The following is a 115343-nucleotide window of genomic DNA, read 5'->3' as shown; positions in this document are numbered from 1 at the left end:
CCTGGCCTTTGCCATCAATACCAGTGCCTACAGTGCCGAGCTCCTGGCCGGCAGCCTCAAGGCCACCAGCAACGGCGAGATCGAAGCAGGCCGGGCCATGGGCATGTCGCGCTTTACCCTGTACCGACGGATTCTCCTGCCGTCGGCCCTGCGCCGCGTGTTGCCGCAGTACAGCAACGAAGTCTTGATGATGCTGCAAACCACCAGCCTGGCGTCGATCGTCACTCTGGTCGACATCACCGGCGCCGCGCGTACGGTCAGCTCGCGCTTTTACATGCCGTTCGAAGCCTTCATCACCGCAGGCCTCATCTACCTGGTCCTGACCTTCATTCTGGTTCGTCTGTTCAAGCTGGCCGAGCGCCACTGGCTGGCGTACCTGGCACCGCGCAAGCATTAAGGAAATCGCCATGAAGCACATTCAACACCTGCTGCCCTGGAGCGCGATGGGTACCGAGCGACACCTGTCGGTATTTCGTTTCGGCAGCGGACCGCGCAAAGCCTATATCCAGGCATCGTTGCATGCCGACGAGCTGCCGGGCATGCGCGTCGCCGTCGAACTCAAGCGCCGCCTGCGCGAGCTGGAAGCGCAGGGGCGTCTCAAGGGTGTCATCGAACTGGTGCCGGTGGCCAACCCCATCGGGCTGGGGCAAATGTTCCAGGCGACCCATCAGGGGCGTTTCGAGTTCTCTAGCGGCAAGAACTTCAACCGGGACTTTCCGGTGCTTGCCGATGCCGTTGCGCCTCATCTGGAAGGTCGCCTGGGCGAGGATGCCGAGGCCAATGTCGCGCTCATCCGCAGCGCGATGGTCCATGTCCTCGAAGGCATGCCTGCCGCCGAATCGGAGCTCGACGAACTTCGCCGCCGGCTCATGCGGCACGCTTGCGATGCCGATGTCGTGCTGGACCTGCATTGCGACTTCGAGTCGATCATGCTGCTCTACGCCTTCCCGCAGAACTGGCCACGCTTGCGCTCGCTGGCCGCGCGCCTGGGGGCCGGTGCGGCGCTGCTGGCCGAGGATGCCGGTGGCAACGCTTTCGACGAAGCCTGCGCGATGCCCTGGTTGCAGCTGGCCGAGCGTTTTCCCGAGGCCAATATTCCGCTGGCCTGCGTGGCGACCACCATTGAGTTGCGCGGCATGGCCGACACTGACCGCGAACCGTGCGTGGCCAGTGCCGAGCAGATTCTCGGCTTTCTGGCCGAGCAGGGGCTGATCGGCGGCGATTGGCCCGAGGCACCCACAACCTGCTGCGAGGCCACGCCCTTCGCCGGTGCGCAGTACGCCTGCGCACCGCACCCAGGGGTGGTGAGCTTTCTGCAGCCGGTGGGCGCCCAGGTCAAGGTCGGTGATCCGTTGTTCGAGGTGATCGACCCGCTGACCGACCGTTACAGCGTGGTCCATGCCACCACCGACGGCATTGTCTATGCCCGCGAACGCCTGCGCTTTGCCCAGCCAGGACTGTGGCTGGCCAAGGTGGCAGGTGCCACCCCCATTCGCCAGGGTCGCTTGCTCAGCGACTGATTCACCGGAGTGCACGACATGACCAAACTCGAAGTTCGCGATCTACACAAGTGCTACGGCCGCCACGAAGTGCTCAAGGGTGTATCCCTCGAGGCGAAAGCCGGTGATGTGATCAGCATCATCGGTTCCAGTGGCTCGGGCAAAAGTACATTCTTGCGTTGCATCAATTTGCTGGAGCAACCCAACCAGGGGCAGATTCTGCTCAACGGCGAAGCGCTGAAGCTTGCGGCCAACAAGCTCGGTGGACTCAAGGCGCAGGACCCCAAACAGTTGCAGCGCATGCGTTCGCGCCTGGCAATGGTGTTCCAGCACTTCAACCTGTGGGCGCACATGAGTGCCATTGAAAACGTCATGGAAGCGCCGGTGCATGTGCTGGGTTTGAGCAAGCAGGAGGCGAGGGAAAAGGCCGAACATTATCTGAACCAGGTCGGCGTCGCGCACCGCAAGGGGGCCTACCCGGCCCATATGTCCGGTGGCGAGCAGCAGCGGGTGGCGATCGCCCGTGCCCTGGCCATGGAGCCGGAAGTGATGTTGTTCGACGAGCCGACCTCGGCACTCGACCCTGAACTGGTCGGTGAAGTGCTCAAGGTCATGCAGGACCTGGCCCGGGAAGGCCGCACCATGGTGGTGGTGACCCACGAAATGGGCTTTGCCCGTGAGGTCTCCAACCAGCTTGTGTTTTTGCACCAGGGCCGGGTCGAGGAGCGAGGCAACCCTCGTGAAGTGCTGAACAACCCGCAGTCCGAGCGCCTGCAGCAGTTCCTTGCCGGCAGCTTGAAATAGCCCCCGCATGTGGCCGTCGGTGATGCACGCCGACGGTCGGCTTCGGATACACTTGCGCCCACCTTATGCCAGTACCTGATGAGCCGGATATGCCTACCACTTCGAACAACGCGACTGTCTATGCGGCACCGGTGATGCGCAAACTGGCGCAAATTGTCGGTGACCTGCAGCCGTCGCTGCGCAAGGTCGCGGACTTCATCCTGCGCCATCCGCTCAAGGCCGCGACCTTGACCATCGAGGAACTGGCCAGGGAGACCGCCACGTCGCCCGCAGCTGTCAACCGCCTGGCCAAGGTCATGGACCTGGGCGGGTTCAGCGGCATGAAGGCCGAGCTCGTGGCCACCTTGCAGCAAATGGTGTCCCCGGTCGACAAGCTGCGCAATGAACTGGCACAACGCCCCGACGGTGCATTCGGCTTGCATGAGCAACTGCAGAGTGCTTCCGGCAACCTGGTCACGGCCGGCACCAACAACCATGCCGAGAATTTCGAAGCCTTTGTCAATTGCCTGACCCGTGCCCGCAAGATCTACGTCCTGGGCTTCGGCATCAGCGCCTACCTCGCAGGCCTTGCGGCCTCGACGCTGATGCCGTTCTGTGCCGACGCCACGGCGATCAGCATGGAAGGCGGCAACGAGAACGCGGCCTATCGCCTGGCAGCGATCACCGATCAGGATGTGCTGCTGGCCATCGCCTTGCCCCGCTATTCACTGGACACCACGCAACTGGCACGTTTCGCCAGCGAGCGCGGCGCCACCGTGCTGGCGATCACCGATTCCCCCGCGTCGCCCCTGACGCCCATCGCCCGGCATGTGTTGTTCGCACCGGCCGATCACCCGGTCCTGACCAGCTCCAACATCGCCGTGCTGGCGCTGATCGAAGGCCTGGTGGCCGGGGTGATGACGCGTAATAAAGAGGCGGTGAAACTGGCGACCGAGCTGACCGAAAGCGTGATGAGTTACCTGCACATGCCGGACAGTCACAAGCCTGCCAGAAAGTGATCAGATCACAGATCCTCGTTCCCATCTCCTCGTTCCCACGCTCTGCGTGGGAATGCCTCCGCAGACGCTCAGCGTCGTGACGCTGGAGCGTCAGGTCACTGCATTCCGTTGCTGCGCGTCGGAACGAGGGAACTCAGGGAATCCTTTCCCAGACTTCCGTATCGGCCAGGTCCTTGTCGGTAGCGCGTTTAGCCTTGCCGTGCACAGGGCTCAGCTCATAGGTGTCGACCGCTTCATAAGCTGCCAGATAGCGCACGCCGCTCAGCTTGTGGAGGTAGCGCAGCAGTGGACGGAACGGTGCATCGATGGATATCTCCACGATTGAATCGGTCAATGTGTTCATAACCCCTCCGGCTGCAGCGATTGCTGCATGGTCCTCACTTCCATTCTGTTCTTGATAAGGGTAGCGGCATGTAGGCCATTGCACCGGCCGATCACCCGCAATAAAGAGGCGGTGAGGCTATCGGCGAAATTCGATGGAACGACGCTGTACGTGCAACGTCGAACCACATAAGAGGTCGTGAACAAACACGCGACCCGAGCCTTCGCCAGGGACCCGGGCAATGACTGGAGATAACCCATGAAAACCATGCAGAAGTTCACGCTTGGCGCAGCTGTACTAGGCTTGCTTATTAGCCTCAGTGGCTGCCCCACCATGTCGACGCAGGGCAGAAATACAGCCATTGGTGCCGGTGTCGGTGCCGTCGGCGGCGCCGCTCTCACCCATGGCAGTGCCTTGGGAACCGTTGGCGGGGCGGCTGTTGGCGGCGTTGTTGGCCATGAACTCAAGAAGTAATCGGCACGCGATGTTTGCGACTGACCAGATCGAGTGTCGCGGCTCTTGGGCCGCGCACTCATTTGTTACCGTCTGAACCGGAGCACAACAATGAAAAGCTCACTGCGGTATTTTCTCACGATAGTCTTTGCAATCGTTTCACTGGCATCGCTGGGGTTGCTCAACAGCGCCTCTGCGGCAACGGCTGCGGACCTGGACAAAGACGCCAAGCAAGCCTTGCAGTTGCTCTACAAAACCCACCCGACGGCCGAAACCATGGGGCGCAATGCCAAAGCGATCCTCGTGTTTCCCAACGTTGTCAAAGCCGGGCTGGTGTTTGGCGGCAGTTATGGTGAGGGTGAATTGCTGGTAGGCAATAAAGTGGAAAGTTACTACAACACGGTGAGCGGTTCCTGGGGGCTGCAGGCAGGTGCCCAGTCCTACAGTTATGTCGTGTTCCTGATGAATGACAAGGCCTTGAAATATCTGCGCGAGTCGAGGGGTTGGGAGGTCGGTGTAGGGCCAACCATCGTCCTGGTTGACGAAGGCGCCGCGAAGAATCTATCGAGCACGACGATGAAGGATGATGCCTACGCGTTTGTCTTCGGCCAGCAAGGGTTGATGGCGGGCGTAAGCCTCGAAGGCACCAAGATCTCGCCCATCAAACGCTGAAGGCTCAGTCATTCGACACTTCTCGTTCCCACGCTCTGCGTGGGAACGCAGTGTCCGACGCTCCAGCGTCACGTCGCGGATCATATGCGCAGGCATTCCCACGCGGAGCGTGGGAACGAGAATTATCATTGGGCATCGGTATTGATGGCGCTATAGCATTCGCATGAGGCCGCTTCCAGGCCCTTGCGGTCAAGAATGGTGATTTCACCGCGCGTGTAACGTATCAACCTGCGCTGCTGCAGCGCACCGGCTGCCAGGGTCACGCCACTGCGCCGGACCCCGAGCATATTGGCCAGGAACGCGTGAGTGAGATGAAAGTGATTGGCGTGCGCCCGATCATGGGTCATCAATAACCAGCGCGCCAGGCGCGGCTCGATCTCGTGGAAATGAGTACAGGCCGCGGTTTGAGCAAGCTGCATCAGCAGCACGAAAAGGTATTGATTGAGTCTGCACAGCAACATGGGGTTATCGCGCAGCGCGATCCGCAATTGCGTGCAATTCATCCGCAGACTGGAGCCAGCCCCTTGCACCACTGCGCGCATTGGCGCGGTATTGATGCCCAGGGCCAGGGTCGCACCGAGCATCCCTTCGTTACCGATCAGCCCCATCTCGAGGGGAGGGTGACCGTACAACGTCGTCACCAGCGAGATGCAGGCCGTTCGCGGGAAATACACATGCAGAATGGGATGGCCTGGCTCGCACAGCACGGTGCCAAAAGCCAGTTCGACAGTATCGCACTGCTCCACGAGCCGAATGCGTTCCGTTATCGGCAGGTCCTGGAGCAGTCGGTTTTCTACCCAAAGCCGGGTTGTGGCTGGCACTGGAGTGTCCCGCAGCACAGTGACGGAGGCGGCCACGAGAAAGGTGCTGGGCCGTCCCGTTGTTGGAGTGTGGGCGACACTGGCATGAGGGTCTGTTCGCTACAGCACACAAGCGCTGGCTGGCGTTGATCACAGGTTCGGCCGCGACGGAAGGTAGGGCAACAAGCGCTCGGTTTCCTTTCTGACCACGGCGTAGCATTCGCAGCTCAGCTGTTCGAGCTTCGTCCTGTCCAGCACCTTGATGTGGCCGCGCGTGTATTCGATGACACCCAGGCGCTGCAGCTTGCCGGCGGCATCGGTCACGCCCTCGCGGCGTACACCCAGCATGTTGGCGATCAATTCCTGGGTCATCGTCAGCTGGTTGTCCTGCAGGCGATCAAGCGATAGCAGCAGCCAGCGGCACAGCTGCTGGTCGATGGAGTGGTGCCGATTGCACACCGCGGTCTGGGCCATTTGCGTAATCAGTGCCTGGGTGTAGCGCAGCATCAGCTGGAGCATTTCGCCATGGCGGTTGAACTCGTCCTTGAGCCGCTGGCCGGGCAGGCGCAAGGCATGCCCGGCACTTTGCACAATAGCCCGGCTCGGCGTGCTTTCGCCGCCCATGAACACCGCGATACCAATCAAGCCTTCATTGCCGACCACCGAGATCTCGGCCGAGGCGCCGTTTTCCATCACATACAGCAGGGACACGATGGAATTTGTGGGGAAGTAGACATGGTGCAGGGCGTCGCCCGACTCGTAGAGCACCTTGCCGAGCGGCAGGGTGATCGGTTCGAGGTGAGGCAGCAGGCGGTCCAGCGCTTGCGCCGGCAGGGCTGCAAGGAGGTGGTTCTGTTGTGGCTTGGGTACATCGAACATTGCAGCCACCTTTCAAGGGAGAATTCCCTGATGCCTACAGGTTACTCCAAAACGCACTAAGCGCGGCAACGCACCGAAGTGACGGCCGTAACCTGCGATGCTCAGGGGAACGAGGCTGCGCGTGCAGCTTCGAACGGTGGAGGGTGTCATGAACACACATACTGATCCTAACCTTCGTCAAGGGCCTGGCAAGCCAATGGCGAAACACTCACAGGCCATGCCGATGCCCAACAAGTCGTCGCGCAAGCCTGGGCAGGCTGCCAATGAGCATGCTCACACGAAGTTGAGTGAGGCCGTGCAGCCGAACCACCAGGGACCGAGTCCTTGATTGGAGGTAACCTATGAAAGCCATGCAGAGGTTCACGTTCACCGCCGCAGCGGTAACCCTGCTCATCAGTCTGAGTGGTTGTCCCACTATGTCGACTCAGGGTAGAAACACGGCTATTGGTGCCGGTGTCGGGGCCGTTGGTGGGGCCGCGCTTACCCATGGCAGTGCCTTGGGGACTGTTGGCGGGGCTGCTATAGGCGGTGTCGTTGGCCACGAACTGAAAAATTAACAGGCACCCCGATGATTGCGACTGACCAATCGAGTGTCGCGGTCTTGAGACCGCGCACTCATTCGGTTGCGTACCAATCAAGTGTCTTCCTTTTCATGTTCATTACAGCGAAATACACCGCTGTATGATTGCAGATCAGGTCAGTTGTCTCGACACCGAATCAGGACACTGAATAGACTTAATCCTTCAAGTCTTCTTTCAGATCGCCAAGGCCGGCTTGAACTTTTCCGATGGTTTTCTCAACTCTCCCTTTTTCCTCCAGACGTTCATTGCCAACGGCCTTGCCCGTGGCTTCCTTGATGTTGCCACCAATTTCTTTGACTCTGCCTTTGATTTGATCTTTGTTCATGGTGATCTCCAGTTATTGTATTGTTCACCGAACAGGATCCTCGCAACGCGAAACGGAGTCTGTACGGCAGCACACATAAGTGGGGTTGCGCGAAAAACTTGTCCAGCTCGACGTTGAAGAAGGATGCCTATGCGTTTGTCTTCGATCAGCAGGGCTTGATGGCGGGTGTCAGCATTGAAGGCACCAGGATTTCTCTTGTGAAACGATAAGGGGGACATCACTCATTAATGATTGGTTCAACGCTATATTACTCAGCATTATTCAGACTTGTAATCAGTTGTGTCCGCAAGCATGACACCTGTCGGAATAATGGGTTTGGTGATGGGCGGCAATATCCAGAGAATAAACCGCCAGGAGTCCTGAGTTTGAGCTGATTCAGGAAATTCTTGGCGGTGCTATATTCAGTGTGCAATAAAAACGACTCGGTAAGAATAACTTGATGGCAATCAGTCGGTTGTCGCTATGTAAGCCGTGTGTGTACTTTTTGAGACGATGTCGAGCTTAAGGCAAGCACCGTAGAATACGTGAGAAACACTGTACAATGGGCACTCCAAAACACCTGGAGTGATGTATGAGAAATCAAATCGATACAGACTTCAGTTTGGGACTGAATTTCGTGTATTTGCGACGAGGTTCACTTAATCCAATCGGAGAATTCGCTGATGGTAAGTATCGCTCTTATCTGCGAGGAGGGGATATTTACAGGCTGGATGGGGATGACATGTACGACCAGAATGACAACCTGCTCGGTACGATCGAGCGCTACCCCTACAGTTGCATGGTGATGAGCGGACCTTTTGGTACTGACTGTGGTTTGGTCTTGCGTCCTGAGTAACCGTCATTATCTTCTTGTGTGCACCGCCTTGCGCGGCCTGATCAGCCGCATACACCGACCCGCGTACAGACTCTATACTTGCTTCGACGATGTTCCAGTTGGGCAACGGATGCCCTTTCACCTCATCCGTGAAGCCTATGTCCGCAGACAACGAGTCGCTACCCAGCACCGACATCCTCTTCGATGACGCCGCCTGTGGTTTGTTACTTACCGATGAAACCGGGGTGATCAAACGGGTCAATCTCACGTTTTGTCGCTGGATCGGCTATAGCCGGGAAGAGCTGCTCGATCGTCAGATTCAAACGCTGATGAGTCCACAGGCGCGTACCTTTCATCAGACCCACTGGGCTCCGCTCATGCGGATTCAGGGGTCGATCGCCGATGTGAAATTCGACCTGGTTCACCGCGAAGGGCATAGCGTCTCGATGATGCTCAACGCGATCAGGTGTGAACATTCCAGCGGTATCTTTCACGAGTTGACGATGTTCAAGGCCCAGGATCGGCACCGCTACGAACGTGAGTTACTCAATGCCCGAATGCTTGCCGAGCAACACCTGGCTAAAATCCTCAAGGCCCAACATCTGCAGGATGAAGCCCAGGGCAAGCTGCAAATTACCTACGCCGCTGCGGAGGACAGGGCCCTGTTCGCCGAGCAGATGATTGGCATCGTCAGCCACGACCTGCGCAATCCGCTGGCAGCGATCAAAATGGCAGCAAATCTGCTGGGACGAAAGGAGCTCGATACCAAGTCGATTCAGACGCTTGGCCACATCACGCATTCGGTGGACCGGGCACAGCGGCTGGTGGCCGACCTGCTGGATTTCACCTTGATCCAGGTCGGGCGGGGCATTGCAGCGACGCTCAAGCCCGTTGATCTGCACGAACTGGTCGCCGGCTGCCTGGAAGAGCTGCGACTGGCATTCCCTGGGCACGAACTCATCCATGAGCGTTTCGGCCAAGGCGAGTTCAACGCGGACAGTGACCGCCTCTACCAACTTATCGGCAATCTGGTGGCCAACGCGATGGCCTATGGCGAGGCCGATGGCGGGGTGACCGTTACTTCGCGCTTCGAGGACCAGGCGATCATCATTACCGTACACAATTTCGGCACGCCGCTGCCGCCGGAGCTGCTGGCAAACCTGTTCGAACCGATGATTCGCGGCAGTCATGACAACGCAGGGCTACGCAGTATCGGGCTTGGCTTGTTCATCGTCCGCGAGATCGCCATAGCCCACAGCGGCAACGTGACGGTAACGTCCTCACGGGATGCGGGAACCACGTTCACTGTGACCTTTCCTCGTTTGAGGAGTACCGATCAAGGGGAGGGCCTGGAGCCCACCGAGCCTGCTCCATGACGCGTCTCGGTGATCAAGGGGTGATGGCCACTTTCAATACACCATCGCGTTGATTGGCAAAGAGGTCATAGGCCGATTCTATGTCATGGAGTTTGTAGCGATGGGTCACCAATGGCTTCAGATCGACACCACCATTGGCTATGACGCCCATCAAGCGACGCATGCGCTCTTTGCCGCCAGGACAGAGCGTGGACACAATGGTGTAGTCGCCCAGCCCAGCGGTGAAGGCATCGAGAGGTATACGCAAGTCCGATGAATAGACGCCCAGGCTGGACAAGGTGCCACCGGGGCGCAGCACACGCAGCGCTGATTCGAAGGTGGCCTGCGTCCCCAGCGCTTCAATTGATACATCGACACCACGCCCATCCGTGATCGCCATGATTTTCTCGACGACATTGCCGTCCTTGAAGTCAATGACATGCGTTGCCCCGAGCGTGTGGGCAACGGTCATCCGCGCGGCAACGGTGTCTACCCCGATGATGGTCGTAGCGCCTTTGAGGCGTGCGCCGGCCACTGCGCACAGGCCGATAGGGCCTAGCGCGAATACCGCGACGGTATCACCGATTTTGACATCGCCTCTTTCTGCGCCGCAAAAGCCGGTGGACATGATGTCCGGGCACATCAGCACCTGATCATCGCTGAGCTCGTCGGGTATTGGCGACAGGTTGGCCATCGCATCGGGTACCAACACAAACTCAGCTTGACAGCCATCGATGGTATTGCCGAACTTCCAGCCGGCGGCGGCCCGGAAGCCGTGCCGTGTACCGGGGCCGTCCTGGGACGAGCAACCGCACAGGCATGCATAACTGTGCCCACTGGGGGTGATGGCACCGGCAATGACACGCTGGCCTTCGGTAAAACCCTGCACCTGCGCGCCCAGCTTCTCGATGATGCCGACCGGCTCGTGACCGATGGTCAATCCCTTTGCCACCGGGTACTCGCCCCGCAGGATGTGTACGTCGGTACCGCAGATAGTGGTCATGGTGATACGAATCAATGCGTCCGAAGGCCCGACCTCAGGTATGGGCTTGTCATCGAGCACGATTCGGTTCTTTTCAACGAAGATGGCAGCTTTCATGGTCGGCATGGCACAGCCTCCTCACCACCGCCGGGAAATTTATCCTGTGCACTCACGCGAGCTACCAAACCCATCAGTAGCTCGATCTGCTTTTGTTGTTGAGCAACGATGTCCACGAGCTGCTCGGTGCGGATGGAATCGATCTTTTCGTGCAGCGCCATGATTTCCAGCTCTGCCTTGAGGTTGACCTCATAATCATGCGCGGCCATTTGCCGGTCCCGGGTGGAAACGCGATTCTGGCTCATCATGATGATGGGGGCCTGAATCGCTGCCAGCATCGAGAGGATCAGGTTCAGGAAGATATAGGGGTAGGGGTCGAATCCGGTGTTACCGAGAATTTCCGTGTTGAACACGACCCAGCCTGTGAGCACGCCGGCAAAAATCATGATGAAACGCCAGGAACCACCGAAAGCCGCCACGCTATCGGCCATTCGCTCGCCGAACGTGGTGTGCTCCTCGAGCATCTGAATGGGATCTCGGGCTATCGCTTCGCCCCGCATCAGATGCTCGAGTACCTTGCTCTCGGCCTGTGCCAGGTTATCGGCACTGCGCTTGAGCCATACGGCTGCGGACTTTCTGTAGTCGATCGAGGAGGAGGGCGTCATCGTCTTGTCTTCCTTTTTTGCTTGTGTATCTCAGCGCTCAAGATCGGTTTCGACGGTCAGACCGGGTGCTGCGCTCTGGTGGGTATTTGCCGTGCAGTGCGCCAGGACCCGGTGGTCGACGCCGTCATCGAGCAACTCCAGCGCATCCCCGTTCATCCACTTGCCATCGAGTGTGATGGATGGCCTGGCGTCAACGGCCGGAAGCACCTCGATAGTGTAGTGCGTCGCCCCATATCGATAGTGCAGGGTGTAACCCGGCCAGTGCGCCGGTAGCAGCGGTACAATCCGCAACCCTGTACCGATACGTTGCAGCCCCAGCAACGACTCGACGATCAGTCGGTACATCCAGCCGGCCGACCCCGTGTACCAGGTCCAGCCGCCACGGCCCGCATGGGGCGGGGTGCCGTAGACGTCGGCGGCCATGACATAGGGCTCGACCTTGTAGATTTCGGTCTGCGCGTCGGTGCCCTGTCCGGCAGGGTTGATCATATTGAGCAGGCTCCAGGCTCTGGTGCTGTCGCCAAGCCGCGCGAAGGCCATGCCGGCCCAGACGGCCGCATGGGTGTATTGGCCGCCGTTTTCGCGCACGCCGGGCACATAACCCTTGATGTAGCCTGGATCGAGCGAGCCTTTGTCGAAGGGTGGATCGAGCAGTAGAACCGCACCGATGCCGGGACGTACCAGGTGCTTCTCGACAGAAGCCATGGCAGTGCGACGCCGTGCTGGCGAGGCGGCGCCGGACAATACCGACCAGCTTTGCGAGATCGAATCGATGCGGCATTCATCATTGCTCGCAGAGCCCAGCAGCTGACCATCGTCGAACCAGGCGCGGCGGTACCATGAACCGTCCCAGGCATGCTCCTCCAGGCTGGCCTGGAGCCTGGCTGCCTCCTCGCTGCAACGCTTCGCGAAAGCGGCGTCCCCATGCACCTGGGCGGTAACGGCAAATTGTTGCAGCACATCAAAGCCGAAGAAGCCCAGCCATACGCTTTCGCCAAGGCCCAGGTGGCCGACCCGATTCATGCCGTCATTCCAGTCGCCACTGCCCATCAAGGGCAGGCCGTGGCTACCGCGCGCAAGGCTATGTTCGATAGCGCGCACGCAATGTTGGTAGAGGCTTTCTTCGAGGCTCGATTTACCGGGCAAGTCGTAATAGGACTCTTCACCGGCATTGAGGGCACGACCTTCAAGATAACCCACGGTTTCGACCAGCACGCTGAGGTCGGCGGTGACGCTGACATAGCGGCTGGTCGCCAGCGCCAGCCAGAGAAAATCATCCGAACAACCACTGCGCACGCCACGATCGAGCGGTGGGTGCCACCAATGTTGCACGTCGCCTTCGGGATATTGATGGGCCGCGCAGAGCAAAAGATGGCGGCGCACGGCGGCGGGGTCGGCATGGATCATCGCCATGCTGTCCTGCAGTTGATCGCGAAAGCCGAAGGCGCCGCCGGACTGATAATATCCACTGCGGGCCTGGAAGCGGCAGGCGATCACCTGGTACATCAACCAGCCGTTGACCATGACGTCGATGCTCGGATCGGGTGTTTCGACCTGAACCGCGCCCAGCACCGACCGCCAATGCTCGCGTACAGCCGCAAGCTCGCCGGCTGCCGCCCTTGGCCCCCGGTATTGTTGAACCAGGCGTAGAGCAGACGGGGTGTCCGCGGCGGCGCCCAGGCGGAAGACCACATCCTGGTCCTCACCGTTATCGAGGTCCAGGGCAACCTGTATCGCTGCGCAAGGATCGAAGCCGCCACCGGTGCGGCCCGATAGTCGCGCCTGCTTCATGCCGGCGGGCGCTTTCAGGCTGCCGCCGCGACCGATGAACTCGCACCGATCGCCGCTGATGCTGCGGCTGGTCGAATCGGTATCGAGGAACGCCACACGCTCGGAGAACTCGATCGAATAGGCATTGCGGGCAAACAATGCGCCACTGACCGCCTCGGCTTCAGTCACGACATGCATCGCCGATTTGCTGCGCAAGTCGCCCAGTACCCACTCGACATAACAGGTCACCGAGAGGCGCCGGGCGCGGCCCGAGCGGTTTCGAATCTGCACGTGGGAGAACTTGATCGGCGCATCCTGGGCCACATAAACCCACAATTGGCTCTGGATGCCGTCTTCATCGTGCTCGAAGACGCTGTAGCCGAAGCCGTGGCGGGTGCGGTACGTGCCGTTGCCGGGGCAAGGCTGTGGCGTCACCGACCAGAAATGCCCGGTTTCTTCATCGCGCACATAGATCGCTTCACCGCTGGCGTCGGTGACCGGGTCATTGTGCCAGGGGCTCAGGCGATATTCGTGAGCGTTTTCCATCCAGGTATAAGCGCCGCCACTCTCGGAAACCACCGTGCCGAAGTGCGGGTTGGCCAGGACATTGGCCCATGGCGCCGGCGTCGGCCGACCCGGTTTCAGGGTCATGACATACTCGCGGCCATCGGCGCTGAAGCCGCCGTAGGCGTTGCCCAGGATCAGCGCTTCGGACGCGGGTGCGACGGCTTCAATGACCCGTTGTGGCTGGCGCTTGAGCGTTGGTAGCAATGGCGGAAACACCGGGGTCGCATGCCGTCGATGAATCTGTTCGGCAAGGCTTCCGTTGCCTTCGCTGAGCACCAGGCGCGCCACCGACAGGATCAGTGTGCGGTCATCAAAGGACAGTTGTTGTGCCGGACGCATGAAGATGCCGCCGGGACGGTCGACCAGCGCGGCTTCGCTGCCGGAAGTCACCACCCCCATGATCAGGTCCTGCAATTGTTGGCGATAGCCCGCCTGGTCCTCGTTCCAGATGACGAGGTCGACGATCAGCCCCTTTTGCCGCCAGTAGGCATGGGCCTTGACCATCTGCTGCACGAGTTCGATGTTTTCCAGGGTCGATACCTGCAGCAATACGATGGGCAGGTCTCCCGAGATTGCCTGGCCCCAGAGGCTCGACTGATCGCGCCGATTGGCCATCAATACACTGTTTTCAGCACGTAGCGAGGCATTGGCATAGAGGATCGAGGAAGCCATCTGCTCGAACAGGCGGGCATCTTCGAGCGACGCATTGAGTTGACGCAGCAACACCTGGCCGTGGGTCCATGCCAGGTCGAAGACTCGATCGGCCAGGTGCCGGTCGCGGTATTTGTTGATCAGCTGCAAGCAGCCTTCACGGCTTTCGGCAACGCCAGTGACCAGGTCGATGGTCGCCGTTTGCCCGGGCTCCAGCGCGATACGGCAGCGGATCGCGACGATCGGGTCGAGCACCGGGCCTGCGGTGCCGGAAAGTTGTTGGACATCGCCATCCAGTGCGGCAGGTGCAGCAACGCTGCGACCCCGGCCGATGAAGCGCGCCCGGTCGGTCTCATAGGAAATGGCGTCTATGTCCACGCCATGTGCCGCGAGTTGATGGCACATCCAGGGCACGGCTTCGTCGCTTGCGCGAGGCCTGCGGGTGCAGATAATTGCCTGCAGCTGCGGCAACAGCTCGGTCTGCACGAACAGGTTGCTGAAGGCCGGGTGGATCGCGTCGCTGATCGCCGGGGCCAGCACCACTTCGGCGTAGGTGGTGATTTCGATGCTGCGACGTACGCGGCCGCGGTTGGTAATGTGCAGCCGGCGCAGCTCGATGTCGTCCTCGGGGGATACGACTATTTCCGTGTGGGTGTCGAAGTCGTGCTCGCGAACGCGGAACTCGGCCCGGGCATCACTGAAAATGGCTTCATGACTTTCCGGCTGGTGCAGGGTTGGCTGGTGCGCCGTGGACCAGAAAACACCGCTGGCAACATCGCGCAGGTAACAGAACATGCCCCAGTTATCGCAGGTAGCGTCCTCGTGCCAACGGGTCACGGCGATGTCGTTGCAGCGGCTGTAACCGCCGCCGGCACTGCTGACCATGACGTGGTAATGGCCATTGGAAAGCAGCTGGACCGCCGGGCGTTTGCTCCCGGGATCGGCGAACACCCGAAGCCTGGTTTCCTGCGCCTGTGTGGCCTCCTGGTCGGCAGGTGAATGGGCCGCGTGCAAGTAGGGAGCGGCTGTTTTCGGCACGCGTTCCTGCAGCAGCAGGGCGGTCGCCTGGAATGCCGGGATCGATTCGAAGCGACGCTGCATGGGCCGGTCCAGCAGCAGGCTGGTCAGGGCCAGCAGGCTCATGCCCTGATGATGCGCCATGAACGAGCGCACTACGGCGTAGCGTTGGCCGCGTGGCAAGCGTGCCTCGGTGTAGTCGACGGCTTCATACAGGCCAAAGCGGCCAGCCGAACCCTGGGCGGCGAGACGTTGCAGGTTGTGGCAGGCCGCTTCAGGCTCGACCATCAACGCCAGTGCGCTGGCGTAGGGCGCAACCACGGTATCCTCGCCCAAGCCGCGCTTGAGCCCCAGGCCGGGAACGCCGAAGGCCCGATACTGGTAATTGAAGTGGGCATCCAGGGTGTTGTAGCCCGACTCGGACACGCCCCAGGGAATGCCCAACCGGTGACCGTGCTCCCTCTGCAAGGCGACGGCAGCGCGGCACGTCTGGTCCAGCAGGGTGCCTTCGAAGCTGGGCATCACCAGCATCGGCATCAGGTACTCGAACATCGAGCCGGACCAGGACAGTAGTACCGGTACCTCCCGGTTGTTGCTGAGCAGGCGTCCCAGGGTAAACCAGGCCTGTTGCGGGAGCTGACCCTGAGCGATAACCACGAAATTGGTGAGCCGCACCTCCGAAGCCAGCAGGTCGTAGTAGCCGCTGTCCAGCCTGCGTTCGTCGGCGTTGTAGCCGATCGAGAAGAGGTCGCGTTGATGGTCGTAGAGGAAGGTGAAATCCATGCTGGCCAGCGATGCGGCCAATTCAGTCAGGTCGGCAAGGCTGGCGATCCGGTCGCAGGCCAGGCGCCGTACCGTTTTCACCCTGGCATGGTCAGCAGGTAGCCATAGCGAGCAGTCGAGTTGGCTCAGTTGGCGCAGGGTTTGTGCAGGCTGTCTGGCATTGTCCATTGCCGGAGGCAGTGTGTAGCGCTGTATGTCATCGCTCAGATCCGTGCATTGCGCCTGAAGGGCCTGCAGCCAATAGTTCGCTTCTGCATCAGGCGTGGCCTGCAAGTCGATGGCCAGTGCATTTGCTGCTTCAAGCAGTTGCAGGACGATGTCCGGGTTGTCCTGCAGCCCGACCATGGCCAACTGCACCCTGGCCCGTAGTTCAACGACGGCACGGTCATCGAGGTTGGCGTCTTGCAAGGCTTGCTGCAGCACATCCAGGGTATCGCCCAGGCCGCTGATGGCACGTTGGTCGAGCGGTGACACATCGGCCAATCCCAGCAGCCCCGGCCGCAGCGTGAGCAGCAGGCCTGCCAGGTTGCCGCTGTCCACGGTCGACACATACCGAGGCATCAATGGCTGGCGCGTCTGGGTGTCGTACCAGTTGTAGAAGTGCCCTTGATAGCGCTCAAGGCCTGCCATGCAGGCAAGGGTTCGAGTGATGCGTTCGAGCAGCCGCCCGCTGCTCAGGTAGCCGAAGTCATGGGCCGCCAGGTGAGAGAGCAAGGCCATGCCCATGTTGGTCGGCGATGTCCGGTGGGCAATGGTTTCCTGGGGTATTTCCTGGAAGTTGTCCGGCGGCAACCAGTTGTCCGCAGGGCCCACATAGCGGTCGAAGAATGCCCAGGTCTTGCGCGCGAGCATTCGCAGAAACCGCAGGTCTTGCTCCGTCGGGTTGAACCCGGCCGGTGTCGTGGGCAGGCTGATCCACCAGGCAATTGCAGGGCTTGCCAGCCATATCAGCAGCAACGGGGCGGCCAGTACGAGGACGAGCGGGGAGTGGAGCAGGGCCGCGAACACTACCAGCGCCAGCCCAGGGGCAATCCACATGTCTCGGTACATCCCTGGCAGGTCATTGCCACTGGACCGTTCCACCTCGCGCGAAGGCTGCCATTGCAGCATCAGGCGTTTACTGACCAGCATGCGCCACAGCGTGCGGCCTATGGCGTCAACACTCATCAATGCATCGGATGGCAACCAGACGATCGAGAGCAGTGCGCGCAGGAAATTCTGGCCTGAAGTCCGCAAGGCTGCGGCCAAATGTTGCCCCATGGGGATGTCGGCAGCCTTTTGTACCAGTGCCAGCACGGAGTGCAGAACCGGTTGGAGAAAGACCAGGATGATGACTGCCAGTGTCCAGGAAGCGGGTTCGGCGGTGCCCAGCCAACCCCATGCCAACATGACCAGGAACGCACAAGGCTCCAGGCTGCGGCGCAAATTGTCGAAGATTTTCCAGCGTGCCAGTGCGCTCAAGGGATTGCGCGCGAACCCACCACCGGGTTTTGGTGCCCAGGGCAAGGCCCAGTAAAGCACCTGCCAGTCGCCCCGAATCCAGCGGTGGCGGCGTTTGGCGTCGGCGCTGTAGCGAGCTGGATATTCTTCATAGAGTTGCACGTCGCTGAGCAGACCGGAGCGAGCGTAGCAGCCTTCGATCAGGTCATGACTGAGAATGCGGTTGTCGGGCAGGCAGCCCTCCAGTGCCTGTTCGAAGGCGTCCACCGCATAGATACCCTTGCCGATGAAGGAGCCGTTGTGGAACAGGTCCTGATAAACATCCGAGGCGGCACGGGTATAGGGGTCGACACCGGCATCGCTGCCGAACAGGCGGGCATAGGTCGAGCGTGCCGTGCTGGGCAGGCTGATCCCGACACGCGGCTGAAGGATTGCGTAGCCGCTGACGATCTGCCGGCTCTGTGCATCGAACACGGGGTGGTTCAGGGGGTGCATCATTGCACCGATGCATTGGCGCGCGACGTCCCGTGGCAGCAGGGTATCGGTGTCCAGCGTGATGACGAAGCGAACCGACGCCAGGGGTTCGATGTCGCCGACGATCAAGGCAAAGCGGTCCTGGCCTTTGCCCCGCAACAAGACATTGAGCTCTGCGAGTTTGCCGCGTTTGCGTTCGTGCCCCATCCACACCCGCTCTGTGGCGCTCCAGTGCCTGGGCCTGTGCAGCAGGAAGAACCGGTCGACCTGGCCATCGGCATATTTCTGGTTGAGGGCCTCGATCAGCTGGCGCGCCAGGGCAAGCAGTTCGGCATCGTCGGGCATCACCTCGGCGGGGGCATCCATGAAGTCACTGAGCAGCGCGAAGTGCAGGTTGTCATCGCGATTGGCCAGGAAGCGCACTTCCAGACTTTCCGCCAACGCCTCGATGTCGCCGGCATTGGCGAACATCGTGGGTATCGCTACCAGCGTACGCGCCTCGGGCGGTATGCCTTTGCTGAAGTCCAGGCGGGGAAGCATCGAGGGCGCCACCGTGAGGGTCACCAGCCAGTTGACCAACCCGATTGCCAGGCGGCTGGTCATCAACAGCGCGGGCACTGCGAGCAGGGCCAGAATCCAGGCGGGCGTGCCGTTTCGATAAGCGGTGTCGAGAAATGGCCAGGCCAACAGCAGTGTCAGGAGCAGTGCAGGGCACAGGTAAAACTTCAGCGGGGCGCTCTGCAGCAAGCGCTTCCAGCGCGCGGCCAGAGGCACGCGGGCGCGCAGCCGATGCTCCAGCCCGACGCGCCCGTCACCCACCAGGTAGTAACCCACATGCCCGGCCACGCTGCCCTCGTGCTGGGCGCCGCGAGCCAGTTCGATGGCAGCCTGTGCCACGCTCGTTTCAGGCTGCTCACAATGCCTGGCGAGGCGTTCGACGGCATGGCGGTAAAGATCGCGGGTGGCGAAATCCATGCGCCCATAGACGCTCGCAGGGTCGGTGCTCAATACCTGCTCGACATGGCTGAGCAGTTCGACGAACGCGCGCCAGTCGGTCGCGGCCAGCAGTCGCAGGCTGGCGATGCTGTTGCTGATGGACACCTGGTCGCCGGATTGCTGCTGGGCATCTATCTGCACCAGGCGTTCAACGGTAAGGCTCGATTCGCCGAGCGTTTGCTCGATCCACGCCATGGGCAATATCAACGCGGCGCTTTGCCCTTGCAGGCGCCGCGCCAGTTCGGCGACGAAGGAAGGTGTCATCGGCGGCGCCGATCGCGCCATGTCGGCAACGGTCAGCACCACATTCTTGGCGTCCCGCTCGGCGATTTCGATCAGGCGATCGGCCCAGTCATCGGCGAGGTTGCGGTCATCCCAATTGGCCATGACCCGTGATGCCACACGCCGCAGATTCTCGATCAGCGCCAGTCGCAGCATGATCGGGATGGCCCATAGCTCACCAAGGGCCAGGGGTGTGACGGTCTGGTAGGCGGCGACGAAACGATCAAGGCTTTGCGCATCGACCCGGCCATCGCCGTGAGCGATGGTTTCCAGGGCGATGTCGTAAACCCGCGGCAAGCCTGCCGAGGGACCATCGACCAGGCGTGGCAGCTTGCGGCTGTAGCCTCTGGGCAGGTGAGTCCTGGCGGTGCGGATGTTTTCTTCGATGAGGTAGTAATTGTCCAGCAGCCATTGCGCGGCCGGGGTCGCGCGTCGGCTGGACAGTTGTGCGGTCCTGAGCGCTGTACAGCTGCGATCGAGTAGCAACTGGTTGTCGGCCAGGCGGCCCAGCAGTGCGTCCTTTTTTGAAAGGCGCCCGAGCTGGTGCTGCCGCGCAAGTCCGATGCCGTGGTCGGCCATTTGCTGCGCATTGAACAGATCGGACCGCAGGATTGGCTCGTACTCGAACTTGTGCTGCGATGCGCTCCACCTGAGCCAGATGGCCGATGGGCACCGAAGGCTGGACAGTGTGCGAGTCAGGATATTTTGCATGTAATCCTTGGCAGGACTCGCGTAGCGCGGGTCGCGTGTGGAATGAAGGCAGGTCTATGCCAGGCGCAGCGAGTGGGGCTTTGCGCCGTACGGCGCAGCATTCCAGTGACGAGTGTGCATTACGCACGGGGACAGGGTCTGTTCGCTAGCGAACATAGCCGGCTGGGTGAGATCAATAGAGCCCGGGAATCAGCCGCCATGAGCGTGTGCAGTAGGCTTCGTACTCTGCACCGAACTGCTCGCGCAGCAGGGCTTCCTCGGAGCGGATGCGCGCGATCAGCGGTATCAGTGTCAGTGCCGTCAGCAATAGCCCGATACCCGAGCGGAACGCCAGTGCCCAGCCCAGCGAGTTGATCATCAACCCCAGATAGCTGGGGTTGCGCAGGCTACGGTAGATACCGGTGGTCACCAGTGTATGCCCGGGTTGGATCGCGACCAGGCCGCTGAAGCGGTTGCCGAGTACGAAGACCGGCCACATCCGTAGTGCGCCGCCGGCGATGAACAATGCGACACCCAGCCAGCGTGTGCCTTCACCACCGAAGGTCCAGATATCCAGGCGGTCTGTATAAGCCGGAAAAAAGGCCGCCAGCAGGCCGATCACGCCAAAGGCCCAGAGCACCCAGCGGTTGCCCTTGTCCTCGCGTTCTCCAGAACTCAGGTTGCCTTCGGTGAAAAGCGCCAGGACTGCCATCGCCAGCGTTGCGAGGACGATTACAACAAATGGGGGATGGGCGAAGAACGCGGCAAACCCGCCCCAGCCCAGAACGGCCAGGCCGAGATAGGCGAGGGTGGCTGCCAGGCTCAGCAATGTCAGTCTTGCGGTGATCTTCATGGCTTTTGCTCTGAAAGATCCAAGTCATAGTATGGATCACTGCACCCCTGTAGGAGCGGGCTTGCCCGCGATCGAGTGCGCTAGCGCTCGTAAAAATTGCGGCCGCTACGCGCCCGATCGCGGGCAAGCCCGCTCACAAGGTTTTTTGTCGCCTGAATACAAGCAGGTAGACGAGAATATTGATCAGCACCACCAGCCCGCCCAACCCGACCTGTATCCCCGGTGTCAGCCCGGCCGGATAAATGACCGGCCACAGATAGTGCTCGATGAACCCACCTTCATAGCCAGCCTGCCCAGCAGCCACGCGCAGTTGGTTCTCCCAGCCTGTCAGCGGGCAGGGCAAGTGGAAGATTTCCACCGCAATCCCCCACGCCACGGCAGGCAGGTGCCACCAGCACAGGTGTCGCCATCTGAGCACCAGCAGGCCACCGAACAGCACGAAGAGAATGAACAGCAGGTGGATCAGCAGCAGCCCGTCGGCCCCTATGCGATAGAACATGTCGCTCGGCCACTCCCGGTTCAGGGTGAAAAACCAACCATAGCACTCGGAAAAGCCCGAGGTTTTTTGTGCGTCACCCAAGCCAAGCCCGCCCGTTCAATGGCACTATATGCAGTTCTTGAGCAGTAGAACCAACGACTGTGCCGTCTAGATTCAGGAGCGCAACCCATTGAGTACGCAGAAAACCGTGACCGTCATTGCGCCGGACTTTGCCTTGCGCGGAAAGGTCACGCCACCGGGTTCCAAGTCCATCACCAACCGCGCCTTGTTGCTGGCGGCGCTGGCCACCGGCACCAGCCGCCTGACCGGTGCGCTGAAGAGCGATGACACCCGGCACATGTCCAATGCGCTGCGGCTGATGGGCGTGACGATCGACGAACCCGATGACACCACCTTTGTCGTTTCCGGCCAGGGCAAGCTGCAAGTGCCCGGCCAGGCGTTGTTCCTGGGTAATGCCGGGACGGCGATGCGCTTTCTGACGGCGGCCGTAGCGACGGTCGACGGCACCGTGGTCCTGGATGGCGACGACTATATGCGCAAGCGACCCATCGGGCCGTTGCTCGCCTCGTTGCGCCAGGGTGGCTTGAATGTCGGTAGCCCGACCGGTTGCCCGCCCGTCACCGTCGAGGGTGCTGGTCGTGTGGCGGCCAGGCGTTTCGAGATCGATGGTGGCTTGTCCAGCCAGTACGTTTCGGCACTGTTGATGCTGGCCGCTTGCGGTCAGGAACCCATCGAAGTGGCACTGACCGGCAAGGATATCGGTGCCCGTGGCTATGTCGACCTGACCCTGGCCTGCATGCGCGCCTTTGGTGCACAGGTGGAGGAAGTGGACGACAGCACCTGGCGCGTGGCCGCAACCGGTTACACCGCCAATGACTACCTGATCGAACCGGATGCCTCGGCGGCCACCTACCTCTGGGCAGCACAGGCCCTGACCGACGGCGCGATCGACCTGGGCGTTGCCGATGAAGATTTCACCCAGCCGGACGCGCGGGCCAATGACGTAATCGTGCAGTTCCCCAATATGCCGGCCGTGATCAACGGCTCGCAGATGCAGGACGCCATCCCGACCCTGGCGGTACTGGCTGCCTTCAACCGTACGCCGGTGCGCTTTACCGAGCTGGCCAACCTGCGGGTCAAGGAGTGTGACCGCGTCCAGGCCTTGTACGACGGCTTGAATGCCATTCGTCCGGGGTTGGCGACGGTAGAGGGTGACGACCTGCTGGTAGCAGCCGATCCGGCGCTGGCTGGTACCTCATGCGAGGCACTGATCGACACCCACGCCGATCATCGGATTGCCATGTGCTTTGCGCTGGCCGGGTTGAAGGTTGACGGTATTCGGATTCAGGATCCTGATTGCGTGGCCAAGACCTATCCGGGGTATTGGCAGGCCCTGGCGTCCCTTGGCGTGCACATGCGCTTCGAGAACGAGTAAACCTCTCTAGCGCTCCTCGTTCCTCGTTCCCGCGCTCTGCGTGGGAATGCCTCTGCAGACGCTCAGCGTCGTGACGCTGGAGCGTCAGTCACCGCATTCCCACGCGGAGCGTGGGAACGAGAAACGAGAACCTAGATTTTCCAGCGTCTGGCCGTCTTCGCCAGCAGTTGCTGCAAGCCATCGAGGTTTCTCAGCAGTTGCCGGGTCATCAATTGGTACCCCACCAGGTCGCTGGCAATGGCAACGTCGCCGGGCGACTCCAGTAGTGCCGGCGCGCAGCGGCGTTCCAGCCGGTCAGTCGCACCTTCCTGCAGCGCTCGGGCCATGCCGATCAGTTGCCGCGAAATGGCGCGGTGTTCGGCGCTGAGCAGCGCCTGCAGCTGGGGCATGGCGGCCTCGTCCGATCCCGAAGGGCGGATGTTGGCGAGGATTTCCAGCGTGCTCAGGCACATCCTGAAATGGCCCTGGATGGTTTCTAGCTCGGTAATGGAAATCTTCACTTCCTTGGACACCGACGGCATGAGCGAGCGCAGCTGCACCATGGTGGCGTTCAGTTTAGCCATCAGCGTGCGGTGCTCGTCGGTCTCCACCGGCTGACCACTGATGATGCGCCCGTATAGGGTTGCGCATTCACGCAGGCCGCGGGCCAGGTTGTAGCGCCAGGAGTAGACCGCATACAGCGGCAAGGCAAAGGAAAACGCCAGCGCCAGGACGATGCCGATCAGGATGTCCACGGTGCGCCACAGGCCATCGGTCATCGGGTTGTAGCCATGGCCGGCAACGATGAACAGGGTAATGGCCGAGAGCAGGGCGATATAGCCGCCCTTGCCAATGGCGTGATAGGCGAAGAAACCGCACGCCAGCGCCATGATGCTGTAGGTCAGCAGCGGTATGCCCAGATACGCCTGTTGGGCGACAGCCAGCAAACCCAGACCCGCGCCGATCAAGGTGCCATAGGCCCGTTCGACCGATTTCCTGCCGATGTTGCCGTGGTGCTGCAGGCCGCCGATCACGATCAGCATGGTCACCGAAGCCCATTCGCCGTGGGGCAGGTTCAGGCCGGTGGTCAGCAGCATCGACACCAGCAAGCCCACCATCACGCGGGCAGCGTGGATAAGGCGGGCATGACGGTAGCGTTGATAAGGATCCAGCAGGGGCCGCAGCAGCTTTTGTAACCACAGGGGCAGTGGTGAGGCGGGGGCGGTCTTCATCCGTTGAGTAACCCTCGAATTCGCACGGGATTGAACGCTCATCTAACGCTGAAACGAGCGCTTGGCCAAGGAGATTTTCGTTCATGCGAACCGCCACAAGGTATCTACAGCGCATCATGAAAGATCACCCCGAGCGTATGTCGCAGACCTGAGTGCACCTGGCTGACCCCATGGCGCATGTTGACCCGATAACAGCCCCGTGCGCCTTGCACTGGCCGTGTCGAGACCGCAAAGATCACGGCGTCGCCCTGATTGAGGGTGACCACCCGCGGGCGCGATTGCATGCGCGGCCGCTGTTCGGTCAGGACGAACTCGCCGCCAGTGAAATCCCGGCCGGGTTGCGACAGCAGGATGGCAACCTGCAGCGGGAATACATGTTCGCCGTACAGGTCCTGGTGCAGGCAGTTGTAGTCGCCGCTGGTGTATTGCAGAAGCAGGGGAGTCGGCCGCTGTTGACCAGCGTCATGGCAGCGCTGGATGAATTGCGAATGTTCCGGCGGGAAGCGCACGGGGATCTGCATCCGCTCGTTCCAGGCGTTGGCGATGGACACCAGGTGGGGATAGAGCGTGGTGCGAAGTTGTTCGATCAGCGGGGGCAAGGGGTAGCGGAAGTACTTGTACTCACCCTTGCCGAAACCGTGGCGGGCCATGACTACGCGCGAGCGGAAGGCCTGGTCCTGATCGTAGAGTGAGGCCAGGCTGGTGCAGGCTTGGGGGCTCAACAACCCCGGGACGATTGCGTAGCCGTCCTGATCGAGAGCGTGTGCGATGGTGGGCCAATCCAGGGGCATTGGGGTGTTCCGTTGACTGTTCATACACCACTTTAGGCCTGTGGCATTGAGTCGGCACTCGGGGACTTGCGGTCGAACTTTGGACCGGGTCGTCTGCATCGCTGGCTTGCCAGCGGTGACGGCAGCATGATCAACCCAGCACTAAGCATATGTATTTTTATTATTTCAACTTGAGCGCTTAGATCAACTATCGTTCACAGCATATCTTGTTATAACAAGTTGCCCGAGACGATAAGACATGCCACAACTGCTCCCCCTTTCCCCGGTCCCACTCTACAGCCAGCTCAAGGAGCTGCTGCGCTCGCGCATTCTCGAGGGTACCTACCCACCGTTGGCGCGCATGCCTTCGGAGAATGAGCTGGGCAAGGCGTTCGATGTCAGCCGCATCACCGTGCGCCAGGCGCTGGGTGATCTGCAGAAGGAAGGGCTGATCTTCAAGATCCACGGCAAGGGCACGTTCGTAGCCAAACCCAAGACGTTCCAGAACGTTTCCACCCTGCAGGGCCTGGCCGAGTCGGTGACACAGATGGGTTATGAAGTGCTCAACCGCCTGCGCAGTTTCAAGCATGTCCCGGCCTCGAAGGTTGTAGCCGAGCGCCTGCAACTCAAGGAAGGCGCCCTGGTGACCGAGATCAAGCGCGTGCGGTTGATCAACCGCGAGCCGGTATCGCTGGAAATCACCTACCTGCCACACAGTGTTGGCCTGAAGCTGGAAAAGGCCGACCTGGCCACCCGCGATATTTTCCTGATCCTGGAAAACGACTGTGGAATTGCCCTGGGGCATGCCGACCTTGCCGTGGATGCGGTGCTTGCCGACAGCGACCTGAGCCAGGCGCTGGAGATCGAGGAGGGCGGGCCGATCATGCGCATCGAACGCCTGACCCACGATGCTGCAGGCGCCCCGCTGGATTTCGAATACCTCTACTACCGCGGCGACGCGTTCCAGTATCGCCTGCGCATCGACCGCCACAAGGATCCGCGCCCATGAGCAGCCACAACACCCTGGAACAGGCCTACGACATCGTCATCATCGGCGGCGGCACCGCCGGCCCCATGGCGGCGATCACGGCCAAGGAAAAGAATCGCAACCTGCGCGTACTGTTGATCGACAAGGCCAACGTCAAACGCAGCGGCGCCATCAGCATGGGCATGGATGGCTTGAACAACGCCATCATTCCCGGTCATGCCACGCCCGAGCAGTACACCAAGGAAATCACCGTGGCCAACGATGGCGTGGTCAACCAGGCGGCGGTGCTGGCCTATGCCGAACGCAGCTTCGAGACCATCGAGCAACTGGATCGCTGGGGCGTGAAGTTCGAGAAGGACGAGACCGGCGATTATGCGGTGAAGAAGGTACACCACATGGGCGCCTACGTTCTGCCGATGCCTGAAGGACATGACATCAAGAAAGTCCTGTATCGCCAGCTCAAGCGCGCCCGGGTCGACATCACCAACCGGGTGATCGCCACGCGCCTGCTGACCGATGCCTCGGGCGCGGTCAACGGGGTGATGGGGTTCGACTGCCGCACCGCCGACTTCCATGTGATCAAGGCCAAGGCCGTGATTCTCTGCTGCGGCGCCGCGGGCCGGCTCGGCTTGCCGGCATCCGGTTACCTGATGGGCACCTACGAGAACCCCACCAATGCCGGCGACGGCTACGCCATGGCCTATCACGCCGGGGCGGAGCTGGCTAATCTGGAATGCTTCCAGATCAACCCGCTGATCAAGGACTACAACGGCCCGGCCTGCGCCTATGTCACCGGGCCCCTGGGCGGCTACACGGCCAACAACAAGGGCGAGCGTTTCATCGAGTGCGACTACTGGAGCGGCCAGATGATGTGGGAGTTCCATCAGGAGCTCGAAGGCGGCAACGGCCCGGTGTTCCTCAAGCTCGACCACCTGGCTGAAGAGACCATCCAGAACATCGAAGAGATCCTGCACAGCAACGAACGCCCCAGCCGGGGTCAGTTCCATGCCGGGCGTGGCACCGACTATCGCCAGCATATGGTCGAGATGCATATCTCCGAGATCGGCTTTTGCAGTGGGCACAGTGCGTCCGGGGTGTGGGTCAACGAGCGGGCCGAGACTTCGGTCAAGGGCCTCTACTCGGCCGGTGACATGGCCGCGGTGCCGCACAACTACATGCTCGGCGCCTTCACCTATGGCTGGTTCGCCGGCGTCAACGCCGCCGACTATGTTGCCGAGCGCGACCATAGCGAACTGGACGAGGCGCAGATCGCCGCCGAAAGAGCCCGTGTCTACGCGCCGCTGCAGCGTGAAAGCGGGCTGCCGCCGGCCCAGGTCGAGTACAAGCTGCGGCGCTTTGTCAATGATTACCTGCAACCACCGAAAGTCACCCGCAAGATGGAAATCGGCCTGCAGCGCTTTGCCGACATCGAGAACGATATCAACCAGATGAAGGCCAGCAATGCCCATGAACTGATGCGGGCGATGGAAGTTTCGGTTATCCGCGATTGCGCCGAAATGGCCGCACGCGCGTCGTTGTTTCGCAAGGAGAGTCGCTGGGGCCTGTACCACCACCGGGTCGACTATCCGCTGCGCAACGATGCCGAGTGGTTCTGCCATTGCCACCTGAAGAGGGATGAAAACGGCGTCATGACCAGCTTCAAGAAAGCCGTCGAGCCCTACCTGATCGCCCTGGACGACAACGAGCAGCAGGCCTACAACCGCCTGCGGGTCGGCGCGGCCTGACTTTTTACCTTCAAGACGAGAGGACCCGTGCCATGGCCTATCAGCCCCAGGACATCTTTTTTCGCAGCACCGCGCCGGTAACGGTCGATGAAGACAAATGCATCGCCCACAAGGGCTGCACCGTGTGCGTGGACGTCTGCCCCATGGACTTGCTGGCGATCAATCCGGCGACGCAGAAGGCTTATATGGCTTTTGACGAGTGCTGGTATTGCATGCCTTGTGAGAAGGACTGCCCGACGGGGGCGGTGAGGGTGGAGATTCCTTACCTGGTGCGTTAGTGCCCTGAAACTCCTCGTTCCCACGCAGAGCGTGGGAACGAGCAAACGAGCAAATGCGACCGCTTCGCGCTCGGTCGCGCAGCGACCGCCAATTTCCAATGAACGACCGGGACTTGCCAAATGAATACCGAAAACCCCGACATTCTCGAATTATTGCCACGCTTGACCGATGACGACGTCGGCGTGCGTCGCATTGCCCTGATCGAACTGGCCGACCTGGAAGACCCTGAAAGCCTGCCATGGCTCGTTCACGCCCTGGGCAGTGATCCTGCCGATGAAGTCCGTGCCGAAGCCGCACGATTGCTCGAAGCCTGGGAAGAACTGGAGGTGGTCGAGGGCTTGTGCGCCGCATTGGTCGATCCCGACCATAAAGTTCGGGTGGCGGCAGCGCAAAGCCTCAGCCAATTGAAAACGACCGAGGCCGGCCGGGTGATCCTGCCCTGGGCCGAGCACGCTGATGTGTTCGTGCGCAGCAGCGCCTTGCGCGCCTTGCGCGAGTTGCGCCTGGCTGAAAGCGCACCGATGGCCCTCAAGGCGCTGGCCGACGGGGAGGCCAGTGTGCGCCGCGAGGCGGTGGGCATTCTCGGCTGGCTCAAGCAAACGGCAGCCTTGCCTGAACTGGCGCGGCTGGTCAGCGCCGATCCGGATACAGAGGTACGGCGAGTGGCTACCGGTGCCCTGGGGTTTGCCAATGATCGGTCAGTGCTGCAGGCACTGGTGGCGGCACTGGGCGATGAGCAATGGCAGGTGCGCGAAGAGGCGGCTACCACCCTCGGCAAGTTGGGCCTGCAAGACGCTGGGCCGGCGTTGGTGACGGCCCTGAATGATGACTACTGGCAAGTGCGCCTGCGTGCCGCGCGCTCATTGGGCAAACTGGCTTATGCCGATGGCTTGTCTTCACTTGTCCAGGTGCTGGGCCACAGCATCAGTAATCTGCGCAAGGAAGCAGCTCTGGCCCTCGGCGAGCTACGCGACCCGGCAGCCATTGCGGCCCTGCAGGCAGCAGAACATGACGGCGACCCTGAGGTGCGCAAGGCCGTGCGCATTTCCTTGGCACAACTGCGCGGGGGCCAGGTGTGACCAGCCCGCGCGCCATCGGCAATGCGCGCAGCCGTGGCGAGTTGCGCCTGGAGTGGGCCGATGGCAGCGTGCAATTGCTCAGCCATGGACGTTTACGCAGCAGCTGTCCCTGTGCCCAATGCCGTGCGGCGCGGTTGTGTGGGCGAATCGATCTGGTCGATCAAGATGTGCGCCTGGTAGAGCTCAACCCACAAGGCTACGGGGTGCAATTGATCTTCGATGATGGTCATGATCAGGGGATCTATCCCTGGGCGTATCTGCGCACGTTGGCCGGTTGAAGCTTCCTATACTGAACGAAAGGCCATGGGAGAGCGGCGATGATTCGATGCAAACGCGCGTATGAGCCGGCAGCGGCCGACGACGGCCAGCGCATACTGGTGGATCGCCTCTGGCCGCGCAACTGTGCGAAAAATCAACTGTCCCTGGATGGCTGGAACCGCGACGTGGCGCCTTCAACAGATTTGCGCCATGCCTTCAAGCAGGGCGAGCTGGATTTCGACACGTTTCGCAGCCGCTACCGGCAGGAGCTGACGGGGCGGCCCGAACACTGGATGCCCTTGCTCGATGCTGCCCGCCAAGGCAACTTGACCCTGATCTACGCGGCCAGGGATGCCTTGCACAATAACGCGCAAGTGTTGGCCGAGTGGCTCGAAGATGAACTCGACCGGGAAGACGCTCCCAGTTCGCCAGTGTGTTATGCCAACGAGCCGCATCGAGATTGAGCAATCAGGTCATTTGCCTGGCTGCCGTGCCATGAACCCATGGATGTATCTGGCAATTTCTACGGGCTGTTCTTCCAGGGCAAAATGGCCAGCATCGATCAGGTGCAGTTCGGCGTTTGGCAGGTCATTGAGATAGGCTTCGGCACCGGGTGAAATGAACGCGGGATCATGTTTGCCCCATACGATCAGTGTTGGCGGTTGTTTCGAACGCAAGAATGCCTGCCATTCGGGGTACGCTTTTATATTGCTCCAGTAATCCTGAAACAGTTGCACCTGAATTTTCTGATCCTTGGCGCCCTGCAGGAATGCAAGGTCGTGAGTCCAGGTATCCGGGCTCATCTGGAATTCCTTTCCTTTTACATCTCGCAAATATTGCCCATTCATAACGTAGTCGCGACTTACGTAGGAATAGAGTTTTTCGACGTGTTCCGGTGAGCGGTCTTCATGCATATTGCGAAATGCCTCCAACCGCGCAGGTGTCAGTCCCGCCAGGTAGGCATTGGCATTTTGAACGATCAAACCCTGCAGGCGGTCAGGTTGGGCAAGCATCAATCGATAGCCTACCGGGGCGCCGAAATCCTGCATGTAAAGGGTATATCGATCGATCTTCAGCTTTTCGATCAGCCCGGCCACCTGCTTTGCCAGCAGATCGAAACTGTAGGTCAGTTGATCCGGGTCCGGGCGATCGCTATAGCCGGAGCCCAGGTAGTCCGGGGCAATGACATGAAAGCTGCCAGACAACAGAGGGATCAACGTACGGTAGGTATGGGAGGAAGAGGGAAAGCCATGCAAAAGTACAAGCGTCGGTTTTGAACGGTCCCCAGCTTCGCGATAGAACATCCGGTGCCCGTTTACATCCTGATAATGGTAAGTGGTCGGTGCTGGCCATTCGAGGTTGATGGCCAGGACGGATGGGGAAATCCAGCCAATCATGAGTGTCATGAACAACGTTGCAAATGTTCGTCTGAATGCGCTTTGAGTTCTTGTCACTGCTCATTTCCTTGAGCCGGGTTGTCGGGAGGTGAGCCGTTGAACGTAGCAACTGAATAGTCAGCGCAACAACGGAATCATTATTTCGACGCATTGCCTGCGTAGTGCCTTCTGTCGGAGCTGGTGGTCAAACTGACCTGTGACTACTTCAATCAGAAGCGTCAGGGCACACCGCATTCCCTTCAATCGCAGGACAGCTACCAGGGAGCTACGTATGGACGCCGTCACCGCCGATCTGATTCTGTACAACGGCCGTTTGCACACGGTCGATCGCGACAAGCCCCGGGTCAGCGCCGTGGCCATCAAGGACGGCCGCTTCGTGGTGGTGGGCAGCGATGCCCAGGCCATGGCCTTGCGCGGCGCTGCCACCCAGGCCATCGACCTCAAGGGCCGCACGGTCATCCCTGGTCTCAATGACTCGCACCTGCACCTGATTCGCGGAGGGCTCAATTACAACCTCGAGCTGCGCTGGGAAGGGGTGCCTTCGCTGGCCGATGCCCTGGGCATGCTCAAGGACCAGGCCGAGCGCACGCCGGCGCCACAATGGGTGCGTGTGGTGGGGGGCTGGAACGAGTTCCAGTTCGCCGAAAAGCGCATGCCGACGATCGATGAACTGAACAAGGCCGCCCCCGATACTCCGGTGTTCGTGCTGCACCTGTACGACCGTGCCTTGCTCAATCGTGCGGCGCTGCGGGTGGTCGGTTATGACCGCAATACACCCAACCCGCCGGGTGGCGAGATCGTCCGGGACGCCAATGGCGAGCCCAACGGCATGCTGGTGGCCAGGCCCAACGCGATGATTCTCTACTCCACCCTGGCCAAGGGACCGAAGCTGCCGCTGGAGTACCAGGTCAATTCGACCCGCCAGTTCATGCGTGAACTCAACCGCCTGGGCGTCACCAGTGCCATCGATGCCGGTGGCGGTTACCAGAATTACCCCGACGACTATCAAGTGATCGAGCAATTGGCCAGGGACCGGCAACTGACGGTGCGCATCGCCTACAACCTGTTCACGCAAAAGCCCAGGGAAGAACTGAGCGATTTCAAGAACTGGACCGGCAGCGTCAAGTACGGCCAGGGCGACGATTTCTTGCGGCACAACGGTGCAGGGGAGATGCTGGTGTTCTCCGCCGCCGATTTCGAGGATTTTCTCGAGCCGCGTCCGGAATTGCCGCAAACCATGGAAGAGGAACTGGAGCCGGTGGTGCGGCACCTGGTCGAGCAGCGCTGGCCGTTTCGTCTGCATGCGACCTACGACGAATCCATCTCGCGGATGCTCGACGTATTCGAGAAGGTCGACCGTGATATCCCCTTCAATGGCCTGCCGTGGTTCTTCGACCACGCCGAGACCATTACCCCGCAAAATATCGAACGGGTTCGCGCCTTGGGTGGTGGCATCGCGATTCAGGATCGCATGGCGTTCCAGGGTGAATACTTCGCCCATCGCTACGGAGCCAGGGCGGCCGAACACACCCCGCCGATCCAGCGCATGCTCGCCGAAGGCGTGCCGGTTGGGGCGGGTACTGACGCCACGCGGGTCTCGAGCTACAACCCCTGGACCTCCCTGTACTGGATGGTCAGCGGGCGCACGGTGGGTGGGCTCAAGCTCTACCCCCAAGGCCTGAGCCGCGACACTGCCCTGGAGTTGTATACCCATGGCAGCGCCTGGTTCTCATCGGAGCAGGGCAAGAAAGGCCAGATCAAGGTCGGTCAACTGGCGGATCTGGTGGCGTTGTCGGCGGATTACTTCAGCGTCGAGACCGATGCAATCAAATGGATCGAATCGGTACTGACGGTGGTCGATGGCAAGGTCGTGTACGCCAGTGCTGAATTCGACAAGTTGGGGCCGGCCAGGTTGCCGGTGATGCCGGACTGGTCACCGGTGGCCAGGGTACCTGGCCACTTCAGGCCCAATGCGCCGCTGCAATCCCGGGCGCATCAGTGCAGCGGGCCTTGTGCGGTGCATGCCCATGGGCATGAGCGGGCGCGCCTGTCGTCGGTGCCGGTCAGTGACTTTCAGGGATTCTGGGGGGCATTTGGCTGTTCGTGCTTTGCCTTCTGAGGTATAGCTGCAAGCGCAACCCGACGACTCAAGCCCGGTCGCCGGGTTGCCGATGCGCTAACCCTGTTTGAGCACGTCCACCATCAAAGGACCAATCTGCTCGTCGGTCATTGCCGGATAGACGTCCATGTCGAGCACGTCACTCCAGTTCAGGACCCATTTCTGCAGCAATGCCAGGTCATTGGTTTCAACTACACCGAACCCGGTTCGACGGCCGACGGCGTGCCAACGGCCAAGCATCTTCACGCCATCAGGGGCGGGAGCGCCGCCGGACTCGATAAATCGTTTCATTGCATGATTGCGACAATCGTGCCTGATCGTCCAGCTGAGGACAAATAACATGGGCCACCTCCGGATAAGGTCGGCACCCTTTGGCTGCGCGCATGGCTGGTGCCGTGACCATGGCGACCTCCAGGGATTTCGGCGTCCAATAGGTAGGAATAGCAGGTGGAGGGCCGTCCCGTACGACCACTGATCGTGGGCACCGGAAATCGCGTGAGGAACGCTGTCCCTGTAGCCGCTGCCGCAGGCTGCGCTCGCCTGCAACGCAGGCGCAATTGGAGGTCCTGCGGACCTCAGCGCAGCCTGCGGCAGCGGCTACAGGGGATCGGCGAACGAGGTTAGTACGCCGAGGCCACCGTCTCCGGCTGCCAACCCCCACCCAATGCCTTGTAGATCGAAACGATCCCCTGATACAACTCGACTTCCGCCTGCGCCTGCTCGTCTTCAGCGTTGAGGCGTTCGCGCTGGGCATCGAGCAGCACCAGGTAGTCGGAAGTGCCTTCGCGGTAGCGGACCTCGGCCAGGTCAGCGGCCTTGCGGCTGGACTCGCTCTGGCGGATCAGCGACAGCAAGCGTTGCTGGCGTTTGCCATAGTCGCTGAACGCATTTTCCGATTCTTCCAACGCCAACAGCACTTGCTGCTCATAGGTCGCCAGCGCGCCCTCGGCATCGGCGTCGGCGCGGCGGATTTCTGCGCGCACGCTGCCAAGGTCGAAGGCCGCCCAGCTGATGGTCGGGCCCAGGGTCCAGGCTTTGGCCGCTGAAGAACCGATCTGCGAACCACGCGCGGCAGTAAAGCCGAGGAAGCCGCTGAGGCTGACCCGTGGGAACAGGTCTGCCGTGGCGACGCCGATACTGGCTGTGGCGGCAGCCAGCTTGCGTTCGGCGCTCATCACATCGGGACGACGACGCAGCAGTTCACCAGGATCGCCGACCGGCAGGGCCTTGGCGATGGCCGGCAATTGCGCCGGGCTCAGGTCGACACTGAGCTGGTCGGGACGTTGCCCGAGCAGCGTTGCGATGCGATTGCGTGCTCGGACCTGCTCGGCCTGCAGCCGTGGCACAGTGGCTTCGACCGCCGCCAGGCGTGCATCGGCGCGAGTCACGTCCAGTTCGTTGCCGACCCCGGCTGCGCGCAGGTTCTCGGTAATGCCACGCGACTCCTCCTGATTCTTCAGGTTGGCCAGGGCGATTTTCTCGCGCAGTTGCGCACCGCGTAGTTGCCCATAGGCATCGACCAGTTCGGCAATCAGGGTCACTTGCAACTGGTTGAGATCGGCGGCAGCAACCTGTGTTTCGGCATCGCTGACTTCGATCTCGCGCTGAATGCGTCCGAACAGGTCGACCTCCCAGGCCATGTCCAGGCCCAGGTCATAGCGCTCGATGTTGACCCGGTGATCGGTCTGGCCGGGGATCTGGCTCTTGCCCAGGTCACTGCTGGCGCGGGCGGTCACCACGGGCAGATTGTCATTGCTGACATCATCGCGGATCGCCCGGGACGCTTTCAGGCGGGCGTAGGCCACGCGCAGTTCACGGTTGCCCTTGAGCGACTCACTGACCAGCTGGTTCAAGGTCGGGTCCTCGAACTGCCGCCACCAGATCGCGTCGAAATGACCGCGATCGAACTTGCCCTGAGCCTCTGTACCTTCGGCGGCACTGATGTGCGCCGGAGCGGTCTGCGGTGTCTTGTAGTCGGGCCCGACCGTGCACGCGGCCAGGGCCAGCACCAGCAGACTGGGCATAAACAGCTTGATACCTACACTCATGCCTGGCTCTCCAGTTTCAACAGTTTTGCAGTCTTGCGTGCTTCGCCGCGCTCCACATAACGGCGGATCAGAACAAAGAACACCGGTGTCAGCAGCAGGCCGAAGAAGGTCACCCCGAGCATCCCGGAGAACACCGCAACACCCATGGCATGACGCATCTCGGCACCGGCACCGGACGACAGCACCAGCGGTACCACACCCATGATGAAGGCAAACGAGGTCATCAGGATCGGCCGCAGACGCAGGCGGCAGGCTTCCAGTACCGCGCTGAGCGGGTCGAGGCCTTCTTCCTGCTTGTCCTTGGCGAACTCGACGATCAGGATCGCGTTCTTGCACGCCAGCCCCACCAGTACGATCAAGCCGATCTGGGTGAAGATGTTGTTATCGCCACCGGACAGGATCACCCCGGTGATGGCCGACAACAGCGTCATCGGTACGATCAGGATCACCGCCAGCGGCAGGCTCCAGCTTTCGTACTGGGCAGCCAGTACCAGGAAGGCCAGCAATACACAGAGCGGGAACACGAACAGCGCGGTGTTGCCGGCCAGGATCTGCTGGTAGGTCAACTCGGTCCACTCGTAGGTCATGCCGTTGGGCAACTCCTCCTTGAGCAGCTTCTCGATGGCTTTCTCGGCCTGGCCGGAGCTGTAGCCGGGGGCCGCTGCGCCATTGATTTCGGCGGTGACGAAACCGTTGTAGTGCATGACCCGATCCGGCCCCGCGGTGTCGCTGACCTTGATGAAGGTCGCGAGCGGAATCATCTCGCCGACATTGTTGCGCACCTTCAACTGACCGATCTGCTCGGCCTCCAGACGGAACTGCTGCTCGGCCTGGACGTTGACCTGATAGGTACGGCCAAAGCGGTTGAAGTCGTTGGCATACAGCGAGCCCAGGTAAATCTGCAGGGTGTCGAAGATGTCACTGATCGCCACGCCATGGGTCTTGGCCTTTTCCCGGTCGATGGCGGCATCGACCTGGGGCACGTTGACCTGGTAGCTGGTGAACAGGCCGGCCAGTTCCGGCACGCTGCGGCTCTTGGCGATGATGTTCTGGGTTTCCTTGTACAGCGCTTCGTAGCCCAGGCCGCCACGGTCTTCGATCTGCAGGCGGAAACCGCCGATGGTGCCCAGGCCCTGAACCGGCGGCGGTGGGAAGATCGCAATATAGGCATCCTGGATGTCGGCGAACTTGGCGTTCAGCGCGGCGGCGATGGCGGCGGCCGACTGGCTCGGGTCCTTGCGCTCATCAAACGGCTTGAGCGGGGTGAACACGATGCCGCTGTTCGGGCTGTTGGTGAAACCATTGATCGACAGCCCCGGGAACGCCACGGAGTTGGCCACGCCCGGTTGCTCCAGGGCGATTTCCGACATCTTCTTGATGACCGCTTCGGTGCGATCCAGGCTGGCGGCATCCGGCAACTGGGCGAAGGCCACCAGGTATTGCTTGTCCTGGGCGGGCACGAAGCCAGTCGGGGTGGTGGCAAAGCCCAGCCAGGTCAGGACCATGAAGCCTGCGTAGAGGACCAGGGCGATGCCGCTGCTGCGGATGACCCGCGTCACAGTGCCGACATAGCCATGGCTGGCACGGTCGAAGAAGCGGTTGAACGGGCGGAACAACCAGCCACCGAGCAGCCTGTCGAGGAACTTCGAGAAGCGATCCTTGGGCGCGCTGTGGTCCTTGAGCAATACGGCGGCCAGGGCCGGCGACAGGGTCAGCGAGTTGAAGGCCGAGATCACCGTGGAAATGGCGATGGTCAAGGCGAACTGCTTGTAGAACTGCCCGGTCAGGCCGGAGATGAACGCCGCCGGCACAAACACCGCACACAGCACCAACGCCGTGGCGATGATGGGGCCGGTCACTTCACGCATGGCCCGCTTGGTGGCTTCGACCGGCGTCAGCCCCAGGCCGATGTTACGTTCGACGTTCTCCACGACCACGATGGCGTCGTCCACCACGATACCGATGGCCAATACCAGCCCGAACAGCGACAGGGCGTTGAGCGAGAAGCCGAACAGGTGCATCACGGCAAAGGTACCGATCAGCGATACCGGCACGGCCACCAGGGGGATGATCGAGGCGCGCCAGGTCTGCAGGAACAGGATCACCACCAGCACGACCAGGATCAACGCTTCGAACAAGGTGTGCACCACCGCTTCGATGGAACCGCGGACGAAGATGGTCGGGTCATAGACGATGCTGTAGTCCATGCCTTCGGGGAAGGTTTGCTTCAGCTCGGCCATCTTGGCCCGGACTTCGTTGGAGATTTCGATGGCGTTGGAGCCGGGACGCTGGAAGATCGGGATCGCCACGGCCGGCTGGTTGTTGAGAAGCGAGCGCAGGGCGTATTGGCTGGAGCCCAGCTCGACCCGGGCAATATCCTTCAGGCGCGTGATTTCGCCGTTGGCCCCGGAGCGGATGATGATGTTCTCGAACTCTTCCTCGCTGACCAGACGGCCCTGGGTGTTGACCGAGAGCTGAAAGCTGGTGGCATCGGGGGCGGGCGGTGCGCCCAGTTGGCCGGCAGCGACCTGACGGTTCTGCTCGCGGATCGCACTGACCACGTCTGTGGCGGTCAGGTTGCGCGAGGCCACCTTGTTCGGGTCGAGCCAGATCCGCAGCGAGTAGTCGCCCATGCCGAACAGCTGCACATCACCGACACCGCCCAGGCGCGCCAGCTCGTCCTTGATGTTGAGGATGGCGTAGTTGGACAGGTAGAGCATGTCGTAGCGTTTGTCCGGCGAGGTCAGGTGCACGACCATGGTCAGGTCGGGCGAGGCCTTGTCGACCGTGATACCGATGCGCGTCACTTCCTCGGGCAGCTTGGGCTGGGTCCGGGTTACCCGGTTCTGAACCTGCACCTGGGCATTGTCCAGGTCGGTGCCCAGGGCGAAGGTGATGGTCAGGGTGATCTTGCCGTCAGCGGTCGATTGCGAGGACATGTACAACATGTTCTCGACCCCGGTGATGGCCTGCTCCAGCGGCGCGGCCACGGTTTCGCCGATGACCTTGGGGTTGGCGCCGGGGAAGTTGGCGCGCACGACCACGGTCGGCGGTACCACTTCCGGGTATTCGCTGATCGGCAACTGGAACAACGAGATGCCGCCGGCGATCAGGATCAGCAGCGACAGCACCGCGGCGAAGATCGGCCGGGAAATAAAGAACTGGGAGAAATTCATGGGCGTGATCTCTTAACCGCGTGGAGTCGCAACACTTGCCACCTTCTCGGTCGCAGCCGGGGTGACGCGTGGCGGGTTGCTGGCTTCAAGGGCCTGGCGTTGCTGGGCGAGGGCGGCAATGGTCGCGTCGCTGGCCATTGGCGTGTCCTGCGGCTGCACGGGGGAGCCCGGGCGGACGCGTTGCAGGCCTTTGACGACGATGCGGTCTTCCTTGCTCAGGCCGCTGCGCACGATGCGCAGGCCTTCGAGTTTCGGACCCAGTTCGACGGCGCGGTAGGTGGCCTTGTTGTCGGCATCCATGACCAGCACGAATTTCTTGCCAAGGTCTGTGCCGACCGCTTCATCGTTGATCAGTACGGCCGAGTACGTGGCGCTGCCGACCAGTTTCAGGCGGGCGTACAGACCGGGGGTGAAGCTGCCGTCGCTGTTGTCGAACACCGCACGACCGCGGATGGTGCCGGTCTTGGGGTTGACCTGGTTGTCGACGAAGTTCATCTGGCCCAGGTGCGGATTGCCGTCTTCGTTGGACAGCCCCAGGTAGACCGGGGTGGTCTGGCCGCGCTGGCCCTGGCGCGCCAGTTGGGTGTACTTGAGGTAGACGCGTTCGTCGGCATCGAAGTAGGCATAGACCTTGTCGGTTGAAACCACGCTGGTCAGCGGCGTGCTATCGGCGTTGACGATGTTGCCGGCGGTGATCAGGGCACGGCTGACCCGGCCGCCGATGGGCGCGGTGACCCGGGTGAAGCTCAAGTTCAGCCTGGCTACATCCAGCTGCGCCTGAATGGCGGCGACGCCGGCACGAGCTTCCTGGGCAGCGGTTGTGCGCGACTCGGCCAGCTCCGCGGAAATCGCATTGCTCTCGCGCAGGCGTTCGCCGCGCTGGGCTTCGTTGGCACTGCGCACGGCGGTGGAGCGGGCTTGTTGCACCTGGGCTTCGAGGCGGCGGACTTCGGCCTCGAAGGGGCGCGGGTCGATCTGGAACAGCAGGTCGCCTTTCTTGACCAGGGCACCTTCGGTGAAGGCGACCTGATCGATCTGCCCGGATACCCGTGGGCGAACCTCTACGGTCTCTGGCGCTTCCAGGCGCCCGGTGAATTCGTCCCATTCATTGATGGGTTGTTCCAGCACCTTGGCCACACTGACTTTGGGCGCGGCCGGAGCCTGGGTGGCCTCCGGGGCACGACCACACGCGCTCATCACCACAACTGCCAAGGCGGCAAGGGGATAGCGCAAATGTTTGAGTGACTGTTCCATGGGGAGTCCGCCAATTTATTAAGATTGGGCGGATGATGCGAGCTTGAGCCATCAACGACGAATCGAACGGGGCGAAGTTAATTATCAGCCGGAATGATATGAGGGGCTGGGGCGTAAGCGCTCCATAAACCCCACATCAAAGGCACCACCTGATCCCCGATGCTGTGCTCCCGATTCCTTTCCGAAGCCAGCACCTCAAGACGGCCGCAGCCCTGCAAGCGGCAAAAAAACGATGCGACCCCTGATGCCATTGCTCACTCAAGCCCCGGGTTTTCTTGCCCAAACAAAGACTGGGTGCTTAAGTTGATGAATAGGGGGGCTGCCGGGGGCAGGCTCCCTGCCGGTCTCTCGTTTCAAATGTCGCACTTTTTCTATAAATTCGGGGGCTGAACAGTATGTGGAAAAGAACATATTTATTAAACATAACGTTGCTTTTTGCCGTTTCTCTTTTTCTTGTGCCGAAGATTATTTTGATAGAGTTTTTTTCTTATAGGTGGATTGATACTGGGGCGCGCAGTGTTTTTTTGTTCTTGTTGCAGGACTTGATTCTTTCGGCAATTGTATATCTGGTGGCAATGGCTGCAATAAAAAAGAATAAGCTTTATTTTTATGTGCTGAGTATTTTCTCGGGTGTTTTATTGCTATGTCTGTTATTGGACATGAGGGTTAGAGAGCTATGGCTCAAACCGTTGGATTTGCCGCTTGTAAAATACAGTTTGCAAAATGCAAGTGATTTGGCTTCGGGGGTGGAAATATTTTTAAATCAATCTTCCGGGTTTGGATTTACTTTTAGATTCATTGTGTTTGTTCTCTTTCTTGCTTACCTGGCAACTTGGCTTCTGGTTGGATTGGCCGCCTATAAAATACATGGAAGCAAAAGTGCAGGAAAAGAGAGAAAAAGCAAATACGGAGCAATGTTTATATTGCTCTTGTCAGCCATGTTTTTGTGGTCGGCCTATACGGGAGACGCTCGCTACGACTTGAATAAGAATATTTTCATAAATCCTTTGGTTGCTACCGTCAGAAACACCATCTCTTTAGGTGCTGTTCAAGATGAAGCCCTGCTGGAATTTGAACAGCCAACGTATCCTTTGTCAGCAATCAATCATATTCAAAGGCTTGATCCTCAACCCACTCCAGAGTTCAAGAATCTAGTATATGTTGTCCTGGAGTCGGTGCGGTGGAACAGTATTTTTGGTGCGGGTGTAAAAACCGCTGAAAAATATCCAGTATTTGAAAAGCTTGCTCGGGAAGGAATGCTTTTTAAATCGTATGTGTCTGTCCCTCATTCATCTAAAGGCTATTACTCAATACTTACCGGGTTGCACGCGTACCCGGATATTGAAATTAAAGAGGCGATGCGCCTCTATCAGCCTAGTATCATTCATGAATTAAAAAAGAAAAAAAATATGGAGGCGGTTGCATTTAGTTCATTGTTTTTACAGTTTGAAAATATGGGTGGTTTTTTAAGGTCCATAGGCGTGTCGAACGCGTATGAAGCTTCTGATATGGCTCTGGGTAAAATTCAGCCACAAAACAATAGCAGCTTTGGCGAAAGTGATGAATATTTGTTCTCCGCAAGTGTTTCGCACCTGGAAGATATTGCTAAAGAGGGTAAAGGGTTCATTGCGCTGTATTTTCCAACCGCCGCACATTACCCGTATAACTGCACTAGCGATCCAGCTTCACAGGTAGCGATAAAAAAATACGAAGAATGCATAATGAAAATAGATGCCCTGATAGGTGGAATGTTGGATGCATTCGACAAGTCAGGCATTCTTGACTCAACATTGTTTGTGCTTGTTGGAGATCATGGCGAATCTTTTGGGGAGCATGGGACGTTTATTCACAACTCCTCCATGCACGAAGAGGAAGTTACGGTGCCTTTGATATTTTGGGCGAAGGGTAAGGTGTTGCCCAGGAATACATCAACAACAAGTCAGCAGATTGACATCGCACCAACAATTGCTGATTTTTTTGGAGTGACTGATTCTTCTCTCAATGTACAAGGCGTTAGTTTGTTGAGGGAGCAGGGGAGGCGAGTGTTTTTCATGTCTACTTTTTTTAATGAGCTGGCATCGGCATTAGTCGATCATCCCTATAAATACATATACGAATATGGTCCCGGCACTATTGCAAAATATAATATTGTAGACGACCCTCAAGAAAAATCGCCTCAACCCGTCCTTGGCAGCGAATTCAATGCCATTAAAAACAGATTGCTTTCTTATGATTTATACCAAAAAACTATTTTTGCAAAAAAACCTGAGCCGACTGAATGACTTCAATCATGGTTGTTTTGTCATTGTTCAGTAGCCTGGCAACCTGAACAGGTGTCCAGAATTACTTGACCCGTTCAAGCCAGCTCCCACAGGGGACACCAACACACCTGTGGCAGCTGGCGTGCAACTCCTCGGCCCGCTTACCGCCGGCGGCGCAGGCCAGACTAATCGTACTCCAGCAATGGCGTGGCGAAGGGCAACTGCATCAGGGTAAGCCCTTGTCCTGTGGAGACCTTCCTGACATGAACGCCGCACGGATTTGGTTTGTCCGTCAGACGGCGTGGCGACCGCCGGTCTCCTGAGCACTGATATCGTTTTGACATATTGATGGGCACATCTTTACTTACGCGAAACGCCCAGCGGGCGCTCTAGCGCGGTCGCTGGGCGTCTGGTGCTGACGATGCCAACGGCGAGTCGCTGTAGTGGGTATGGGCGTTCGTTCCCACTCATCTACAAGGATCGATGCCTATGCATGCCCCTCGCGTAAACATATATTCAATCTTCAGCGCACTATTGCTGGTGCTCTGTTCAATGCTGGCGCTGGCCGGAGCATTGGGCGTGCGCAGCGCGCTCAGTGCCGACGTTCTGTATATCGGCGATGCCGCTGACAAGACCGTCAAGCGTTTCGACGCCGTGTCGGGGGTTTTCCTCGATGGCGACCTCGATCCATCCAATAATCCGGACGCCTTCGTGCGCTCAAAAAGCGGCGGGCTGGATGGCCCCCGGGGCATGTTCGTGGATGGTGATCAATTAGCGGTCGCGAACGAGAATGTTGAAAGTAGAGAGGCTGGTGCGGTCCTGCGCTACAACCGCGACACTGGCGCCTTCCTGGGGGCATGGGTTCCTTCTACGGACAAGAATGCCCCGTTTGCACCGTTCGGCATCGTCCGTGAGGCCTTCCCGGAAAAGGTACTTTACGTCGCGAGCAGTGTGTCCAGCCACGGCAACTCACCGGGAAAGCTCTTGACCTACAACTCAAATGGCGCATTTCTAGCCAGCTTCAGGAGTGTGTCGTCGCACGGTGACTTCCATCCCCGGGGTATTGTGTTTGGCCCTGACGGACTGGTCTACGTTTCGGTGCAGAGCCTGAAGAAGGACGGCCTGGGCGGGGAAGTCATGCGTTTTGCCGCTGACGGCAAGTTCATCGGCACTTTCATCTCCGACAAGGGTGGGGTGGGCCAGCTCAATCGGCCGGAGGGCCTGGTCTTCGGCCCCGACGGTCGGCTGTATGTCACCAGCATCAGGGCCAATTCCAACGATACGGACTCGATCCGCATCTACGATCAGACCGGCAAATTCGTCGACAAGATCAATCTTTATGAGCCAGGCAAGGACCGCGTTTTCGCCCAGGCCCTGTTGTTTGGACCGGAAAGGAAACTGTTCGTGCCCATCACCAACACTGGAGAGGTTCGTCGCTACGACGTGGCGAGCAAGCAATACCTGTTGTTTGTCCCCCCGGCCAGGAGCGGTGGCCAGCTGCGCGAGCCCTGGTATTTGACCTTTGGCGCTACCGACGCGAAAACGTTGAATTACCAGGAGGTTGCTGCGGGCGGGCCTAACCTGCAGCGGTGCATCTGCCAGGATGGCACGACCCTTGATATTTGCGCACAGGTGGATTGCGATTCCGGTCCGGCACAAGATGCAATCTGTGCCCCGGCCTGCGAAGGTCGGGGCGGTGAAGCGGCGACGGGGTGCATCCCCGATGATCCCCAATGCGCGGCCCAACACCAGTCACCGGCGGGCGCCTTGGGCACTAGGCAGCCCGCTGGCCCGCTCGGGCGCTAAGTTGGCGGATGGTCGCAGAACCTGGCATCAGTCGCGCATCGAGCACAGTGGTTCACTGTTTGCGCGACTGACCTTCAACCTCCGGGGGCAAGGGATTTGTCCTGGAGTGTGGGGGTTGAAACTGGAAATCCGAGATCGTCGTGCATTCGCTGAGGGCATTCTCAATTTTCAGAAAAGATCTGTCGGCTGCTTGATTTCTTCGTCCAGCGCATGAGCCGCTTGAATCGGATCGAAGTACTCCCGGATAAACTTGAGCCTTCCGTTTTCGACTTCCTCAAACAAAACGTAGGCTTGTCTGTAGATTCGACCTGTCGTCTTGATCCTTCCTTCGGCCTTTACTTGCGCGACTGCTTTTGAATCATCAGCAAAGGCATTGATCTGAAGGTCGTAAAAGCGAAAGTCTTCCACCGCTCCGATGAACCAGCCGACGTGACCCAGCACTTCATCTCGCCCCGTCAATCGGCTCGGATGCCCGAGGCCCGCGGCGTAGGGGAGTTCCCAGACAATGTCGTCCGAGATAAGCGATTTCCATTTTTCAGGGTTGGCGACAAATGTGTCGAAGTGCGCCTGAAGCAGAGCTTGAGCCTGGTTCATCTTTCGCCTCCAAGGCTTTGATAGCCGGTTCGCAGCGATTGCTGCTCTTGGTCGAAAGAATGTCCCATGGATCTCGGTTCGGGAAAACCCGATTAATTTCGATGTGCAGGTTCTATAAAATCGACAAGTAGCACGCTCAAGTGGATGCCTCCTGCGCGGAGCCTTGTTGAACGAAGCGGTCAATCAACCACCTCGCGGCGGGGCCCGGTGGCAGATCCGTGCGATAGATGACGTCGAAGTAATATTTTCCGCTTTGGTATTCCGGTATGTTCAGCCGCACGAGTCGGCCGCTATCCAGATCTTCCTGGACCATCGGGGCTGGCATGTTCCCCCAACCAATGCCTTCACGCAGCAACATGTGCTTGGCTCCCAGGTCCGCCAGCCGCCAGGTACGGTTACTGAGAACGGCGAAATCCTTGTCCTTGGTCAGGAGCGAGCGATCGGACAGCACCAGTTGAGTGAACTCTCGCCCGGCGCCCGGAGCGTTCGAGTCGCTTGAAGCCAACGGATGATGCGGGGCTGCCACCGGAATCAATTCGACACTGCCGACGCCAATTCTTTCGATATCACTGATTCCTTCATTCATTGGCCCGCTCACGCCGACTATCGCGCCGCGGTTGAGCACCAGCTCAGTGACGGCGCCGAGCGCTTCCATGTGGAGGTGAAGGGCAACCGTGGGGAATTCCTCTCGAAAGGATTTGAGTGCGTCCACGACACGCTCGGCGGGAAGCATCACATCGAGCACGACGTGAACTTCAGCTTCGAGCCCCTGAAGCAGGCCTTTGACCTTGGCGCGTAATCCATGAATACCGTTGGCGATGGTTCTGGCTTCGGCCAGCACGGTGCGGCCGGCCTCGGTGAGCTGGGGCTTGCGTGTTGTCTGGCGGTCAAACAGCGACACGCCGAGCTGCATTTCCAGGTTGGCGATTGAATAGCTGATGACCGAGGTGGCTCGATGAAGTTTTCTGGCGGCCCCTGCAAAACTGCCGACTTCCACGACCGTCAGGAATACGCGCAGCTGGTCCAGCGTCGGTGTGCCAGGGTCAGAGATCATGCCTGTTTCCTCGAACGTATCGGTCAATATTAACCGGGTCTTACTAAAAGCCACATCAGTCCAGTTTGCTGAGCAAGGCCGATATGTATCTCGCGGAGCATCTGCCGACGATTGTTCAATGACTCGTCTGACGTTGGGCATGAGCAGATACAGTGGCGATGGATTTAATAGCTACAGTCAGGCGTGTGGAGGGCCGAACGATCCGGTCGACGCCCCTGAGCCTGGCCCAACGACCTTTTTTTTGCCGATGAACGACATGGCACACCGAACAAAATGTAGCCAGTATTTGCTACAAGCCAGCCGCACCGCGATAATGCCCGCCACTCGGCTTTAGCGCCATGTCGGGGCAGTCGTCGGTCAATGGACTCACCGCGTCAAGGAAGCCCGCAGGGGGGAGGGGATGAGTTTCAGTGATCACATTCAACATCGCCCAATGTCGCGCCTGAGCCCCTGGGCTCGAAAGCGTGGACGATTGGCAAGCCTGGAGCCGACAACCGGTCGTGCTCAAGAGCAGCGGTGCCGCCCCCGACGTGTCTTTTCTGCCCGCCATGCAGTGCCGCCCGCAGCCTATTGCGCCTGGATCGACGATGTGCCGTTCCCTTACGCGGTCGGTCTACTGATCACGCCCGGCAATCAGTGGCAGCTGTCCCTGAACAGCGCGTCGGATGCGTTGTCAAAGACACTTTGGCCCCACGCACTGAGCCTGTTGCGTGCGTTGCACGGCCAGCAGACCACCTGCCAACATGTCTGGAAAAATCGTGAATGGATCTGGCAACACAACCTGTGACCGATAAAAACCGCGACGCCTACTACTGGCGCCTGCTGGCCACCGCCGCAAGCTTCGCCCTGTTCGGGTGGAGCGGGCTGTGGCTGCGGCTGGTGGTTTTCCCGGTTCTCGGATGCCTGCCGGGCGATGCCCAAACCCATCGGCAACGGGCGCGGCAGACCGTCAGCCGCAAGTGCCGCTCTTTTTTCCGGTTCATGGCTCGCACAGGCGTGCTGACCTACGACATCCAGGGGGCGGAAAAACTCGGCCGCTCAGGGCAGATGATCATCGCCAATCATCCATCGTTGATCGATGTCGTGTTCCTGCTCGGTCTGGTGCCCCACGCCAACTGCGTGGTCAAGAAAAGTCTATGGGAAAATCCCTTCCTCCGTGGCCCGCTAAGCCGCACCGAGTACATCAGCAATGACGGCAGCATGGACATGCTCGATGCCGCTGCCGATGCACTGAAAAGCGACCAGACCCTGATCATCTTCCCCGAAGGCACCCGTACCCAACCCGGCCAACCGCCAGCCTTTCATCGGGGCGCGGCGGTAATTGCCCTGCGTGGTGCGAAAGTTGTCACCCCGGTGATCATCAAGGTCAACCCGACTACCCTGACCAAGGCCGAGCCTTGGTACCGGATTCCCAAACGCCGCGTGCACTTCAGTCTCTGCGTAGGGGCTGATATAGACCCACAAGCCTTCGCAGCGCTCGGCTCCCGACCTAATGCCTCGCGCAAACTCAATGATTATTTCCACCAATACTTTATTAGGGAACTCGCCGAAGATGAGCGATCTGAAGCGTGAGATAAAAATGCTGATCATCGACGTCCTGGGTCTCGAAGACATCAACGTGGACGACATCGGCGACGAACAGACGCTGTTCGGCGAAGGCTTGGGCCTGGACTCGGTCGATGCCCTGGAGCTCGGCCTGGCGATTCAGAAAAAGTACGGCATCAAGATCGACTCTGAAGCCAACGACACACGCGGTCACTTCTCCAGCGCGGCGAGCCTTGCGGCGTTCGTCACTGCAACACGGGCCTTGAGACCGGACTATGCAAACTCGTGACGACATCTTCAACACCCTGCGCGATGCCTTGGTCGAACACTTTGAGCTGGAACCCGAACGCGTGAACCTGGACTCCAACCTGTATCAGGACCTGGAAATCGACAGCATCGACGCGATCGATCTGATCAGTCACATCAAACGCCAGACCGGCAAGAAAATCGCCGCCGAAGAGTTCAAGTCGGTGCGTACCGTCAGCGACGTGGTCGAGGCGGTCTACCGTCTGGTTCAACCGGCCCCATGAGTCGACTGATTTGCCGGACAAGGCGATTGTTTATACCCGCCAGGTGACGATTGCCTGGAGTGTATTTTTCCTCTGTAACGGTTTGCTCGCCGGCGCCCTGACTCTCTGGGCGCCGTTGAGTTGGTGGATGATTTACACCGGCCTGATCTCCTACGGGTTGATGGGTTTGCTGTTTGCCATTGAATGGCTCATACGACAACGGGTACGAGGCCCCCCATGAATTGGATAAAACTTGAGCATCTGTTGCTCAAGGCTCAAGCGGAACGCGCCGTAACGGCGGCTCCGGCGCTCAGTTACACCGACCACCTGCTCCAATGGGCGGATTTTGCTGGAGACTGCGCATGCACAACCCCTGTGCCGTGATCCCGGTCTACAACCACGAAACCGCCGTCACGACCGTGGTCGATGCGCTGCTCGCAAGCGGCCTGCCGTGCATTCTGGTCGATGACGCCAGCAGCCCGGTCTGTGCGGCGGTGCTTGAGCGACTGGCCCAGCGCGACCAGGTCTTTCTGATCAAACTCGCCGTCAATCAGGGCAAGGGCGGTGCCGTCATGAGCGGGTTTCGCGAAGCCTCGCGCCTGGGCTTCAGCCACGCTGTGCAAGTGGACGCCGACGGCCAGCATGACCTCAATGACGTCGAGTCCTTTATCGAGCAGTCGCGCGCCCATCCTGACGCGCTGATCTGTGGCTACCCGCTGTATGACGCCAGCGTGCCGAAGGGCCGTTTGTACGCCCGCTACCTGACTCACGTCATGGTCTGGATCAACACCCTTTCGTTGCAGATTCGTGACTCCATGTGCGGTTTTCGCCTCTATCCGTTGCCACCGACCCTGGCGCTGATCGACTCGACGAAAATCGGCAAACGCATGGACTTCGACTCAGACATCATCGTGCGCCTGGCCTGGCGCAATCTGCCGATGCGCTGGCTGCAGACCCGGGTTCACTACCCCCTGGATGGTGTCTCGCACTTTCGCATGTTCCACGACAATGTACTGATTACGAGCATGCACACCCGCTTGTTCTTCGGCATGCTGCTACGGGCGCCGGCAATCCTCTGGCGACGGTGGCGGGCATGAGTATCAATGCAGACAAAGAGCACTGGGCCAATCACAAAGAACGCGGCAGCTTTTGGCTGATGAAATTCATTGCATTCTGCGCAAAAGTGCTGGGGCGTCGGCTGTTGAGCCCGCTGCTGTATGGCATTGTCTTGTATTTTTTCCTGTTCGGTCGCAGCGCCCGCCACAGCGCCTGGCGCTACCAGCAACGTCTCGCCGACTGGAGCGACCGCAACGAATTGCGCCCGACCCATTGGCGGGTGTTCGGTCAGTTCATGGCCTTCGCCGATTCCATGCTCGACAAGCTCGACGTGTGGAACGGCAAGCTGAGCATCGAGCAAATCGAAATCATCGACCCGGCGCTGTTGCGCAATCAGTTGCGCGGTGAACGCGGGCAGATGCTGGTGGGTGCGCACCTGGGCAATCTCGAAGTCTGCCGGGCCCTCGCCGAACTTGGCGAAAGGGTCACCATGAACGTGCTGGTGCACACCAAGCACGCCGAGCGTTTCAATCGTCTGCTGGGCGAAGCCGGGGCGACCAATTTGCGGCTGATCCAGGTCAGCGAACTGGACCCGGTGATCATGCTGCAACTGAGCCAGCGTCTGGAGCGTGGCGAGTGGCTGGCGATTGCCGGCGACCGCGTACCGCTGCACGGCGGGCGCAGCGTGACGGTTGACTTTCTCGGTCATCCGGCCGCGTTCCCCCAAGGCCCCTGGTTGCTGGCCGGTCTGTTGAAGTGCCCGGTCAATTTTCTGCTGTGCCTGAAGAAACCAACGGGCGACTATCGACTGTACATAGAGCCCTTCGCCGACGCGGTGGTGTGGAAGCGCAGCAACCGCGAGCAAGTGATTCACCAATGGGCCACGCGCTACGCCGAACGCCTCGGCCAGGGTTGCCTCGAAGCACCCCAACAATGGTTCAACTTTTACCCATTCTGGAAGACCGATGACGACGCATCTGCTTGAGCGGGTTACCTTCGGCGAACGCCCTTTGCGCATCGAAGAGGTGCTGGCCCTGGCCAATCGTCAGGTGCCTGTGCAATTGCAAAGTGACAGCGAATACCGCGAACGCATCGCCAAGGGCGCACGGTTCCTCGATTCGTTGCTGGACAAGGAAGGCGTGATCTACGGTGTGACCACTGGTTACGGCGATTCCTGCGTGGTCGCGGTGCCGCTGCAGCATGTCGAAGCGCTGCCGCGTCATCTGTACACCTTCCACGGCTGCGGCCTGGGCAAACTGCTGGATGCCCAAGCCACCCGCGCGGTGCTCGCGGCGCGCTTGCAGTCGCTGTGCCAAGGCGTTTCCGGGGTTCGCGTGGAACTGCTGGAGCGCCTGCACGCGTTCCTCGAACACGACATTTTGCCGTTGATCCCGGAAGAGGGATCGGTAGGCGCCAGCGGTGATCTGACGCCGCTGTCTTACGTGGCCGCTACCTTGTCTGGCGAGCGCGAAGTGCTGTTCAAGGGCGAACGTCGACAGGCCGTCGATGTACACCGCGAACTCGGCTGGGAGCCGCTGGTACTGCGGCCCAAGGAAGCCCTGGCGCTGATGAACGGCACGGCGGTGATGACCGGCCTCGCTTGCCTGGCTTTCGCCCGTGCCGACTACCTGCTGCAACTGGCCACGCGCATCACCGCGCTGAACTTGGTCGCTCTGCAAGGCAACCCGGAACACTTCGACGAGCGCCTGTTCGCCACCAAGCCGCATCCTGGGCAAATGCAGGTCGCCGCGTGGTTACGCAAGGATCTGGCGATCGACGCGCCGACCGCGCCGCTGCATCGCCTGCAAGACCGTTATTCGCTTCGCTGCGCACCGCATGTGCTCGGTGTGTTGGCCGACAGCCTGAACTGGCTGCGTTCGTTCATCGAGATCGAACTCAACAGCGCCAACGACAACCCGATCATCGACGCCATCGCGGAGCGCGTGCTGCACGGCGGGCATTTCTATGGCGGGCATATCGCCTTCGCCATGGACAGCCTGAAAAACCTCGTGGCCAACGTCGCTGACCTGCTTGACCGCCAACTCGCGCTGCTGGTGGACGAACGCTACAACCACGGTTTGCCGAGCAACCTGTCGGGCGCCAGCGCCGATCGGGCGATGCTCAACCACGGCTTCAAGGCGGTGCAGATCGGCACTAGCGCCTGGACCGCCGAAGCGCTGAAAAACACGATGCCGGCCAGCGTGTTCTCGCGCTCTACCGAATGCCACAACCAGGACAAAGTCAGCATGGGCACCATCGCCGCCCGCGATGCGATCCGCGTGCTGGAGCTAACCGAACAGGTCGCCGCCGCGACCCTGCTGGCGGCCAATCAAGGCGTCTGGCTGCGCAGCCAGGCGCAAGACGCTCGTGCATTGCCGCCTGCGTTGGCAGCCATGCACGAGGAACTGGCCAAGGACTTCGCGCCGGTCATCGAAGACCGCGCCCTGGAAGGTGAATTGCGTCTGTGCCTGCAACGTATTGGCGAACAACACTGGAGGCTGCATGCGTAGCAGGGGATTGATGCTGTTGCTGGTTTTCTCATCGCAGGCCTTCGCCTTTGACCTGCAACAGCTGAGCGATCAACTGGCCAAACCGAGCGTGATCCACGGCAGCTTCATTCAGGAAAAACACCTGCGTGCGCTGCCGCAGCCGCTGACCAGCAAGGGCACGTTTGTGCTGGCCAAGGATCACGGTTTGCTGTGGTTGCTCAAGATACCGCTGCAACAGGATTACCGGATCAACGCCAAAGGCATCGCGCGGCGTGATGGCAGCGGCTGGCAAATGCTGCCGGGCAAGAGCGCCGGCGCCGAGCAGAACCGTATATTCCTTGCCGTACTGCAAGGCGACAGCAGTGGGCTGCAACGGGATTTCGAGCTTTCGCTGAGCGGCGAAGCGCAGAACTGGAAGCTCACGCTGACCCCGCGTTCAATGCTGCTCAAGCAGGTGTTCAATCAGATCAACATCGACGGCGGCGAACTGGTGCAGCGCATCGAACTGTTGGAAACCCAGGGCGACAGCACCGTTTTGCGCATGCAGGACATTACCAGCGCCGCCCCGTTGAGCGACGCGGAGCAACATGACTTTGCCGAGTGAACGGATGCTCCCGCGGCTATTTCTGACCCTGCTGATGGCAGTGCTCGCGCTCGCCGGCTGGCAATGGCACGACGGCGCACCGCTGTCGGCCAACCTGATGGATCTGGTCCCGGGCACCGCACCGGATGCGCTGGAGCTCAAGGCCGAACAGCGCATTCAGGAACCGCTGAACCGCGAAATGCTGGTGCTGGTCGGCCACGCCAATCGCCAGCAAGCCATCGCCATGACGAAAAAACTCGGCGAACAGTGGCTGGCCAGCGGCGTGTTCGAAAAGGTCCAATGGAACCTGCAGGCCGATCTGCCCGCACTGCGCACGCAACTGTTGCAAGGTCGGTTGGCGATGCTCTCGGCGGCGGATCGGCAACAGTTGATCGAGCAACCGCAAGCCTTCATCCAGCAGCGTGTACAAGCGCTGTTCGACCCGTTCACCGGTTTCAGCCTGGTGCCGAGCCAGGATGACTGGTTCGGCCTGACCGGACGCATTCAGAACAGCCAGCCGCAGCACGGCTCCGTACAACTGGACATTGGCAGCGGTGCATTGGTCGCTGACGCCGACGGCAAAAGCTGGGTGCTGCTGCGAGCCCGCACCAGCGGCAACGCGTTCGACATGCAGCTGCCGCTGAAAGTCGCCGAGCAGCTCTTGCACAGCCGTGAAGAAGCAGCCCGGGCCGACGTACAGCTACTGGCCGCCAGTGGCCTGCTGTACGCCGCCCACGGTCAACAGCAAGCGACCCGCGAGATCACCTGGGTCGGCGGTGGTGCGACCCTCGGCATCCTGTTGCTGCTGCTGTTGGCGTTCCGCAGGCTTCGGGTGTTGCTAGCCTTCGTTCCCGTCCTGGTCGGCATGCTGTTTGGCTCGGTGGCCTGCGTCGCGCTGTTTGGCCATATGCACGTGATGACCCTGGTGCTGGGCTCGAGCCTGATCGGCGTCGCGGTCGATTACCCACTGCATTACCTGTCCAAGAGCTGGAGTCTGAAACCCTGGCACAGTTGGCCGGCGCTGCGGTTGACCTTGCCGGGGCTGACCCTGAGCCTGGCGACCAGTTGCATCGGTTATCTGGCGCTGGCCTGGACTCCGTTCCCGGCGCTGACCCAGATCGCCGTGTTCTCTGCTGGCGGTTTGCTCGGTGCTTACCTGTCGGCGGTTTGCCTGTTGCCAGCGCTGCTCAAGGGTACGGATCTACGACCCGCACAGTGGCCGCTGCGGGTTGCCGAGTTTCTGTTGAGTGTGCGCCAGGCGCTGCTCAAGCGCGTGCGCAGTTCGGTCCTGCTGGTGTTGGTCCTGGCCTTTTGTGCCGGTGGCCTGTGGCACCTGACAAGCAAAAATGACATTCGCCAGTGGGTCGGTGCACCACCGCAGTTGATGAGCGAAGCGCAGACCATTGCGCGTATCACCGGCTATCAACCCACCAGCCAGTTTTTCCTGGTGCGCGCGGCCAATCAGCAGCAACTGCTCGAGCGCCAGAAAGCCCTCGGCGAACGGCTGGATCTGTTGGTCAAGCAGGACAAGCTCAAAGGCTACCTGGCGTTGAATCAACTGGTCAGCATGCCATCCGAGCAGCAACAGGTTCGCGAGGCCCTGAACAAACTGCCGGCATTCTGGCAACCGCTGCTGGATCTCGGTATCCCGGTCACCGCACTGCAAGCGGAACTTGCGCAGTTGCAAGCGCTGCCGGTCGAAGACGTTGCCGCAGCGCTGGTCGGCCCCTTGGCCGAGCCGTGGCGCCCGCTTTGGCTGGGAGCCACGGATGATGGCGTGGCCGCGATGGTCAGCCTGCAAGGCTTGAATGATCCGGCGCTGCTGCGCGTGCAGGCACTGGACCTGCCAGGTGTGCAGTTGGTGGACCGCCTGGACGACTTGAACCACGTCTTCGCGGCCACCCAGATCAGCGCCGCTGAGCTGAAGCTGCTGTCGTGTGTATTGATCGTGCTGTTGTTGATTCTGCCCTTCGGCGTTGGTGGCGCTCTGCGGCTCGTCGCACTGCCGTTACTGGCGGCGCTGTGCAGCCTGGCCAGTCTCGGCTGGCTGGGGCAGCCGCTCACGCTGTTCAGCGTGTTCGGGCTGCTGCTGGTGACGGCGATCAGTGTCGATTACGCGATCCTCATGCGCGAGCAGATCGGCGGTGCTGCCGTGAGCCTGCTGGGCACGCTGCTGGCGGCAGCAACCACGTGGCTGTCCTTTGGCCTGCTGGCGATTTCCAGCACGCCAGCGGTGAGCAACTTCGGCCTTTCGGTGAGCCTTGGGCTGGCCTTCAGCTTCATCCTCGCGCCGTGGGCCAGACCTTCGGCGCACGCCGCGCCAGTTGCGGAGCCTGCAGCATGATGATCCTTCTGTTCTGGCTACTGGCCCTCGCGCTGTTCGCCGTGGCGACTCGCGTTGGGCGTCATTTCGGGTTGATCCCGATTGTCAGCCAGTTGCTGCTGGCGACGTTCGGCCTGCCGTTGTTGATGTATTTCTGGATTGAACCGAACTGGCAGTTGAGCGGCGCCGCGCTGGTCTCGCCAGACTGGCTGAAAAACCTCTACAGCCTGAGCTTCGCGCTGCTGCTGGGGCACATCCTCAGCGATGTGATTGACCTGAAGCTGGACCGCCAGAGCCTGAAAATCGCCCTGCCCAGTTTCAGTATTCCCTTCGTCTGTGGTCTGGCGACGGCCCTTTGGCTGCTACCGGCTCAGCCGTGGTTGAGCTCGCTGGCGGTGGGCCTGCTGTTCGCGATCACCGCGATTCCGGTGCTGTATCTGTACCTGCGACACATCAACTATCCAGAGCTTGCTACTCGCCGCCTGGTGCAAACCGCGATCCTCATCGACCTGACCTGCTGGTGCCTGTTCGCCTTCGCCCAAGGCAGCCTGCACCTGAGCAGCCTGTTGCTGCCGCTGGCCGGTGCCTGTCTGCCGTTGCTGCTGCGTCTGCTCGGGTTGCGCCAGCCGCTGTTGCACAGCCTGGGCTTCTTCGCGCTGCTGGTGGTAGCGGAACACTACAAGCTCAATGCGCTGATTTTCGGCATCGGTTATCTGCTGTGCATGGCCGCCCTCAAGCTGCCACTGGTACTGCCATTGAAGGCAGCCTGGATGAGCCGCTTGCAGAACGGCATCGCGATTCCGCTGATCCTGACCTTCGGCATCGTGCAGATCAACGTGCACAGTGCCTTGGACAGCCTCGGCTGGGCGCAACTGGGGGCGCTGCTGGTGTTTCCCATCGCCAGTAAACTGCTGGGTAACTGGCTGGGCCTCGGCTGGGCCGGTGCGTCCTTCGCCGGCGCCAGCCGCTGGCGCGAAAGCGTGCTGCTGAACATTCGCGGCTTGAGCGAGATCGTCTTTCTCAACCTGCTGCTGCAACAACAGCTGATCAGCCCGGCACTGTACTTCGCGCTGATGCTGATGGGTTTGATCGCAACGCTGCTGCCGGCACTCGCCGGTCTGCACCGAATTCCCTCACAGGTCGCCGCCCCGGCAAGGAGCTCCAGTGCCAACAGTTGATATGGAACGACGCCAGGTCATCGTTATCGGTGCCGGCCCATCGGGCGCCATCGCCGCCGCGCTGCTCAAGCGTAACGGCCATGACGTGCTGATCATTGAACGTCAGCACTTTCCACGGTTTTCAATCGGCGAAAGCCTGCTCTCGCACTGCCTGGATTTCGTCGAAGAAGCCGGCATGCTCGAAGCGGTACAGGCCGCCGGTTTTCAGCTGAAAAACGGCGCGGCGTTCGCCTGGGGCGAGCGCTACAGCACGTTCGATTTCGGCGACACTTTCAGCAACGGCAAGCCGACCACCTTTCAGGTCCAGCGCGCTGATTTCGACAAATTGCTGGCTGATCAGGCCGTGCTGCAAGGGGTGGAAATCCGCTACGGCGAGACGATCATCAGTGCCAACTTCGAGCTGGCGAACCCCCAGCTCAATGCTCGCCGTGAAGACGGCAGCGAATACCGTATCGAAGCCGACTTCGTGCTCGACGCCAGCGGCTACGGCCGCGTCTTGCCGCGCCTGCTCGACCTTGAAGCACCGTCGAATTTCCCAATGCGCCAGGCAGTGTTCACCCACGTCGAAGACCACATCGACAGCTCGCACTTCGACCGTGAAAAGATCCTCGTCAGCACGCACCCGAACCAGCGTGATATCTGGTTCTGGACCATCCCGTTCAGCAATGGTCGCTGCTCGGTGGGCGTGGTCGCCGCGGCCGAGCACTTCGAAGGCCGCGGCGACGATCTCGATGCGTGCCTGCGCGGTTTCGTTGGCGAAACCCCGAGCCTGGCCACGGTGCTGGAAAACGCCGTTTGGGACACGCCTGCGCGGACCATCGGCGGCTACTCGGCCAACGTCAAAACCTTGCACGGCCCGGGCTTCGCCTTGCTCGGCAATGCCGCAGAATTCCTCGATCCGGTGTTTTCCTCCGGTGTCACCATCGCCATGCGTTCGGCGAGCATGGCCGCCGGCGTTCTGCATCGCCAGCTGCAAGGCGAAAGTGTGGACTGGCAGCGCGAATTTGCCGAACCACTGAAGCGGGGTGTCGACACTTTCCGCTGCTACGTCGAAGGCTGGTATGCCGGGACCTTCCAGGATGTGATCCACCACCAGGGCAGCACACCGGAAATCCGTCGCATGATCAGCTCGATCCTCGCCGGTTACGCCTGGGACGAACGCAATCCGTTCGTCAGCGAGCCCAGGCGTCGGTTGCGCATGCTGTCAGAAATTTGCGCGAACGATGCGCCAATAACATGAAATTGATCGCCAATATTCTATTTGCCCTTGCCGCTACGGTCGCTCTCAGCGGCTGTATCGGCCCGCCGATCGAACTGACCCCGAAGACCGAGCAGATTCTGCGTTCGACTCCACCGATCCGTTTTCTGCTGACCTTCGACGACGGTCCAAGCGCGTCCGGTTTTTTCAATCCGACAAGTGCCATTCTCGACGTGCTGGCCAACAACCCGATCGAGCCGGGCATCAAGGCCGTGTTTTTCGTGCAGACAGAAGCACCCCGGGCCGGTGGCAGCGAACTGGGGCGCAAAATCATGCAGCGTGAAAATGCGGCGGGACACATCCTGGGCTTCCACACCGCGACACCGTGGCATACCAATCACCGCTCGCTCTCTGCGCAAGAACTCGAACAGGCGCTCACACTGGGCTCGGCGGACATTGCTGCCATCACTGGCAGCGCACCGGTGCTGTTGCGCCCGCCGTTCTGGAATTACGACAAACGCACCTTTGCCGCGTATCAACGACACAACTTGAAGGTGTTGCTGACCGACCTGAGCGCCAACGACGGTAAGATATGGGGCTTCAACGGCAGCCCACGCCGGCGTGCCAATCTCCTCAGGCAAATGTCCGAGGTGCGCGAACGGATTGCGGCCGGAGAACTGCCGACGGTTGATGGCGTCATTCCGGTGGTCGTGACGTTTCACGATCTCAATCGCTACACGTCCTGGCATATTGAGGAATATCTACAGATTCTGCTCGACAGCGCGCGCGAGACCGGTGTGACCACCGCCGCCAAACCTTTTTACGACGAACAGGCAGCCTTGCAACGTGCCGCCCTTGCCCGTACGGTTCGCGATGCCAACCAACCGGTCCATTTACCTGGCATATGGAGTTGGTTCTGGGACAGCAACTCCCATTGAGAATGGGGAATCTGTGAGACGTGAGATCGAAGATCACTCTTCGCCGCTCCCCACTTCACGTTCTTCGAATGCGGAGCGCACGGCTTCCACAATACGTTCCGCCCGGTGAGCGTCGTCCAGCTGCGGATAGACTTTCTTCAATTTGTCAGATACCTGCCACCCATTTTCCTTGAGAGAGCGAATGATGCGGCTCGCGTCCTGATCCGGCATTTCTACCACCTCTTTGAGCCGCTCCTGGGCGCGCTGGAAAATGACCAGCACACGGGCCTCATCGGCCATCTCGGTACGGACCGTATGCGCCACGACCTGTGCCGTGTACAGGACGTGTTCAGTCAGGTCGGGATAGCGCCATGCAAATTGCGCATCCTCGTAATCATCGAAGACCAGGTTGCTCGGGGTGCCATCCTCGTAGACGACGAGTTCGCCAAACCGATAGGACGCTGCGTAACGTTGCATGAATGGCCGCGAAAACACCTCCAGTGTACGATCGTAGCGCGCCCGAAAATCGATCGAGCTCGTGATGGTGGCCGACACCGGCAGGATCACGCCATCAGGCACCGCCTTGTCGCGGATGAGGGTGTCGTTGATCAGGAAGCGATGGATCCGTCCATTGCCGTCCCGCATGGGATGGATATATACAAAGGCGAAGGCGATGGCCGCAGCTCGAGCCAGCGGTTCGGCGCCTCGTGTTGCCAGCTCGAATGCTTTCAGGCCCTCAAGCAGTTGCGCCAGCACCTCAAATTGCGGCGCAATGTAGTGCACGATGTCCTCGCGCATAGTCGCCTGTCCTATGAAGACCGGCGAGTGCCGCAGGCCCAGTCCGAAGGACTCATGACCCAAAATACCGGCTTGCAACGTGTGTAGGCTATCGTTGCTCAACGGATCCTTGATATGGCCACAGTACTTGGCGATCACGTGAGCAAACCGCTGGATCCTGTCGGCTTGGTCTGCCTCTTTCTCAATCAGAAAGCTCGCACGCGACTCCTTGAACGTCAGCCAACTGGCCGTGCGCATCAGGATGTCGGCACCAAAGGTCTGGTTCAGCTCGCGCAGTGCCGCATCCAGGTCAAATTGCAGCGCTTGTTGCACGGTATCGGTACGGCGGACCAGGGGGCAGAACTCCGGCACGCCGGGCAGATTGTCGTTGATGCGCCAGCGCCGTATCCGCAGTGGCTTAACGCGGGTCAGGTACTGCTGCGACGAAACGGCATCGACATAGCCGCCATTGGTCACATCTGGCACATCCAGATGCTGTCCGGTTAACCACTCGTACAGGAATCCGGTGCGGCGGGCATATTGGCCAAAGGGCGCTTGCCGGCACCAGGCTTCGATGGGCTCTGGGCCAACAGCCGCAAACAGACGAGCGAAAAACTCGAGGTGAATTTCTTCGTACTTGAGCCCAAACTCGAAATGCCCCGCGAAATTGTCCACCGGCTGGTAGCTGGCGGGATACTTGTTCTCGACGTGTCCGTCACTCTCGCGACTCATCCGTGTCGTACCGATCACCGACTCGACACGTAGGGGTTGTGCAAGCGCGATAGCGTAGCGATCGGCGAGTGCTTTGAAGCCTACTTGCATTGTCGGATTCCCTAGCCAGAGCAAAAAAATGATAGCCAGAAGGGGATAGTACGCGAAAACGATAATTTGGTGGGTGCGAAAACGCTAACTTTCACTTGAATTTATTAACGAAAGAGCCTTTCTCGCCGAAAACGATAAAATACTGAGGCGCCCCCCGTTGGACACTTGCCCTTGAGTCAGCGTCAGGGGGCCACAACGCTTTGATGGGAGAAAGCGTATAGGGCTGTGCTTGCCTTGCCGCCCAACGATGTGGCAGTCAAAGACTATCCGGATCCCCAAAGAACATCTGAATCCGCGACCGCAACCACCGCTCCCCCGGATCATTGTCCTGCGACCCCCGCCAGGCCATGTGCAATTCGAAGGACTGCACCTCGATCGGCAATTCCTCGGCCCGCACACCGCCGGCGGCGGTCAGGGCATCGGCGGTGTAGTCGGGTACGGTGGCGACGATGTCGGTGCCCGACAGCAGGGTGCTGAGCCCGTTGAATTGGGGCACAGCCAGCACCACATGACGCTTGCGGCCGAGTTTATCCAGCGCTTCGTCGATGAAGCCGCTCAGGTCGCCGGCAAACGACACCAGTGCATGGGGCCTGGCGCAGAACTCGTCCAGGCTCAAGGCGCCAGGCATGGTATCGGCGCGCAGCAGTTTGGGTCTGCTGCGGCGCAGTACCTTGCGCTTGGCATTGGCCGGCAGGTCGGCGGTGTAACTCACGCCGATGGAGATTTCCCCGGAAGCCAGCAATGACGGCATCAATATATAGTTGACGCGCCGCACCACCAGGACGATGCCGGGTGCTTCGGCGCGCACCCGCTTGAGCAGCATCGGCAGCAGGGCAAACTCGGCGTCGTCGGACAGGCCGATGCGAAACACCGCGGTGCTGGTGGCCGGATCGAAGTCGGCAGCGCGGCTGACCGCGGTGGAGATGGAGTCCAGGGCGGGCGAGAGCAGGGCGAAGATTTCCACCGCCCGGGCCGAGGGCTCCATGCTGCGGCCGGTGCGCACGAACAAGGGATCGTCGAACAGGCTGCGCAAGCGAGACAATGCTGCACTGATCGCCGGTTGGCCAAGGAAGAGTTTTTCTGCCGCGCGCGTTACGCTGCGCTCGTGCATCAGGGTTTCGAACACGATCAGCAGGTTCAGATCGACGCGACGCAGGTCGTTACGGTTCATCTGGTTCGCTTCGCTGGAGTGTCAGGAATGGGGCTTGGCATGAATATTACGGGCAAAGGCTGTTACCCTGCACCGGAAAATTTGTGTTTTAGCCCAGTAAAATGGATTTGCAATCAATGACAGGCATGTCGACTATTAATAGCCACTGATGGTCTAACGGTAAAAGCCCGGATAGAGTTCAGGGTATTAGAGGTTCATTTGACGAGGTTTGTGATGTCGCGCACGATCCGTTTTCACAAGTTTGGCCCTGCCGATGTGCTCAAGTGCGAAGAGCAGGCACCTGCCCACCCCGCACCCGGCGAGGTGCAAGTGCGCGTCGAAGCGATCGGCATCAGTTGGTATGACGTACTCTGGCGTCAGAACCTGGCGCCGTCGCAAGCTCACCTGCCTGCGGGCCTGGGTCAGGAAATGGCGGGCATCGTGACCGCGGTGGGCGAGGGCGTGGACGACCTGGCCGTGGGCGACAAGGTGGCCAGCTTTCCGGCCGAGAGCCCGAACCGGTATCCGGTCTACGGTGAAGTGATCGTGCTGCCTCGTGCGTCCCTGACGCGCTACCCGGATATCCTTACCCCGCTCGAGGCCAGCGTGTATTACACACCGTTGCTGGTTGCCTATTTCGCTTACATGGACCTGGCGCGGGCCAAATCCGGTCAGTTCGCTCTGATCACCGATGCCAGTCATTGTGCCGGCCCTTCGTTCGTGCAGTTGGGCAAGGCGTTGGGCATCAAGGTCATCGCGGCGACCAAATCGGCTGATCAGCGCGAGGATCTGCTGTCGTTGGGCGCCGACAAGGTCATCGTCACCGAGGAACAGGATCTGCTCATGCAGATCAAGAAGTACACCGACGGGCGCGGGGTCGACATGGTCCTGGACGGCCTCGGCGGCCCGCAGATGTCGCTGCTCGGCGATGCCCTGGCACCGCGCGGCAGCCTGGTGCTTTACGGCCTGCAAGGCGGCAATCAGACGCCGTTCCCGGCCTGTGCGGCGTTCCAGAAGAACATCCAGTTCTACGTGCATTGCCTGGGTAATTTCACCGGCAAGCCGGAACTGGGCATTACCCAGGACAAGGCCGCCCTGGAGCGGGCGTTGCGCGAGATCAACCAGATGACAGTGGACAAGATCCTCGTGCCCCAGGCCACTCGGGTTTTCCCGTTCGAGCAGTTCGTCGAGGCGCATCGTTACATGGATAATTGCCCATGCGGTGCCCGTGTCGCATTGCAGGTTGCCCCGGCCTGAATGGCCATAGCCCCGACACAGGGCTCGCAACGCTGCTGTTTTGCAAAAACGCCAAGGTTGACTACCTTGGCGTTTTTTTATGTGCAGACTATTCCGCTTCTGTTTTCGGAAATTTCCTCTTGGTTATTCATGGCATATAAACCGGTTCCTCCGCTATTTTGCGTTCTATAAAACTTCACGTTCCTCTTTCATCCCAATGCCCTGATTTGAAGAATAACTGAACTGGTTTTTTACTGGATTCTGTATCTTTTAATCACTGCGCAAGTGCCGATAATGGCTCGTCCATCGTCATTTCCATGGAATGAGACATGATCGTACTACCAGTTCGCACATCGTGCTGCCAATGCCCGGATCTGCTTGGGTGTGGGACCGGCATACGCCAGAAATCAGGCCTGGAGCAGGTACCGATACTCCCGTTCTGGTGTTTGAGCGGCAGAAGATAGAACACTGAATAGTTGTAGGAAGTTGTTGGAAACTTCCTAGGAAGTCGCAATTAAAATCGACCATTTCTGTCAAGAGTGGTTTGTGCGGCGAGGTGTATTCAATACCTTGTTCGTTGCTCCCTGTGTGCTGGCAAAGGTTAATTTGCGTTGCACTACTGTACCGAGCGTAACCGTCATTGGATGTCAGGTAAAAGTTATGAGCGAGACTCACGATCAGGCCATGAAGAACGTCTATCACCAGGTATTGCAGCGATTGCTCGGCCATCTCTCCATTGCCCAGAAAACTGCACTGCACCAGCTGATACAGCGTCTGATCGTTGCCGCTGGCGGAGTGGAACGCATCGGTGGTTTACGCATCATGATGGCTTATGGGGGGGGCAAGGACAGTTCCCACGCACTGGCCTTCATGCGCGCAGCCCAATTGAGTATCGCCGCTCGTGCGCCGGATACTTTCGCACTGCGCGTGGCGACGTGTCGCCATGCCGGGATGACCTCGGCGGTGCTGGGCAACATCCAGCGTACCTATCACGCCTTGTTTGCCGATGACGACCCGAGGGTGGAAGTGCTGGTGGTCGACGACCACCAGGTTTTGGCCTTCGACGCCAAGGCGCGTCTTTCAATGGCGGCCTCGAACGCCAATCGCATGGATCTGCTGATGGCCGGGCACCTGACCACGGGCGACGCCCGGGCCATGTTCTGCAATAGCTGCTATTTGAACCTGGCGGACTTCTATCGGCGCATCATCGCCTGGGAGGGCGGCGTCGATCTGGTGATCTGTACCGATCCGCCGGCCGAGCAGGCCAGATACCTGGCCTGGGGTAGACGCGTCTTGCGCGATGTCGGGCTGTTGCAAGGCGGCGAAGCCTTGCGTGAAGGTGCCTTGCTGGAGCAGTTCGATTCCCTGGGGCATGCTTATTATCAGCAATTGCATGGCGACAATTACCAGGGGGCGGAGCCGTTGCCCAGCCAGGCAGCCGAGCCGCGTTTTTTGTCCATACATGATCTGGTGCACACACCTGAGCCGACCAAAAGCAGCTTGCTCACCGAGTTTCTGGGGTTTCGCTTTGCCGAACTGGCGTTCGCGTTCAGTGAGTCCGATTGTGCCAACCCCTTGTTGATGGCCCATATGCGCGGGCTGCGTGCGCAGTTCGTGCACAATCGCGATTACCGTGATGGTATCGACGAGTACCTGCAACTGGCCGAGGCCATGATGCAGCGCAAGGGGATGCCTGCCGGGCTGATCGAACAAGCCCTGGCAGCCTATGAGGACGAGGCTGGCTTGAAGCAACGGCGCCAGTTGGCCGACGATTTTTCGCAACAGGCCTATGGCTTGAGTGAGGCGCAGCTGGTTTGCCTGCTGTTTACACCATTCGTCAACCAGGGTCAGGACCTGGAGGCCTTCCTGCGGCGCTGTCATCCGGGCATGCTGGTTGCCTTGCCCTATCTGCACAAGGCACTGCGCGGGGAACCAGCGCCAGAGCCGGTGCTGCAATGGCTGACCGATATCAGTGGTTTGCCCTCGCAGGCTCTGCAGCGCCTGTACGGCATGCAGCGGGCGGACAGCCTTGACCGCAGCTCGCTGATCGTCAGCGTGCGCGCCAGTGATCCGGATACGTCACGCATCAGGTCCCGTGACCCTCGTACCGGAAAAATGACCTTCGAGCGTGTTTCCGGTCGCTGATGAACAAGCAACGGAAAAACGGTTTCGCCTATCAGGCGGTCTATCGCTACTTGTCCACCCTGGTCAATGAAGTGACGCCGGGAACGCGGAGAAAACTGCCGTCGTTGCGCGATTTGTCCCGGCGCTTGAAGGTGTCCATCTCAACCATTCAATACGCCTACTCCTTGCTGGAAAGCGAAGGGCGGATCTATTCGGTCGCCAAATCCGGGTACTTTGCCCAGATGCCTGGCAACAGGCGGGTCTGCCAGAGCGAAAAGGACCTGCTGCAGACCCTGCAATACCATGCCAATCGGCCGGATATGCTGGTGTTGAGTCATGTCGAACCATCGGCGCTGTTGACCCTGGACAACACCTTGCTGATGCTCGAGCGTGAATTGCTCAGGCAGAATCCGCGCTGGCAGGGCAACCTCCGGCAGCCCTGCGGCGAGCTTGAATTGCGAGCGGCACTGGCGGCGCGCTATACCCGTTCGGCGCAGTGCTATTGGTGCGCCGATGACGTCTACATCGGCGTCGATGTGCGGGCCGTGCTGGAAATCATGTTGTCTGCCCTGGAGCTGCGCGGCAGTACCGTGCTGGTGTCGTCGCCTTGCTCGTGGATGGTGTTGCGGGTCTTGCAGGCGGCGGGCCTGCGCATTATCGAGCTGCCGTTGTGTCAGGCCGGTCGCCTGGACCTGGAGCAATTCAAGCAGCTGTTGCGCAGTGAACCGGTGCGCCTGGTGTTGCTGTGCTCCGGCATCAATGCACCCCAGGGCAGCCTGATGCCCGAATCGGACAAGGAGGCCATTGCCGGGTTGCTGGAGTTTCATGGGGCATGGCTGCTGGAAAATGACCTGGATGGCGAGTTCTGTTTCGTCGACGAGCCGGGACAAAAGCTGCGTGATCTGGTCAACCCCGAACGCTTGCTGGTGTTTTCTTCCCTGGAGCGCATCATCGGCCCCGAAGCGCCCTATGGCTATCTGCTGTCCCGGCATTTCAGCGCAGAGCTGCAGCGGCACTTCCTGTTGCGTTCCTTCCGCATGCCGCCGATTCGCCAGAGGGCCATTGCACGCTTATATCGCAAGGGGCGGATCGACCTTCATCTGCAGCAGATGCGCCTGCACCTGCAGGAACGCTTGCATGGCCTGGCCGGGCAGTTGCAGGAACACCTGGGTGAACAGCTGAAACTGAATCTGCCAATGGGGGGGGCTGGGCTCTGGGCCCAGGCCCGGGAGCCGGTGGAACCCAGGCGGGTCTTCGAGCGTTTGCTGGAGCAGCGGATAGTGATCGCCCCTGGTGAGGTGTTCAGCCTGCAGGGGCTGCATCGCCAATGCTTTCGTCTGGGCTTCCCCCAGGACGGTCGTCAGGACCTGGACTGGGCGCTGCGGGTCTTCGGCGAGGTCTTGCGCCAGGAACGGCTGGGCTGAGCGCCGTTCCATATTTGAGACTCACCCGCTCAGATTCACGCCTACCGCAGCCCTGGCGCAGGGACTACCTTAGCGACCACTGGATGTCCGCAGTGAACCTGTGGCCGAAATTCAGGAGTGGGCTAAGGTCAATACCCAGGCTTTGCCTCTGTGCCGTCCCCGTTTCCTAAAGGAGTATGAAAATGTCCAACGCCTACAAACGTCTCGACAAGGATCAAGCGGCCGTATTGATGGTTGATCACCAGACAGGCCTGCTGTCTCTGGTGCGCGATATAGAACCGGACAAATTCAAGAACAATGTGTTGGCACTGGCCGATCTGGCCAAATACTTCAAGTTGCCGACCATCCTTACCACCAGCTTCGAGAACGGCCCGAACGGTCCTTTGGTGCCGGAGTTGAAGGCACAGTTCCCCGATGCGCCTTACATTGCACGACCCGGCCAGATCAATGCCTGGGACAACGAGGATTTCGTCAAGGCCGTCAAGGCAACCGGCAAGAAACAACTGATCATCGCCGGTGTTGTCACCGAGGTCTGCGTGGCGTTCCCGGCGCTCTCGGCCATCGAGGCCGGCTTCGATGTATTTGTGGTGACCGATGCGTCGGGCACCTTCAATGAAATTACCCGGCACTCGGCCTGGAACCGTATGTCCGAAGCCGGTGCACAGTTGATGACCTGGTTCGGGCTGGCCTGCGAGCTGCACCGCGACTGGCGTAACGATATCGAAGGGCTGGGTACCTTGTTCTCCAACCACATCCCGGACTACCGTAACCTCATCACCAGCTACTCCACACTGACCGCTGGCAAGTAATCGGCTCGCCGGAGGCTGGGCATTACCAGCCTCCAGCGGCACACAAAGGAGCGAGTTCATGAGCGAATCGGTTGTACGCGCCGTGCAGGATGGCATTCCCTATCAAGTAACGCTGAGCGACGGCGTGCATCAGTGGCTGGCGGACGAGAGCGCCCAGTTGGGCGGTCAGGATACCGGCCCCAATCCGCACCAGTTGCTGTTGTCGGCGCTCGGGGCCTGCACCGCCATCACCCTGGCCATGTATGCCCAGCGCAAGGAAATCCCGCTCAAGGGTATCGACGTCCGCTTGAATATCCTCAAAGAAGAAGGGCGCCCTGTCGTCCATACTGAAATAGCCCGCTCGATCACCTTGAACGGGAACCTCGATGAAGCGCAGCGTCAACGCCTGCTCGAGATCGCCAACGTCTGCCCGCTGCACAAGCTGCTCAGCGGCACGGTCCAGATCAACAGCCAACTGACCTGAAAGAACCACGACCATGAGCAACCAGGAAACCCATTGCCATCTCTCGACCTCTTCGGATTGCCCGGTAGAAGAGGGGCGTCGGGCAATACAGCGCATCGCCGCCCGCACCGCCGAAGTCGGTGGCGGTATCCCCGTCAGCCGCGCAATGCCCTCGCGGCAACGGCGCAAGATCGGCGCCTGGTGTTTCCTCGATCATGCCGGCCCCGCGGTATTCGAGAGCCAGGGCGGCCTGCGTGTGGGGCCGCATCCGCATATCGGCCTGCAGACCTTTACCTGGATGATCGAAGGCGAGGTGTTGCACCGCGACAGCCTGGGCAATGTCCAGGTGATCCGGCCGGGCCAGGTCAACCTCATGACCGCCGGACGAGGCATTACCCATACCGAAGAGTCGCTGCCGGAAGAACATCACCTGCACGCGGCACAGTTGTGGATCGCCTTACCCGAGTCAGACAAGCATTGCGATCCGGCCTTCGACCACTATCCCGACCTGCCGGTGTGGACCCAGGACGGGCTGCAGATCACCCTGCTGGCCGGCAGCTTTGCCGGAAGAACCGCACCGACCCGGCTCTATTCGCCGCTGGTGGGGGTGGACCTGGCCAACCCGGGCGCCATTGATACCGGCCTGATCCTCGATCCGGCATTCGAATACGGGGTGCTGGTGCTGGAAGGCGAGCTGGAAGTCAACGGGGAACGCTTCGCCAGCGACGAACTGGCTTACCTGGGGCGTGGCCTGAAGGATATACAGCTCAAGGCAGCCGGGCCCAGCCGGGCACTGTTGCTGGGTGGCGAACCCTTCGAGGAAGAAATCCTCATGTGGTGGAATTTCGTCGGCCACGACAAACAGGAAATCGCCCAGGCCATGGAGGACTGGAGCGGGCTGAACCTGGAGCGCTTTGGCGATGTGGCCGGGTACGACGGGCCACGGCTGGTGGCGCCGGCGCTGCCCTGGCGGCAGGTTGGCTAGCCGGCTACCTCGTTACCTCGTTCCCACGCTCCGCGTGGGAACGCATCCAGTGACGCTCCGCGTCGCACTCGCAGGCACGACGCAGAGCGTCAACCCCTGCATTCCCACGCAGAGCGTGGGAACGAGTAAGGGGCAGTTGAATGATGACTGTCATCCTGGTTTGTTATACATTTTCCGGCCCCTCCACTGTGCGTGAGCCCGGATCATGTCCCATCAGCTCGAACGTCTTGTCGCCGGCACCCAGATTCCTTTCGCCGGTAATCGTGTATCTGTCGTTTCCGAAGAACTGGCAGCGCGTTTTCGACCCGGGGATCATTTGTTGGTCGAACAGCGCAGTGGCGATTTACTGTTGATACCGGTTGCCGACCAGCAGGCGGCGGCCACGGCGATCGACCGGGCAGGTGCGGCGTTCACGGCCATGGCCGAGGTTTGCGACCAGGCCATCAGCCATTTTTTCGATCTGTTCGCCCAGCGTCTGGAAACCGACGCCTGCTGGTCCGGCATCGAGGCTGCCAATACCGCGGACCTGCAACGGGCCAAGTCCCGTGGTCGTTCCACCACTCGATTGCTTGCCGACCAGCGCATGCGCCGCGACATGATTGCCGGCCTGCGCGCCTGGCGCGACGCCCCAGCCTCCCGTGGCAGGGTGGTGGACTGCATCGAGCATGATGGCTGGAAGGTCGAGCAGGTGATTGCGCCGCTGGGCATCGTCGGCTTTGTCTTCGAAGGGCGCCCAAACGTGTTTGCCGATGCCGCCGGCGTGTTGCGTACCGGCAACACGGCGGTGCTGCGCATTGGCAGTGATGCGCTGGCCACCGCGCAGGCGATCGTGACCCATGCCCTGAACCCGGCGCTGGCTGAAGCCGGGCTGCCGGAAGGCGCCGTGGCGCTGGTCGAGAGCATCCATCACGCCGCAGGCTGGGCCATGTTTGCCGACCGCAGGCTGTCGCTGGCCGTTGCCCGTGGCTCGGGCCATGCGGTTACCCAACTGGGCAGTATTGCCCAGCAAGCCGGCACGGCCGTCAGCCTGCACGGCACCGGTGGTGCCTGGCTGGTTGCCGATGAGGGAGCCGATGCCGGCCGATTTGCGGCAGTGGTGCGCAACTCCCTCGATCGCAAGGTCTGCAATACCCTGAACGTCTGCCTGATCCACCGGGCCCGGGCCGCCGAGCTGGTGCCGCTGTTCCTCGACGCCCTGGCGCAAGCCGGCGCCGCGCAGGGGCAGGGTAGCAAACTACATATCGCCCAGGGCGACGAAAGCTGGCTGCCTGTGCAAGGCAGGACGGCCCGCGTGCAGGTTTACCGTGCCGATGGCTATCAGGACGAGGCATGGGCAGAGCCGTTGCCCGAGGATCAGCTCGGCCGCGAGTGGGAATGGGAAGAAACCCCGGAAGTCAGCCTGAAGATCGTCGACGACCTGGACAGCGCCATCGCCTTGTTCAATCGTTACAGCCCGCAGTTCACGGTGTCCTTGATCAGCGATGACGAGCAAGCCCAGGCGCATTTTTACAACGCCATCAACGCACCCTTTGTCGGTGACGGTATTACCCGCTGGGTCGACGGGCAGTACGCCCTGAACAAGCCTGAACTGGGGTTATCGAACTGGGAGAACGGTCGACTGTTCGCACGGGGGGCTATCCTCTCCGGCGACGGTGTGTTCACCGTGCGCAGCCGGATGACCCAGACGGATCTTGCGGTCAAACGCTGAGCGCTGCCGGCAATCATTGACCCAGTTTGTTCCAGGCGAGGCTGACCCATGGACAGGTTTCAGGAAATGCAGATATTTCTTGCGGTCGCCGAGGAGGAAGGCTTTGCAGCCGCGGCACGGCGCTTGAACATTTCGCCGCCCAGCGTGACCCGCGCGGTCGCAGCGCTGGAGGAGCGCATCGGTACGCGGCTGCTGTCGCGCACCACGCGCAGCGTGCACCTGAGCGAAGCGGGGCAACGCTACCTTGAGGACTGCCGGCGGATTCTGGCTGAACTCGACGAAGCCGAAGAGGCGGCGGCAGGCAGCTACACCATGCCGTGGGGGCAATTGACGGTGACGGCGCCGGTGTTGTTCGGCGAGTTGTTCGTAACGAAGGTGTTGGCCGGGTACCTGGACTTGTTTCCTGCGGTGCACCTGAATGCTTTGCTGGTCGATCGCGTAGTGAACATGGTCGAGGAAGGGGTCGATGTGGCGATACGCATCGGTAATCTTCAAGAGGCTGGCCAGCATGCCATCAAGGTCGGCGAGGTTCGCCAGGTGGTGTGCGCAGCGCCCGACTATTTCGCCAGGCATGGCAAGCCACTGCACCCCGAAGCATTGAGTACGGCCAACCTGGTCATGCCTTCGAGCAGCCAGTTGCTGAGCAATTGGCAGTTTGTAAATGCCGGCAAAGTGCTGAACTTCCGATTCGAACCACGGCTGGTGGTGACGGCCAACAAAGCCGCGATCAATGTCGCCTGCCTGGGCTGGGGCATCACCCGCGTGTTGTCCTATCAGGTGGCAAGCAAGGTGGAAAGCGGCGAACTGGAAATCGTCCTGGAGGATTTCGAACCGCCCGCACTGCCCATCCATGTTGTCTACCAGAAGGGCAACAGGGTGCCGGCGAAGATCAGGACTTTCGTTGATTTTTGCGTGCAGCAACTCAGTCAGGACGTGGCGCTCAACCCCTCGAAGAAAGTCCCACGCTGATGGATCGCTACCATGAAATGGTGGTGTTCCAGGCTATAGCGGCGCATTCGAGCCTTGCTTCCGCTGCCCGTTCCCTTGAGCTTTCAGGCCCCACGGTGGTCCGCGCCATCGCCTGTCTGGAAACGCGGTTGGGCGTTGAGCTGCTACAGCGCAGTACTCGAGGCGTGGTGCTGACCGAGGCCGGCAGCCGGTTCCTGGCCGATTGTTCGCGCATCCTCAAAGAGGTCGAAGAAGCCGAAGCCTATGCCAAGGGCTTGCACGTGCAGGCGCGGGGCAATCTGGCAGTGTTGATGCCCTTGCAGTTCAGCAGCCAGGGCATGGCGTCGATGCTGGTCGACTATCTGGACCTGTATCCAGAGGTCAGGCTGTACGCCGAGTACCATGATCGTTTTCCCAATATGCATGAGGAGGGCCTGGACGTTGCCGTGCTGGTTGGCAACCTGCCCAGCTCATCCTTGATTGCGCGCAAGGTCGGCTACGTTCGCCACGTCGTCTGCGCCAGCCCTGATTATCTCGAGGCGCACGGCGAGCCCCGGGTGCCCGCGGACGTCAAGCAACATCGCCTTATCGACACGGGCGCCAACCGCAGCTGGGCGCATTGGGATTTTCAAGAGCAGGGTGCATTGCACAGCATAAAAGCGCGTTCCGGACTCAGTTGCGCCACGGTTCAGTCGGCGATCGATGCAGCGGTGCATGGGGCAGGGCTGACGCGCTGCTTGAGTCATCAGCTTCATGAGTATCTGCAAAGCGGACGATTACGCCGCCTGCTGCAGCCCTATGAGCTGCCGGCGCTGCCGGTGCAGGTGGTTTATCGCGAAGGGCTCAAGGCTTCGATGCGTGTGCGCAGTTTTGTGGATTTTGCGGTTGGTTATCTGCGTCGGCAGCCGGCATTGAGCCTGGATTGAGCGGGTGATACCACTGGTATTGGCCCGCAGGGTGCGGGCCGGATCCATTACGTAATGGACGCTTCAAGCAACCGCTGCCACCTTGGCCGCCACAGCACAAGTCGTCGGATGCTCAGCCAGTGAAACAAAAGCCTGGCTTGCGCCATCCAGCGCCTCCACCGCCCCGGTCTCAATGTCGTACACCCACCCATGCAGGTTCAGTTGCCCTTTCTCCTGAGCCAGCCGCACGCTCGGATGGGTCTGGATGTTGGCGAGCTGGGCGATCACATTCTCCCGCACCATGGAGCTCAAGCGCGCGGCATCGGAAATGTGCTGGCGCGACTGGTTGATCACTTTCGCCGACTCGGCGTGCTGCAGCCAGCCGCTGACGGCGGGCAGGTGATCCATGCATTTGCAGCTGGCGATAGCGGTCATGGCGCCGCAGTCGGAGTGGCCGCAGATGACGATGTCGGTGACGCCCAGGACCGCCACGGCGTACTCGACCGTGGCCGATACACCTCCGGGTTGCGGGCCGTAGGAGGGCACGATGTTACCGGCGTTGCGGATCACGAACAGTTCGCCCGGTTCTTGCTGGGTGAGCAGTTCGGGCACCACGCGGCTGTCGGAGCAGGTGATGAACAGGGTGCCGGGGTGCTGCGTGGTGGCCAGGTGTTTGAACAGGTCGGAGCGTTTGGGGAAGGCTTCGCTCTGGAATTTGAGAATACCGTCAATCAGCGCTTTCATCGGATACATCCTCGCAGACAGATTCAGGGGAGGGCCCGCAACGGGTTGCGGGCCGGGGTGACTCAGAAAGGACGCAGCGGCAGGAACTTGCCGTCCAGGGTGATCACCGCGCGGGAGCCGCCTTCAGGGTCTTCGACTTTCTTGATGTCGAGCTTGAAGTTGATCGCGCTGATGATGCCGTCGCCGAACTGCTCGTGAACCAGGGCCTTGAGGGTGGTGCCGTAGATCTGGATCATTTCGTAGAAGCGATAGATCGTCGGATCCGTCGGGGTACCGCCCGGGATGCTGCCGCGCACCGGGATGATTTGCAGGCGAGCGACCTGTTCGGCATCCAGTTCGAGTTTTTCGCCAACGACGCGTGCAGCGCTTTCCGGCAGCGGGTGCTGGCCGAGCAGGGCGGCGGTCAGGTAGGCCAGGCTCAGGCCGGTGCCGTCGGTCAGGTCCTGCCAGGACAGGTTCTTGCGTGCCTTGGCATCCAGGATGGCGGTGGTCAGCGCCAGGGTCGGGTCTTGGTAAGCGTGGGACTGTTGCATGGTGTATCTCCTGTCAGGGCGGTTGCGTTTGGGTCTGGATGAATCTTGCGATCTTTAATCCATAGCGTCCAAGACCGATATACAATGCAAGCCATAAGTACTGCCTATGGGAAGGTGCCATGCTGCTCCGCCATCTCCGCTACTTGCTGGCCGTCGCCGACCACGGCGGCTTCACCCGTGCCGCCGATGCGCTGCATGTCTCCCAGCCCACGCTGTCCCAGCAGATCAGGCAGCTGGAGGATTCCCTCGGTGTCGAGTTGTTCGACCGTACGGCGCGCACGATCAAGCCCACGGATGCGGGAGCCGCCTATATCGAGTGCGCGCGCCGGGTGCTGGTCGAGCTGGAAGCGGGCAGGCGCGCGCTGCATGATGTGAAGGACTTGTCACGGGGCACCTTGCGCCTGGCCATGACACCGACTTTCATGGCTTACCTGGTGGGCCCGCTGGTGCGGGAATACACGGCGCGGTTTGCGAATATCCAGCTGCAGATTTTCGAACTGTCGATGGACGACATCGAGGCCGGGCTGGCCGATGATTCGCTCGATGTAGCGATTGCCTTCGACCAGGTCAGGAGCGCCGACATAGAATGCATTCCGGCGTTTGTCGAGACGCTGGGGGTGATGGTCGGGCCCGATCATCCGCTGTTCGAAAGTGAGCGACCTTTGCCTGCCGACGAGTTGGCGCAATTGTCATTTGCGCTGCTGACCCCGGGCTTCGTGACCCGCACCTGCATCGACGCGTTTTTCCAGGCTCAGGCAATCACCCCAAGGGTCACGATCGAGGTCAACTCGGTAAACACCTTGCTGGAAGTCATCCGTCACTCGCCGGTTGCGACCATGCTGCCGGAACCCATCGCCACGCAAAGCCGAGGGCTGCACAAGGTGCCATTGGCAGGGCAAGGACCGCAGCGTTCGGCCGCCTTGCTGCGCAGGAAGAACAATTACCACAGCGCGGCGTCTGTTGAGTTCGCCAAAATGGTGATGGGCTTGAGTTCTTTGGGGCCTGGCGGCCCAGCGCAGCCTGCGGCAGCGGCTACACCGACCGCGTGACGCCGAACCTTGTAGCCGCTGCCGCAGGCTGCGCTGAGACCCGAAGGGTCTCCCTGCGGTGTCAAATCGACAGCCAAAACTGCAGACGGTCGCCTGAGGTTGCCAGCAAGGTGTTTCTGTATGTATAACCAGTATCTACCAAACCCTGGCCTGCATTCGCTGTGACAATTCCACCGCTCGAAGATCCCTTCTACTACCTGCACAACTTCAACCGTGTCCTGGACTGGCTGGAGCCGCGCTATGCGGACCTGTTCAACGACGAAGAACGAAAGTTTCTCGCGGATTTCCGTGGTCTGGGGCAAAACAGCCAGGCCCTGCTGGTGCGCATGATCATGCGCAAGGGACCGTTGTATCGCGCCAGCAAGCTCAACTATGCCGAGATAGGTTCGACCCTTGCGGCGGCGGAGCCATTGCTGGCCTTGGGTTGGCTGGACGATCAGCAGCCCTTGAGCCTGGAGCAGCTGTTCGACGTGCTGCTCAAGCCCGAAATCGTCACCTGTTTCCGTCCCTTGCTGGAACAACCTCGCGCCAGCAAGCCCGAATTGCTGGCTGCCTTGTTGCCGCACTGCACCGAGGTCCAGCCGTGGCGGCAGTGGTGCCCGGCGATCGACGATCAGCTGTATGCACTGAAGGTTCGCGCCTTGTGCGACAGGTTGCGGCTGCTGTTTTTCGGCAATCTTTATCAGGACTGGACCGAGTTCGTCCTGGCCGACCTGGGGTTGCTGCGCTACGAAAGCGTGGAGTTCAGTAGCGAATCCCGGGCGTTGCGCAGCCGCGAGGACCTGGAGATCTACCTGGCGCTGCATGCCTGCGGTGAGCAGTTCGAGGCCGGCGTCGATGCCGATTCGATTCTCGATCAGGTGACTGCCGCCCACAGTGACAACCCCTGGCTGGAACGGCGCCGGGGCAGGTTGTTGTTTCAACTGGGGCAGCATTGCGAGCGCAGCGCCCGCTGGGAAACAGCGCTGGCGATCTATCAGGACTGCATGCACCCCGAAGCACGCCTGCGCACGGTTCGCGTGCTTGAACGCAGCGAGCAGTACGAGGCAGCCATGGCACTGGCCAGCGTCGTTGAGGCGGCGCCGCGTAATGCTGCCGAGTCTCAGCAACTGATGCGCATCCTGCCGCGCCTGCGCCGTAAACTGGGGTTGGCCGCCGAGGCAAAGTCTGACCCGGTGCCGATTTCCCGAATCGATCTGAGATTACCGCGCCCCCCGGAGGGCTGGAGCGTCGAGCAGGCCGTGCTGACGCACCTGAACGAAGCCCGGGGGCCGGTGCATTATGTCGAGAATACCTTGCTCAACTCCCTGTTCGGGCTGTTGTGCTGGCCGGCTATCTTTGCGCCGGTACCGGGGGCGTTCTTCCATCCATTCCAGAGTGGCCCGGCCGACCTGCACCACGGCGAATTTTACGAGCGCCGTGCCGAACTGTTCGCGGCCTGCCTGGCGCAGCTGGAAGATGGCACTTACAAGGCGACCATCCGTGAGCGTTACCAAGGCAAGTGGGGCCTGCAATCGCCCTTTGTGTTCTGGGACAACCTGAGCGAAGCACTGCTCGACGAGGCGCTGCTGTGCCTGCCGGCCGAACACCTGCGGCACTGCTTCGAGCGACTGTTGGGTGATATTCAGGCCAACCGTGCGGGCATGCCGGACCTGATCCAGTTCTGGCCTGAGCATAAAAGCTACCGGATGATCGAGGTCAAGGGCCCCGGTGATCGTCTGCAGGACAACCAACTGCGCTGGATCGAGTTCTGCAGCCGGCATGCCATGCCCGTCACGGTCTGCTATGTGCAATGGACAGAGCCGGGGCCGGACCCATGAGTTACCTGGTTGCCGTGCGGGCGTTGTGCGAGTTCACCGCCAAGGTCGGCGATCTGGACCTGCGCTTCACGCCATCGCCCACGGCCCAGGAGGGTATCGCCGGACACCGCCGGGTCACGGCGCGGCGTGGGCCGGGCTATCAGGCCGAGGTGGCGCTGGCTGGCGAGTACCGCCAGTTGCAGGTGCGCGGCCGGGCCGATGGCTACGACCCGGTGCTCAACCGCCTGGAAGAGATCAAGACCTACCGCGGCGATCTCGCCACCCAACCGGACAACCACCGCCAGCTTCACTGGGCCCAGGCCAAAGTGTACGGCGGGTTGCTCTGCCGTCAGCTGCAGCTGGAACAACTGAAGGTCGCCCTGGTTTACCTGGACGTCGACAGCGACCGGGAGACCTCGTTCGAGCTGCACTGCAGCGCCGCCGAACTGGAGGCTTTTTTCCAGCAGCAGTGCGAACGTTTCCTGCACTGGGCCGAGCAGGAACTGGCACGCAGCATTGAACGCGATGCCGGCCTCTTGGCCCTGGCCTTTCCCTTCGGGCAATTTCGCAGTGGCCAGCGCGACCTCGCCGAGACCGTGTACAAGGCCGTCAGCACGGGGCGATGCCTGATGGCTCAGGCCACCACGGGAATCGGCAAGACCCTGGGTACCTTGTTTCCGCTGCTTAAAGCCGTGGTGCCGCAAGGCCTGGACAAGATTCTGTTTCTCACGGCCAAGACCCCGGGGCGCGCGCTGGCCCTGGAGGCGCTCAGGCATGTCCATCAGGCCAGCCCCGGTCTTGCCTTGCGCAGCCTGGAACTGGTGGCGCGGGACAAGGCTTGCGAGCATCCGGACAAAGCCTGCCATGGCGAGTCCTGTCCTTTGGCCAAGGGCTTTTATGATCGCCTGCCGGCCGCTCGCCAGGCGGCCGTGCAGGTCCCGTTGCTCGACCAGGCCGCCTTGCGCGAGGTCGCCCTGGCCCACGAGGTCTGTCCCTACTACCTGAGCCAGGAGCTGGCGCGCTGGGTCGATGTGGTCGTCGGCGACTACAACTATTACTTTGACCTCAGCGCACTGCTGTATGGGCTGGCCCAGGCCAATCAGTGGCGCCTGGCGGTGCTGGTGGACGAGGCGCACAACCTGGTCGAGCGCGGTCGTCAGATGTACAGCGCAAGCCTTGATCAGCGCACCTTGCAGGCACTGCGGCGCGAGCCGATGGCCAGCCTCAAGAGCGCCTTGCAACGGCTCAACCGGGAGTGGAATGCCCTGCACAAGGACCAGCTCGCGCCTTACCAGGCCCATGACCGCGTGCCGGAGCGTTTTCTGCAGGCCGTGCAGCGCTGCATCGGCTTGATCGGTGACGAAATGAACCACCAGCCCGAGGGCATCGACAGCCAGTTGCTGGACTTCTACTTCCAGGCGCTGCAGTTCACGCGGGTGGCGGAATTGTTCGATGAGCATTTCCTGTTCGACGTGAGCAAGCGCGAAGGCACGGGCAAACGCAGCCTGTCGACCCTGTGCCTGCGCAATGTGGTGCCGGCGCCGCTGCTCGGCCCGCGCCTGGCGGCGGCCCGCAGCACGGTGCTGTTTTCCGCCACCCTGAGCCCGCGCCGCTTCTATGCCGATGTGCTCGGGCTACCGGCGCAAACGGCCTGGATCGACGTGCAATCGCCGTTTCACGCCGACCAGTTGCAGGTGCGCATTGCCAGCGAGATCTCGACCCGATTCAACCATCGCCAGGCCTCGCTGGCGCCGATCGTCGAACTGATCGCCGCGCAGTTCCAGGCACAGCCGGGCAACTACCTGGCGTTCTTCAGCAGCTTCGACTATCTGCAACAAGTGGCCGAGCTGCTCGCCGCGCGCCATCCGGGCATCGTGCAGTGGTCGCAGTCGCGCAACATGGACGAGGCACAACGCCGGGCGTTTCTCGAGAACTTCACCCCGGACGGTCGGGGTGTTGGCTTTGCCGTGCTCGGTGGCGCCTTCGGCGAAGGCATCGACCTGCCGGGCACGCGGCTGATCGGCGCCTTTATCGCGACCCTGGGGCTGGCGCAGTTCAACCCGGTCAACGAACAGCTCAAGCAACGCATGGGCGCGATTTTCGGCGATGGCTACGACTACACCTACCTGTACCCCGGTGTGCAAAAGGTGGTGCAGGCGGCGGGCAGGGTGATTCGCGGTCAGCAGGATCGCGGCGTGGTGGTGCTGATCGATGATCGTTTCGGCCAGGCAAAGGTGCAGCAGTTGTTCCCCGGGTGGTGGCGCTACACGTAAGTATTTTTTATCCGGGATCAGGGATAGAACGCTTCGCCTCAGGGTCAAAGTGCCAGTAAACTGCAACCCTATCAGTCTCGATCATCTTTTCAGAGGTTTTGCATGAATCTCAGTCCTTTGGCGGGTAAACCTGCTCCAGCTTCTGCGCTGGTCGATATCCCGCGACTGCTGACCGCCTATTATACCGGCCAGCCCGACGCCTCCATCGCCACCCAGCGCGTGGCTTTCGGTACGTCCGGGCACCGTGGCAGTGCGTTTGACCTGAGCTTCAACGAACATCACGTCCTGGCCATCAGCCAGGCGATCTGCCTGTACCGCCAGGCCAAGGGCATCGATGGTCCGCTGTTTGTCGGCGTGGACACCCATGCGCTTTCCACGCCGGCAGGTGCCAGTGCCTTGCAGGTGTTTGCCGCCAATGGCGTCGAAGTAATGATCGCCAAGGATGACGAATACACGCCGACCCCGGCCGTGTCCCATGCCATCCTCTGCTACAACCGTGGCCGCAGCAGCGGCCTGGCCGACGGTGTCGTGATCACGCCGTCGCACAACCCGCCACAAAGCGGTGGTTTCAAGTACAACCCGCCCAATGGCGGCCCGGCCGACTCCGATGTCACCAAGTGGATCGAAGCCAAGGCCAACGAGCTGCTTGCCGATGGCCTCAAGGGCGTCAAGCGCATGGATTACGAGCAGGCGCTGAACGCGCCGACGACCCATCGCCATGATTACCTGAACACCTACGTGGCTGACCTGGGCAATGTCATCGACATGGACGCCATCCGCGAAGCCAACCTGCGCCTGGGCGTGGACCCGCTGGGCGGCGCTGGCGTGCGCTATTGGTCAGCGATTGCCGAGCACTACAAGCTGAACCTGGAAGTGGTCAACCGCGAAGTCGACCCGACCTTCCGCTTCATGTGCGTGGACTGGGACGGCCAGATCCGCATGGACCCGTCCTCGAACTACGCCATGCAGGGGCTGATCGGCCTCAAGGACCGTTTCGACGTCGCCTTCGCCTGCGACCCCGATCACGACCGCCACGGCATCGTCACGCCGTCCGGTGGCCTGCTGCAGCCAAACAATTACCTGGCCGTGGCCATCGATTACCTGTTCAACAACCGTCCGCAATGGCGCAGCGATGCTGCCGTGGGGAAGACCGTGGTCAGCAGCGGCCTGATCGACCGGGTCACCGCGCGTCTGGGCCGTCGCCTGCATGAAGTGCCGGTAGGCTTCAAATTCTTCGCCGACGGCCTGTTCGATGGCTCGCTGGGCTTTGGCGGGGAGGAGAGTGCGGGTGCGTCGTTCCTGCGCCGCGACGGCAGCGTCTGGTGCACCGACAAGGACGGTCTGATCCCGGCCTTGCTGGCCGCGGAAATCACCGCCAGGACCAAACTGGACCCGAACCAGTACTACGAGAAGCTCGCCCAGGACCTGGGCCGGCCTTTCGCCACTCGCGTCGAGGCCAAGGCCAACCCGCAGCAGAAGGCGTTGTTGAGCAAGCTGTCACCGGAGCAGGTCAAGTCGACCGAACTGGCTGGCGAGCCTATCGAACAGATTCTCAGCCATGCACCGGGTAACAATCAGGCCATCGGCGGCTTGAAGGTCATGACCGCCAATGGCTGGTTCGCGGCACGGCCTTCGGGGACCGAGGACATCTACAAGATCTACGCCGAGAGCTTTATCGATGAGGCGCATTTGCAGCGTCTGGTGGCTGAGGCGCAGGTGTTGGTGGATGCGGCCATTGCTTAAGGTTTAGATTAGATTTGTTGTGTAAGTGTTTGATTTTGTGTTGATTGTTAGGGCCTCATCGCGGGCTTGCCAGCGATGAGGCCCGAACCGGCACTGAATAATTTCCCCGAAGTAAATAAAAAAAGGGCCTGAATTTCAGGCCCTTTTTTATTCTCAAGCTACATCAACAAGAACAATCTCGCTGTCTTCCACAGCCGTCACCCGCAGTACTCGCTCATCCTCGACAGCCACCCCATCCCGCGCTGCCGCCCGCACGCCATTGACCTCGATCAGCCCCTTGGCCGGCACCAGGTAAGCACGGCGTCCGCCATCCAGCACATATTCCGCCGTCTCCCCAGCCTTCAAATTGGCCGCCACCAACCGTGCATCGGCACGAATGCGCAGGCTTTGGTCGTCACCGGCCTTGCCGCTGGCCAGGGTGACGAAACCTTCGCCGCGCTCGCCTTTAGGGAAGGGTCGGGCACCCCAGGAAGGGGCTTCGCCGGTGCGATCGGGCATGATCCAGATCTGGAAGATGCGCGTTTGTATCGACTCCAGGTTGTACTCGCTGTGGGCGATCCCGGTCCCGGCGCTCATCACCTGCACGTCGCCTGCCTCGGTGCGGCCCTTGTTGCCCAGGTTGTCCTGGTGGGTAATCGCGCCTTCACGGACATAGGTAATGATCTCCATGTCCCGGTGCGGGTGCTGCGGGAAACCGGTGCCGGGGGCGATGACATCGTCATTCCACACCCGCAGGTTGCCCCAGTTCATGCGCTCAGGGTCGTAATACTCGGCGAACGAAAAATGGTGATGAGCATCGAGCCAGCCGTGGTTGGCGCCACCGAGGGACTTGAAGGGTCTTAGTTGCAGCATGAAGACATCTCCTGAGCAGTGAATCGTTGGAATGGACCTATCTTCTATCAACAAAATATCGAAAAAAAGCGGGAATTATCGCTAGTTATGATCGTATTGTTAGATCAATAAGTCGTCGCACAACTTATTGTCAATTGTGCGATTCATCGCCTAATCAGCTGATCTATAGGCAATTGACTGGCAGTCGCAGGCAAATGGAGCGAACATGGGCGTCTGTCATCGCCAACCCCTGGAGTCCGCGTGCCCGAGCTGCCTGCCGAACTGTCACCCCCCGCCCAATTGCCCCTGCTCAAGCGCCTGGCTGCGCGCTTTCTTGGTCGCGGCCTGAGCCGCCTGCGTGCCCAGCACCGGGATTCCTGGTTCCAGGGGCATGTGGTCGGGCAACGCACGGGGCATGCCGATGGCTTGCGCGAGGGCTATGACGAGGGCCGTATCGACGGCATCGAGGAAGGGCGCCAGGTATTGCTGATCCGCGATACGCGCCCGCAAGGTCACGCAGTACCCGGCGTGGACGACAACCTGTTCGATGACTGGCGGCTGCCCGTAACCGGCGAGTTGAAGAAACGCGTCAAGGCCGATGTCGCCCAGCGTCTGCCGAGCCATGCGCAGCCGAGCGCGGCGCAGTGGAAGATGATCTTCAGCGAAACCCCTTCGACTTATGTGATTGCCGGCGCCGGCGCGGGCAAATCGACTTCGCTGGTGTTGCGCATCCTGCTGTTGCACCACTATCTGGGCTTTGAACTCGGCGCCATGACGGTGGTGACCTTTACCCGCGAATCGCGCAAGGACTTCATCGCCAAACTGATCGAGGTATTCGCGCTATGGGGCCATGGGCTGAGCCAGGCCCAGGCGCATGAAGTGGTGCGCACCTTCCACTCACGGATACTGCCGCTGGTTCGCAGCCTGCCAGGCTTCGGCCAGTTGCGGGCCTTCGAGAACCTGAGCAATAACGCCCAGTTCGCCGGTGACGCGGGCGAGTCGAGCAACCCCTTCGATCTGCGCATCAACGATGCCCAGCGCCAACAACTCAATCTCTGCTACCGGGACCTGCATGCCGGCAACGAGCGTTTCCGCGAATTGATGGCCATGCTGCGTCGCCAGGCGCTGGAGCTCAAGGAGCTGGACCGCGATCACCCGGATGTGCAGAAGCGCGTGGCTGTGACGCAGTTGTCTGCCAGCCGCGATGAAGAACTGTGCGACACCATCGAAGACCTCTGGTTTCGCGCCGGCGCCTGGCCGATCAAGGGCATCGAGCCCAATCGCCAGACCGTGGAAATCAACGGCAGCGCCTTCCATTTCCATGGCTATATCGCGCAGATGGATGCCTGGGTCGTGCTGGGTTTCGACCCGGGAGAAAACCAGCAGTACAAGCGCCCCGGCGCCAAGCTGCCGGTCTGGGCCGAGTGGGTGATAAAGCGCACCCTGTTTCAAGCTTTCTGCGGTAAGCCTGTGATTTGGTTGGAAAATTACGCGGCGGCAAAGCGACTTGTGCAGTCACTTGCCGCCGATGCGGTAGCCGGCCCGGGCTTCGATTACAAGGTCAAGGGCGAGCTGGGTGCTGCGCCCTTGCTCGATTGTTTCGTGGCCGCCGCCAGTTTTATCGAGAACCTGGGGCTGGATGTTTCCGTGGCCGTGGGACAGATGAGTTTTGCCCGCGATGACAGCGATCGCTGGTTCTTCGAGGCGCTGAGTCTATTCTGGAAAGCCTTCGAGACCCATCTGCTCGCGCAATCGCCGCCGATCATGACCTACAACCGGATGTTCGCGCTGTTCGGTGAAAATACCCCGGAAAACCTCAGGCAAGTCAGTGACGAACTGTTGCGTCCACTTTCCCATTTGATGATCGATGAGTTCCAGGACGTTTCGCCGCAGATCGTTTCCTGGTTGCGCGCCAGCTTGCGGGAAATCCGCAGTCGTGGGCCGTCCATGCATGTCGGCAGGGCGGCGCAGCATTCATCCTTGTTGTGCGTGGGCGATGACTGGCAGTCGATCTATGGCTGGCGTGGCAGTTCGCCGAAATACTTCATGGAGTTCGCCAGGGAGTTCGTTTCACCCGCCACGACCAAAGTCATGCTCAGCGACAACTATCGCAGCCATCAGCACATCATCGATGCGGCCGAGCATATCGTTAAATCGGCCCCCTCGATTTCCGGCAAAAAGGCCAGGGCGTGCGGCCCGGCAGCCGAAGAGCCGGTGCCGGTCAGGGTGCTCGATCGAGACGATACAGGCTTGGCGCAATGCCTGCTGGAACACTACAAACGCGGCGATTCGATCTTGTTACTATTTCGAAAAAGTAGCGATAAGTTATTGATTTCAGAGCACTTGCAGGCGTTGATCAATCACGATTCCGGGTTGGCGCCCGAAGCGCGAAGGTTCAAGCAACTGACCTATCACAGCTCGAAGGGGTTGCAGGCCGATGCAGTATTCATGCTCGGGGATTGCCAGCATGTCACCCGTTCACCGTACAAGAACCAGGTGTACCGCATGGCCGGTCTTGGGCGCAGCGGCGATGCCGAGCCCTTCGACAACGCGCAAAAGGACGAAATCCTGCGCCTGGCTTATGTCGCCATTACGCGGGCAGTGAAGCATTGTTACTGGTATGTCGATGCGCCTGGTGGTGACACCGCGAACCTGCCGCGAGCATCCGTGCAGGTGAATGCCGACAAGCCGTTCTTCGATGATCGACGCGGACAAGAAAAGGCCCGCCAATAGCGGGCCCGAAAGGCATGCGCAGGATTCAGCCGGCAGCAGCGAAGGCATAAAGAGGGCTGGACGCCTCCAGCTCTGCCTCGACCGCTTCGATGATCCGCTCGACATCGGGCGCGTTCATCACCGTGGCACAAGGAATGCCGGTGACGGCAACCAGGGTTTCTCCGGTGGCGCGGTCGAACAGTCGCGCCACCATGCTGCCCGGCGCATCCATGCTGCCTTGGAATCCCAAGGGATGAAAATGCCAACGCATGACCTGACAGGCGTTGGGGAACGTCAGTTTATTCATGGGGCCCACCTTGTGATCTGACCGGCATGAGCGATCAGGCATGCGCCTGGTCTTGACAGACTTTAAAAATAGCACCGAGATTTGAATTGCATAGGTTTTTTTCAGCCCGTCGGTCTTGAAGTTCTGAAACTTTGAGCTTGATTACAAGCGCAAACGTTTTACCGGACTAAACTGAGTTATTTATCAATAATTCGTTATAAGTTTTTGATCGGTCGACATATTCTTCGCGTTATTCGTCTGTGCGCATGAACGACAAGGAGACTCGCATGCGTTTTTCCGCGCTGACCCGCCGCATCAGAGGAGCGGGTGCCGATGCATGGAACATTCACCACCGTGCCCTGGAGTTGATCGAACAAGGGCGCGACATCCTGTTGTTGTCCGTGGGCGATCCCGACTTCGATACACCGACGCCCGTCGTCCAGGCTGCTATCGACAGTCTGTTGGCCGGCGATACCCATTATTCGGATGTACGTGGCAGCCTCGCGCTGCGTGAAAGTATCGCCAGGCGGCAGATGCGCCTCAGTGGGCAACCGCTCGGCGCACAAGAGGTGATCATTACGCCGGGCGCCCAATGTGCTGTGTATTCGGTTGCCCAGTGCCTGCTCGACCCGGGCGATGAAGTCATCGTCGCCGAGCCCATGTATGTCACCTATGAGGCGGTGTTCGGCGCCTGTGGGGCGAAGGTGGTGCCGGTGCCGGTCAAGCCGCACAACGGTTTTCGCGTACAGGCCAGTGAAGTGGCCGCGCGGATTACGCCACGAACCCGCGCATTGCTGATCAATAGCCCCCATAACCCTTCGGGCGCCAGCCTGCCGCGCTCCACCTGGGAACAACTGGCACAGCTGTGCAGGGATCATGACCTGTGGCTGATTTCCGATGAGGTCTACAGCGATCTGCTCTATGACGGCGAGCATGTCAGTCCCGCCAGCCTGCCGGGCATGGCTGCACGCACGGCGACCATCAACAGCCTGTCCAAGTCCCATGCGATGTCCGGCTGGCGGATCGGCTGGGTGATCGGCCCACAAACGCTGACCGAACACCTGGCGCATCTGTCCTTGTGCATGGTGTATGGCTTGCCCGACTTCATCCAGAACGCCGCGCAAGTGGCAATCGAGGCCGATCTTCCAGCCGTCGAGCATATGCGCCAGGCCTATCGCCAGCGCCGCGACCGGGTGTGTGCGGTGCTCGAAGGGTGCCCGGGGATACGCGTACAAAAGCCTGATGGTGGCATGTTCGTGATGGTGGATATCCGTGAAACCGGAATAGGCGCCGAGGATTTTGCCCAGCGATTGCTGGAGAGGCATGGGGTGTCAGTACTGGCCGGCGAAGCGTTCGGCCCCAGCGCCGCCGGGCACTTGCGTCTGGGGTTGGTGCTCGACGTTGAACGGCTGGAAGAGGCGTGCCGGCGGATTGCCCGGTGTGCGGCGCAGGTGCTTGAAGAGATGCCGCAACGCACCGGGACCCTGTAACCGCTGCGATGTTTCTCGTTCCCACGCAGAGCGTGGGAACGAGGTGCGCCGGTGCCTGGCAAATCAGAAAATGTAATCGGTGGTCAAAAAGCTCGAATCGCGCCGCCGAATGATCTCGCTGATCAGCTCCTTGTTACTCTCCTGGAACCTGGTCGCCACCAGGGTACGGATCGAGAAGGTGCGTAATGCATCATGAACCGACAGCGTGCCTTCGGCCGAGTTCTTGCGTCCGTTGAAGGGGTAGGTGTCAGGCCCGCGCTGGCATTGGGCATTGATGTTGATACGGCCGACCTGGTTGGCAAAGCAGTCGACCAGCCGACCGACCTGCGCCGGGTCGGTGCCGAATATACTCAGTTGCTGACCGAAATCCGATTCCAGCACGTAGTCGATCACCGTCTCCAGATCGCGATAGGGCACCACAGGCACTACCGGCCCGAACTGTTCTTCGTGATACACCCGCATTGCCGGGCTGACCGGGTACAGCACGGCCGGGTAGAAGAACGACCCCCGGGTCTGGCCACCCCCCTGGTTGACGACGCGGGCGCCCTTGTCGATGGCGTCGGCGACCAGGCCGCCCAGGTAGTCGGTCTTGCCGGGTTCGGGTAGCGGCGTCAGGGCCACGCCAGGTTCCCACGGCATGCCAGGCTTGAGGCTGGCGAGCTTGCGGTTGAATTTTTCGATGAAGCTGTCGACCACCAGCTCGTGGACGAAGAGGATCTTCAGGGCCGTGCAGCGCTGGCCGTTGAACGACAGGGAGCCGGTGACGGCTTCGCTGACCGCGTTATCCAGATCGACCTCGGGCAGCACGATACCCGGATTCTTGGCATCCAGGCCCAGGGCCGCGCGCAGGCGGTGGGGGCGAGGATGCAGCTTTTTCAGGTCGCTGGCGGCCTTGTTGGTACCGATGAAGGCGAAGATGTCGATCTTGCCGCTGGCCATCAGGGCGCTCACGGTTTCCCGGCCACGCCCGTAGATCACGTTGATCACCCCGGCCGGGAAGCTGTCGCGGAACGCCTCCAGCAGCGGACGGATCAGCAATACGCCGAATTTTGCCGGCTTGAACACCACCGTATTGCCCATGATCAACGCCGGGATCAGGGTGGTGAAGGTTTCGTTCAAAGGGTAATTGTAGGGGCCCATGCACAGGGCAACGCCCAGCGGTACGCGGCGGATCTGGCCCAGGGTGTCCTGTTCGAGTTCGAAGCGGCTGGAGCGGCGATCGAGCTCCTTCAAGGCATTGATGGTGTCGACGATGTAATCGCAGGTGCGGTCGAACTCCTTTTCCGAGTCCTTGAGGTTTTTGCCGATTTCCCACATCAGCAACTTGACTACGGCTGCCCGCTGCTCGCGCATGCGTCCCAGAAACGCCTCGACGTGCTGGATGCGCTCGGCCACGCGCATGGTCGGCCACGCGCCCTGACCCTTGTCATAGGCTCGCACCGCGGCATCCAGGGCCGTCAGCGCAGTGTCGGCATCGAGCAAGGGCGTGCTGCCCAGAATCACTTGTTCGTCCCCGTTCTCGGTGTTCAGGTACACCGGGCTGCGCACCGGGGCCAGGGGCCCTTGCCAGCGCTGCAGGGTGCCGTCGACCAGATACTCGCGTTGCTCGATGGGCGCGCCAGGACGGTAGGCTTCAGGAATGTCCGCGGCAGCGGGGAACAACCGATCAAGAATATTTTCCACGGCGTTGCACCTCGTATTGTTTTAGGTGAATCGTTTCAGCCAGCATAACTCCATCTTCAAGGAAAACGCTACAGGCACTCAATTACGGCGACGATCTGCCGATAGCATGGAATGGTGATAGGCAAGGTTTACAAGGCGTACATGACAAAAAGAACTCAACGTCTGTGTTACCGAGTACAAGCGGCGGGCCGTTCGTTGGTCATTCGCTTGATGCCTTTTGGTTTTTTGCTGCTGGGCTCCACGCTTTCGGTGATCGTCGGTCAGCTCGACATCGAACGGCAGGAAAGCGAAATCAAGGCCAACGCCGGCGCGCAGCTCTCCGGTCTGCGGGCTGAACTTGAAGCGCAAATCCGCTCGGCCTTCAGCGAGACCGAAGGCATTGCCCAACTGTTGAGCGTAGACGAGGCCATTTCGCCCGAGCACTTTCGCGGCATCGCGCGCCAGGCCATTGGCTCGGTGCCTTATATCCACCATATCGCCATTGCCCCGAACGATGTGCTGCGCGACGTCTACCCGCTCAAGGGCAACGAACGAATCCTGGGTATCGACTATCGCCAGCTGCCGGATCAATACCCGCTGCTGCAGCGCGCCCGGGAAACCCGCAGCCCGATCCTCGCCGGCCCCGTCACGCTGTACCAGGGTGGGCGCGGGCTGATTTACCGGCGACCAGTGTTCGTTGGCGGGCAGGGAGAAAACAGGCGCTATTGGGGCAATGTCTCGATCGTCGCCGATGTCGATCGCCTGCTGCTGGCTGCAGGCCTGGGCAAGGACGCTCGTTTCGACCTGGCATTGCGCGGCCGCGACGGCAAGGGGTCCGAAGGTGAAATGATCTGGGGCGACCCGGAGCTGTTTGCACGCAAGGCGCTTGTCCTGAGTGTCGATGTGCCGGGCGGTCACTGGCAGTTGGCGGCAATTCCCCGCGGCGGCTGGCCGAAGCTGTCGCTGCTGTCCTCGGCGCTGTTTCTCTTTGCGTTGGTCAGCACCGTGCTGTCGAGCCTGTTCGTGGTGCAATTGAGCCACGGCAATCGCCTGATCAGGACCCGCAACACGGCACTGCAGAGCCAGAAGGCCCTGCTGCAGGGCATCGTCGACAACGCGCCCTCGTTGATCTACATGTTCGATGTCAAGGGTCAGTTGCGCTTGTGCAACCGGATTTTCGAACGTGCGATCGGGCTTACCAGCCAGCAGCTCCTTGGCTTGCGCAGGGATCAGTTCCTGCCATTGAACAGGGCGCTCGAGCTTCAGGCCGGCGATGATCAGGTTGTGGCCAGCGGGCAGGTGTTGCGTCTCGAAGACCGGCATCAGGGGGCCGACGGCGATCACATCTATCTCACCACCAAGTGTCCCTTGCATTCCCCCGACGGGGAACTGCTCGGCGTGCTGGGTATTTCCACCGATATCACCGAAATCCGCCAGACCAGCGAGAAACTGCGCCGGGCCGGGGTTGAGCTCGAGCGCCTGGCGCATTACGACGTGGTGACCGGTCTGCCCAATCGCGTCCTGTTCAACAACCGCCTGCAGCACGCCATCGAACAGGCCTGCGCCAATGGCAAGCAATTGGCGGTGCTGGTGCTGGACATCGACGGCTTCAAGATGGTCAACGACAGCCTGGGTCACCCCATGGGCGACCTGCTGCTGCAGCAGGCCACCGAGCGTTTCCTGCGCTGTGTGAAGGAGGGCGATACGGTCTGCCGGCTGGGCGGCGATGAATTCGCCTTCATCCTCAATGAGCTGGAGCAGGAGAAGGGCGCGACAGTCATCGTTCGGCAGCTGTTGCTGGCCTTGCAGAAACCGTTCGACCTCAAGGGAACGGCGGCCATGGTGACCGCCAGCATCGGCATCGCCCTGTGCCCCGAACATGGCGCCACCCCTGAACAGCTACTGCGTCACGCCGACACGGCCATGTACGGCGCCAAGGAGAGCGGTCGCAATGATTACCGCTATTACCGCAGCGAAATGACCGAGCGGGTGCACCAGCGCCTGGCCCAGGAACACGCGTTGCGCCTGGCGTTGGAGAACAATGAGTTCGAAGTCTGGTACCAGCCCAAGATCGACCTGTTCAGCGGCCGCCTGCAGGGTGCCGAAGCATTGCTGCGCTGGCGCGACCCCAGCCGCGGGTTGATCTCGCCGGCCGAATTCATACCCTTGGCCGAGCGTACCGGTTTGATCATTCCGCTCGGCGAACGGGTGCTGGAGCTGGTGTGCGCGCAGCTGCGTGCGTGGCGCGACAGGGAGTTGCTCGACGGACGCATCGCGATCAACGTCGCCGCCTTGCAGATCGAGCGCAGCGATTTCGTCGAATACCTGGGCGAGGTCCTGGCGCGTCATGAATTGTCGGCCAGTCTGCTGGAAGTCGAAGTCACCGAGAGCGTCATCATGGAAAGCCCCAAGCATGCCCGCTCGGTGCTCGGCGCCATTCAGCAGATGGGCGTGACCACCGCCATCGACGACTTCGGCACCGGGTATTCTTCGCTGGCCTATCTGAAAATGCTGCCGATCGATCACCTGAAGATCGACCGGGCGTTCATCAGAGATCTGCCGCACGATGACAACGATGTGGCCATTACCCGAGCGATCATCGACATGGGCCATGCCCTGGGATTCAAGATCACGGCAGAGGGTATCGAGACCCGGGAGCAATTCGAGTTTCTGCGCAACGCCGGCTGCGATCAGGGGCAGGGCTACCTGATCGGAAAACCGATGCCGGCTGCCGAGTTCGAAGCCTGGGTGGGGGATGAGGCGCGTACGCCGGCGGGACGGCGTATGCCTGTGGTGTGAGGGGCGGTTCGCCCCAATCCCTAAGCAGCTTTTCCCTTCCCAATCCCTCGTAAAAACCTCGTTTCGCCAACCCTCAGCCCGTGAACAGAATGGGCCCGTCTTCCATCGGCTGAGGGAACGTTCCATGTCCATATCCTTGCGTACCTGTGTACCTTTTTCCCTGGCATTGCTGTGCACCGGCGTATTCGCCGAGCCGCAAAGCCTGACCGTCATTTCATTCGGAGGCGCCACCAAAGCGGCCCAGGACAAGGCCTATTTCCAACCCTTCAATGCCAGCGGTGCCGGACGCATCGTGGCCGGCGAGTACAACGGCGAGCTGTCGAAAATCAAGGCCATGGTCGATGTCGGCGATGCCAGCTGGGACGTGGTCGAAGTCGAAAGCCCGGAGCTGTTGCGCGGTTGCGATGCCGGCCTGTTCGAGCGCCTGGATCCGGCCCTGTTCGGCGACAAGGCGCAGTTCGTGCCGGGTACCCTGACCGAGTGCGGTGTGGCGACGTATGTCTGGTCGATGGTCATGGCGTTCGATCGCGACAAGCTGGCCAAGGCTCCGACCTCCTGGGCGGATTTCTGGAACATCGCCGACTTTCCCGGCAAGCGCGGCTTGCGCAAGGGCGCCAAGTACACCCTGGAAATCGCCTTGCTTGCCGATGGGGTCAAACCCGATCAGGTCTACAAGGAGTTGAAGACGCCGCAAGGGGTGGCACGGGCGTTCGCCAAGCTGGACAAGATCAAGTCGAATATCCAGTGGTGGGAGGCAGGCGCGCAACCGGCGCAGTGGCTGGTGGCCGGCGACGTGGCCATGAGCGCGGCCTACAACGGCCGCATCGCCTCGGCGCAGAAGGAAGGCATGAACCTGAGCATCGTCTGGCCCGATAGCCTGTATGACCCCGAATACTGGGCTGTGGTCAAAGGCTCGCCGAACAAGGCCCTGGCCGAACGCTTCATCGCCTTTGCCAGCCAGCCGCAGACCCAGAAGGTGTTTTCGGAGACCATTCCTTATGGCCCGGTGCATCGCGAGGCGTTGTCACTGCTGCCGCTGCAGGTTCAGCAGCAACTGCCGACCGCCGACGCCAACCTGGCCAAGGCCCAGGCGGTGGATGCGGAGTTCTGGGTCGATCATGGGGAGGAGTTGGAGGAGCGTTTCAATGCGTGGGCTGCGCGTTGAGATTGTGATCGTCTGACAGGGCCTCATCGCTGGCAAGCCAGCTCCCACAGATAGAGCTGCCGTGCATGCCGAATCTGTGGGAGCTGGCTTGCCAGCGATAGGGGCAACTCGGTCTCAAGCCTTGAACTGCTCCTTGCAATACTCGATGAACATCTGCGCAGGCTTGGTCAGCTGCGACCGCTTCAGCCAGGCCGCCACCAGTGCCGAACCGGTAACCTCTTCGGCAATATCCACGCACACCACCTGCTTGCCGTCGTAGGTGCAGGTCGAGTGCGGCCGGGTCACCAGTACCGAGAAGCCGAACCCCTGGCCGACCATGCCCCGCACCATTTCGATCGAGGGCGAGCTGAAGACGATGTTCGGGGTCAGGCCCATTTCTTCGAAAATGCTCACGAAGTAGGTCCGGCTCGGTTGCACATCGAGCAGGATCATCGGCTCCAGAGCCAAGTCGCGCAGGGATACTTGTGGCTGGTCGGCAAAACGATGCCCCTCCGGCAGCAGCGCATAGGGTCGCTGTGGTGCCATCAGGGGCTCGGTCTCGATAGTGCCGTCCAGATCGTGCTCGTAGAAAATCGCCAGGTCGAAGCGCCCACCGGTCAGGCCTTGCACCAGTTCCTGTTGTTCGCCGTCCTGCAGACGGATCTCGACACCGGGATAGCGTTCGCGAAAACCGGCGATCAGGCGAGGCAGGTAGAGCGGGGCGACGGTCTCGAAGCAGCCGATGTCGATCTGCCCGCTGACCACGTCATTGTCGGCCAGGGCGTTCTGTTCGAACTCCTTGGACATGCGCAGCAGTTCCTGGGCCTTGCGATAAAACCGCGCGCCGCCCGGCGTCAGGGAAACTCCCTGGGCGTGGTGGCGGATAAACAATTGCACGCCAAAGCTCTCTTCCAGCCCTTTGATTGCGGTGGAAATCGATGGCTGGGCGATGTACAGCTTGCGCGACGCTTCGGCGACACTGCCGCACTCGACCGTGGTGACGAAGTACTTCAATTGGCGCAGGGTGTAGGAAGCCACGGCAAACCTCGAAGTTGGTCCATTCAAGCCGATACATTACCGCGTCGTCGACGCCTGTAGGGATGTGCCTGCTTCTGATTTTCCGTGGCAGTGAGCATATTCTTCATGGGCTCGCCAGTGAGTGCCGACCTGCGACCACGCGTTTTGACGAAATCGCACTAGACTTCTTGCTGGGCCTTAACCAGTGCATGGTCATGCAATCGGGGGAGTTGATTCTGTACGCAGTACCTAGGCTATCTACTCGGTGGTAATGCACCAAGGGTCATCGTTGGCGTGCGCTCATCACCTGAGTTGCGAACAACACGGATCGACACCTGAGGAAGGTACCCGGTATGAATAGGCAATCAGATCGCTTCAGACTTTCCATCGTGTTCATGGCATTGATGTCGTTAAACGGTCTCGCCCTCGCTGCACAGACGGACAAACCCAATATTCTGTTTATCGTCTCCGACGATACCGGCTATGGCGACCTGGGCCCCTATGGCGGGGGCGAAGGTCGCGGCATGCCGACGCCGAACATCGACAAGCTGGCAGAAGACGGCAAAACCTTTTTCTCGTTCTACGCCCAGCCAAGTTGCACGCCTGGCCGCGCCGCCATGCAGACCGGCCGCATCCCGAACCGCAGCGGCATGACCACCGTGGCCTTCCAGGGCCAGGGCGGCGGCTTGCCGGCAGCCGAATGGACCTTGGCCTCGGTGCTCAAGACCGGTGGTTACGAGACCTACTTCACCGGCAAGTGGCACCTGGGCGAAGCGGACTATGCACTGCCCAATGCCCAGGGCTACGACGTGATGAAATACGTCGGCCTGTACCACCTCAACGCCTACACCTACGCCGACCCTGAATGGTTCCCGGACATGGATCCGGAAACCCGCGCGATGTTTGCCAAGGTCACCAAGGGCGCGTTATCAGGCAAAGCGGGCGAAAAGCCGGTTGAAGAGTTCAAGATCAACGGTGAATACGTCGATACGCCGGTCGTTGATGGCAAGCCGGGCGTCGTCGGTATTCCCTACTTCGATGGCTATGTCGAAAAAGCCGCGCTGGAATTCCTCGACACGGCCGCCAAGTCGGACAAGCCCTTTTTTATCAACGTCAACTTCATGAAAGTGCACCAGCCCAACATGCCGGCGCCGGAGTTCGTGCACAAGTCGATGTCCAAATCCAAATATGCCGACTCGATCGTTGAACTCGATACCCGTATCGGCCGCATCATGGACAAGCTCAAGGCCTTGGGCCTGGACAAGAACACCCTGGTGTTCTACACCACCGACAACGGCGCCTGGCAGGATGTTTACCCGGACGCCGGTTATACCCCGTTCCGTGGCACCAAGGGCACCGTGCGCGAAGGCGGTAACCGGGTACCGGCGATTGCCATCTGGCCAGGCAAAATCAAGCCGAACTCCAGGAACCACGAGATCATCGGTGGCCTGGATCTGATGGCGACCTTTGCCGCCGTTGCCGGCGTGAAGCTGCCGGAAAAAGACCGCGAAGGCCAGCCGATCATCTTCGACAGTTACGACATGACCCCGGTACTGACGGGTAGTGGCCCGTCGCCGCGTAAAGAGTGGTTCTACTTCACCGAGAACGAGTTGTCCCCGGGCGCCGCCCGTGTCGGCAACTACAAGGCGGTGTTCAACCTGCGTGGCGATGATGGTGCCCAGACCGGTGGCCTGGCGGTAGACAGCAACCTGGGTTGGAAAGGTGCGTCGAAATACGTGGCGACCGTGCCGCAAATCTTCGACCTCTACCAGGACCCGCAAGAGCGCTATGACATTTTCATGAGTAACTTCACCGAGCGCACCTGGACGATGGTGCCCATCAGCCTGGCGATAACCAAACTGATGAAAACCTACATTGACTACCCTCCGCGCAAGCTGCAGAGCATGGGTTACGACGGCCCGATCGAGCTGTCCAAGTATCAGAAGTTCCAGTCGGTACGTGAGGATCTGCAGAAAGAGGGGATCAACCTGCAATTGCCTACAGGCAACTAGTGCTGTTGTGGCAGCCCCTTGCGGGGCTGCCACGTCTTCTGAAACGTCTCCTATACTGACTTCGCGCTGACCGGCTCAACGCAGATTCCGTGCGCCGTCGCAACGGCAACCGGCGTTCGGACCGTCTTCCTACCCATCCCTGCAAGGAGATCGAACATGGCAATCCGCATTGGCGACGAAGCACCGGATTTCACTGCCGACAGCACTGAAGGTCCAATCAGATTCCACGAGTGGATCGGCGACAAGTGGGCCATCCTGTTCTCGCATCCGAAAGACTTCACTCCTGTGTGCACCACTGAACTCGGATACATGGCCGGACTCAAGCCGGAGTTCGACAAACGCAACACCAGAATCGTCGGCCTCAGCATCGACCCGGTCAGCGACCACGTGAAATGGGTCGGTGACATCGCAGAGACCCAGGGCCATGCGATCAACTACCCCCTGATCGGTGACGAGAACCTGGTGGTGGCCAAGCTCTATGACATGATCCACCCCAATGCCAGTGGCGGCTCTCGTACCGCCGTGGACAACGCCACGGTCCGTTCGGTGTTCATGATCGGCCCGGACAAGAAGGTCAAGGCGATGCTGGTCTACCCCATGAGTGCCGGACGCAACTTCGATGAAGTGCTGCGCCTGCTCGATTCGCTGCAACTGAATGCCAAACACACTGTTGCCACCCCCGTGAACTGGCGTCCGGGTGAGGACGTGATCATTCCCACATCGGTCTCCGACGAGGACGCCAGGAAGAAGTATCCCGAGGGCTACAAGACCGTGAAACCCTATTTGCGCACCGTGGCGCAACCGAAGTAGCAACACCCGTTCAGTCACTTTTTCCGGAGGGCTGTACATGCGCAAGACGACGTTCATCCCAACCCTTGCCGCTGCCATGCTAGCGCTGACCTGCAGTTTCGCCAGCCACGCGGACTCCAAGGACATGACCTTCTTCGTCACCAGCAAAGGCATGGGCAAGGGGGCCGATCTGGGGGGCCTGGCCGGGGCCGACAAGCACTGTCAGGCGCTGGCCAGTGCCGTGGGGGCAGGCAAGCATACCTGGCGCGCCTACCTGAGCGCCGATGCCTCAGGTGGCCAGGCAGCAGTCAATGCCCGGGACCGTATCGGCAAAGGCCCCTGGCAGAACGCCAAGGGCGTCGTGATCGCTCAGGACCTCGCGCAATTGCATGGCGACAACAAGCTGAACAAGGAAACCGCCCTCGACGAACACGGGATGGTGGTCAAGGGGCGCGGCGATACGCCGAACACCCACGACATCCTCACCGGCTCCCAGACCGATGGAATGGCATTCGGTGCAAGTGATGACCACACCTGCAGCAACTGGACCAGCAGCGACAAGGGCATGGCCCAGGTCGGTCACCATGACCGGATCGGGCTGAACGACGACCCACCGGCGCATTCGTGGAACTCTTCGCACCCTTCGCGAGGCTGCAGTGACGAAACGCTGGCGGCCTCGGGTGGGGCGGGACGGTTGTATTGTTTTGCGGCGGATTGAGGGCCAATCGAGGTGCGTGGTGAGCGAAAGTGACAGCACTTTTCGGCCTGCTACTGGCAGATTGAGATGACAATGCTAATCTGGATCCACGCACCCTGAATTGCATCCATTTTGATTGTGAATAATCGGCGCTGAGTAATATCTGCATCGCACCTGCCCTTCGTGCCGACGAAGAACCGCTCCAGTAGTCTGTTTGGGTTCACTGACTCTGTGAGGAGGGATCGCGATGTCGCGTATATTTCTCAGCCACTCCAGTGTCGATGAGCTCGAAGCTGTTGCGCTGAAATATTGGCTCGCGCAAAACGGCTGGGATGATGTATTTCTCGACGTCGATCCACGACGTGGTCTTGTCGCTGGTGACCGCTGGCAGGATGCGCTCAAGCGCGCGTCGGATCGCTGCGAAGTGGTGGTGATCGTGGTATCACCTCAATGGGCGAAGTCGCAGTGGTGTCTGGCCGAATTTCTGATGGCCAGGAGTTACAACAAGCGCATCTTTTGTGCCCTGATCAAGGATGTTGCGCTTGGCCAGCTACCGAAGGAAATGACTGCCGAGTGGCAGCTCTGCCGTCTGAGTGGAGAAGGGGCGTCAGAGGTCATCACCTGCGATTATCATGAGCAATCGGTTGATGTCGCTTTCCTCAGGGATGGACTGCAGCGCCTGCACATGGGGCTGAACAACGCCGGCTTGCGCGCCAATTATTTCCCCTGGCCACCTGAGGGCGAATCGGGTCGCGCACCCTATCGAGGCCTTGAACCCCTCGACAAGGCAGATGCCGCTGTATTTTTCGGGCGTGACGTCGAGATCTTGCAGGGCCTGGACAAGCTGCGGGGTATGCGTTCGTCCGGTGCCGAGTCGCTGTTCGTCATCCTGGGTGCTTCAGGTGCCGGTAAATCGTCCTTTCTGCGCGCGGGCCTGCTGCCCCGTCTTGAGCGCGATGATCGGCATTTTTATCCGCTGCCGCCCATTCGTCCCGAACGCTGCCCGGTTTCGGGTGCTCGCGGACTCGCCCAGGCTATATACGACGCCAACCGTCATCTGAATCTGCGGCCTGCGGAACTGGGTGAGGTGAAAGCTGGACTCAGAGAAGGGCCCGAGCGATTCACTGAGCTATTGCGCAATATCCAGACTGCTTTACGTGATCGCCTTGACGATCAAGCTGACGACGTGCAGCCACCGACCCTGGTGTTGTCTGTCGACCAGGCCGAGGAGTTGTTCAACGTTGACAGCAGAATGAACCCGCAGGAAGCCGACGAGGCACACCTGTTCCTCGAATTGATTGGCACAGCACTCAGGGGCAGTCCGGTTGCAGCCCAGCCATCCCATATGCCACTGATCGTCGTCTTCACCATCCGCTCCGACCGTTATGAGCCGTTGCAAACTGCGCCCCAACTTGCCGGGTTGAAAAGTGTTGTGTTCGACGCGATCAAACCGATGCCCGTAAGCCAGTTCAAGGAAGTCATTACAGGCCCGGCAAAGCGTGCCACCGCAAATGGGCACAAGCTGGAGGTTGAGCCCGACCTGGTTAACCGCCTGCTCGCCGATTGTGGTCAGGGCGGTGATACCTTGCCACTGCTCAGTCTCACGCTGGCTCGTCTGTACTGCGATTATGGGGGCGACGGTGATCTCAGCCTCGAGGAATACAACCGCATGGGCGGCATGGTCGACGTCATCAAGAATGAGGCCGAATCGGTGCTGTCGTCGGACGTGGAAACGCGTCAGGACCAACTTGACCTGTTGCATGATGCCTTCATCCCCGCGCTCGTCACGATCAACCAGGAAAATGACTTGCCGATGCGCCGCGTGGCGGCATTCGCCGACCTGCCGGCCAACAGTTGGCCGCTGGTACAGGCGCTGATCGACAAGCACCTGCTGATAAGCGATCAGCGTACGGAAGGAAAGGTGGTCGAAGTGGCTCACGAGAGCCTGTTCCGTCAATGGGATGTCCTTGTTCGTTGGCTGAATGAGGAGCGTGAGGATCTCAAGGAAGTCGACCGGCTTGAGCAAGCCGTCACCGCGTGGCTCAACAACGACAAAAAGGCGGCGTGGCTCATTCAGGGGGAGCGCCTCGATATCGCCGAGTCGCTTGCTGCCAAACCGCGCTACAGCCGGCGACTGGAGGGGGCGCGGGAGTTTCTCCGGGTGTCGCGACTGCGAGAGACGCAATTGCGGGAAGAAGAGGTGCGGCTTCAGGAGGCAAAGGTCAATGCCGAGGCAGCGGCGCGTAAGGCAGCAGAAGAGAAGCAACAGGTGAGCGAGGCGGCCGCGGTTCGTCTCAAATGGCAAGCAAAAATACTGCTTGTGGTGGCCCTGGTTGCCGCAGGTGCATGCATCATTTCTGTGCATTACTACAATGATGCCGCTCGATCGCTCAAAAATGAGCAGGCGATGCGAATGATCAACGAGGGCTCTGGAATACTCACAGGCTGGCGACGTGGCAACGATGAGGGTGCGTTGCTACAACTGCTGGCGGCGAAAGCAGCCGCCCCTCATTCGGAGGTAGACAATGCCCTGTTGTTCGCGATGGTGACCACAGATAATACAAGCAAAGTGTGGGATACCAATCACCAGATCAACGCGCTGGCCCTGGATCCGGACGGCAATAACATTGTCACCGGGAATCTTGATGGGACACTGCAATTATGGGAGGTAAAAACCGGGAAAAAGATCTGGTCGGCGCCAAAGGAAAAGCAGCATAAAGAACGGGTAGTGAGTGTGGCTTTCAATCCAAAAAATGTCAGTCGTATTGTCTCCGGCAGTCGGGATAAGACGCTGCGGATGTGGGATACCCAAAACAGCGAAAACAGCGAATTGATGTGGACGAAAGAGAAGGTGTCGGTCACGACTCTGGCTTTCAACCAGGATGGCAGTCGTATCGTCTCTGGTAGCACCGACGGCACGCTACAGCAATGGGATGCAGAAACCGGGGAGCCGATTGGTGATCCGTTGAAGGGGCATAAAGGCATGGTCACCTCTGTGGCTTTCAGCAAGGACGGTCGTATCGTCTCCGGGGGTGCGGATTGGACTCTACTATTGTGGGATGCAAAAACCGGCAAGCCCGTTTTTGAGCCGTTGAAGGGGCATCAAGGAACAGTCGCGACTGTAGCTTTCAACAAGGATGGCAGTCGTATCGTCTCCGGCAGTAGGGATTGGACGATACGATTGTGGGATGCAACTACTGGGAAGCCTGTTGGTGAGCCCTTGAAGGGGCATGAGGGGCCGGTCACTAAAGTGGTCTTCAAGTCGGACGACATCCACATCGTCTCCGGCAGTCGTGATCAAACAGTGCGCGAATGGGATGTAAATACCGGGAATCCAATGGGCCCGCCAATACGTGGGCATAACAGTGAGTTCCTGGCCTTCAACCAGGAAGGCAATCGCATCGTCTCCGGCAGTCTGGACCAGTCACTGCAGGTGTGGTCTGCGCATACAGGGGCGTCGATTGGAGAAGTGATTATGCGGGATTATTCAGTGGTCTTGAGTGTGGCCTTTCGTCCTGACCGCATTCTTTCCCTCAGCACGGACTCAACATTGCGACAGTGGGCGGCCAAAAAAAACAAAGAGGAGATTTTATCGATATTGCAGGGGGATGACGGCGAGGTCTCAAGCGTGGCTTTCAGTGGCAATGGCAGCCTAATTGTATCTGGCAGCAAGGACGGGATGCTGCGGCTGTGGAGTGCAGAAACCGGGAAACCAATTACCCAGCAGTGGCGGGGGCATGACGGCGAGGTCACTAGCGTGGCCTTCAACCCCGATGGCAGCCGTATTGTCTCCGGTAGCACGGATTCGACGCTGCGGCTCTGGAATGCAGAAAACGGGAAATCAATACTTCCGCCGTTGCGGGGCCATAATGGCGAGGTCACTAGCGTGGCCTTCGATAACGATGGCAGTCGTATTGTCTCTGGCAGCAAGGACGGGATGCTGCGGCTGTGGAATGCAGAAACCGGGGAACCAATTCTCCAGCCGTTGCAGGGGCAGAGCGGCGAGGTCTCTAGCGTGGCCTTCAGTCGCGATGGTGCCCGTGTTGCCTCCGGCAGCAAGGACGGAATGCTAATGCTGTGGGATGCGAGCACCGGGCGCTCGATTAGGAAAGCTTTTAAAGGGCATGAGGACAGGATTAGTAGCCTGGACTTCAGCCAAGACCATAAATTCATTGTCTCCGGCAGCGCGGACCGGACGCTTCAGCTATGGGATGCAGAAAACGGGACTCCTATTGGCCGACCGCTCCAGGGACATGAGGGGCGGGTCAATAGCGTGGCTTTTAGCGAGGACAGCAATTATATTGCCTCCGGTAGCAGCGACGGGACCGTGCGACGATGGCCGACCCCCACTATATGGCCAGACTGGCTTTGCGCCAAACTTACCCGCAACTTGAGTCACAAGGAGTGGAACGATGGGGTACAGAAAGACATTCGCTACGAAACTCAGTGCAAAAAACTGCCCATCTCATCTCCTGGCAGGGATGAAGAAAAATGATTGGGTCGATTCCGGTTTTTTGCATCCGCTGGCAAATCAACCGGCGCTCGGCGTACAGGATACCCTGGCACGGCCACGATTTTTTTGACTACCCTGTGATCGAGTTCCCATCGGGGTTCTACGTCGGCGATGCGCTGGCTGTCGTAGTGCAGGCTGTCCAGCAACAGGTATTCGTTTTTCGACACGCGCGACATGGCTGTCATTGGAATTGCTCACGCGCATCCATCGTTGATCAAAGCTATATCCCGCAAGCGTTGCAGGAACAGCGCCTCGGCCTGGCTGAGGCGCTGTTCGGCGTTCCACAGGATATTGACGTCGAGCGAACACACCCCACCCTCGGGCGGCAGCCGCCAGAGACGGCCTGCTTCAAGTTCAGCCTCACAGAGCTGCACGGGCAGGCAGCCGATGCCGAAGCCGGCCAGGACCAGGCGCAATACTTCCTGGGTGTTGGCCGACGAGGCAACGATCTTTCCGGACAGCCGTTCCCGATCGCGGAACTCGGCAAGCGGTGACAGCGTTCCGCCAAGCGTGTCGCCGGTAAAGACGATCAAGGGTTGTGCCCTGAGGTCCTCGAGGGTCAAGTCGATGCGCCCGAACAGCGGATGCTGGTCACTGCAATAGAATTGGTAGCGTTCGCTGTACAGGCATTGCTGTTGCAGTCCCGGGTAGCTGCGGCGATTCACGGCCAGGCCGAAGGCGGCGGTTCTTTGCCCCAATGCACTGAGAATTTCGTCGCTCGACTGCACCACGATCTCCAGGCCGATACCCGGATAGTCGCGATGCAAGTCGGCCAGAAACCGGTCGTACGGCGCGTACTGAATGCCGCTGACCGACAGCAGGCGTATCTGGCCAACGACTTGCCCACGGGACTGCTCGATGGCGGCGTCCAGTTGGCCGAATTGCCCTTGAACATCGCCTGCTATTCGCAAGGTTTCCATACCGGCACGAGTCAGGACAAAGCGCGGTCCATGGCGCTCGATCAGTGGCACGCCCAGCTGTTCTTCCAGGCGTTTGAGGGCCTGGCTCACCGCAGGCTGGGACAAATGCAGGCGTACGGCCGCCCGGCTGATACTCAGCTCTTGAGCGATCACCTGAAAGGTTCGCAGCAGGTTCCAGTCCACCCGTTCACTCAAGGGCCGCTTTGATGCGTGGGAAACACCCGGACGGCCTGGGTCGTCGCTCATGAAAAGCCCTTTATTGGTCGGCAAAATAATCAGTATAAGGAATGGCGAATTGCCGCGATCCTGCCGGGTCTCTTAAAAAGACACACCAACACAAATCAACGCTTCAATCGAGTGGTGTGAAACCCATGCAAGACTTTCCTTCCGGCGTATCGGCAACAGAATGGGCAGCACGATGCGAACTGGCTGCACTTTACCGCCTTGTGGCGCATTTTCGTATGACCGACCTGATCGATACGCATATCTCAATGCGTCTTGATGATGACTCAGGGCATTTCCTGATCAACCGCTACGGGACGCTGTTCGAGCAGATGACCGCCAGTGACCTGGTCAAGATCGACAGTGACGGTCGCGTGGTGGATACGCTGTTCCCCAATCACCGCGTCAATCGAGCAGGGTTCGTCATCCATTCGGCCATTCATCAGGCGCGACCGGATCTGCATTGCGTCATTCACACCCACACCGCAGCCGGCATCGCGGTTTCCGCGCAAGCGGAGGGCTTGCTGCCCATCAGTCAGCATGCCCTGAAGTTTTACAACCGCCTGGGTTATCACGCTTACGAAGGGATTGCCCTCGACACCCAGGAGCGTGAGCGCCTGGTTCGCGACCTGGGCCCGCACAATGCAATGATCCTGCGCAATCACGGCTTGCTGGCCGCAGGCAGCAGCGCCGCCGAAGCCTTCCAGAATATCTACTTCCTTGAACGCGCCTGCCAGGCCCAGGTTCAGGCGTTGGCCGGCAACCGCGAGCTGCTTCAACCCGATCCACAGACTTGCGAGCACACGGCGCGGCAGTTCGAGGACGATGATGGCGAAGGCATCGTGCAACTGGCCTGGGAAGCCGCGCTCAAACTGATCGAGGATCAACGCGCACAATATTGTGCGTGAGGGTTGCAGCGCACTGCATGGGCTATACCCTATGAAGGGCAGGGCGCGCGCCTGTTGCTACCATGGAGTACAAATGTACTCCATGGGCGCCTGCACCGAGAGAAACAGTGCTGACACGTCAACGCACAGGAAGCCCAAGCCATGAACCACGCTCACGCCAAGCGCGTCCGTCGGGAGTTCTACAAAGCGGTGTGGTACTACCTCCAGATTGTTTGGCCGATCCTTTCCATCCTGCTGTTTTCGATCTTGCTGTTCGGTCTGATCATCAGCTATGTGGAATCATGGAAGCCACTGGAGGGGATTTATTTTGCTTTCGTCAGCGGTCTGACCATCGGTTATGGGGATTTGGTCCCAAAACAATCTGTCTCGCGTGTATTGGCAATACTGCTCGGTTTCAACGGCGTGCTGATGACGGCGATATTTGCTGCGGTCAGCGTCCGGGCTATCGAAGTGGCGGTGCAGGCGAACAAGTCAGACGAGTAGATACCCTGTGGGAGCGGCCCTGGCCGCGATTGTCAGAAGGCACGGGGCTTTACTGGATATACGAATTTCCATATATTCGAAAAAACATATATGGACCTGTTCGCCGGAAACACGAGATTCCCCATGGCTGACCCGCTGACGCCCACCGCCCTGTTCAAATGCCTGGCAGACGAAACCCGCATTCGCCTCATGTTGCTGATCACCCGCGAGGAAGAACTGTGCGTATGCGAGCTGACCTGTGCGCTCGATGAAAGCCAGCCAAAGATCTCCCGGCACCTGGCGCAATTGCGCAACAGCGGGTTGCTGGAAGATCGCCGGCAGGGCCAATGGGTGTATTACCGCCTGCATCCGAACCTGCCGGACTGGGTCAATGCCGTACTGAGAGGCACGCTGGACGCCAACCGGCGCTGGCTCGACCCCACTTCCTGCCGCCTCGATGCAATGGGCGAGCGCCCCCAGCGCCGCGCCGCTTGTTGTTGAATCATTCCCTGGCCGCAGCCAGCAGTCCCAAAGGATCCACTCGATGAGCATCAAAATAGGCATCAACGGTTTTGGCCGTATCGGACGTCTTGCCCTGCGCGCAGCCTGGGGCTGGCCAGCGTTCGAGTTCGTGCAGATCAATGATCCGGCAGGCGATGCGCAAACCCATGCGCACCTGCTCAACTTCGATTCCGTGCACGGTCGTTGGCACCACCAGGCCACTGCCGAAGGCGAGCAGGTGGTGATCGATGGCAAGCGCATCAAGGTCACCGGCAACAAGAGCATTGCCGACACGGATTGGTCGGGCTGCGATCTGGTGATCGAGGCCAGCGGCAGAATGAAGACAGTCGCCGTGCTTCAGGCGTATCTGGAGCAGGGGGTCAAGCGTGTAGTGGTCTGTGCGCCGGTCAAGGAGCAGGGCGCCTTGAATGTGGTCATGGGCGTGAACCAGCACCTGTTCGATCCGGCCCGGCACCGCATCGTGACGGCGGCCTCCTGCACCACCAACTGCCTGGCCCCGGTGGTCAAGGTGATCCACGAGCACCTGGGTATTCGCCATGGTTCGATCACCACCATCCACGATCTGACCAACACCCAAAGCATCCTCGACCAGCCGCACAAGGACTTGCGTCGCGCCCGCGCCTCGGGCATGAGCCTGATCCCGACCAGCACCGGTTCGGCTACCGCCATTGCGGAAATCTTCCCTGAACTGCGTGGCCGTCTCAATGGCCACGCCGTGCGTGTGCCTCTGGCCAATGCCTCGCTCACCGATTGCGTGTTCGAAGTGGAGCGAGCCACTACGGTGGAGGAGGTCAATGCCTTGCTCAAGGCGGCCGCCGAGGGTCCGTTGAACAACATCCTGGGCTATGAGGAGCGTCCGCTGGTATCGATCGACTACCGCACCGACCCACGCTCATCGATCATCGATGCGCCGTCGACCCTGGTGGTCAATGGTACCCAGGTGAAAATCTATGCCTGGTATGACAACGAATGGGGTTACGCCAACCGCGTCGTCGAACTGGCCAGGCTGGTCGGCCTGGCCGATTGACGGGGGGCGAGCATGAAAGCGTTGTCAGCCCTGTCCCCGTCGGTGCGCCAATACCTGCTGATCACGGGTAATTACTGGGCCTTCACCCTCACCGATGGCGCCCTGCGCATGCTGGTGGTGCTGCACTTTCACAGCCTGGGCTACACGCCGCTGCAAATTGCCGCACTGTTCCTGTTTTATGAAATTTTCGGGGTCATCACCAACCTGGTGGGCGGCTACCTCGGTGCTCGCCTGGGCCTCAACCGCACCATGAATATCGGTCTGGGCTTGCAGGTGGTGGCCTTGTCGATGCTGGCGGTACCCACTGCCTGGCTGACCATTCCCTGGGTAATGGGGGCCCAGGCACTGTCGGGCATTGCCAAGGACCTCAACAAGATGAGCGCCAAGAGCTCGATCAAACTGCTGGTCCCCGACAGCCAGCAAGGCACGCTCTACCAATGGGTGGCCAGGCTCACGGGTTCGAAAAACGCGCTCAAGGGCGTGGGTTTCTTTCTAGGCGGTGCGCTGCTGGCCATGCTGGGCTTCGCGACCGCGGTACTGGCGATGGCCGCGACGCTGGCGCTGATCTGGGTCGCCAGCCTGTGCTTGCTCAAGCAGGACCTGGGCAAGGCCAGGGCCAAGCCGAAGTTCCGCGACATCCTCTCCAAAAGCCGGGCGATCAATATCCTCTCGGCGGCGCGGATGTTCCTGTTCGGTGCTCGCGATCTGTGGTTCGTGGTGGCGTTGCCGGTTTACCTGAGCACGGTGCTGGGCTGGGGTTTCTGGTCGGTGGGCGGTTTCCTGGCGGCCTGGGTGATTGGCTACGGCATTGTCCAGTCGTTGGCGCCTAACATCACCGGCAAGAAGAGTGGGCATGTGCCGGATGGGCGAGCTGCCTTTGTTTGGGCAGCGCTGCTGGCGGGCTTGCCGGCGGCAATTGCCGTGGGCTTGTCGGCAGGGTGGTCGGCCGAGGTCGTGTTGCTGGGTGGGCTGATGGTGTTCGGCGCGCTGTTCGCGATCAACTCCTCGTTGCACAGCTATCTCATCGTCTCGTACGCCAAGGAAGACGGCGTGTCGCTGGACGTCGGCTTCTACTATATGTCCAACGCCCTTGGCCGGCTGCTCGGCACCCTGCTGTCGGGCTGGATTTATCAGCGCCATGGCCTTTCGACCTGCTTGTGGGTTTCCTCGGGCTTCATCGCCCTGGCCGCTTTCATCTCCCTTTGGTTGCCCAGGCATGATCGTTCTGCGAGCAAGGCGCACATGCCGATGTGAAAGGGGGTTTTTTACTGCAACACCGGATGACGCTCCTGCAACGCCAGCAGAAACGTCCAGGAAGCAAGACAGAAGGGAGCACTCAACACCAGCAATCCGGCAGGGCGCAACAGCGGGATCATTACCCCGGTCGCGATCGCCGCGACCGCCGCGCACAACAGCGCCGCAATCGGGGTTCGCCAGCCTGGCTTTGCACTGAGGGTCAATACGGCAAGGGCACTAAGTACGGAGTTGAAGCCGTACAAACCGTGAAAGATCGCCCAGTCCTGAGCACCGATGAGCAGCGCGACCAGGGTACCGGTCAATGCACCGGCTGCCGCGAGCGTGGCGGCCCGGGCCGAGCTCGCGAGCAGCCCGATCAGGAAGATGAGACCCACCAGCGGATCGTCCTGACAAAAGATCTGGCTGACGCCTCGCAGCGTTCCATTGAGGAGGACACTGGCGATCCCTTGCTCATTCGTCAACAGCTCCCACCATGGCCTGGCGGATGCTGCCAGCCAGCGCTGGGCCAGCCCGGGGAGAGGATCCGCGGCGTGAGCAAGGCCATCGAACTGGATGGCCAGGAGCAGGATCAGCCACATCACGCAGACGAAAGGAGCGCTGAGCACAGGGAGCTGCCAGCGGCCCAGGAGTCGCCGCAACGCAGTGGTCAGCACTGCCGCCAAGGCGCCACCAATGGCCACGACAAGCCAGAGCCCGGGGATGGGTTCGAGGAAGGACGCCACGGCCAGGCCCGAAAAGAAACCATTGAATCCGTAGACCCCGATCAGGACCAGACCACGCTCGGCGCCCATCGCCCACGCCAGCCCGGTACTGGTGAACAGCCCCAGCAGAGCGGCGAGGCCCGCCCTGGGTGAACTGAGAAACACCCCGCCAAGCAGAATGAGTCCGGTGTACCCATTCTGCTGAAACACGCTTTGGCTGATACCGAAAAAAAGCGCGCGCACGCCGCTTGTGGTGGGTCCGGTCAAGTACATATCCGGGTCCAGCTGCCGGGCGTCAGCTCGCGGTCGCCCCAGTGCAGGGTTTGCTGCGAATCGGGCTGAAACGGGCCCACTTTCACCTGGAGCACGGCACCGTACCCTTCGGTCTGCGTCGGACCTATCCACCAGCCGTTGGTGGCGTCCCAGATCTGTATCCGCGTCCCGTCGAGGCTTACGGCCACGGCCTCGTGATAGATCTTGTCTTCGGCCAACCAGTTGAAGTACCCGGGCCCGTCCCGCCAGATTTTGCGCAACTGACCAATCGCATGGCTGGAAAGCCGCTGGATGAGCTGCACGGGTGCGGCTTCGACGCCGCGCGCCAGGTAGACCTCGCGAGCGATGGCCGCCAACGCCCCGCAGTCGAGTTTCTTCATCCCGATGGCGTCGCACCAGTACAACGGCCAGGGCGAAGGCCCCCATTCATAGCGCTCAGGGATCCAGCGCGGCGCCGAGAGCAGCTGGCTGTCGATGCCGCCCACGGTGTCGAGGCTGTAGTCCTGGCTGATCAGCCAGTTCCTCGCGTTGTGGCAACAGGCTTGTCCATGATGGGAAAGGCAGGAGGCAGGATGGGTGTGCCAGGTATCGATCGTGATCTCGTCGGGAAGCGACGGACTAAAGTCCATGGGTATTACCTCGGCCAAAGGTGTAGGTCATGCTGCTGTCATAGCCACCGGCATCGCAGATCGCGAGGATCTTGCCTTCGGCGATGTCCTCGGGCAGTTGGACATTGGGCGCCAGGATGTCGTCCTCCATGCACAGCCTTCCCAGGATCCGCGCCTTGCCTCGGGCCATCGGTTGCCATTGGCCGGTCTTGTGGTCCTTTTGCAGGATGCGATGGGGGTACTGGGAGGCGTGCGGCAGCTCGGCGATCGACCCATCGACGACGATTTCTTCGGGTTGCCCCCGGTGCTTGCGCACCTCCAGTACGCGCACCGCGACGGCCATTGCGTGCTGCACCATGGCCTTGCCCGGCTCCAGGATGAATTGGCGCAGACCGGGAAGGGCCTCGCGCGCCTGTGCCACGGCATTGCCCAGTTTTGGCACAAGGTCGTTTTCGAAGTCGTCGGGGAACCAGCCGCCGCCAATGTCCACGCACGCCACCGTGCGGTTTGTGCAGGATTCGATGGCTTTGGCGCAGCGCAACGACGATTCATAGAGCCGCCACCATTGCTCGACCCCGAAAAAGCTGTTGGCGATGTGAAAATGGCAGCCAATCTCAACACTTTGCGGCAGTGCCCGCAGCAGTTTGATCATCTCGTTGAAGGCTTCATGGGACGACACCGGTATGCCGAAACGAGAGATCAACTGCGGGCCGTGCAGCCTGACGCCGATGATTTTCGCCACGTCCTCGCCATCGCTTGCGCGCTGCACCACCTGGCGCAACTCCTCGATCGAATCGCAGAAGATCGCGTGGATGGGATGCGCCAGGACCTGGCTCGGCCAACCCTTGGCCGGACCGTTGAGAATGACGTTCCCTGGTGCAAAGCCCATCTCGAGCGCCTTGGCCACTTCCCGTTCACTGATCGCCTCGGCCAGAAAGCCCGTGTCCCGGGCAAGCGCGACAAGGCGTTCATCCGGATTAGTCTTGATGCTATAGGCCGCTCGGACGTCGCATTGTGCCGACGAGGCGGCGAGCGTGGTCGTGGCAAGCTGGCTGAAACTGCGTAACGCCGTACGCGGTAGCAGGATGTGAAACGGCGTTTGCACGTGATCGAGATCGACGCCCAGAATGTCTTCGATGAAACTCGCAGGAATGCTGGCAGGCACCGGGGCGGGTTCCGCTGCGAGCACAGGGCGGGTGAGGCGTTGAAGCTGGTGCAGCCGGTGCGCCAGGTTGGGCATCCCTGACGGATATTTCGCACTGGGCTGTTGGCTGCCGTGCAGGGGTTCTTGCAGTGGAGGTACCGGATAGCCGGAGCGCACGGGCATTTCTAGCACGATGCGGGCGAACTCGTCTGATTGTCGCTGGGCCTGGCACATGGGGACGCCGCTCGCGGCTTCCACCAACTGGCCCACCAGATTGCGCCCGGCAAGGGTCGTTCCGTGAATCCAGGCGGGAAACCTCGGATTCATCTCCATCAACCAGAATTCCCCAGCCGGATCATGGATCATTTCCAGCTCCGCGCCCCCGGTCCAGTTCAGCGCGCTGACCATTTCCCTGAGGGGGGTGAGGAAGTCCGCTGTTGGCTCCAGGATCTGGCCGCCCCAGGTCTTGCCTTCAGGGGTGACGTCGCGTTTGACCATGTGTATGGCGTCCAGCAGGTGACCGCGATAGGCGCTGAAACTCACTGATTCCTCGAGCCCGCGCACGTGGGCCTGCAAAAAGAGCTTTTCGGTTTTCCAGGTGCTTTGCAGCGCCGCGCGCAAGGCCATGAACGCCGGCCACGAATTGACCCGGACCGCATCGTAGTACGGCCCTTTGAGCCAGACCCGCCAGCCGTGCCGGCGGCCGAAGGTATGCAGTGTCCAGTCGTCTTCGATGGTCGACATGAACGGCGGTATCTCGACCGGCAGCCCTCGGTGCGCCGGGACTGCGGGCTTGGCGATCTGATTCAGGGCTTCACGCGGCGGGATCAGCAGCCGTGGATACGAACCCAGGGCCTGGGCCATCCAGAGAATTTCCAGGTCCAGGCAGGAGATCCAGTACGCTGATTCCTCCTCGAGTCGATCGCGGACAGTGGCTGCGTAGGCATCCAGGTCGAGCTTGTTCCAGGGCTGTTGAATCCAGACATCGTCAAAATCGGGTGAGTGGATTCCGCTGCTGCGGTTGGAGTAGTCGACGCCGATCAGGGTGGCGTCGGGGTAGGCCAGGCGCAGGGATCGCGCCACACCGACGCCTGCCGAAGGGTTAGGGCCGCAGTACAGCCCACTGATATAAATTTTCAACGTTGGCTTCATCCTCAACTCCATAACAGGCGTGAAAATGCGCGCTTCAGTGAAAAGGTTTGAACTCCGGATTGAACGCCCGACTTGCTGTCGAGACATTTCTGATAGGTGGTAAGTGTTATTTTTTTACAATTTGTTTCTGAGAATTATTCACGGATGAAAGACTAGATCCGGGCCGACAGATGTCAATGAGCCGTCAATGAGGTGTGAAAAGGCTGTGAAGGGCGGCGGGCGTCGGGTGGTGGCAAACGGGGAGGTGCAACTTTGACGCAGATTAATGATATGTATTCCAAAGGGTTGGCGCGCATATCTGCGAAGGAATTTAAGTCTCTTCAAACTACTTATATATAATTCGAAGTTATTAGTAGGAAGGGAGAAGTGCGCAAAACATGAAAACGAGGGATTGATTGATTGCGCATAAATGATATTGCTAATTATTATAAATTTGGGCTGGCGTAGGAAGCCGCAGGCTCCCTACGCCATTTTCAGATCAACGACGATCCAGCCAGACCGTTTGCGCATTGCAGAATTCGCGCACGCCGAAGTGGGAAAGCTCGCGGCCAAAGCCACTCTTCTTCACGCCACCGAAGGTCACGCGTGGGTCCGACGCGCAATAGCCATTGATAAACACACCGCCTGTATCAAGCTCGGCGGCGAGCTGCTCGGCCAATTCGACGTTGCGGGTATAAATGGTCGAGGCGAGACCGAACTCGCTGTCGTTGGCCAATTCCAGCGCATGGCGGGCATCCCGGGCGGTGATGATCGACGCCACCGGGCCGAACAGTTCCTGTTTGAACGAGGTCATCTGATCGGTGACATCTGTCAATACGGTCGGCTCGTAGAAGTTGCCGGCGCCTGCCGCCTTCTGGCCACCGAGCAGCAGTGTCGCGCCTTCTGCCAGCGTGGCCTGGACCTGCTGGTCCAGTTCGTCACGCAGGTCGAAGCGGGCCATCGGGCCGATGTAGGTATCCGCTGCCAGTGGGTCGCCGACCACCAGGGCGCGGGTCGCCTCGACGAATTTGCGGGTGAATTCCTCCACCACGCCTTGCTCGACGATCAGGCGCTTGGCGGCCGCGCAGACCTGGCCAGTGTTTGCATAACGGCCAATGACGGCTGCCTTGACGGCCTCGTCCAGGTCCGCGTCGTTAAGCACGATGAAAGGGTCGGAGCCACCGAGTTCCAGTACGCATTTCTTCAGCGCTGCACCGGCTTGTGCGCCGATTGCGGTACCGGCACGCACACTGCCGGTCAGGCTCACGGCGGCGATGCGTGGGTCGGCGATGGCTTTGGAGACGCCATCCGGGGTCACGTTGATGACTTCGAATACACCTTCAGGGAAGCCGGCTTGCTTGATGGCATCCAGCAGCAGATAGGCGCTGCCCATGACATTCGGTGCATGCTTGAGGACATAGGTATTGCCCGCGATCAGTGCCGGAACAGCGCCACGCAGCACCTGCCAGATGGGGAAGTTCCAGGGCATGACGGCCAGGATCGGGCCCAGCGGACGGTACTCGATGCGCGCCTTGTTGTTCTCGACCAGGGTCGGCTCGGGGGCGAGCATGGCCGGGCCGTGGCTGGCGTACCAGTCGCACAGACCCGCGCACTTTTCGATTTCGCCACGTGCCTGAGTCACGGGCTTGCCCATTTCCAGGGTGATCATCCGTGCCATCGGCTCGATATTTTCGCGCAGTACCTTGGCCAGGGCGATCAGCAATTGGGCCCTTTGTTCTGCCGACTTGCGCCGCCAGATCGAGAAGCCAGCCGCGGCCCGGGACAGGGCGGCGTCCAGTGCCGAGTCGGATTCGAACGGGTAATGGCCGATCGCCTCGCCCGTGGTCGGGTTGATGGATACGGCATGGGTGTGGCTGGAAAAAATGGTCATGATGCCATCCGGAAAATGGTGGGGAACGAGGCCAGAGTAGCGCCGAGTTAAGCTTCCATAAACTGAATAATAATGACTGTATCGTTCACAATTGGAGAATGGCAAAAGTACTCGTTCCCACGCGCAGCAAAGGAATGCATCCAGAGACGCGCAGCAAAGCGCTCGCGTAGGTCGACGCGGAGCGTCTGGTACGGCATTCCCACGCAGAGCGTGGGAACGAGGTAACGAGGTAACGAGGTAACGAGGTATAAGCTTGCTTCAGGCTCCCATCGCCGGGTCACTGATTGAGCCCTGCCCGTTCTCCATGCGCCCGGCGAAGCGCCGCTCGAAGCCAGCCGCCTGCACGGTGAAGTCATACCAGTTGCCGCTCTGGTCAAGGCGCCAGGTGTTCGCCGCCTGACCACGGGGCGCAATGCTCAGGGTCCAGGGGCCATCGTCGCGGTAGGCGTTGGCTGTGATCGTGACGTTCACGGGCTCAGGGCTTGAGTTGCTCACCTGCAAACGAATGGCACCACCCGCCGTGTCGTACGCAAGTTTCAGCACCAACGCAGTGGCCACGCTGCCCTTGAAAGTGCGAACAAACCCATTGGTACTGAAGACGATCAGGTCATAGCTGCCGTCGGCGCTGGCCGCTTGCCAGGCACTGTCATCGAGGACCTTGCCCGCTTCCACGGTGTAACGCCGTGGAATACGCTCCAGATGCCGCATGTCGTAGACATGGAACACCGCGCCTTGGCGGCCGCTGTTGACGAACTGCAGCGTTACCTTGCCATCATTGGACGTGCTGGCATTGACCTCCAGTACATAGGGTGTCGCGCGTGACGGCCGCGTTCCGGGATCCTGGACGAAACTCGCCAGTGTGGCGGGGGCCGTGGCCGGCAGCAAGGTCAGCTGCTGTGCTTCTATCGAAGCGTATTGGCGGGTGTCGGGAAGGCCAGGCAAGGTCGGATCGTTCGGCGCGGCAAAGTCGAAAGCGTCGCTCAAGTCGCCGCTGACGGCCCGGTGCCAGGGCGAAATCGCCGGCACCAGCAGATCGAAACGTCGCTCGAGAAATTGCGCGACCGAGGTGTGATCGAAGACTTGCGAGCTGACCCAGCCGCCCTTGCTCCACGGCGACACCACATACATGGGCACTCGCGGCCCCATGCCGTAAGGCCGCAGCGTGCCGCTGGCGGTGTCGACAGGGTCGAGGTAGCGGTGGGTATCGGCTCCTGCATGGAAGTACATGCCTGTCAGGTCGAGGGTCGCGGCGCCGGCCAGTGAGTCATCGGGGTTCAAGGAGGGGACTGCGGGGGGCGGGACGTGATCGAAGAAGCCGTCGTTTTCGTCGTAGGTGATGAACAGCACGGTGCTGCTCCAGACCTGCGGATTGGCCACCAGGGCGGCGAGCACGCGATGAGTGAAATCGGCGCCGCTGACCGGGCTGGAACCGCTGGGGTGTTCGGACTGTTGCTGCGACGGCAGTATCCAGCAAACCTGCGGCAGTGTGTCGTTCTGCACATGGCTGGCGAGGTCGTCCATCGACCATTTGCTCATGCCATTCTCGTAGATGGCCGAACCGGGTTCGGCGTTGCGAAATGCGTTGAATGCCAGGCAGCCATTCATCGAGCCGTCCCAATTGTCGTTCGGGTCCTGATAGATGCGCCAGCTGACACCTGCCTTTTGCAGCACTTGGGGCACCGTTGGCCAATCGAAACCATTGCTCCTGTAGCGGTAACCCGGTGTAGGCCAGGTACCCGTAATCGTGCAGCGCAGGTTGTTCGGCTCCGAGGTTTCGGGGGTGGCGTTACGGCCCTTGCGCCGCTGCGCCGGGTCGAAGTTGGCGCCCGACCAGAAGACGATGCGGTTCGGCTCGGTACCCGACAGTACGGAACAGAAGTAGTTGTCACACAGGGTGAACGCCTCGGCCAGTGCGAACTGGAAGGGAATTTCCTCGCGCGTGTAATAGCCCATGTTATGACCGCTGATCTGGCCGGTATCTCCGTCGACCTTGAACTTCGGCCAGAAGCCGTAGCTGCCCTGGTTCCAGGCTGCCTGGGTATCGGCAAAGCTGTGGGCGGTGCTGTGGGCCTTCAGCGCGTTCATGTGCGCCATGTCCAGGCGAAACGGGGTGATTTCCCGTACGCCGTCGCTCTGATACCAGACCGGCTGGCCGCTGGCCAATGGAATCGGGAAGCGATCCCCGAAGCCGCGCACGCCCTTGAGCGTGCCGAAGTAGTGGTCGAACGAGCGATTCTCCAGCATCAGGATGACCACGTGCTGCACATCCTTGATAGTGCCGGTGACGCTGTTGGCCTCGATCGCCAGGGCCTGTCGGATCGTGGCGGGCAACCAGGACAGGGCAGCGCCGGTGGCGGCCGTGGCCACGGAGGCACGCAGGAAGCTGCGACGGGAATGAAGCCTTGGCATGAGCGACCTTCAGCGGGGTTGTGAGCCGTGTTCCTGCCCGAAGGGATAATCCATGAAACTACCCCTTCCGGGCAGGCTACGCTAGACAGGTGCGCTCCAGTGAAAGGTACTTGAGCATGTTCACCCGTCGCCACTTTCTCGCAACCACAGCCACGGCGGGCCTTGGTTTGCTGGTCGTTCCTGGGGCTGCCTTCGCCCAGGAGGCGGGGGCAGCGCCCCTGCAGACCCGCAAGATCCCCTCTACCGGTGAGTTGCTGCCGGTGATCGGTGCCGGCACCTCCGGCAGTTTCGAAGTCGAGGCTGGGTCGCAACAGTACCAGCAGCTCAAGCAAGTGCTGCAGGAGTTCTTCCAGCATGGCGCGCGGGTCATCGATACCTCGCCCAATTACGGCGGCGCCGACGCGATACTTGGCCAGTTGCTGGCCGAGGGTGGCTGGCGCCGGGAAACGTTCCTGGCCACCAAGATTGCCGCCGACAGCCCCGCCGATGCGCGGGCACAGTGGGCTGGCTCGTTGCAGAAGCTGCGCACTGACCAAGTCGATCTGCTGCAGATCCACAACATGCGCGACTGGCAGGAGCAATTGCCCTACGCCCATGAACTCAAGGCCCAGGGCAAGACCCGTTACGTCGGTATCACCCATTATGTCGACAGCGGCCTTGAGGAAATGGAGCGGCTGCTGCGCAAGGAAAAGCTCGACTTCATTCAGATCCACTATTCGGTCAACTCGCCCAATGCCGCCAGAACCGTGCTGCCGCTGGCCCGGGACAAAGGCGTGGCGGTGCTGATCAATCGGGCTTTCGACGATGGCCGGCTGTTTTCCAGGGTCAAGGACCAGGCGCTGCCCCCATGGGCGGCGGAGGTGGGTATCGGCAGCTGGGCCCAGCTGTTTCTCAAGTTCGCCATCAGCCATCCGGCGGTGACCGCGGTGATCCCCGCGACCAGCCGACCCGACCGCCAGCTCGACCAGCTCAAGGCCGGGACCGGTCCGTTACTCAGCGCCGAGCAGCAGCGAAGCCTGATCCAGCAATTCGCCTGAGGGCAGGGGCCACATGTCCGAGCCGGTACTGCGCAGTCGCCTCGGCGTCCTGCTGGGCAAGGGCTTGCATGTCCGCGAAGAAGAGGGCGCCGCCGTGGTCGGCGGCCTGGTTCTATTCTTCCTGCTGTTCGCCGGTTACTTCATGCTGCGCCCGGTGCGCGAGACCATGGGCGTGTCCGGTGGTGTAGACAATCTGCAGTGGTTGTTCACTGGCACCTTTGTCGTCACCCTGATGACGCTGCCGCTGTTCGGCTGGGTGGCTTCAAAGGTCGAGCGGCGGCGTATCCTGCCCTGGACCTACGGCTTTCTGGCGAGCAACCTGCTGCTGTTCGCGGCCATCTTCGCGGTGCAGCCGGATAACCTCTGGGCCGCCCGGGCGTTCTACATCTGGTTGTCGGTGTTCAACCTGCTGGTCATTTCCCTGGCCTGGAGTGTACTGGCCGACCTGTTCTCCAACGAGCAGGGCAAGCGCCTGTTCGGCTTGCTGGCCGGGGGCGCAAGCCTGGGCGGGCTGGTCGGGCCGATTCTGGGCACAACCCTGGTCGGGATCATCGGCCATTCGGGGCTGGTGCTGCTGTCGACGCTGTTTCTGCTCGGCAGCATCGGCGCGACGTTGTACCTGCAACACTGGCGCGATCGCCATCCTCTGCCCGCCGAGGTCGAACATCCGCGTTCCAGACCGTTGGGCGGCAACCCGTTCGCAGGCGCCACGGCGGTCCTGTATTCGCCTTATCTGCTGGGCATCTCGCTGTTCGTGGTGCTGCTGGCCAGTGTCAGTACCTTCCTGTACATCGAGCAGGCGCGGCTGGTGGCGCAGACGTTTGCCGATCGCACCCGCCAGACCCAGGTGTTCGGCCTGATCGATGCGGTGGTGCAGACCCTCGCTATCCTGACGCAAATCTTCTTCACCGGCCGCATCGCGCAGAAGTTGGGCGTGGGCGTCTTGCTGGTGGCTGTGCCCCTGGTCATGGTCGCCGGCTTCCTGTGGCTGGCGCTGGCACCGGGTTTTGCCGTGTTCGTGGTGGTGATGGTCGTCCGCCGGGCCGGAGAGTACGCGCTGGTTCGTCCTGGGCGAGAGATGCTCTACACGGTGCTGGCGCCCGAAGAGAAATACAAAGCCAAGAACTTCATCGATACCGTGGTGTACCGCGGTGGCGATGCGGTCAGCGGCTGGGTCAAGCGCGGGCTGGATGTGCTGGGCGAACATCCGCAACTGGCGATGTTCATCGGTGTGGCACTGGCCCTGATCTGGGCCGCCTCGGGTGGATGGCTAGGGCGCAGGCGGCGCAGGCTCGAAGACCTGTGAGGCGATTTGGCACTTCTGCCCTGTAAAATTTTGTAGTTTCAGCCGGGGCGGGCAAGCGCTTCATGCTAGCTTCCCAGTGGACCGGTTCATGCCACATTCGGGAGACAGCATGCAGGATTTCAACGAGACCACGGCGGTACTGGACGAGGCGACAGCCAGCACGCCGGCGAGCAAGCCGGTGCGGGTGCCGCTGGTCTATCCGTGCGGCGAGCCACCGGCCACGGGCACGGTAAAAGAGATCGCCGCGGGCGTGCTGTGGCTTCGCATGCCGCTGCCATTGTCGCTGTCGCATATCAATCTGTGGGCTGTCCGCGATGGGGACGGTTGGGCCATCTTCGATACCGGCATGCACACGGCAGAGACCGTGCAGGCCTGGGATGCCCTGATCGGCGAAGGTGCCCCCCTTGGCGAGCAGGGACTCAGCCGCGTGCTGGTCACTCACATGCATCCTGACCACGTCGGCATGGCCGGCTGGCTGACGCGCAGATACGCCTGTGAATTGTGGATGACTCGCGACGAGTATCTCAATTGTCGCGTGCTGGCTGCCGACACCGGTCGCGAGGCGCCCGTCGAGGGCGTCAATTTCTATCGCCGGGCAGGATGGGACGAGGCGGCGCTTGCCCACTACCAGGCCCGGTTCGGCAGTTTCGGTGAAATGATCTCGCCGCTCCCGCAAAGCTACCGGCGCCTGCGCGACGGCCAGACCCTGCGCATCGGCGAGCACGACTGGCACGTGGTGGTCGGCGCCGGGCATTCGCCCGAACATGCCTGTTTCTATTGCCCTGAACTGAAGCTGTTGATTTCCGGCGACCAGGTGCTGCCGCGCATCTCCTCCAATGTGTCGGTATTCCCGACCGAACCGCTGGCCGACCCCATGCATGACTGGCTGGAGTCGCTGGACAAACTCCGCCAGCAGATACCCGATGACGTCCTGGTGTTGCCGGCCCATGACGATCCATTCCATGGCCTGCATGCGCGGCTGAACCACCTCGAAGGCAGCCACCGCCGCGCCCTCGACCGGCTGCAGGAGCTGCTGGCCGAAGGCCCCAGGCGCGTCGTCGATGTATTTTCGGCGCTGTTCGCTCGCAAGATCGATGGCGGGCTGTTGTCGCTTGCCACGGGGGAGAGCCTGGCCAATTTGAATTATCTGGTGGCGCGGGGGAAGGTCGTGGTGACGGAGGATACCGAGGGTGTGGCGTGGTATAGCGGTGCGGAAGTCTGAAATATCGCGTTGATTCCTCGTTCCCACGCTCTGCGTGGGAATGCATCCGGCGACGCTCTGCGTCGCGTAGGCGGATCGACGCAGAGCGTCTGGCNNCTGCGCGTGGGAACGAGGAGGTATCTCAAGGCCCATAAAAAAGCCCCGTCAGAAGGCGGGGCTTTTTCAACGCTGTGTTTCGTTACGCTTGAACCACCGGAATATTGGCATTCGCCGCCGCTTCACGGAACTCGGCGATCTGGTCGAAGCTCAGGTACCGGTAAACATCCGCCGCCATGCTGTCGATCTTGCCAGCGTACTCCATGTACTCCTCGACGCTTGGCAGCTTGCCAAGGATGGACGCCACCGAAGCCAGTTCAGCAGAAGCCAGGTACACGTTGGCA

The 115343-nt window shown here is 60.6% G+C and carries 92 protein-coding genes and 3 pseudogenes (1 of these 95 running past the window's edge); 62 read left to right on the top strand and 33 right to left on the bottom strand.

Annotated features, from left to right (window positions below):
* The 4 genes from F2S13_RS22450 to F2S13_RS22435 all read left to right on the top strand — a co-directional run.
* A protein-coding gene (locus F2S13_RS22450; protein WP_166364930.1) for an ABC transporter permease crosses the window boundary here: on the top strand, positions 1 to 397 show its 3' portion. Its footprint begins 302 nt before the window's first position; only the last 397 of its 699 coding nucleotides appear in the window; its start codon lies off the left edge, out of view; it ends in the stop codon at positions 395 to 397.
* A gap of 10 nt (positions 398 to 407) precedes the next feature.
* Positions 408 to 1520, top strand: a complete 1113-nt coding sequence (locus tag F2S13_RS22445) for a succinylglutamate desuccinylase/aspartoacylase family protein (protein WP_166364928.1) — start codon at positions 408 to 410, stop codon at positions 1518 to 1520.
* 18 nt (positions 1521 to 1538) lie between these two features.
* A complete protein-coding gene (locus F2S13_RS22440; protein ID WP_166364926.1) occupies positions 1539 to 2303 on the top strand; it encodes an ABC transporter ATP-binding protein in 765 nt (254 codons plus the stop codon).
* Positions 2304 to 2392: 89 nt separating this feature from the next.
* Positions 2393 to 3301, top strand: a complete 909-nt coding sequence (locus F2S13_RS22435; RefSeq protein WP_166364924.1) for a MurR/RpiR family transcriptional regulator — start codon at positions 2393 to 2395, stop codon at positions 3299 to 3301.
* A gap of 133 nt (positions 3302 to 3434) precedes the next feature.
* Here F2S13_RS22435 and F2S13_RS22430 read toward each other — a convergent pair whose 3' ends face one another.
* Positions 3435 to 3644, bottom strand: a complete 210-nt coding sequence (locus tag F2S13_RS22430; protein ID WP_166364922.1) for a hypothetical protein — start codon at positions 3642 to 3644, stop codon at positions 3435 to 3437.
* A 237-nt stretch (positions 3645 to 3881) separates the two neighbouring features.
* Here F2S13_RS22430 and F2S13_RS22425 point away from each other — a divergent pair, with 237 nt between their 5' ends.
* Both F2S13_RS22425 and F2S13_RS22420 read left to right on the top strand, forming a co-directional pair.
* Positions 3882 to 4097 carry a glycine zipper 2TM domain-containing protein gene (locus F2S13_RS22425; protein ID WP_166364920.1) on the top strand — a complete coding sequence of 72 codons (216 nt, stop codon included), beginning with the start codon at positions 3882 to 3884 and terminating at the stop codon, positions 4095 to 4097.
* A 90-nt stretch (positions 4098 to 4187) separates the two neighbouring features.
* Entirely contained in the window at positions 4188 to 4748 is a 561-nt protein-coding gene (locus F2S13_RS22420) for a lipid-binding SYLF domain-containing protein (RefSeq protein ID WP_166364918.1), read from the top strand.
* A 125-nt stretch (positions 4749 to 4873) separates the two neighbouring features.
* On the opposite strand, the gene F2S13_RS22415 is transcribed toward F2S13_RS22420, so the two are convergent.
* Complete coding sequence (locus F2S13_RS22415; RefSeq protein ID WP_166364916.1) at positions 4874 to 5569, bottom strand: helix-turn-helix domain-containing protein; 696 nt, start codon at positions 5567 to 5569, stop codon at positions 4874 to 4876.
* Positions 5570 to 5698: 129 nt separating this feature from the next.
* The gene (locus F2S13_RS22410) at positions 5699 to 6427 is read right to left on the bottom strand and encodes a Crp/Fnr family transcriptional regulator (RefSeq protein WP_166364914.1); all 729 of its coding nucleotides are present in this window, start codon (positions 6425 to 6427) and stop codon (positions 5699 to 5701) included.
* A gap of 341 nt (positions 6428 to 6768) precedes the next feature.
* Between F2S13_RS22410 and F2S13_RS22405 the strand changes: the two genes are divergently transcribed.
* On the top strand, positions 6769 to 6984 hold the full coding sequence (locus F2S13_RS22405) for a glycine zipper 2TM domain-containing protein (RefSeq protein ID WP_166364912.1): 216 nt from the start codon (positions 6769 to 6771) through the stop codon (positions 6982 to 6984).
* A 178-nt stretch (positions 6985 to 7162) separates the two neighbouring features.
* Here the strand turns inward: F2S13_RS22405 and F2S13_RS22400 are convergent, their stop codons facing one another.
* Entirely contained in the window at positions 7163 to 7333 is a 171-nt protein-coding gene (locus F2S13_RS22400; RefSeq protein WP_166364910.1) for a CsbD family protein, read from the bottom strand.
* A gap of 83 nt (positions 7334 to 7416) precedes the next feature.
* On the opposite strand from F2S13_RS22400, the pseudogene F2S13_RS29495 reads away from it, so the two are divergent.
* From F2S13_RS29495 to F2S13_RS22385, 3 genes and pseudogenes are all read left to right on the top strand, one after another.
* Positions 7417 to 7542: pseudogene (locus F2S13_RS29495) on the top strand (lipid-binding SYLF domain-containing protein); the annotation flags it as partial.
* A 362-nt stretch (positions 7543 to 7904) separates the two neighbouring features.
* Positions 7905 to 8168 (top strand): hypothetical protein, encoded by a 264-nt coding sequence (locus F2S13_RS22390; RefSeq protein ID WP_166364908.1) that lies wholly within the window; start codon positions 7905 to 7907, stop codon positions 8166 to 8168.
* Positions 8169 to 8305: 137 nt separating this feature from the next.
* On the top strand, positions 8306 to 9523 hold the full coding sequence (locus F2S13_RS22385) for a PAS domain-containing sensor histidine kinase (protein WP_166364906.1): 1218 nt from the start codon (positions 8306 to 8308) through the stop codon (positions 9521 to 9523).
* A gap of 13 nt (positions 9524 to 9536) precedes the next feature.
* Here F2S13_RS22385 and F2S13_RS22380 read toward each other — a convergent pair whose 3' ends face one another.
* From F2S13_RS22380 to F2S13_RS22360, 5 genes are all read right to left on the bottom strand, one after another.
* Positions 9537 to 10610 carry an NAD(P)-dependent alcohol dehydrogenase gene (locus F2S13_RS22380; RefSeq protein ID WP_166364904.1) on the bottom strand — a complete coding sequence of 358 codons (1074 nt, stop codon included), beginning with the start codon at positions 10608 to 10610 and terminating at the stop codon, positions 9537 to 9539.
* Positions 10598 to 11206: a DUF1003 domain-containing protein gene (locus tag F2S13_RS22375; RefSeq protein WP_166364902.1), complete on the bottom strand. Its 609-nt coding sequence runs from the start codon at positions 11204 to 11206 to the stop codon at positions 10598 to 10600. The genes F2S13_RS22380 and F2S13_RS22375 overlap by 13 nt, the downstream gene beginning before the upstream one ends.
* Before the next feature lie 30 nt (positions 11207 to 11236).
* On the bottom strand, positions 11237 to 19897 hold the full coding sequence (locus tag F2S13_RS22370; protein ID WP_166364900.1) for a glycoside hydrolase family 94 protein: 8661 nt from the start codon (positions 19895 to 19897) through the stop codon (positions 11237 to 11239).
* A gap of 172 nt (positions 19898 to 20069) precedes the next feature.
* Positions 20070 to 20729 carry a methyltransferase family protein gene (locus F2S13_RS22365; RefSeq protein WP_166364898.1) on the bottom strand — a complete coding sequence of 220 codons (660 nt, stop codon included), beginning with the start codon at positions 20727 to 20729 and terminating at the stop codon, positions 20070 to 20072.
* Positions 20730 to 20862: 133 nt separating this feature from the next.
* Positions 20863 to 21228, bottom strand: coding sequence for a DUF2784 domain-containing protein (locus F2S13_RS22360; RefSeq protein WP_166364896.1), 366 nt, complete (start codon positions 21226 to 21228; stop codon positions 20863 to 20865).
* A 169-nt stretch (positions 21229 to 21397) separates the two neighbouring features.
* On the opposite strand from F2S13_RS22360, the gene aroA reads away from it, so the two are divergent.
* Entirely contained in the window at positions 21398 to 22663 is a 1266-nt protein-coding gene (gene aroA / locus F2S13_RS22355) for a 3-phosphoshikimate 1-carboxyvinyltransferase (protein ID WP_166364894.1), read from the top strand.
* Between the two features lie 131 nt (positions 22664 to 22794).
* On the opposite strand, the gene F2S13_RS22350 is transcribed toward aroA, so the two are convergent.
* Both F2S13_RS22350 and F2S13_RS22345 read right to left on the bottom strand, forming a co-directional pair.
* The gene (locus tag F2S13_RS22350; protein ID WP_166364892.1) at positions 22795 to 23874 is read right to left on the bottom strand and encodes an FUSC family protein; all 1080 of its coding nucleotides are present in this window, start codon (positions 23872 to 23874) and stop codon (positions 22795 to 22797) included.
* A gap of 104 nt (positions 23875 to 23978) precedes the next feature.
* A complete protein-coding gene (locus tag F2S13_RS22345) occupies positions 23979 to 24665 on the bottom strand; it encodes a 2OG-Fe(II) oxygenase (protein WP_246237972.1) in 687 nt (228 codons plus the stop codon).
* A gap of 238 nt (positions 24666 to 24903) precedes the next feature.
* Here F2S13_RS22345 and F2S13_RS22340 point away from each other — a divergent pair, with 238 nt between their 5' ends.
* From F2S13_RS22340 to F2S13_RS22315, 6 genes are all read left to right on the top strand, one after another.
* The gene (locus tag F2S13_RS22340; RefSeq protein ID WP_166364888.1) at positions 24904 to 25653 is read left to right on the top strand and encodes a GntR family transcriptional regulator; all 750 of its coding nucleotides are present in this window, start codon (positions 24904 to 24906) and stop codon (positions 25651 to 25653) included.
* Positions 25650 to 27377 carry a fumarate reductase/succinate dehydrogenase flavoprotein subunit gene (locus tag F2S13_RS22335; protein WP_166364886.1) on the top strand — a complete coding sequence of 576 codons (1728 nt, stop codon included), beginning with the start codon at positions 25650 to 25652 and terminating at the stop codon, positions 27375 to 27377. The genes F2S13_RS22340 and F2S13_RS22335 overlap by 4 nt, the downstream gene beginning before the upstream one ends.
* Positions 27378 to 27409: 32 nt before the next feature.
* Positions 27410 to 27655 (top strand): 4Fe-4S dicluster domain-containing protein, encoded by a 246-nt coding sequence (locus F2S13_RS22330; RefSeq protein WP_166364884.1) that lies wholly within the window; start codon positions 27410 to 27412, stop codon positions 27653 to 27655.
* 120 nt (positions 27656 to 27775) lie between these two features.
* A complete protein-coding gene (locus F2S13_RS22325) occupies positions 27776 to 28735 on the top strand; it encodes a HEAT repeat domain-containing protein (protein WP_166364882.1) in 960 nt (319 codons plus the stop codon).
* Positions 28732 to 29013 carry a gamma-butyrobetaine hydroxylase-like domain-containing protein gene (locus tag F2S13_RS22320; protein WP_166364880.1) on the top strand — a complete coding sequence of 94 codons (282 nt, stop codon included), beginning with the start codon at positions 28732 to 28734 and terminating at the stop codon, positions 29011 to 29013. The genes F2S13_RS22325 and F2S13_RS22320 overlap by 4 nt, the downstream gene beginning before the upstream one ends.
* Positions 29014 to 29052: 39 nt before the next feature.
* Positions 29053 to 29457, top strand: coding sequence for a DUF488 domain-containing protein (locus F2S13_RS22315; protein ID WP_166364878.1), 405 nt, complete (start codon positions 29053 to 29055; stop codon positions 29455 to 29457).
* Positions 29458 to 29466: 9 nt separating this feature from the next.
* Here F2S13_RS22315 and F2S13_RS22310 read toward each other — a convergent pair whose 3' ends face one another.
* On the bottom strand, positions 29467 to 30447 hold the full coding sequence (locus F2S13_RS22310) for an alpha/beta fold hydrolase (RefSeq protein WP_218584055.1): 981 nt from the start codon (positions 30445 to 30447) through the stop codon (positions 29467 to 29469).
* Between the two features lie 214 nt (positions 30448 to 30661).
* Here F2S13_RS22310 and F2S13_RS22305 point away from each other — a divergent pair, with 214 nt between their 5' ends.
* Positions 30662 to 32509: an amidohydrolase gene (locus tag F2S13_RS22305; RefSeq protein WP_166364876.1), complete on the top strand. Its 1848-nt coding sequence runs from the start codon at positions 30662 to 30664 to the stop codon at positions 32507 to 32509.
* Positions 32510 to 32566: 57 nt separating this feature from the next.
* On the opposite strand, the gene F2S13_RS22300 is transcribed toward F2S13_RS22305, so the two are convergent.
* The 4 genes from F2S13_RS22300 to mexE form a co-directional block, all read right to left on the bottom strand.
* Positions 32567 to 32851 (bottom strand): DUF3303 domain-containing protein, encoded by a 285-nt coding sequence (locus F2S13_RS22300; protein ID WP_166364874.1) that lies wholly within the window; start codon positions 32849 to 32851, stop codon positions 32567 to 32569.
* Between the two features lie 278 nt (positions 32852 to 33129).
* Positions 33130 to 34557, bottom strand: coding sequence for an efflux transporter outer membrane subunit (locus tag F2S13_RS22295; protein WP_166364872.1), 1428 nt, complete (start codon positions 34555 to 34557; stop codon positions 33130 to 33132).
* On the bottom strand, positions 34554 to 37733 hold the full coding sequence (locus tag F2S13_RS22290) for an efflux RND transporter permease subunit (protein WP_166364870.1): 3180 nt from the start codon (positions 37731 to 37733) through the stop codon (positions 34554 to 34556). Before F2S13_RS22290 ends, F2S13_RS22295 begins: the two co-directional genes overlap by 4 nt.
* Positions 37734 to 37745: 12 nt before the next feature.
* Positions 37746 to 38987 (bottom strand): multidrug efflux RND transporter periplasmic adaptor subunit MexE, encoded by a 1242-nt coding sequence (gene mexE, locus F2S13_RS22285; RefSeq protein ID WP_166364868.1) that lies wholly within the window; start codon positions 38985 to 38987, stop codon positions 37746 to 37748.
* 395 nt (positions 38988 to 39382) lie between these two features.
* Here mexE and F2S13_RS22280 point away from each other — a divergent pair, with 395 nt between their 5' ends.
* Both F2S13_RS22280 and F2S13_RS22275 read left to right on the top strand, forming a co-directional pair.
* A complete protein-coding gene (locus F2S13_RS22280; protein ID WP_166364866.1) occupies positions 39383 to 41269 on the top strand; it encodes an LTA synthase family protein in 1887 nt (628 codons plus the stop codon).
* 531 nt (positions 41270 to 41800) lie between these two features.
* Positions 41801 to 43054 carry an NHL repeat-containing protein gene (locus F2S13_RS22275; protein WP_178119042.1) on the top strand — a complete coding sequence of 418 codons (1254 nt, stop codon included), beginning with the start codon at positions 41801 to 41803 and terminating at the stop codon, positions 43052 to 43054.
* Positions 43055 to 43222: 168 nt separating this feature from the next.
* Here F2S13_RS22275 and F2S13_RS22270 read toward each other — a convergent pair whose 3' ends face one another.
* Positions 43223 to 43648 (bottom strand): nuclear transport factor 2 family protein, encoded by a 426-nt coding sequence (locus F2S13_RS22270; RefSeq protein ID WP_166364864.1) that lies wholly within the window; start codon positions 43646 to 43648, stop codon positions 43223 to 43225.
* A 136-nt stretch (positions 43649 to 43784) separates the two neighbouring features.
* Positions 43785 to 44702 carry a LysR family transcriptional regulator gene (locus tag F2S13_RS22265; protein WP_166364862.1) on the bottom strand — a complete coding sequence of 306 codons (918 nt, stop codon included), beginning with the start codon at positions 44700 to 44702 and terminating at the stop codon, positions 43785 to 43787.
* A 464-nt stretch (positions 44703 to 45166) separates the two neighbouring features.
* On the opposite strand from F2S13_RS22265, the pseudogene F2S13_RS22260 reads away from it, so the two are divergent.
* The 13 genes and pseudogenes from F2S13_RS22260 to F2S13_RS22200 all read left to right on the top strand — a co-directional run bounded on the left by F2S13_RS22260 (position 45167) and on the right by F2S13_RS22200 (position 56521).
* Positions 45167 to 45489 (top strand): annotated as a pseudogene (locus F2S13_RS22260) (beta-ketoacyl synthase chain length factor).
* Positions 45465 to 46274: a lysophospholipid acyltransferase family protein gene (locus tag F2S13_RS22255; protein ID WP_166364860.1), complete on the top strand. Its 810-nt coding sequence runs from the start codon at positions 45465 to 45467 to the stop codon at positions 46272 to 46274. The pseudogene F2S13_RS22260 and the gene F2S13_RS22255 overlap by 25 nt, the downstream one beginning before the upstream one ends.
* Positions 46255 to 46536 carry a phosphopantetheine-binding protein gene (locus tag F2S13_RS22250; protein WP_166364858.1) on the top strand — a complete coding sequence of 94 codons (282 nt, stop codon included), beginning with the start codon at positions 46255 to 46257 and terminating at the stop codon, positions 46534 to 46536. The genes F2S13_RS22255 and F2S13_RS22250 overlap by 20 nt, the downstream gene beginning before the upstream one ends.
* Positions 46523 to 46777 carry an acyl carrier protein gene (locus tag F2S13_RS22245; RefSeq protein WP_166364856.1) on the top strand — a complete coding sequence of 85 codons (255 nt, stop codon included), beginning with the start codon at positions 46523 to 46525 and terminating at the stop codon, positions 46775 to 46777. Before F2S13_RS22250 ends, F2S13_RS22245 begins: the two co-directional genes overlap by 14 nt.
* 10 nt (positions 46778 to 46787) lie before the next feature.
* Positions 46788 to 46997 (top strand): annotated as a pseudogene (locus tag F2S13_RS22240) (COG4648 family protein); the annotation flags it as partial.
* A 121-nt stretch (positions 46998 to 47118) separates the two neighbouring features.
* Positions 47119 to 47853 carry a glycosyltransferase family 2 protein gene (locus F2S13_RS22235; protein ID WP_166364854.1) on the top strand — a complete coding sequence of 245 codons (735 nt, stop codon included), beginning with the start codon at positions 47119 to 47121 and terminating at the stop codon, positions 47851 to 47853.
* Positions 47850 to 48797, top strand: coding sequence for a lysophospholipid acyltransferase family protein (locus tag F2S13_RS22230; protein WP_166364852.1), 948 nt, complete (start codon positions 47850 to 47852; stop codon positions 48795 to 48797). Before F2S13_RS22235 ends, F2S13_RS22230 begins: the two co-directional genes overlap by 4 nt.
* Complete coding sequence (locus tag F2S13_RS22225) at positions 48778 to 50322, top strand: HAL/PAL/TAL family ammonia-lyase (protein ID WP_166364850.1); 1545 nt, start codon at positions 48778 to 48780, stop codon at positions 50320 to 50322. Before F2S13_RS22230 ends, F2S13_RS22225 begins: the two co-directional genes overlap by 20 nt.
* A complete protein-coding gene (locus tag F2S13_RS22220; RefSeq protein WP_166364848.1) occupies positions 50315 to 50905 on the top strand; it encodes a LolA family protein in 591 nt (196 codons plus the stop codon). Before F2S13_RS22225 ends, F2S13_RS22220 begins: the two co-directional genes overlap by 8 nt.
* Positions 50889 to 53228, top strand: a complete 2340-nt coding sequence (locus F2S13_RS22215) for an MMPL family transporter (protein WP_166364846.1) — start codon at positions 50889 to 50891, stop codon at positions 53226 to 53228. Before F2S13_RS22220 ends, F2S13_RS22215 begins: the two co-directional genes overlap by 17 nt.
* Positions 53225 to 54385 (top strand): cation:proton antiporter, encoded by a 1161-nt coding sequence (locus F2S13_RS22210; protein WP_166364844.1) that lies wholly within the window; start codon positions 53225 to 53227, stop codon positions 54383 to 54385. The genes F2S13_RS22215 and F2S13_RS22210 overlap by 4 nt, the downstream gene beginning before the upstream one ends.
* Positions 54372 to 55625, top strand: a complete 1254-nt coding sequence (locus tag F2S13_RS22205) for a tryptophan 7-halogenase (protein ID WP_166364842.1) — start codon at positions 54372 to 54374, stop codon at positions 55623 to 55625. Before F2S13_RS22210 ends, F2S13_RS22205 begins: the two co-directional genes overlap by 14 nt.
* Positions 55622 to 56521, top strand: coding sequence for a polysaccharide deacetylase family protein (locus F2S13_RS22200; RefSeq protein WP_166364840.1), 900 nt, complete (start codon positions 55622 to 55624; stop codon positions 56519 to 56521). Before F2S13_RS22205 ends, F2S13_RS22200 begins: the two co-directional genes overlap by 4 nt.
* 33 nt (positions 56522 to 56554) lie before the next feature.
* On the opposite strand, the gene F2S13_RS22195 is transcribed toward F2S13_RS22200, so the two are convergent.
* Both F2S13_RS22195 and F2S13_RS22190 read right to left on the bottom strand, forming a co-directional pair.
* Positions 56555 to 58099: a Fic family protein gene (locus F2S13_RS22195; RefSeq protein ID WP_166364838.1), complete on the bottom strand. Its 1545-nt coding sequence runs from the start codon at positions 58097 to 58099 to the stop codon at positions 56555 to 56557.
* 256 nt (positions 58100 to 58355) lie between these two features.
* Positions 58356 to 59270 (bottom strand): LysR family transcriptional regulator, encoded by a 915-nt coding sequence (locus tag F2S13_RS22190; RefSeq protein ID WP_166364836.1) that lies wholly within the window; start codon positions 59268 to 59270, stop codon positions 58356 to 58358.
* A 213-nt stretch (positions 59271 to 59483) separates the two neighbouring features.
* Here F2S13_RS22190 and F2S13_RS22185 point away from each other — a divergent pair, with 213 nt between their 5' ends.
* From F2S13_RS22185 to F2S13_RS22145, 9 genes are all read left to right on the top strand, one after another.
* A complete protein-coding gene (locus F2S13_RS22185; protein ID WP_166364834.1) occupies positions 59484 to 60506 on the top strand; it encodes a zinc-dependent alcohol dehydrogenase family protein in 1023 nt (340 codons plus the stop codon).
* 639 nt (positions 60507 to 61145) lie between these two features.
* On the top strand, positions 61146 to 62630 hold the full coding sequence (locus F2S13_RS22180; RefSeq protein ID WP_166364832.1) for a hypothetical protein: 1485 nt from the start codon (positions 61146 to 61148) through the stop codon (positions 62628 to 62630).
* A complete protein-coding gene (locus tag F2S13_RS22175) occupies positions 62630 to 64033 on the top strand; it encodes an aminotransferase-like domain-containing protein (RefSeq protein WP_166364830.1) in 1404 nt (467 codons plus the stop codon). The genes F2S13_RS22180 and F2S13_RS22175 overlap by 1 nt, the downstream gene beginning before the upstream one ends.
* A 182-nt stretch (positions 64034 to 64215) precedes the next feature.
* Positions 64216 to 64842, top strand: coding sequence for an isochorismate family cysteine hydrolase YcaC (gene ycaC, locus F2S13_RS22170; RefSeq protein WP_166364828.1), 627 nt, complete (start codon positions 64216 to 64218; stop codon positions 64840 to 64842).
* A gap of 58 nt (positions 64843 to 64900) precedes the next feature.
* Positions 64901 to 65305 (top strand): OsmC family protein, encoded by a 405-nt coding sequence (locus tag F2S13_RS22165; RefSeq protein WP_166364826.1) that lies wholly within the window; start codon positions 64901 to 64903, stop codon positions 65303 to 65305.
* A 13-nt stretch (positions 65306 to 65318) separates the two neighbouring features.
* Positions 65319 to 66269 carry a pirin family protein gene (locus tag F2S13_RS22160; protein WP_166364824.1) on the top strand — a complete coding sequence of 317 codons (951 nt, stop codon included), beginning with the start codon at positions 65319 to 65321 and terminating at the stop codon, positions 66267 to 66269.
* Positions 66270 to 66474: 205 nt separating this feature from the next.
* A complete protein-coding gene (locus tag F2S13_RS22155; RefSeq protein WP_166364822.1) occupies positions 66475 to 67977 on the top strand; it encodes an aldehyde dehydrogenase family protein in 1503 nt (500 codons plus the stop codon).
* 48 nt (positions 67978 to 68025) lie between these two features.
* Positions 68026 to 68946: a LysR family transcriptional regulator gene (locus F2S13_RS22150; protein ID WP_166364820.1), complete on the top strand. Its 921-nt coding sequence runs from the start codon at positions 68026 to 68028 to the stop codon at positions 68944 to 68946.
* Entirely contained in the window at positions 68946 to 69851 is a 906-nt protein-coding gene (locus F2S13_RS22145) for a LysR family transcriptional regulator (RefSeq protein WP_166364818.1), read from the top strand. The genes F2S13_RS22150 and F2S13_RS22145 overlap by 1 nt, the downstream gene beginning before the upstream one ends.
* Positions 69852 to 69914: 63 nt before the next feature.
* Here the strand turns inward: F2S13_RS22145 and F2S13_RS22140 are convergent, their stop codons facing one another.
* Together F2S13_RS22140 and cynS are read right to left on the bottom strand one after the other, a co-directional pair.
* The gene (locus F2S13_RS22140; RefSeq protein ID WP_166364816.1) at positions 69915 to 70574 is read right to left on the bottom strand and encodes a carbonic anhydrase; all 660 of its coding nucleotides are present in this window, start codon (positions 70572 to 70574) and stop codon (positions 69915 to 69917) included.
* Between the two features lie 62 nt (positions 70575 to 70636).
* Complete coding sequence (cynS, locus tag F2S13_RS22135; protein WP_166364814.1) at positions 70637 to 71107, bottom strand: cyanase; 471 nt, start codon at positions 71105 to 71107, stop codon at positions 70637 to 70639.
* A 119-nt stretch (positions 71108 to 71226) separates the two neighbouring features.
* Here cynS and cynR point away from each other — a divergent pair, with 119 nt between their 5' ends.
* The 4 genes from cynR to pgm all read left to right on the top strand — a co-directional run bounded on the left by cynR (position 71227) and on the right by pgm (position 77971).
* Entirely contained in the window at positions 71227 to 72156 is a 930-nt protein-coding gene (gene cynR, locus F2S13_RS22130) for a transcriptional regulator CynR (protein ID WP_166364812.1), read from the top strand.
* 161 nt (positions 72157 to 72317) lie between these two features.
* Entirely contained in the window at positions 72318 to 73976 is a 1659-nt protein-coding gene (locus tag F2S13_RS22125; RefSeq protein ID WP_166364810.1) for a VRR-NUC domain-containing protein, read from the top strand.
* On the top strand, positions 73973 to 76228 hold the full coding sequence (locus F2S13_RS22120; protein ID WP_166364808.1) for an ATP-dependent DNA helicase: 2256 nt from the start codon (positions 73973 to 73975) through the stop codon (positions 76226 to 76228). The genes F2S13_RS22125 and F2S13_RS22120 overlap by 4 nt, the downstream gene beginning before the upstream one ends.
* 102 nt (positions 76229 to 76330) lie before the next feature.
* Positions 76331 to 77971 carry a phosphoglucomutase (alpha-D-glucose-1,6-bisphosphate-dependent) gene (gene pgm / locus F2S13_RS22115; protein ID WP_166364806.1) on the top strand — a complete coding sequence of 547 codons (1641 nt, stop codon included), beginning with the start codon at positions 76331 to 76333 and terminating at the stop codon, positions 77969 to 77971.
* 153 nt (positions 77972 to 78124) lie between these two features.
* Here the strand turns inward: pgm and F2S13_RS22110 are convergent, their stop codons facing one another.
* Positions 78125 to 78823: a pirin family protein gene (locus F2S13_RS22110; protein WP_166364804.1), complete on the bottom strand. Its 699-nt coding sequence runs from the start codon at positions 78821 to 78823 to the stop codon at positions 78125 to 78127.
* Between the two features lie 240 nt (positions 78824 to 79063).
* On the opposite strand from F2S13_RS22110, the gene F2S13_RS22105 reads away from it, so the two are divergent.
* Entirely contained in the window at positions 79064 to 81535 is a 2472-nt protein-coding gene (locus F2S13_RS22105; RefSeq protein WP_166364802.1) for a UvrD-helicase domain-containing protein, read from the top strand.
* Positions 81536 to 81560: 25 nt separating this feature from the next.
* Here F2S13_RS22105 and F2S13_RS22100 read toward each other — a convergent pair whose 3' ends face one another.
* Positions 81561 to 81821: a DUF1652 domain-containing protein gene (locus F2S13_RS22100; RefSeq protein WP_166364800.1), complete on the bottom strand. Its 261-nt coding sequence runs from the start codon at positions 81819 to 81821 to the stop codon at positions 81561 to 81563.
* Between the two features lie 266 nt (positions 81822 to 82087).
* Here F2S13_RS22100 and F2S13_RS22095 point away from each other — a divergent pair, with 266 nt between their 5' ends.
* Positions 82088 to 83290 (top strand): pyridoxal phosphate-dependent aminotransferase, encoded by a 1203-nt coding sequence (locus F2S13_RS22095; RefSeq protein ID WP_166364798.1) that lies wholly within the window; start codon positions 82088 to 82090, stop codon positions 83288 to 83290.
* A gap of 63 nt (positions 83291 to 83353) precedes the next feature.
* On the opposite strand, the gene F2S13_RS22090 is transcribed toward F2S13_RS22095, so the two are convergent.
* On the bottom strand, positions 83354 to 84973 hold the full coding sequence (locus F2S13_RS22090) for an aldehyde dehydrogenase family protein (RefSeq protein WP_166364796.1): 1620 nt from the start codon (positions 84971 to 84973) through the stop codon (positions 83354 to 83356).
* A 141-nt stretch (positions 84974 to 85114) separates the two neighbouring features.
* Between F2S13_RS22090 and F2S13_RS22085 the strand changes: the two genes are divergently transcribed.
* Both F2S13_RS22085 and F2S13_RS22080 read left to right on the top strand, forming a co-directional pair.
* Complete coding sequence (locus tag F2S13_RS22085; RefSeq protein WP_246237971.1) at positions 85115 to 87751, top strand: bifunctional diguanylate cyclase/phosphodiesterase; 2637 nt, start codon at positions 85115 to 85117, stop codon at positions 87749 to 87751.
* Between the two features lie 124 nt (positions 87752 to 87875).
* Complete coding sequence (locus F2S13_RS22080; protein ID WP_166364794.1) at positions 87876 to 88916, top strand: ABC transporter substrate-binding protein; 1041 nt, start codon at positions 87876 to 87878, stop codon at positions 88914 to 88916.
* A 114-nt stretch (positions 88917 to 89030) separates the two neighbouring features.
* Here F2S13_RS22080 and F2S13_RS22075 read toward each other — a convergent pair whose 3' ends face one another.
* Complete coding sequence (locus F2S13_RS22075; RefSeq protein ID WP_166364792.1) at positions 89031 to 89933, bottom strand: LysR substrate-binding domain-containing protein; 903 nt, start codon at positions 89931 to 89933, stop codon at positions 89031 to 89033.
* Between the two features lie 332 nt (positions 89934 to 90265).
* Here F2S13_RS22075 and F2S13_RS22070 point away from each other — a divergent pair, with 332 nt between their 5' ends.
* The 4 genes from F2S13_RS22070 to F2S13_RS22055 all read left to right on the top strand — a co-directional run bounded on the left by F2S13_RS22070 (position 90266) and on the right by F2S13_RS22055 (position 97905).
* Positions 90266 to 91924, top strand: coding sequence for an arylsulfatase (locus F2S13_RS22070; protein WP_166364790.1), 1659 nt, complete (start codon positions 90266 to 90268; stop codon positions 91922 to 91924).
* A gap of 156 nt (positions 91925 to 92080) precedes the next feature.
* The gene (locus tag F2S13_RS22065) at positions 92081 to 92734 is read left to right on the top strand and encodes a peroxiredoxin (RefSeq protein WP_166364788.1); all 654 of its coding nucleotides are present in this window, start codon (positions 92081 to 92083) and stop codon (positions 92732 to 92734) included.
* A 37-nt stretch (positions 92735 to 92771) separates the two neighbouring features.
* Complete coding sequence (locus F2S13_RS22060; protein WP_166364786.1) at positions 92772 to 93431, top strand: hypothetical protein; 660 nt, start codon at positions 92772 to 92774, stop codon at positions 93429 to 93431.
* A 226-nt stretch (positions 93432 to 93657) separates the two neighbouring features.
* On the top strand, positions 93658 to 97905 hold the full coding sequence (locus F2S13_RS22055) for an nSTAND1 domain-containing NTPase (RefSeq protein ID WP_166364784.1): 4248 nt from the start codon (positions 93658 to 93660) through the stop codon (positions 97903 to 97905).
* 212 nt (positions 97906 to 98117) lie between these two features.
* On the opposite strand, the gene F2S13_RS22050 is transcribed toward F2S13_RS22055, so the two are convergent.
* Positions 98118 to 99089 (bottom strand): LysR family transcriptional regulator, encoded by a 972-nt coding sequence (locus tag F2S13_RS22050; RefSeq protein ID WP_166364782.1) that lies wholly within the window; start codon positions 99087 to 99089, stop codon positions 98118 to 98120.
* Positions 99090 to 99214: 125 nt separating this feature from the next.
* Between F2S13_RS22050 and F2S13_RS22045 the strand changes: the two genes are divergently transcribed.
* The 5 genes from F2S13_RS22045 to arsJ all read left to right on the top strand — a co-directional run bounded on the left by F2S13_RS22045 (position 99215) and on the right by arsJ (position 103238).
* Positions 99215 to 99973: a class II aldolase/adducin family protein gene (locus F2S13_RS22045; RefSeq protein WP_166364780.1), complete on the top strand. Its 759-nt coding sequence runs from the start codon at positions 99215 to 99217 to the stop codon at positions 99971 to 99973.
* Between the two features lie 141 nt (positions 99974 to 100114).
* A complete protein-coding gene (locus tag F2S13_RS22040; protein WP_166364778.1) occupies positions 100115 to 100456 on the top strand; it encodes a potassium channel family protein in 342 nt (113 codons plus the stop codon).
* A 123-nt stretch (positions 100457 to 100579) separates the two neighbouring features.
* Positions 100580 to 100936, top strand: a complete 357-nt coding sequence (locus F2S13_RS22035) for a metalloregulator ArsR/SmtB family transcription factor (RefSeq protein ID WP_166364776.1) — start codon at positions 100580 to 100582, stop codon at positions 100934 to 100936.
* A 43-nt stretch (positions 100937 to 100979) separates the two neighbouring features.
* Positions 100980 to 101984 carry an ArsJ-associated glyceraldehyde-3-phosphate dehydrogenase gene (locus F2S13_RS22030; protein ID WP_166364774.1) on the top strand — a complete coding sequence of 335 codons (1005 nt, stop codon included), beginning with the start codon at positions 100980 to 100982 and terminating at the stop codon, positions 101982 to 101984.
* A gap of 12 nt (positions 101985 to 101996) precedes the next feature.
* A complete protein-coding gene (gene arsJ / locus F2S13_RS22025; protein WP_166364772.1) occupies positions 101997 to 103238 on the top strand; it encodes an organoarsenical effux MFS transporter ArsJ in 1242 nt (413 codons plus the stop codon).
* Between the two features lie 11 nt (positions 103239 to 103249).
* Here arsJ and F2S13_RS22020 read toward each other — a convergent pair whose 3' ends face one another.
* The 5 genes from F2S13_RS22020 to F2S13_RS22000 form a co-directional block, all read right to left on the bottom strand.
* Positions 103250 to 104215, bottom strand: a complete 966-nt coding sequence (locus F2S13_RS22020; RefSeq protein ID WP_166364770.1) for an urea transporter — start codon at positions 104213 to 104215, stop codon at positions 103250 to 103252.
* On the bottom strand, positions 104206 to 104844 hold the full coding sequence (locus F2S13_RS22015) for a hypothetical protein (RefSeq protein WP_166364768.1): 639 nt from the start codon (positions 104842 to 104844) through the stop codon (positions 104206 to 104208). The genes F2S13_RS22020 and F2S13_RS22015 overlap by 10 nt, the downstream gene beginning before the upstream one ends.
* Positions 104834 to 107119 (bottom strand): hypothetical protein, encoded by a 2286-nt coding sequence (locus F2S13_RS22010; protein WP_166364766.1) that lies wholly within the window; start codon positions 107117 to 107119, stop codon positions 104834 to 104836. The genes F2S13_RS22015 and F2S13_RS22010 overlap by 11 nt, the downstream gene beginning before the upstream one ends.
* A gap of 478 nt (positions 107120 to 107597) precedes the next feature.
* Positions 107598 to 108989: an aldehyde dehydrogenase family protein gene (locus F2S13_RS22005; protein ID WP_166364764.1), complete on the bottom strand. Its 1392-nt coding sequence runs from the start codon at positions 108987 to 108989 to the stop codon at positions 107598 to 107600.
* Positions 108990 to 109247: 258 nt separating this feature from the next.
* Positions 109248 to 111398: a phosphocholine-specific phospholipase C gene (locus F2S13_RS22000; RefSeq protein WP_166364762.1), complete on the bottom strand. Its 2151-nt coding sequence runs from the start codon at positions 111396 to 111398 to the stop codon at positions 109248 to 109250.
* Positions 111399 to 111514: 116 nt separating this feature from the next.
* Here F2S13_RS22000 and F2S13_RS21995 point away from each other — a divergent pair, with 116 nt between their 5' ends.
* From F2S13_RS21995 to F2S13_RS21985, 3 genes are all read left to right on the top strand, one after another.
* Positions 111515 to 112435, top strand: a complete 921-nt coding sequence (locus tag F2S13_RS21995) for an aldo/keto reductase (RefSeq protein ID WP_166364760.1) — start codon at positions 111515 to 111517, stop codon at positions 112433 to 112435.
* 13 nt (positions 112436 to 112448) lie between these two features.
* On the top strand, positions 112449 to 113741 hold the full coding sequence (locus F2S13_RS21990) for an NTP/NDP exchange transporter (RefSeq protein WP_166364758.1): 1293 nt from the start codon (positions 112449 to 112451) through the stop codon (positions 113739 to 113741).
* Between the two features lie 88 nt (positions 113742 to 113829).
* On the top strand, positions 113830 to 114963 hold the full coding sequence (locus F2S13_RS21985) for an MBL fold metallo-hydrolase (protein ID WP_246237970.1): 1134 nt from the start codon (positions 113830 to 113832) through the stop codon (positions 114961 to 114963).
* A 178-nt stretch (positions 114964 to 115141) separates the two neighbouring features.
* Here the strand turns inward: F2S13_RS21985 and F2S13_RS21980 are convergent.
* Positions 115142 to 115343 (bottom strand): hypothetical protein (locus F2S13_RS21980; protein ID WP_166364756.1); only part of this gene is annotated, 202 nt, incomplete at its 5' end.

Origin of the sequence: Pseudomonas akapageensis, from assembly GCF_011355085.1 — a bacterium.
Taxonomy (GTDB): Bacteria; Pseudomonadota; Gammaproteobacteria; order Pseudomonadales; family Pseudomonadaceae; genus Aquipseudomonas; species Aquipseudomonas akapageensis.
This window is presented reverse-complemented; position numbering and strand designations above follow the sequence as displayed.

Excerpts from the sequence above, each read along its gene's own strand:
- F2S13_RS22325 (WP_166364882.1), top strand. The coding sequence starts at position 27,776 with ATGAATACCGAAAACCCCGACATTCTCGAATTATTGCCACGCTTGACC.
- F2S13_RS22290 (WP_166364870.1), bottom strand. The coding sequence starts at position 37,733 with ATGAATTTCTCCCAGTTCTTTATTTCCCGGCCGATCTTCGCCGCGGTG.
- F2S13_RS22010 (WP_166364766.1), bottom strand. The coding sequence starts at position 107,119 with ATGAAGCCAACGTTGAAAATTTATATCAGTGGGCTGTACTGCGGCCCT.
- F2S13_RS22335 (WP_166364886.1), top strand. The coding sequence starts at position 25,650 with ATGAGCAGCCACAACACCCTGGAACAGGCCTACGACATCGTCATCATC.
- F2S13_RS22245 (WP_166364856.1), top strand. The coding sequence starts at position 46,523 with ATGCAAACTCGTGACGACATCTTCAACACCCTGCGCGATGCCTTGGTC.
- F2S13_RS22035 (WP_166364776.1), top strand. The coding sequence starts at position 100,580 with ATGGCTGACCCGCTGACGCCCACCGCCCTGTTCAAATGCCTGGCAGAC.
- F2S13_RS22375 (WP_166364902.1), bottom strand. The coding sequence starts at position 11,206 with ATGACGCCCTCCTCCTCGATCGACTACAGAAAGTCCGCAGCCGTATGG.
- F2S13_RS22045 (WP_166364780.1), top strand. The coding sequence starts at position 99,215 with ATGCAAGACTTTCCTTCCGGCGTATCGGCAACAGAATGGGCAGCACGA.
- F2S13_RS22195 (WP_166364838.1), bottom strand. The coding sequence starts at position 58,099 with ATGCAAGTAGGCTTCAAAGCACTCGCCGATCGCTACGCTATCGCGCTT.
- F2S13_RS22410 (WP_166364914.1), bottom strand. The coding sequence starts at position 6,427 with ATGTTCGATGTACCCAAGCCACAACAGAACCACCTCCTTGCAGCCCTG.
- F2S13_RS22215 (WP_166364846.1), top strand. The coding sequence starts at position 50,889 with ATGACTTTGCCGAGTGAACGGATGCTCCCGCGGCTATTTCTGACCCTG.
- F2S13_RS22210 (WP_166364844.1), top strand. The coding sequence starts at position 53,225 with ATGATGATCCTTCTGTTCTGGCTACTGGCCCTCGCGCTGTTCGCCGTG.
- F2S13_RS22120 (WP_166364808.1), top strand. The coding sequence starts at position 73,973 with ATGAGTTACCTGGTTGCCGTGCGGGCGTTGTGCGAGTTCACCGCCAAG.
- F2S13_RS22440 (WP_166364926.1), top strand. The coding sequence starts at position 1,539 with ATGACCAAACTCGAAGTTCGCGATCTACACAAGTGCTACGGCCGCCAC.
- F2S13_RS22230 (WP_166364852.1), top strand. The coding sequence starts at position 47,850 with ATGAGTATCAATGCAGACAAAGAGCACTGGGCCAATCACAAAGAACGC.
- F2S13_RS22200 (WP_166364840.1), top strand. The coding sequence starts at position 55,622 with ATGAAATTGATCGCCAATATTCTATTTGCCCTTGCCGCTACGGTCGCT.
- F2S13_RS22070 (WP_166364790.1), top strand. The coding sequence starts at position 90,266 with ATGAATAGGCAATCAGATCGCTTCAGACTTTCCATCGTGTTCATGGCA.
- F2S13_RS22040 (WP_166364778.1), top strand. The coding sequence starts at position 100,115 with ATGAACCACGCTCACGCCAAGCGCGTCCGTCGGGAGTTCTACAAAGCG.
- F2S13_RS22055 (WP_166364784.1), top strand. The coding sequence starts at position 93,658 with ATGTCGCGTATATTTCTCAGCCACTCCAGTGTCGATGAGCTCGAAGCT.
- F2S13_RS22220 (WP_166364848.1), top strand. The coding sequence starts at position 50,315 with ATGCGTAGCAGGGGATTGATGCTGTTGCTGGTTTTCTCATCGCAGGCC.
- ycaC (WP_166364828.1), top strand. The coding sequence starts at position 64,216 with ATGTCCAACGCCTACAAACGTCTCGACAAGGATCAAGCGGCCGTATTG.
- F2S13_RS22340 (WP_166364888.1), top strand. The coding sequence starts at position 24,904 with ATGCCACAACTGCTCCCCCTTTCCCCGGTCCCACTCTACAGCCAGCTC.
- F2S13_RS22015 (WP_166364768.1), bottom strand. The coding sequence starts at position 104,844 with ATGGACTTTAGTCCGTCGCTTCCCGACGAGATCACGATCGATACCTGG.
- cynR (WP_166364812.1), top strand. The coding sequence starts at position 71,227 with ATGCTGCTCCGCCATCTCCGCTACTTGCTGGCCGTCGCCGACCACGGC.
- F2S13_RS22430 (WP_166364922.1), bottom strand. The coding sequence starts at position 3,644 with ATGAACACATTGACCGATTCAATCGTGGAGATATCCATCGATGCACCG.
- F2S13_RS22065 (WP_166364788.1), top strand. The coding sequence starts at position 92,081 with ATGGCAATCCGCATTGGCGACGAAGCACCGGATTTCACTGCCGACAGC.
- F2S13_RS22150 (WP_166364820.1), top strand. The coding sequence starts at position 68,026 with ATGGACAGGTTTCAGGAAATGCAGATATTTCTTGCGGTCGCCGAGGAG.
- F2S13_RS22085 (WP_246237971.1), top strand. The coding sequence starts at position 85,115 with ATGACAAAAAGAACTCAACGTCTGTGTTACCGAGTACAAGCGGCGGGC.
- F2S13_RS22140 (WP_166364816.1), bottom strand. The coding sequence starts at position 70,574 with ATGAAAGCGCTGATTGACGGTATTCTCAAATTCCAGAGCGAAGCCTTC.
- F2S13_RS22300 (WP_166364874.1), bottom strand. The coding sequence starts at position 32,851 with ATGTTATTTGTCCTCAGCTGGACGATCAGGCACGATTGTCGCAATCAT.
- F2S13_RS22360 (WP_166364896.1), bottom strand. The coding sequence starts at position 21,228 with ATGTTCTATCGCATAGGGGCCGACGGGCTGCTGCTGATCCACCTGCTG.
- F2S13_RS22380 (WP_166364904.1), bottom strand. The coding sequence starts at position 10,610 with ATGCCGACCATGAAAGCTGCCATCTTCGTTGAAAAGAACCGAATCGTG.
- F2S13_RS22095 (WP_166364798.1), top strand. The coding sequence starts at position 82,088 with ATGCGTTTTTCCGCGCTGACCCGCCGCATCAGAGGAGCGGGTGCCGAT.
- F2S13_RS22235 (WP_166364854.1), top strand. The coding sequence starts at position 47,119 with ATGCACAACCCCTGTGCCGTGATCCCGGTCTACAACCACGAAACCGCC.
- F2S13_RS22060 (WP_166364786.1), top strand. The coding sequence starts at position 92,772 with ATGCGCAAGACGACGTTCATCCCAACCCTTGCCGCTGCCATGCTAGCG.
- F2S13_RS22345 (WP_246237972.1), bottom strand. The coding sequence starts at position 24,665 with ATGCCCCTGGATTGGCCCACCATCGCACACGCTCTCGATCAGGACGGC.
- F2S13_RS22265 (WP_166364862.1), bottom strand. The coding sequence starts at position 44,702 with ATGATCTCTGACCCTGGCACACCGACGCTGGACCAGCTGCGCGTATTC.
- F2S13_RS22435 (WP_166364924.1), top strand. The coding sequence starts at position 2,393 with ATGCCTACCACTTCGAACAACGCGACTGTCTATGCGGCACCGGTGATG.
- F2S13_RS22185 (WP_166364834.1), top strand. The coding sequence starts at position 59,484 with ATGTCGCGCACGATCCGTTTTCACAAGTTTGGCCCTGCCGATGTGCTC.
- F2S13_RS22270 (WP_166364864.1), bottom strand. The coding sequence starts at position 43,648 with ATGAACCAGGCTCAAGCTCTGCTTCAGGCGCACTTCGACACATTTGTC.
- cynS (WP_166364814.1), bottom strand. The coding sequence starts at position 71,107 with ATGCAACAGTCCCACGCTTACCAAGACCCGACCCTGGCGCTGACCACC.
- F2S13_RS22000 (WP_166364762.1), bottom strand. The coding sequence starts at position 111,398 with ATGCCAAGGCTTCATTCCCGTCGCAGCTTCCTGCGTGCCTCCGTGGCC.
- F2S13_RS22350 (WP_166364892.1), bottom strand. The coding sequence starts at position 23,874 with ATGAAGACCGCCCCCGCCTCACCACTGCCCCTGTGGTTACAAAAGCTG.
- F2S13_RS22180 (WP_166364832.1), top strand. The coding sequence starts at position 61,146 with ATGAGCGAGACTCACGATCAGGCCATGAAGAACGTCTATCACCAGGTA.
- F2S13_RS22020 (WP_166364770.1), bottom strand. The coding sequence starts at position 104,215 with ATGTACTTGACCGGACCCACCACAAGCGGCGTGCGCGCGCTTTTTTTC.
- F2S13_RS22030 (WP_166364774.1), top strand. The coding sequence starts at position 100,980 with ATGAGCATCAAAATAGGCATCAACGGTTTTGGCCGTATCGGACGTCTT.
- F2S13_RS22445 (WP_166364928.1), top strand. The coding sequence starts at position 408 with ATGAAGCACATTCAACACCTGCTGCCCTGGAGCGCGATGGGTACCGAG.
- F2S13_RS21990 (WP_166364758.1), top strand. The coding sequence starts at position 112,449 with ATGTCCGAGCCGGTACTGCGCAGTCGCCTCGGCGTCCTGCTGGGCAAG.
- F2S13_RS22330 (WP_166364884.1), top strand. The coding sequence starts at position 27,410 with ATGGCCTATCAGCCCCAGGACATCTTTTTTCGCAGCACCGCGCCGGTA.
- F2S13_RS22275 (WP_178119042.1), top strand. The coding sequence starts at position 41,801 with ATGCTGGCGCTGGCCGGAGCATTGGGCGTGCGCAGCGCGCTCAGTGCC.
- F2S13_RS22370 (WP_166364900.1), bottom strand. The coding sequence starts at position 19,897 with ATGCAAAATATCCTGACTCGCACACTGTCCAGCCTTCGGTGCCCATCG.
- F2S13_RS22190 (WP_166364836.1), bottom strand. The coding sequence starts at position 59,270 with ATGAACCGTAACGACCTGCGTCGCGTCGATCTGAACCTGCTGATCGTG.
- mexE (WP_166364868.1), bottom strand. The coding sequence starts at position 38,987 with ATGGAACAGTCACTCAAACATTTGCGCTATCCCCTTGCCGCCTTGGCA.
- F2S13_RS22400 (WP_166364910.1), bottom strand. The coding sequence starts at position 7,333 with ATGAACAAAGATCAAATCAAAGGCAGAGTCAAAGAAATTGGTGGCAAC.
- F2S13_RS22175 (WP_166364830.1), top strand. The coding sequence starts at position 62,630 with ATGAACAAGCAACGGAAAAACGGTTTCGCCTATCAGGCGGTCTATCGC.
- F2S13_RS22425 (WP_166364920.1), top strand. The coding sequence starts at position 3,882 with ATGAAAACCATGCAGAAGTTCACGCTTGGCGCAGCTGTACTAGGCTTG.
- F2S13_RS22145 (WP_166364818.1), top strand. The coding sequence starts at position 68,946 with ATGGATCGCTACCATGAAATGGTGGTGTTCCAGGCTATAGCGGCGCAT.
- F2S13_RS22280 (WP_166364866.1), top strand. The coding sequence starts at position 39,383 with ATGTGGAAAAGAACATATTTATTAAACATAACGTTGCTTTTTGCCGTT.
- arsJ (WP_166364772.1), top strand. The coding sequence starts at position 101,997 with ATGAAAGCGTTGTCAGCCCTGTCCCCGTCGGTGCGCCAATACCTGCTG.
- F2S13_RS22385 (WP_166364906.1), top strand. The coding sequence starts at position 8,306 with ATGTCCGCAGACAACGAGTCGCTACCCAGCACCGACATCCTCTTCGAT.
- F2S13_RS22365 (WP_166364898.1), bottom strand. The coding sequence starts at position 20,729 with ATGAAGATCACCGCAAGACTGACATTGCTGAGCCTGGCAGCCACCCTC.
- F2S13_RS22255 (WP_166364860.1), top strand. The coding sequence starts at position 45,465 with ATGGATCTGGCAACACAACCTGTGACCGATAAAAACCGCGACGCCTAC.
- F2S13_RS22390 (WP_166364908.1), top strand. The coding sequence starts at position 7,905 with ATGAGAAATCAAATCGATACAGACTTCAGTTTGGGACTGAATTTCGTG.
- F2S13_RS22420 (WP_166364918.1), top strand. The coding sequence starts at position 4,188 with ATGAAAAGCTCACTGCGGTATTTTCTCACGATAGTCTTTGCAATCGTT.
- F2S13_RS22315 (WP_166364878.1), top strand. The coding sequence starts at position 29,053 with ATGATTCGATGCAAACGCGCGTATGAGCCGGCAGCGGCCGACGACGGC.
- F2S13_RS22050 (WP_166364782.1), bottom strand. The coding sequence starts at position 99,089 with ATGAGCGACGACCCAGGCCGTCCGGGTGTTTCCCACGCATCAAAGCGG.
- F2S13_RS22080 (WP_166364794.1), top strand. The coding sequence starts at position 87,876 with ATGTCCATATCCTTGCGTACCTGTGTACCTTTTTCCCTGGCATTGCTG.
- F2S13_RS22005 (WP_166364764.1), bottom strand. The coding sequence starts at position 108,989 with ATGACCATTTTTTCCAGCCACACCCATGCCGTATCCATCAACCCGACC.
- F2S13_RS22225 (WP_166364850.1), top strand. The coding sequence starts at position 48,778 with ATGACGACGCATCTGCTTGAGCGGGTTACCTTCGGCGAACGCCCTTTG.
- F2S13_RS22165 (WP_166364826.1), top strand. The coding sequence starts at position 64,901 with ATGAGCGAATCGGTTGTACGCGCCGTGCAGGATGGCATTCCCTATCAA.
- F2S13_RS21995 (WP_166364760.1), top strand. The coding sequence starts at position 111,515 with ATGTTCACCCGTCGCCACTTTCTCGCAACCACAGCCACGGCGGGCCTT.
- F2S13_RS22110 (WP_166364804.1), bottom strand. The coding sequence starts at position 78,823 with ATGCTGCAACTAAGACCCTTCAAGTCCCTCGGTGGCGCCAACCACGGC.
- F2S13_RS22160 (WP_166364824.1), top strand. The coding sequence starts at position 65,319 with ATGAGCAACCAGGAAACCCATTGCCATCTCTCGACCTCTTCGGATTGC.
- pgm (WP_166364806.1), top strand. The coding sequence starts at position 76,331 with ATGAATCTCAGTCCTTTGGCGGGTAAACCTGCTCCAGCTTCTGCGCTG.
- F2S13_RS22295 (WP_166364872.1), bottom strand. The coding sequence starts at position 34,557 with ATGAGTGTAGGTATCAAGCTGTTTATGCCCAGTCTGCTGGTGCTGGCC.
- F2S13_RS22155 (WP_166364822.1), top strand. The coding sequence starts at position 66,475 with ATGTCCCATCAGCTCGAACGTCTTGTCGCCGGCACCCAGATTCCTTTC.
- F2S13_RS22250 (WP_166364858.1), top strand. The coding sequence starts at position 46,255 with ATGAGCGATCTGAAGCGTGAGATAAAAATGCTGATCATCGACGTCCTG.
- F2S13_RS22405 (WP_166364912.1), top strand. The coding sequence starts at position 6,769 with ATGAAAGCCATGCAGAGGTTCACGTTCACCGCCGCAGCGGTAACCCTG.
- F2S13_RS22305 (WP_166364876.1), top strand. The coding sequence starts at position 30,662 with ATGGACGCCGTCACCGCCGATCTGATTCTGTACAACGGCCGTTTGCAC.
- F2S13_RS22100 (WP_166364800.1), bottom strand. The coding sequence starts at position 81,821 with ATGAATAAACTGACGTTCCCCAACGCCTGTCAGGTCATGCGTTGGCAT.
- F2S13_RS21985 (WP_246237970.1), top strand. The coding sequence starts at position 113,830 with ATGCCACATTCGGGAGACAGCATGCAGGATTTCAACGAGACCACGGCG.